General features: G+C 64.1%; 100 protein-coding genes and 4 pseudogenes (2 of these 104 running past the window's edge). 54 read left to right on the top strand and 50 right to left on the bottom strand.

The genetic code is table 11. From position 1 onward, the window contains the following. The 4 genes from phaC to IVB18_RS24240 all read left to right on the top strand — a co-directional run. A protein-coding gene (gene phaC, locus IVB18_RS24255) for a class I poly(R)-hydroxyalkanoic acid synthase (protein ID WP_247991424.1) crosses the window boundary here: on the top strand, positions 1-667 show its final stretch. 1,142 nt of this gene lie to the left of the window's left edge; the window shows 667 of its 1,809 coding nt (coding positions 1,143-1,809); its start codon lies off the left edge, out of view; its stop codon occupies positions 665-667. Between the two features lie 65 nt (positions 668-732). Further along, entirely contained in the window at positions 733-1,131 is a 399-nt protein-coding gene (locus IVB18_RS24250) for an MAPEG family protein (RefSeq protein WP_247991423.1), read from the top strand. A 26-nt stretch (positions 1,132-1,157) separates the two neighbouring features. Continuing rightward, positions 1,158-2,024: an ornithine carbamoyltransferase gene (locus tag IVB18_RS24245; protein ID WP_247991422.1), complete on the top strand. Its 867-nt coding sequence runs from the start codon at positions 1,158-1,160 to the stop codon at positions 2,022-2,024. Between the two features lie 176 nt (positions 2,025-2,200). Then, positions 2,201-2,968, top strand: coding sequence for an outer membrane beta-barrel protein (locus IVB18_RS24240; RefSeq protein WP_247991421.1), 768 nt, complete (start codon positions 2,201-2,203; stop codon positions 2,966-2,968). Positions 2,969-3,127: 159 nt separating this feature from the next. Here IVB18_RS24240 and IVB18_RS24235 read toward each other — a convergent pair. The 4 genes and pseudogenes from IVB18_RS24235 to IVB18_RS24220 form a co-directional block, all read right to left on the bottom strand. Further along, positions 3,128-3,376, bottom strand: a pseudogene (locus IVB18_RS24235) (N-acetyl-gamma-glutamyl-phosphate reductase); the annotation flags it as partial. A 281-nt stretch (positions 3,377-3,657) separates the two neighbouring features. After that, the gene (argC, locus tag IVB18_RS24230) at positions 3,658-4,707 is read right to left on the bottom strand and encodes an N-acetyl-gamma-glutamyl-phosphate reductase (RefSeq protein ID WP_247991420.1); all 1,050 of its coding nucleotides are present in this window, start codon (positions 4,705-4,707) and stop codon (positions 3,658-3,660) included. Continuing rightward, positions 4,707-5,390: an FMN-binding negative transcriptional regulator gene (locus IVB18_RS24225; RefSeq protein ID WP_247991419.1), complete on the bottom strand. Its 684-nt coding sequence runs from the start codon at positions 5,388-5,390 to the stop codon at positions 4,707-4,709. Before IVB18_RS24225 ends, argC begins: the two co-directional genes overlap by 1 nt. A 225-nt stretch (positions 5,391-5,615) precedes the next feature. Further along, positions 5,616-6,146: a DedA family protein gene (locus IVB18_RS24220; RefSeq protein ID WP_247991418.1), complete on the bottom strand. Its 531-nt coding sequence runs from the start codon at positions 6,144-6,146 to the stop codon at positions 5,616-5,618. Between the two features lie 269 nt (positions 6,147-6,415). Between IVB18_RS24220 and parE the strand changes: the two genes are divergently transcribed. Then, the gene (gene parE, locus IVB18_RS24215; RefSeq protein ID WP_247991417.1) at positions 6,416-8,461 is read left to right on the top strand and encodes a DNA topoisomerase IV subunit B; all 2,046 of its coding nucleotides are present in this window, start codon (positions 6,416-6,418) and stop codon (positions 8,459-8,461) included. 440 nt (positions 8,462-8,901) lie between these two features. Further along, positions 8,902-9,684, top strand: a complete 783-nt coding sequence (locus IVB18_RS24210) for a porin family protein (RefSeq protein WP_247991416.1) — start codon at positions 8,902-8,904, stop codon at positions 9,682-9,684. 109 nt (positions 9,685-9,793) lie between these two features. Here the strand turns inward: IVB18_RS24210 and IVB18_RS24205 are convergent, their stop codons facing one another. Continuing rightward, on the bottom strand, positions 9,794-10,288 hold the full coding sequence (locus IVB18_RS24205; protein ID WP_247991415.1) for a hypothetical protein: 495 nt from the start codon (positions 10,286-10,288) through the stop codon (positions 9,794-9,796). Positions 10,289-10,428: 140 nt separating this feature from the next. Here IVB18_RS24205 and IVB18_RS24200 point away from each other — a divergent pair, with 140 nt between their 5' ends. Beyond that, positions 10,429-10,614: a hypothetical protein gene (locus IVB18_RS24200; RefSeq protein ID WP_247991414.1), complete on the top strand. Its 186-nt coding sequence runs from the start codon at positions 10,429-10,431 to the stop codon at positions 10,612-10,614. Positions 10,615-10,646: 32 nt separating this feature from the next. Continuing rightward, positions 10,647-11,417 (top strand): glucose 1-dehydrogenase, encoded by a 771-nt coding sequence (locus IVB18_RS24195; RefSeq protein WP_247991413.1) that lies wholly within the window; start codon positions 10,647-10,649, stop codon positions 11,415-11,417. A gap of 100 nt (positions 11,418-11,517) precedes the next feature. Here the strand turns inward: IVB18_RS24195 and IVB18_RS24190 are convergent, their stop codons facing one another. Continuing rightward, on the bottom strand, positions 11,518-12,285 hold the full coding sequence (locus IVB18_RS24190) for an outer membrane beta-barrel protein (protein WP_247991412.1): 768 nt from the start codon (positions 12,283-12,285) through the stop codon (positions 11,518-11,520). Positions 12,286-12,456: 171 nt separating this feature from the next. Continuing rightward, entirely contained in the window at positions 12,457-13,716 is a 1,260-nt protein-coding gene (locus tag IVB18_RS24185; protein WP_247991411.1) for an FAD-dependent oxidoreductase, read from the bottom strand. A 115-nt stretch (positions 13,717-13,831) separates the two neighbouring features. On the opposite strand from IVB18_RS24185, the gene IVB18_RS24180 reads away from it, so the two are divergent. Continuing rightward, positions 13,832-14,116 (top strand): hypothetical protein, encoded by a 285-nt coding sequence (locus IVB18_RS24180; RefSeq protein ID WP_247991410.1) that lies wholly within the window; start codon positions 13,832-13,834, stop codon positions 14,114-14,116. Between the two features lie 56 nt (positions 14,117-14,172). Here the strand turns inward: IVB18_RS24180 and IVB18_RS24175 are convergent, their stop codons facing one another. Then, on the bottom strand, positions 14,173-15,693 hold the full coding sequence (locus IVB18_RS24175; protein ID WP_247991409.1) for a caspase family protein: 1,521 nt from the start codon (positions 15,691-15,693) through the stop codon (positions 14,173-14,175). A gap of 206 nt (positions 15,694-15,899) precedes the next feature. On the opposite strand from IVB18_RS24175, the gene IVB18_RS24170 reads away from it, so the two are divergent. The 3 genes from IVB18_RS24170 (at position 15,900) to IVB18_RS24160 (ending at position 19,859) form a co-directional block, all read left to right on the top strand. Further along, a complete protein-coding gene (locus tag IVB18_RS24170; protein WP_247991408.1) occupies positions 15,900-16,862 on the top strand; it encodes a helix-turn-helix transcriptional regulator in 963 nt (320 codons plus the stop codon). A 270-nt stretch (positions 16,863-17,132) separates the two neighbouring features. Beyond that, on the top strand, positions 17,133-18,680 hold the full coding sequence (locus IVB18_RS24165; protein WP_247991407.1) for a DEAD/DEAH box helicase: 1,548 nt from the start codon (positions 17,133-17,135) through the stop codon (positions 18,678-18,680). 111 nt (positions 18,681-18,791) lie between these two features. Then, on the top strand, positions 18,792-19,859 hold the full coding sequence (locus tag IVB18_RS24160) for a GGDEF domain-containing protein (protein WP_247991406.1): 1,068 nt from the start codon (positions 18,792-18,794) through the stop codon (positions 19,857-19,859). A gap of 138 nt (positions 19,860-19,997) precedes the next feature. On the opposite strand, the gene IVB18_RS24155 is transcribed toward IVB18_RS24160, so the two are convergent. Beyond that, positions 19,998-20,399, bottom strand: coding sequence for a hypothetical protein (locus IVB18_RS24155; protein ID WP_247991405.1), 402 nt, complete (start codon positions 20,397-20,399; stop codon positions 19,998-20,000). Positions 20,400-20,476: 77 nt separating this feature from the next. Here IVB18_RS24155 and IVB18_RS24150 point away from each other — a divergent pair, with 77 nt between their 5' ends. The 3 genes from IVB18_RS24150 (at position 20,477) to fabA (ending at position 23,328) form a co-directional block, all read left to right on the top strand. Beyond that, positions 20,477-20,920 (top strand): helix-turn-helix domain-containing protein, encoded by a 444-nt coding sequence (locus IVB18_RS24150; RefSeq protein ID WP_247991404.1) that lies wholly within the window; start codon positions 20,477-20,479, stop codon positions 20,918-20,920. 302 nt (positions 20,921-21,222) lie between these two features. Then, the gene (locus tag IVB18_RS24145; RefSeq protein ID WP_247987517.1) at positions 21,223-22,554 is read left to right on the top strand and encodes an IS110 family transposase; all 1,332 of its coding nucleotides are present in this window, start codon (positions 21,223-21,225) and stop codon (positions 22,552-22,554) included. 237 nt (positions 22,555-22,791) lie between these two features. Beyond that, a complete protein-coding gene (gene fabA, locus IVB18_RS24140; protein ID WP_247991403.1) occupies positions 22,792-23,328 on the top strand; it encodes a bifunctional 3-hydroxydecanoyl-ACP dehydratase/trans-2-decenoyl-ACP isomerase in 537 nt (178 codons plus the stop codon). On the opposite strand, the gene IVB18_RS24135 is transcribed toward fabA, so the two are convergent. The 9 genes from IVB18_RS24135 to IVB18_RS24095 form a co-directional block, all read right to left on the bottom strand. Then, the gene (locus IVB18_RS24135; RefSeq protein ID WP_247991402.1) at positions 23,325-23,777 is read right to left on the bottom strand and encodes a TfoX/Sxy family protein; all 453 of its coding nucleotides are present in this window, start codon (positions 23,775-23,777) and stop codon (positions 23,325-23,327) included. The two genes, fabA and IVB18_RS24135, sit on opposite strands and share 4 nt — an antisense overlap. Positions 23,778-23,837: 60 nt before the next feature. Beyond that, positions 23,838-24,248: an iron-sulfur cluster assembly accessory protein gene (locus tag IVB18_RS24130; RefSeq protein WP_247991401.1), complete on the bottom strand. Its 411-nt coding sequence runs from the start codon at positions 24,246-24,248 to the stop codon at positions 23,838-23,840. Positions 24,249-24,312: 64 nt separating this feature from the next. After that, complete coding sequence (locus IVB18_RS24125; RefSeq protein WP_247991400.1) at positions 24,313-24,684, bottom strand: SUF system Fe-S cluster assembly protein; 372 nt, start codon at positions 24,682-24,684, stop codon at positions 24,313-24,315. Beyond that, on the bottom strand, positions 24,681-25,928 hold the full coding sequence (locus IVB18_RS24120) for a cysteine desulfurase (RefSeq protein ID WP_247991399.1): 1,248 nt from the start codon (positions 25,926-25,928) through the stop codon (positions 24,681-24,683). Before IVB18_RS24120 ends, IVB18_RS24125 begins: the two co-directional genes overlap by 4 nt. Further along, positions 25,925-27,229, bottom strand: a complete 1,305-nt coding sequence (gene sufD, locus IVB18_RS24115) for a Fe-S cluster assembly protein SufD (protein ID WP_247991398.1) — start codon at positions 27,227-27,229, stop codon at positions 25,925-25,927. The genes IVB18_RS24120 and sufD overlap by 4 nt, the downstream gene beginning before the upstream one ends. A gap of 12 nt (positions 27,230-27,241) precedes the next feature. Further along, positions 27,242-27,994 carry a Fe-S cluster assembly ATPase SufC gene (gene sufC / locus IVB18_RS24110; protein WP_247991397.1) on the bottom strand — a complete coding sequence of 251 codons (753 nt, stop codon included), beginning with the start codon at positions 27,992-27,994 and terminating at the stop codon, positions 27,242-27,244. 132 nt (positions 27,995-28,126) lie between these two features. After that, positions 28,127-29,623: a Fe-S cluster assembly protein SufB gene (gene sufB / locus IVB18_RS24105; RefSeq protein WP_247991396.1), complete on the bottom strand. Its 1,497-nt coding sequence runs from the start codon at positions 29,621-29,623 to the stop codon at positions 28,127-28,129. Between the two features lie 113 nt (positions 29,624-29,736). After that, positions 29,737-30,876 carry a cysteine desulfurase family protein gene (locus IVB18_RS24100; RefSeq protein WP_247991395.1) on the bottom strand — a complete coding sequence of 380 codons (1,140 nt, stop codon included), beginning with the start codon at positions 30,874-30,876 and terminating at the stop codon, positions 29,737-29,739. Positions 30,877-30,926: 50 nt separating this feature from the next. Beyond that, on the bottom strand, positions 30,927-32,117 hold the full coding sequence (locus IVB18_RS24095) for an acyltransferase family protein (RefSeq protein WP_247991394.1): 1,191 nt from the start codon (positions 32,115-32,117) through the stop codon (positions 30,927-30,929). A 44-nt stretch (positions 32,118-32,161) separates the two neighbouring features. Between IVB18_RS24095 and IVB18_RS24090 the strand changes: the two genes are divergently transcribed. Both IVB18_RS24090 and IVB18_RS24085 read left to right on the top strand, forming a co-directional pair. Then, complete coding sequence (locus IVB18_RS24090; RefSeq protein ID WP_247991393.1) at positions 32,162-33,115, top strand: LytTR family DNA-binding domain-containing protein; 954 nt, start codon at positions 32,162-32,164, stop codon at positions 33,113-33,115. A 339-nt stretch (positions 33,116-33,454) separates the two neighbouring features. Next, a complete protein-coding gene (locus IVB18_RS24085) occupies positions 33,455-34,102 on the top strand; it encodes an alpha/beta hydrolase (RefSeq protein ID WP_247991392.1) in 648 nt (215 codons plus the stop codon). Between the two features lie 77 nt (positions 34,103-34,179). Here the strand turns inward: IVB18_RS24085 and IVB18_RS24080 are convergent, their stop codons facing one another. Both IVB18_RS24080 and IVB18_RS24075 read right to left on the bottom strand, forming a co-directional pair. Further along, a complete protein-coding gene (locus tag IVB18_RS24080; RefSeq protein ID WP_247991391.1) occupies positions 34,180-34,857 on the bottom strand; it encodes a glutathione S-transferase family protein in 678 nt (225 codons plus the stop codon). A gap of 97 nt (positions 34,858-34,954) precedes the next feature. Next, positions 34,955-36,058 (bottom strand): anhydro-N-acetylmuramic acid kinase, encoded by a 1,104-nt coding sequence (locus IVB18_RS24075; protein WP_247991390.1) that lies wholly within the window; start codon positions 36,056-36,058, stop codon positions 34,955-34,957. 159 nt (positions 36,059-36,217) lie between these two features. Here IVB18_RS24075 and tyrS point away from each other — a divergent pair, with 159 nt between their 5' ends. The 4 genes from tyrS (at position 36,218) to IVB18_RS24055 (ending at position 41,512) form a co-directional block, all read left to right on the top strand. Further along, a complete protein-coding gene (gene tyrS / locus IVB18_RS24070) occupies positions 36,218-37,471 on the top strand; it encodes a tyrosine--tRNA ligase (RefSeq protein ID WP_247991389.1) in 1,254 nt (417 codons plus the stop codon). Between the two features lie 57 nt (positions 37,472-37,528). Further along, complete coding sequence (locus IVB18_RS24065) at positions 37,529-38,800, top strand: MFS transporter (protein WP_247991388.1); 1,272 nt, start codon at positions 37,529-37,531, stop codon at positions 38,798-38,800. Positions 38,801-39,022: 222 nt separating this feature from the next. Further along, on the top strand, positions 39,023-39,460 hold the full coding sequence (locus IVB18_RS24060) for a DoxX family protein (protein ID WP_247991387.1): 438 nt from the start codon (positions 39,023-39,025) through the stop codon (positions 39,458-39,460). Positions 39,461-39,817: 357 nt separating this feature from the next. Next, positions 39,818-41,512: a methyl-accepting chemotaxis protein gene (locus IVB18_RS24055; protein ID WP_247991386.1), complete on the top strand. Its 1,695-nt coding sequence runs from the start codon at positions 39,818-39,820 to the stop codon at positions 41,510-41,512. A 200-nt stretch (positions 41,513-41,712) separates the two neighbouring features. On the opposite strand, the gene IVB18_RS24050 is transcribed toward IVB18_RS24055, so the two are convergent. Continuing rightward, complete coding sequence (locus IVB18_RS24050; RefSeq protein WP_247991722.1) at positions 41,713-45,513, bottom strand: DUF3971 domain-containing protein; 3,801 nt, start codon at positions 45,511-45,513, stop codon at positions 41,713-41,715. 204 nt (positions 45,514-45,717) lie between these two features. On the opposite strand from IVB18_RS24050, the gene IVB18_RS24045 reads away from it, so the two are divergent. Both IVB18_RS24045 and IVB18_RS24040 read left to right on the top strand, forming a co-directional pair. Continuing rightward, positions 45,718-46,410: a peroxiredoxin gene (locus IVB18_RS24045; protein ID WP_247991721.1), complete on the top strand. Its 693-nt coding sequence runs from the start codon at positions 45,718-45,720 to the stop codon at positions 46,408-46,410. Positions 46,411-46,520: 110 nt separating this feature from the next. Continuing rightward, the gene (locus IVB18_RS24040; RefSeq protein WP_247991385.1) at positions 46,521-47,885 is read left to right on the top strand and encodes a M23 family metallopeptidase; all 1,365 of its coding nucleotides are present in this window, start codon (positions 46,521-46,523) and stop codon (positions 47,883-47,885) included. Positions 47,886-48,050: 165 nt separating this feature from the next. On the opposite strand, the gene IVB18_RS24035 is transcribed toward IVB18_RS24040, so the two are convergent. Together IVB18_RS24035 and IVB18_RS24030 are read right to left on the bottom strand one after the other, a co-directional pair. Beyond that, positions 48,051-49,256 (bottom strand): DUF5666 domain-containing protein, encoded by a 1,206-nt coding sequence (locus IVB18_RS24035; RefSeq protein ID WP_247991384.1) that lies wholly within the window; start codon positions 49,254-49,256, stop codon positions 48,051-48,053. Then, positions 49,253-50,140: a DUF6502 family protein gene (locus IVB18_RS24030; protein ID WP_247991383.1), complete on the bottom strand. Its 888-nt coding sequence runs from the start codon at positions 50,138-50,140 to the stop codon at positions 49,253-49,255. Before IVB18_RS24030 ends, IVB18_RS24035 begins: the two co-directional genes overlap by 4 nt. 124 nt (positions 50,141-50,264) lie before the next feature. Here IVB18_RS24030 and IVB18_RS24025 point away from each other — a divergent pair, with 124 nt between their 5' ends. The 5 genes from IVB18_RS24025 to IVB18_RS24005 are packed head-to-tail and all read left to right on the top strand — an operon-like array spanning position 50,265 to position 55,771. After that, entirely contained in the window at positions 50,265-50,423 is a 159-nt protein-coding gene (locus IVB18_RS24025; protein WP_247991382.1) for a hypothetical protein, read from the top strand. Between the two features lie 8 nt (positions 50,424-50,431). Further along, on the top strand, positions 50,432-52,360 hold the full coding sequence (locus tag IVB18_RS24020; RefSeq protein WP_247991381.1) for a glycosyltransferase: 1,929 nt from the start codon (positions 50,432-50,434) through the stop codon (positions 52,358-52,360). Positions 52,361-52,362: 2 nt separating this feature from the next. Further along, a complete protein-coding gene (locus IVB18_RS24015) occupies positions 52,363-53,103 on the top strand; it encodes an ABC transporter ATP-binding protein (protein ID WP_247991380.1) in 741 nt (246 codons plus the stop codon). Beyond that, positions 53,100-54,479 carry a glycosyltransferase family 1 protein gene (locus tag IVB18_RS24010; protein ID WP_247991379.1) on the top strand — a complete coding sequence of 460 codons (1,380 nt, stop codon included), beginning with the start codon at positions 53,100-53,102 and terminating at the stop codon, positions 54,477-54,479. Before IVB18_RS24015 ends, IVB18_RS24010 begins: the two co-directional genes overlap by 4 nt. 11 nt (positions 54,480-54,490) lie before the next feature. Continuing rightward, positions 54,491-55,771, top strand: a complete 1,281-nt coding sequence (locus IVB18_RS24005) for an O-antigen ligase family protein (protein ID WP_247991378.1) — start codon at positions 54,491-54,493, stop codon at positions 55,769-55,771. Here the strand turns inward: IVB18_RS24005 and IVB18_RS24000 are convergent, their stop codons facing one another. The 7 genes from IVB18_RS24000 to IVB18_RS23970 form a co-directional block, all read right to left on the bottom strand. Then, complete coding sequence (locus tag IVB18_RS24000; RefSeq protein ID WP_247991377.1) at positions 55,772-57,007, bottom strand: ABC transporter substrate-binding protein; 1,236 nt, start codon at positions 57,005-57,007, stop codon at positions 55,772-55,774. A gap of 105 nt (positions 57,008-57,112) precedes the next feature. Then, positions 57,113-58,024, bottom strand: coding sequence for a DMT family transporter (locus IVB18_RS23995; protein WP_247991376.1), 912 nt, complete (start codon positions 58,022-58,024; stop codon positions 57,113-57,115). 82 nt (positions 58,025-58,106) lie between these two features. Next, entirely contained in the window at positions 58,107-58,982 is an 876-nt protein-coding gene (locus IVB18_RS23990; protein ID WP_247991375.1) for a DMT family transporter, read from the bottom strand. A gap of 15 nt (positions 58,983-58,997) precedes the next feature. Beyond that, positions 58,998-59,879 (bottom strand): NAD(P)-dependent oxidoreductase, encoded by an 882-nt coding sequence (locus IVB18_RS23985; RefSeq protein WP_247991374.1) that lies wholly within the window; start codon positions 59,877-59,879, stop codon positions 58,998-59,000. 2 nt (positions 59,880-59,881) lie between these two features. Beyond that, a protein-coding gene (gene prfB, locus IVB18_RS23980; protein WP_247991373.1) for a peptide chain release factor 2 occupies positions 59,882-61,013 on the bottom strand; the annotation gives its coding sequence in 2 pieces (ribosomal slippage) (positions 59,882-60,943 and positions 60,945-61,013; 1,131 coding nt in all). 109 nt (positions 61,014-61,122) lie between these two features. After that, positions 61,123-63,621 carry a penicillin-binding protein 1A gene (locus tag IVB18_RS23975; RefSeq protein ID WP_247991372.1) on the bottom strand — a complete coding sequence of 833 codons (2,499 nt, stop codon included), beginning with the start codon at positions 63,619-63,621 and terminating at the stop codon, positions 61,123-61,125. 236 nt (positions 63,622-63,857) lie between these two features. Next, entirely contained in the window at positions 63,858-65,153 is a 1,296-nt protein-coding gene (locus IVB18_RS23970) for an N-acetylmuramoyl-L-alanine amidase (RefSeq protein WP_247991371.1), read from the bottom strand. Between the two features lie 704 nt (positions 65,154-65,857). Here IVB18_RS23970 and IVB18_RS23965 point away from each other — a divergent pair. Further along, positions 65,858-68,926, top strand: coding sequence for a ribonuclease E/G (locus IVB18_RS23965; protein WP_247991370.1), 3,069 nt, complete (start codon positions 65,858-65,860; stop codon positions 68,924-68,926). 67 nt (positions 68,927-68,993) lie between these two features. On the opposite strand, the gene IVB18_RS23960 is transcribed toward IVB18_RS23965, so the two are convergent. Beyond that, on the bottom strand, positions 68,994-69,674 hold the full coding sequence (locus IVB18_RS23960; protein ID WP_247991369.1) for an XRE family transcriptional regulator: 681 nt from the start codon (positions 69,672-69,674) through the stop codon (positions 68,994-68,996). A 209-nt stretch (positions 69,675-69,883) separates the two neighbouring features. Between IVB18_RS23960 and IVB18_RS23955 the strand changes: the two are divergent. From IVB18_RS23955 to IVB18_RS23945, 3 genes and pseudogenes are all read left to right on the top strand, one after another. Next, a pseudogene (locus IVB18_RS23955) lies at positions 69,884-71,379 on the top strand (amidase family protein). A 49-nt stretch (positions 71,380-71,428) separates the two neighbouring features. After that, positions 71,429-72,658, top strand: a complete 1,230-nt coding sequence (locus IVB18_RS23950) for an MFS transporter (protein ID WP_247991368.1) — start codon at positions 71,429-71,431, stop codon at positions 72,656-72,658. A gap of 17 nt (positions 72,659-72,675) precedes the next feature. Further along, a complete protein-coding gene (locus tag IVB18_RS23945; RefSeq protein WP_247991367.1) occupies positions 72,676-73,908 on the top strand; it encodes an FAD-dependent oxidoreductase in 1,233 nt (410 codons plus the stop codon). Here IVB18_RS23945 and IVB18_RS23940 read toward each other — a convergent pair. Together IVB18_RS23940 and IVB18_RS23935 are read right to left on the bottom strand one after the other, a co-directional pair. Then, entirely contained in the window at positions 73,905-75,989 is a 2,085-nt protein-coding gene (locus IVB18_RS23940; protein ID WP_247991366.1) for a tetratricopeptide repeat protein, read from the bottom strand. The genes IVB18_RS23945 and IVB18_RS23940 overlap by 4 nt on opposite strands. Positions 75,990-76,049: 60 nt before the next feature. Beyond that, positions 76,050-76,886 (bottom strand): helix-turn-helix transcriptional regulator, encoded by an 837-nt coding sequence (locus IVB18_RS23935; protein ID WP_247991365.1) that lies wholly within the window; start codon positions 76,884-76,886, stop codon positions 76,050-76,052. A gap of 102 nt (positions 76,887-76,988) precedes the next feature. On the opposite strand from IVB18_RS23935, the pseudogene IVB18_RS23930 reads away from it, so the two are divergent. Then, positions 76,989-77,850 (top strand): annotated as a pseudogene (locus IVB18_RS23930) (SDR family oxidoreductase). A gap of 33 nt (positions 77,851-77,883) precedes the next feature. On the opposite strand, the gene IVB18_RS23925 reads toward IVB18_RS23930, so the two are convergent. The 3 genes from IVB18_RS23925 to IVB18_RS23915 all read right to left on the bottom strand — a co-directional run bounded on the left by IVB18_RS23925 (position 77,884) and on the right by IVB18_RS23915 (position 81,141). Continuing rightward, positions 77,884-79,224 carry a dicarboxylate/amino acid:cation symporter gene (locus IVB18_RS23925; protein WP_276581222.1) on the bottom strand — a complete coding sequence of 447 codons (1,341 nt, stop codon included), beginning with the start codon at positions 79,222-79,224 and terminating at the stop codon, positions 77,884-77,886. A gap of 84 nt (positions 79,225-79,308) precedes the next feature. After that, positions 79,309-79,863 (bottom strand): biotin transporter BioY, encoded by a 555-nt coding sequence (locus IVB18_RS23920; RefSeq protein ID WP_247991719.1) that lies wholly within the window; start codon positions 79,861-79,863, stop codon positions 79,309-79,311. A 90-nt stretch (positions 79,864-79,953) separates the two neighbouring features. Then, entirely contained in the window at positions 79,954-81,141 is a 1,188-nt protein-coding gene (locus tag IVB18_RS23915) for an aminotransferase class I/II-fold pyridoxal phosphate-dependent enzyme (protein ID WP_247991364.1), read from the bottom strand. 176 nt (positions 81,142-81,317) lie between these two features. Here IVB18_RS23915 and IVB18_RS23910 point away from each other — a divergent pair, with 176 nt between their 5' ends. From IVB18_RS23910 to aat, 10 genes are all read left to right on the top strand, one after another. Next, positions 81,318-82,724: a M48 family metalloprotease gene (locus tag IVB18_RS23910; RefSeq protein ID WP_247991363.1), complete on the top strand. Its 1,407-nt coding sequence runs from the start codon at positions 81,318-81,320 to the stop codon at positions 82,722-82,724. Positions 82,725-82,813: 89 nt separating this feature from the next. Next, entirely contained in the window at positions 82,814-83,581 is a 768-nt protein-coding gene (locus IVB18_RS23905; RefSeq protein ID WP_247991362.1) for a DsbA family protein, read from the top strand. Positions 83,582-83,796: 215 nt separating this feature from the next. After that, a complete protein-coding gene (locus tag IVB18_RS23900; protein WP_247991361.1) occupies positions 83,797-84,591 on the top strand; it encodes a DUF1236 domain-containing protein in 795 nt (264 codons plus the stop codon). A 226-nt stretch (positions 84,592-84,817) separates the two neighbouring features. Then, positions 84,818-85,285: a type II 3-dehydroquinate dehydratase gene (gene aroQ / locus IVB18_RS23895; RefSeq protein WP_247991360.1), complete on the top strand. Its 468-nt coding sequence runs from the start codon at positions 84,818-84,820 to the stop codon at positions 85,283-85,285. A 37-nt stretch (positions 85,286-85,322) separates the two neighbouring features. Beyond that, positions 85,323-85,814, top strand: a complete 492-nt coding sequence (gene accB, locus IVB18_RS23890; protein ID WP_247991359.1) for an acetyl-CoA carboxylase biotin carboxyl carrier protein — start codon at positions 85,323-85,325, stop codon at positions 85,812-85,814. Positions 85,815-85,896: 82 nt separating this feature from the next. After that, a complete protein-coding gene (accC, locus tag IVB18_RS23885; RefSeq protein ID WP_247991358.1) occupies positions 85,897-87,255 on the top strand; it encodes an acetyl-CoA carboxylase biotin carboxylase subunit in 1,359 nt (452 codons plus the stop codon). Between the two features lie 106 nt (positions 87,256-87,361). Then, entirely contained in the window at positions 87,362-88,888 is a 1,527-nt protein-coding gene (locus IVB18_RS23880; protein WP_247991357.1) for a CHASE3 domain-containing protein, read from the top strand. Beyond that, positions 88,885-89,325 (top strand): response regulator, encoded by a 441-nt coding sequence (locus IVB18_RS23875; protein WP_247991356.1) that lies wholly within the window; start codon positions 88,885-88,887, stop codon positions 89,323-89,325. Before IVB18_RS23880 ends, IVB18_RS23875 begins: the two co-directional genes overlap by 4 nt. Further along, positions 89,322-90,461 carry a histidine kinase dimerization/phosphoacceptor domain -containing protein gene (locus tag IVB18_RS23870; protein ID WP_247991355.1) on the top strand — a complete coding sequence of 380 codons (1,140 nt, stop codon included), beginning with the start codon at positions 89,322-89,324 and terminating at the stop codon, positions 90,459-90,461. The genes IVB18_RS23875 and IVB18_RS23870 overlap by 4 nt, the downstream gene beginning before the upstream one ends. Positions 90,462-90,522: 61 nt before the next feature. After that, positions 90,523-91,203 (top strand): leucyl/phenylalanyl-tRNA--protein transferase, encoded by a 681-nt coding sequence (gene aat, locus IVB18_RS23865; RefSeq protein WP_247991718.1) that lies wholly within the window; start codon positions 90,523-90,525, stop codon positions 91,201-91,203. Positions 91,204-91,312: 109 nt separating this feature from the next. Here the strand turns inward: aat and IVB18_RS23860 are convergent, their stop codons facing one another. Then, on the bottom strand, positions 91,313-92,353 hold the full coding sequence (locus IVB18_RS23860) for a DUF2155 domain-containing protein (RefSeq protein WP_247991354.1): 1,041 nt from the start codon (positions 92,351-92,353) through the stop codon (positions 91,313-91,315). A 365-nt stretch (positions 92,354-92,718) separates the two neighbouring features. Here IVB18_RS23860 and IVB18_RS23855 point away from each other — a divergent pair, with 365 nt between their 5' ends. The 3 genes from IVB18_RS23855 to IVB18_RS23845 all read left to right on the top strand — a co-directional run bounded on the left by IVB18_RS23855 (position 92,719) and on the right by IVB18_RS23845 (position 96,706). Further along, entirely contained in the window at positions 92,719-94,095 is a 1,377-nt protein-coding gene (locus IVB18_RS23855; protein ID WP_247991353.1) for a hypothetical protein, read from the top strand. 627 nt (positions 94,096-94,722) lie between these two features. Then, positions 94,723-95,670 carry an alpha/beta hydrolase gene (locus IVB18_RS23850; RefSeq protein ID WP_247991352.1) on the top strand — a complete coding sequence of 316 codons (948 nt, stop codon included), beginning with the start codon at positions 94,723-94,725 and terminating at the stop codon, positions 95,668-95,670. 28 nt (positions 95,671-95,698) lie between these two features. Continuing rightward, the gene (locus IVB18_RS23845; RefSeq protein WP_247991351.1) at positions 95,699-96,706 is read left to right on the top strand and encodes a Na+-dependent transporter; all 1,008 of its coding nucleotides are present in this window, start codon (positions 95,699-95,701) and stop codon (positions 96,704-96,706) included. A gap of 8 nt (positions 96,707-96,714) precedes the next feature. Here the strand turns inward: IVB18_RS23845 and IVB18_RS23840 are convergent, their stop codons facing one another. Together IVB18_RS23840 and IVB18_RS23835 are read right to left on the bottom strand one after the other, a co-directional pair. After that, positions 96,715-96,909: a hypothetical protein gene (locus tag IVB18_RS23840; RefSeq protein ID WP_247991350.1), complete on the bottom strand. Its 195-nt coding sequence runs from the start codon at positions 96,907-96,909 to the stop codon at positions 96,715-96,717. 34 nt (positions 96,910-96,943) lie between these two features. After that, entirely contained in the window at positions 96,944-97,264 is a 321-nt protein-coding gene (locus tag IVB18_RS23835) for a hypothetical protein (protein WP_247991349.1), read from the bottom strand. A 479-nt stretch (positions 97,265-97,743) separates the two neighbouring features. Here IVB18_RS23835 and IVB18_RS23830 point away from each other — a divergent pair, with 479 nt between their 5' ends. From IVB18_RS23830 to copD, 3 genes are all read left to right on the top strand, one after another. Then, positions 97,744-98,064, top strand: coding sequence for a hypothetical protein (locus IVB18_RS23830; RefSeq protein ID WP_247991348.1), 321 nt, complete (start codon positions 97,744-97,746; stop codon positions 98,062-98,064). Positions 98,065-98,161: 97 nt separating this feature from the next. Beyond that, on the top strand, positions 98,162-98,527 hold the full coding sequence (copC, locus tag IVB18_RS23825) for a copper homeostasis periplasmic binding protein CopC (RefSeq protein ID WP_247991347.1): 366 nt from the start codon (positions 98,162-98,164) through the stop codon (positions 98,525-98,527). Beyond that, positions 98,524-99,453 carry a copper homeostasis membrane protein CopD gene (copD, locus tag IVB18_RS23820; protein WP_247991346.1) on the top strand — a complete coding sequence of 310 codons (930 nt, stop codon included), beginning with the start codon at positions 98,524-98,526 and terminating at the stop codon, positions 99,451-99,453. The genes copC and copD overlap by 4 nt, the downstream gene beginning before the upstream one ends. 139 nt (positions 99,454-99,592) lie before the next feature. Here copD and IVB18_RS23815 read toward each other — a convergent pair whose 3' ends face one another. Continuing rightward, positions 99,593-99,826, bottom strand: coding sequence for a hypothetical protein (locus tag IVB18_RS23815; protein ID WP_247991345.1), 234 nt, complete (start codon positions 99,824-99,826; stop codon positions 99,593-99,595). Positions 99,827-100,385: 559 nt separating this feature from the next. On the opposite strand from IVB18_RS23815, the gene IVB18_RS23810 reads away from it, so the two are divergent. The 3 genes and pseudogenes from IVB18_RS23810 to IVB18_RS23800 all read left to right on the top strand — a co-directional run. Beyond that, entirely contained in the window at positions 100,386-100,709 is a 324-nt protein-coding gene (locus IVB18_RS23810) for a hypothetical protein (protein WP_247991344.1), read from the top strand. Positions 100,710-100,999: 290 nt separating this feature from the next. Beyond that, the gene (locus tag IVB18_RS23805; protein ID WP_247991343.1) at positions 101,000-101,419 is read left to right on the top strand and encodes a hypothetical protein; all 420 of its coding nucleotides are present in this window, start codon (positions 101,000-101,002) and stop codon (positions 101,417-101,419) included. A gap of 411 nt (positions 101,420-101,830) precedes the next feature. Next, positions 101,831-102,088: pseudogene (locus IVB18_RS23800) on the top strand (Na+-dependent transporter); the annotation flags it as partial. A gap of 163 nt (positions 102,089-102,251) precedes the next feature. Here IVB18_RS23800 and IVB18_RS23795 read toward each other — a convergent pair. The 8 genes from IVB18_RS23795 to IVB18_RS23765 form a co-directional block, all read right to left on the bottom strand. Beyond that, positions 102,252-102,452: a DUF6494 family protein gene (locus IVB18_RS23795; RefSeq protein WP_130220955.1), complete on the bottom strand. Its 201-nt coding sequence runs from the start codon at positions 102,450-102,452 to the stop codon at positions 102,252-102,254. Positions 102,453-102,791: 339 nt separating this feature from the next. After that, a complete protein-coding gene (oxlT, locus tag IVB18_RS23790; protein ID WP_256477051.1) occupies positions 102,792-104,066 on the bottom strand; it encodes an oxalate/formate MFS antiporter in 1,275 nt (424 codons plus the stop codon). A 48-nt stretch (positions 104,067-104,114) separates the two neighbouring features. Continuing rightward, positions 104,115-104,264: a hypothetical protein gene (locus tag IVB18_RS23785; protein ID WP_247991342.1), complete on the bottom strand. Its 150-nt coding sequence runs from the start codon at positions 104,262-104,264 to the stop codon at positions 104,115-104,117. An 832-nt stretch (positions 104,265-105,096) separates the two neighbouring features. Further along, a complete protein-coding gene (locus IVB18_RS23780; RefSeq protein WP_247990350.1) occupies positions 105,097-106,314 on the bottom strand; it encodes an IS91 family transposase in 1,218 nt (405 codons plus the stop codon). Positions 106,315-106,326: 12 nt separating this feature from the next. Continuing rightward, the gene (locus IVB18_RS51665; RefSeq protein ID WP_256476955.1) at positions 106,327-106,455 is read right to left on the bottom strand and encodes a hypothetical protein; all 129 of its coding nucleotides are present in this window, start codon (positions 106,453-106,455) and stop codon (positions 106,327-106,329) included. Between the two features lie 46 nt (positions 106,456-106,501). Next, positions 106,502-108,559, bottom strand: a complete 2,058-nt coding sequence (locus IVB18_RS23775; protein ID WP_247991185.1) for a recombinase family protein — start codon at positions 108,557-108,559, stop codon at positions 106,502-106,504. Continuing rightward, positions 108,540-108,722, bottom strand: a complete 183-nt coding sequence (locus tag IVB18_RS23770; RefSeq protein ID WP_247531465.1) for a hypothetical protein — start codon at positions 108,720-108,722, stop codon at positions 108,540-108,542. Before IVB18_RS23770 ends, IVB18_RS23775 begins: the two co-directional genes overlap by 20 nt. 272 nt (positions 108,723-108,994) lie before the next feature. Further along, positions 108,995-109,591, bottom strand: coding sequence for a tyrosine-type recombinase/integrase (locus IVB18_RS23765; protein ID WP_247990529.1), 597 nt, complete (start codon positions 109,589-109,591; stop codon positions 108,995-108,997). A gap of 427 nt (positions 109,592-110,018) precedes the next feature. Here IVB18_RS23765 and IVB18_RS23760 point away from each other — a divergent pair, with 427 nt between their 5' ends. Continuing rightward, on the top strand, positions 110,019-111,182 hold the full coding sequence (locus tag IVB18_RS23760; protein ID WP_247983249.1) for an IS110 family transposase: 1,164 nt from the start codon (positions 110,019-110,021) through the stop codon (positions 111,180-111,182). Positions 111,183-111,721: 539 nt separating this feature from the next. Here the strand turns inward: IVB18_RS23760 and IVB18_RS23755 are convergent. Beyond that, positions 111,722-112,663, bottom strand: a complete 942-nt coding sequence (locus IVB18_RS23755) for a GlxA family transcriptional regulator (RefSeq protein WP_247991341.1) — start codon at positions 112,661-112,663, stop codon at positions 111,722-111,724. Positions 112,664-112,756: 93 nt separating this feature from the next. Here IVB18_RS23755 and IVB18_RS23750 point away from each other — a divergent pair, with 93 nt between their 5' ends. After that, positions 112,757-113,443 carry a DJ-1/PfpI family protein gene (locus IVB18_RS23750; RefSeq protein ID WP_247991340.1) on the top strand — a complete coding sequence of 229 codons (687 nt, stop codon included), beginning with the start codon at positions 112,757-112,759 and terminating at the stop codon, positions 113,441-113,443. Between the two features lie 343 nt (positions 113,444-113,786). Here the strand turns inward: IVB18_RS23750 and IVB18_RS23745 are convergent, their stop codons facing one another. Further along, positions 113,787-113,861, bottom strand: the 3' portion of a protein-coding gene (locus tag IVB18_RS23745; protein WP_247991339.1) for an NADH:ubiquinone oxidoreductase subunit NDUFA12. The gene runs 333 nt beyond the window's last position; the window shows 75 of its 408 coding nt (coding positions 334-408); its start codon lies off the right edge, out of view; its stop codon occupies positions 113,787-113,789.

Below are 113,861 nucleotides of genomic sequence, written 5' to 3'. Positions count from 1 at the left end.
CGACGAGGACCAGATCGCCGCACTCGAGCAGGACATGAAGGCGGCGGGCGTGCTCGAAGGCTCCAAGATGGCGATGGCCTTCAACATGCTGCGCTCCAATGATTTGATCTGGTCCTACGTCGTCAGCAATTACCTCAAGGGCCAGCAGCCGAGCGCGTTCGACCTGCTGCACTGGAATTCCGACGCAACACGCATGACCGCGTCGAACCATTCCTATTATCTGCGCAACTGCTACCTTGAGAACCGGCTGTCGACGGGCACGATGGTACTCGACAACACCCTGCTCGACCTCTCCAAGGTCATGGTGCCGGTCTACAACCTCGCCACCCGGGAAGATCACATCGCGCCGGCGGAATCGGTGCTGTACGGCTCGCAATTCTTCGGCGGCCCGGTGAAATATGTGCTGTCCGGCTCGGGCCACATCGCCGGCGTCGTCAATCCGCCGGCCTCGAACAAGTACCAGTACTGGACCAACGACGACGTCAAGGACGTCAACGTCGCCCAGTGGATGAAGGATGCGGTGGAGCACAAGGGATCGTGGTGGCCGGACTGGCGCGAATGGCTTGGCGGGCTCGATCCGGAGGAGGTCCCGGCGCGCGCGGTCGGCAGCGAGGCGCTGCCGCCAATCGAAGATGCGCCCGGCAGCTATGTCAGAGTTCGCGCATAGCGGAATCGTCCGCAGCTTTGTATAAGCTCCACGCCTGTCGCGGCGATTGATGAGGGGACCGGGTTATGACGCGTGAATTGTTCTGGCTGACCTTGACGGTGTTCCTGACCGGAATCCTCTGGATTCCTTACATCGTCAACCGCTGCCAGATCCGCGGCCTCACCGGCGCGATGGCCAACCCTTCGCGCAATGACAAGCCGCAGGCGGACTGGGCGAACCGGCTGATGTTCGCGCATGACAACGCTGTCGAGAACCTCGTGATCTTCGCTCCGCTGGTGCTGATCCTCAACGCGATCGACTATTCCACGAAATGGACCGTGCTCGCCTGCGCCGTCTATTTCTGGTCGCGCGTGGCGCATCTGATCGTCTACACGCTCGGCCTGCCGGTGTTCCGCACGCTGGCCTTCACCGTCGGCTTCCTCGCGCAAGCCGTGCTGGCGCTGGCGATTTTCAAGGTGGTCTGAAGGCGCGTCCCGGACGCGCGGTAGCAATGCCTAACGAAGCCGAGCGGGACTTTCTCCAGTTCCACGACCTGGGCGCGGACGCGATCCTGTCCATCATCGCGCGCGCGCAGATCCTGGCGGAGGCGTGGAACGACCGCGACATGCCGCAGAGTCTCGCCGGCAAGCGCGTGGCTCTTATCGTCGACGACGGTGGATGGAGGAATACGACGGCCTTCGAGCTCGGCATCCAGGCGATGGGCGGCGTCTGCGCACGCCCGCCTGCAAGATTCGGCGCCGGCGAAGCGACGGCCGATCTGGCGAAATACCTCGACAACTGGTTCGACGTCCTTGTCGTGCGTACCAGAGAGTTGTCGGCCCTGCGAGAGCTCGCATCAAGCGCCGATGCGCCCGTCATCAATGCGAGAACGCGATCAAATCACCCCTGCGAAACGCTTGGCGACCTCGCTTATATCAGGAGCAAGAGGGCCAGGCTCGACGGCCTGAAAATCGTCGCCTTGTCTCCCGCCGCCAACATCGTCCGGTCATGGATTGAAGCCTCCATCGCGCTGCCGCTCCAGGTGACCCAGATCTATCCGGAAGACTGGCATGTCCGGGAGATCGCGAGTCCGAACTTCACCGCCAGCACCGGCCTGGACGCCCTGTTCGACGCGGACGTAATTGTCACGGACTGCTGGCCCGACGGCGCAAGCGGGGATCGACTTCTAGGATACCAGGTATCGGCATCGCTGCTCGAGCGGTGCCGCCCCGACGTCATTTTCCTGCCCTGCCCGCCCGTCACCCGAGGCCAGGAGGTCAGCGCCGACGCGATGTCGCATCCCGCCTGCCAGAGCCCGCGCGCGAAAGCCTATCTCCTGCACGCGCAGAACGCTTTGCTCGAATGGATCGTCGCGTAGCTCCTTCAGCGCCGGTGAATTGCAGCGAGGGGTTGAGACACCCGAAAGCTACCTCGCGGATGCTGGTGTTGCCGAAGGATGACAGTGCGGCAAAATCCACCAGCGCACGGCATAGCTGATATTCTTTGTCACGCATCCAGAGGTATAACATCGCAATTGATTGATTCGGGACAAACATGAACTGGAAGATTGCATCCGCGCTCGGCGCGATCTCGTTCACAGCCGTCGCTAGCCAGGCCAATGCAGCCGATCTGGCCGCCCGCCCCTACAGCAAGGCGCCGCCGATGATCGCCGCGGTCTACAATTGGAGCGGCTTCTACGTCGGTGCCAATGGCGGCTATGGTTCGTCGCGCAAGTGCTGGGACCAGACGGTTGGTTTCGCCCCCGGCGTCGCGGAGGGGTGTCATGATGCGACGGGCGCCGTCGCCGGCGGCCAGATCGGTTATCGCTGGCAGACCGGCGCCTTCGTGTTCGGCCTCGAAGCGCAGGGCGACTGGGCGGACCTTTCCGGCCGGAATGCCAGCACCGTGTTGGGCGTCGCGAACCGCACCCGCGTCGACGCCTTCGGCCTCTTCACCGGCCAGGTCGGCTACGCCTGGAACAACGCACTGCTTTACGTGAAGGGCGGCGCCGCCGTCACCCGCGATCGCTACCGCGGCATCGGTACGGGCGGTCTGGCCGGGGCCGAGTTCGATGGTGCCGACGAGACCCGCTGGGGCGGCACGATCGGCGTCGGCTTCGAATACGGCTTTGCGCCGAACTGGTCGGTCGGCCTCGAATACGACCATCTGTTCATGGGCCGGCGCGACGTTACCCTCACGGCCAACGGCGTGCTGGCACCCGTTGGCACGTTCTCACGTACCGACCGCATCGGTCAGGACGTCGATCTGATCACGGCCCGCATCAACTACAAATTCGGCGGCCCGGTCGTCGCGAAATACTGAGCGGCCACGGCTCTCCTGAACGTCATGCCCGGGCTCGTCCCGGGCATTCACGTTTTTCCTCGATGGCAGCGACGCGTGGATGCCGGGACATAGGCGAGCGCAACCGACGCCGTCCTTCGGACGGCTATGCCCGGCCATGACGCGCGGCGAGAGCTGCGGCTACGCCTCCGGCAATCCCAGCATCAACCGCATGTTCTGCACGGCCGCGCCCGAGGCGCCCTTGCCGAGATTGTCGAGCCGGGCGACCAGCACCGCCTGGTGATATTTGTCGCTGGCGAAGACGTAGAGCTCGAGCATGTTGGTCTCGTTCAGCGCCTCCGGCTCGAGCCGGCCGCCCTTGCTCGCCTCGTTCTGAAGCGGCATCACCGAGACGTATTTCGAGCCGGCATAGCGCTTGGCCAGAGCGGCCTTGCGAACAACGAGATGCATGTCGGCGGGAGTCGACCAAGCCGTCGAATCTCGGCCATATCAGGTGAGCCGTCGGTCGCGCGCACTGAAAAACATTCGGCGAGCATCATCGCCGAATGATGGCCAGCGCCACAGCTCAGTTCGAGGATCGAGCCACCGGGCGGCAGCAGGGTGAGAAAGCCCGGCAGCCGCGTCGAGGGAGCCTTCGCCCAGCCGGGCACAGGCCTCGGCATGGCCGCGGTAGAATTGCAAGGTCGCTTCGTCCACCGCGGTACCCCGTGTCATGGAAACAGAGCGATCTGCTCCAGCCCCGCCGTCTCGGGCAGCCCGAACATCAGGTTCATGTTCTGGATCGCCTGCCCGGCCGACCCCTTCACCAGATTGTCGAGCGTGGAAATCACGATCGCGCGGTTCTTGATGCGGTCGGCGACGACGCCGATCTGCACATAGTTGGAGCCGCGCACATTCTGGGTCTGCGGCAGCACGCCCTTCCTGGCGACATGCACGAAGGGCTCGTCGGCATAAGCCTGCTCCAGCGCGGTTCGCAGATCGTCGGGCGTCGCGCCGTTGAGCTTGACGTAGGACGTGCAGAGTTCGCCGCGCGCCATCGGAATAAGATGCGGCGTGAAGTTGATCGTCACCGCGGAACCGGCGGCGACGCCGATCTCCTGCTCGATCTCGGGCGCGTGCCGGTGGGTGCCGACCGAATAGGGCGACAACCCCTCGCCCGCCTCGCTGAACAACGTGTTCTGTTTCAGCCCGCGGCCGGCGCCGGTGACGCCCGATTTCGCGTCGATGACGATGTCGTCGACGTCGATCAATTTGGCTTTCGCAAGCGGCACCAACGCGAGCAGCGCCGCCGTGGGATAGCAGCCGGGACAGGCGACCAGCCGGGCCGACGTGATCTTCTCGCGATAGAATTCGGTCAGGCCATAGATCGCTTCGCCCTGCAGTTCGAGCGCCCGGTGCTCATGGCCGTACCATTGCGCATAGGTGTTCTTGTCCCGCAGCCTGAAATCGGCGGACATGTCGAGGACCTTGATTTTGGGATTTGCCTTGAGGACCGCGGCGATGATTTCCTGCGTGGTGCCGTGCGGCAGTCCGCAGAACACCGCATCGAGCGTGCCCCAGTCGACCTTTTCCCATTCCACGAGTTTCGGTAGGCCCAGCATGAAGAAATGCGGAAACACATCGCCCATCGACTTGCCGGCGTGGGTGTTGGCCGTGAGCGCGATGATCTCGGCATTCGGATGCCGCGCCAACAGGCGCACCGCATCGGCGCCGGTGTAACCGGAGGCGCCCAAGATACCGATTTTCTTCTTCGTGCTCATCACACGTTCCTTTCCAAGGTAACCGCTGCGTTGTTCTCTGTCGTTTCCGTCGCGAATAATTGTGGGCGCGCGACTCTCATCAGTTGCGCGATCTGCTGCGAGCCCGCGGCGGTTTGCGAGGCAAGCGCGCCTGCGATCGCCGTATAGTCAGCGTCGGACTTGTGCTGGTTGAGCTTGAAGCTGCCTTCGACCTCCTCAACCGTCATGACCAGACCCACGATCCCCTTCTTCAACGTCTCGAGCCGGCCGGCCGTCATCTTGGTCGACGTCCACGGCTTCTTCGGCAGCAGCCAGTTCTCGAACTTGTCGCTGAGCGTGTCGATCTGCTTGGCCAGTTCGTCGTCCGACAAGAGCCGCACCGGTCCGGTCAAATGCACCGACTGATAGAGCCAGGTCGGCACCTGATCCGGCGAGACGTACCAGTCCGGCGATACATAGGCGTCCGGGCCGTTGACGGCGAGCAGCCAGGACGTCGTCCCGTCCGCAAGCTTTACCAGCGGATTGTGACGGGCGACATGAAAGGCGACCTGCGGCGTGCCGTCATCGGCATAGGTGAGATAGAACGGCAGCGCCGAGGCGACCGGCTTCTGGCCGTCGAAGACACACATGGTGCCGAAACCGCGCGCGTCGGCGAATTTCAGGCTCGCGGCGCGGTCCTGCTTGAAAAAGGGGGGCGTGTACATCGTGGTCTCCTGCTGGGCCTCCTTGGGGGGCCGCCGGATCAGATCGCGCTGACAGGAGAGAGAGTGCCGCGGATCGGATCCAGCGGCAAAGACGATGATCTCAAACGCGATCGACCGCCCAAACCGCTAAGCTGCGGCGGCGGCGACGGGCGAACAGAATGGTCGCGGCGTTGATCATGGCGCGGGGCTATAAGGCCAAGCGCGGTTCCCGTCAAGGTTCAGACGTCAGACGAAGCGCCAGATCCATTCCATGACCTTCGCGATCACGTCGCCGAACAGCAACAGCGCCGCCGACCAGACCAGCGCCGAGACGAAATTGGCGGCCTGAAAACTCCAATAGGGCATCTCGAAGATGCCGGCCGCGAGCGGCACCGAGGCGCGCAACGGGCCGAAGAAACGGCCGATGAAGATGCTGGGCACGCCCCAGCTTCGCACAAAGGCCTCGCCTCTGGGGAGGAGTTCCGGATAGCGCGAGAGCGGCCACATCTGCGCGACCTGCTCCTTGTAGCGATAGCCGAACCAGTAGGAGACCCAGTCGCCGAGGGCGGCCCCGATGCCGCCGGCAATCCAGACCGGATAGAAGCTGATGCCGCTCACCCCGATCAGGGCGCCGATCGCCACCAGCGCGCCCCAGGCCGGGATCAGCAAGGAGATGAAGGCAAGCGACTCGCCGAACGCCAGCACAAACACGATCGGACCTGCCCAAACCTGATGAGCGCGCACGAAGTCGGCCAGCGCGTGCGCATACTGCTCCATCCCAGATAGCCTTCCCGCCCCGACCAAGTCCTAACGATGAAAATGACTGGTAAGCCAGGGACTTGTGTGACATCAAGTCACAAAGCCCGGCTGAGCTGGATCTGGACGTCAAATTGCCGGGAACTGGAGGGCCTGCGGCATAAAATCGCCGGGATTGGCTTCCAACCAAACCGCCCGGCCCGCCCTGCGGTGACCTTTTCAAGCCAGCCGTGGCATAGTCACGCCAACCGATTCGCCGCCTCCGCGGCTCTCAAAGCGCATCAATATATATGTCCAAGCAATTGAAATCCAAAGCAAAAGACGACCTGTTCGACGGCAACGAGACGAAGCCCCGCGCGCCCGCCAAGGCGGCCACGCGCACGAGCGGCGCTGAAGCCGACTACACCGCGGCCGACATCGAGGTGCTGGAAGGTCTGGAACCGGTCCGGCGCCGGCCCGGCATGTATATCGGCGGCACCGACGAGAAGGCGCTGCATCACCTCTTCGCCGAAGTCATCGACAACGCGATGGACGAGGCACTGGCCGGGCATGCGACCTTCATCGAGGTCGACCTCGGCACGGACGGTTTTCTGACCGTCACAGACAACGGCCGCGGCATCCCGGTCGATCCGCATCCAAAATTTCCGAAGAAGTCGGCGCTCGAAGTCATCATGTGCACGCTGCACTCGGGCGGCAAGTTCGATTCCAAGGTCTACGAGACCTCGGGCGGCCTGCATGGCGTCGGCATCTCCGTGGTGAACGCCCTCTCCTCGCGCCTCGAGGTCGAGGTCGCGCGTGGCCAGCAACTCTACCGCATGAATTTCGAGCGCGGCCATCCGAAGGGCAAGCTCGAGGAACTCGGCAAGATCAACAACCGCCGCGGCACGCGCGTGCGCTTCAAGCCGGACACCGACATTTTCGGCGCCAAGGCCGCGTTCAAGCCGCAGCGCCTGTTCAAGATGACGCGCTCCAAGGCGTATCTGTTCGGCGGCGTCGAGATCCGCTGGAATTGCGCGGCCGAGCTCTTGAAGGGCATCGAGGACGTGCCGGCGGAAGCGACGTTCCACTTCCCGGGCGGCCTGAAGGATTATCTCGCCGCGGCGATCCACGCCGACACACTGGTGCACCCCGACATCTTCTCCGGCAAGTCCGGCCGCAATGGTGCGCATGGCGCCTGCGAATGGGCTGTCGCCTGGACCGCGGATGCCGACGGTTTTCTCTCGTCCTACACCAACACCGTGCCGACGCCCGATGGCGGCACGCACGAATCCGGCCTGCGCAGCGCTCTGCTGCGCGGCCTGAAGGATCACGCCGAGCGCGTCGGCCAGGGCAAGCGCGCGGCCTCCGTCACCTCGGAAGACGTCATGGTCGGCGCGGCCGTGATGCTGTCCGTGTTCGTGCGCGAGCCGGAATTCCAGGGCCAGACCAAGGATCGTCTCGCCACCGCGGAGGCACAGCGCATCGTCGAACAGGCGATGAAGGATCCGTTCGACCACTGGCTCTCGGGTAATCCGAACCAGGCCAACAGGCTGCTCGACTTCGTGATCGATCGCGCCGAGGAGCGGCTGCGGCGCCGCCAGGAAAAGGAGACGGCGCGCAAGACCGCCGGCAAAAAGCTGCGCCTGCCCGGCAAGCTTGCCGACTGCACCGATGCCGGCACCGAAGGCTCCGAGCTCTTCATCGTCGAGGGTGACTCGGCCGGCGGCAGCGCCAAGCAGGCGCGCGATCGCAAGACCCAGGCCGTGCTGCCGCTGCGCGGCAAGATCCTCAACGTCGCCTCCGCCGGCAAGGACAAGCTGACAGCGAACGCCCAGCTCTCCGATCTCGTGCAGGCGATCGGCTGCGGCACGCTCGCGCAATATCGCGAAGAGGATCTGCGCTATCAGCGCATCATCATCATGACCGACGCCGATGTCGACGGCGCCCACATCGCTTCCCTCCTCATCACCTTCTTCTATAGGCAGATGCCGCGCCTGATCGACGAGGGGCACCTCTTCCTTGCGGTGCCGCCGCTCTACAAGCTGACCCATGGCACCAAGTCGATCTACGCTCGCGACGACGCGCACAAGGAGGCGCTGATCAAGAGCGAGTTCAACGCCAACGCCAAGGTCGAGGTCAATCGCTTCAAAGGCCTCGGCGAGATGATGCCGGCGCAGCTCAAGGAAACCACCATGGATCCGGCCCGGCGGACCATGCTGAAGGTGGTTCTGCTCGCCGACGACCGCGACACCACGGCGGATTCGGTGGAGCGCCTGATGGGCACCAAGGCCGAGGCGCGCTTCGCGTTCATCTCGGACAAGGCCGAGTTTGCCAATGAGGAGCTGCTGGACGTCTAAAGCAGCAATCTCCCCTCAAAAGCCCCGGCTCCACAGTCCGGGGCTTTTTCATTTGTAGTTTCGATCCCGCCCTTTCCCCTGAATTCGCGAGGCGAGCGAGCAGCTAGCTCCCGAGCAGAATCGCGCGCAACGGGCGACTCGGCCAACGACTCACCCCGCCAAGGATGAGGCAGGATTGCCTCCATTTCAGACAAAGCCGAATTTGCTAACGAGAAGTTACCTCGGCCCAAGATCTAGAGATCTACGTAACACACTGAAAACATGCTATTTTTCTTGAATAAGACGTCCCCCCTTCAAATCGCAACTGGCCGGCGTTTTCCGGCGACTGTGCCTGTCCGGCAACAGCATTCCAGCGGAAAATGTCTATAGTCCAAGCATCAGATGAAACGAACTTCAGTGCGCTCGCGCCTGCCGGACAGACGAAAGTTGGGGATTTTGACATGAAGAAGATTTTGCTCGCTCTGACCGCGGTTGCGGCGATGACCGGTTCGGCCTCGGCGGCCGACCTTGGCCCCCGCCCCTACGTGAAGGCTCCGGCGCCCGCGCCGGTCGCCAACTGGACCGGCTTCTACATCTTCGGCGGTGGCGGCGGTGGCCTGTCGAACGCCGATCAGAGCGTTGTGGATACGGCCACCGGCACGCCGTTGACGATCACGCAGCGACAGGGTGGCTCGGGCTGGTTCGGCACCGTCGGCGCTGGTTACGATTGGCAGTTCAGCGGAACTTGGGTCGCAGGTGTGTTTGCTGACGGTCAGTTCGGCAGCATCCGTTCCACCATCCAGGATCCGATTTTCGACATCACCGGCAGCCAGAAGCTGGAAACCTCCTGGGCCGCTGGCGTTCGCCTCGGTTGGCTGGTTGCTCCGAACGTTCTCTCCTACGTCAACGGCGGTTACTCCGGCGCTCACTTCGGCCAGACGAACTTCACGGACCTCGCGGGCGCGCCCGTCGGCGTCCATCTCGCCAGCTACAACCGCAACGGCTGGTTTGTCGGCGGTGGCGTCGAGAACAGCCTGAACATCTTCGGTATCACCTCACCGGGCTGGTTCATGAAGACCGAGTACCGTTCGGCCTTCTACGATACCAAGACTCGGGACGAGCTGTTCGATGTCGGTAATGTCCCGACCGGAAACAGCATCCGCGCCAACAGCTGGAACCAGACGATCTCGACTTCGCTGGTCTACCGCTTCAACTGGACCGGTCCGGTCGTCGCGAAGTACTGATCTGGTCTCACGGCCAAACGTCAAAGCCCCGGCATCGTCCGGGGCTTTTTCGTTGTGGGACCTCTCAGCGCCTGACGCTCGCCTTCAGCGCCCTGTAAGCCCCGGCGAGCTACGCTTCGATCGCCACCCAATCAGCATCTGTGATGATCGCACCCCGCGCGTCGCGAACTGCCATAGCTTCTGCCCGGGCGATGCCGAACTGCCTGATTCCCGCGTCATCCGGACTTTTGCCGTAGGTCATCGCCGTCACGCGCGCGATGGTGAGGCCGTAGTCACGTGGCCCCACCGCTTCACGGCGTGCCTGCCACCAGTCGAGCTCGAGGTGGGCCGACCGCGTCGGCTGGAACGCCTTGGCAGCCTCGGCCGCGCTGAGGGCGATATGGAGGCTCCTTAGCGGCGAAAAGCCGAACTGCGTCCGCGTCGATTCGTAGAGATGGTAGAACAGCGCGGCATAGCGCTTGTCGTAATAGTCGCGCCACATGGCTGTCTCCAGCCGCGCCATCTCCGCCGGATCGAAGGCGCGCAGATCCGCATGGCGTGGAACTGCGGCATAGGCCGCAACCAGCATTGCCGCGATCGCAACACCCTGGATGATCCTGCGCACGGACATGCATCCTCGCTGCGGCCCTGCATCCGGAGCCATTGTATCCGAACCGAAGCTACGGCTAGTCTGGCCCCAAGTTTTCGTGCTTGTGGCGGTTCATGCCGCGGGCTGCGACAGAAGCGGACCAATGGGAGGAATGCATGCGCAGATTTCTGCTGATCGCAGGCCTGTTTGCCCTCGCCGTCGGACTGCTCTGGATCGGACAGGGCACGGGCACCGTCGCCTGGCCACGGTCGAGCTTCATGGTCAACCAGCTGCAATGGGCCGGCTATGGCGCAGCCATGGCCGGCTTCGGGCTGGTGCTGATCTGGCAGAGCAAGCAATAGAAGAAACCAGGGCAAGAAAAGGTAGTGAAAGCATGACATCCAGCCGGTTCGATCTCCGCGGCAAGGTCGCGGTCGTGACGGGAGGCAATGGCGGCATCGGGCTCGGCATGGCCCGCGGCCTTGCCGACGCCGGCGCCGACATCGCCGTGGTGGGACGCAACGAAACGAAGTCCGCCGTGGCCGTGGCAGATCTCAAGCAGCGCGGCGTGAAGGCGATTGCCGTCACCACCGACGTGACCGACAAGGCGGCGGTTGCCGCGATGGTCGAGCGCGTTGCAAAGGATCTCGGCCGCATCGATATCCTCATCAACAATGCCGGCATGAGCATCCGCAAGCCGCCGCACGAGCTCGAGCTCGACGAGTGGAACAAGGTCATCGCAACCAACCTCACCAGCGCTTTCCTGTGCTCGAAGGCGGCCTATCCCGCGCTGAAGGCATCCGGCAACGGCAAGGTGATCAATATCGGCTCGATGATGTCGATCTTCGGTGCAAGCTTCGCGACGGCCTATGCGGCGAGCAAGGGCGGCATCGTGCAGTACACGCGCGCCTGCGCTAATGCCTGGGCGCCTGACAACATCCAGGTCAATGCTATCCTGCCCGGCTGGATCGACACAGATCTCACCCGCGGTGCGCGGAAGCAGGTCGCAGGCTTGCACGAGCGCGTGCTGGCGCGCACGCCCGCGGGGCGTTGGGGCGACATCGACGATTTTGCCGGCATCGCGGTGTTCCTCGCCTCGCCCGCCTCGAACTTCGTCACGGGCACCGCGATCCCCGTCGACGGCGGGTTCTCCGTCATGGCGTGAGCCTGTCCCGCACGCAAAAAAGAAGCCCCGGACGCTGCCGGGGCTTTTTAATTGGTGGTGGTGATTTTCTTTTTTGGTGATCGGTCGTTTGTTGACGTGCTCAGTAGCGCGCGATGACCGGCGCGTCGAACTTGTAGCTGGCGCGCACGACGGCCCACTGGATGTCGCGCGGCTTGGCATCGAACGTGTAATTGCCCGAGGTACCGCCGAGCTGATAGGTCTGGCTGCCGAAGGCGGCGTAGTTGTATTCGAGGCCGACGATCCAGTTGCGGGTGATGCCGTATTCCCAGCCGGCGCCGACGGTCCAGCCGTTGGCCCAGTGGGTCTGACCGCCCGAGCCCGTTGCCACTCCGACCGTGTCGGTGACCGAGAGACGGTTGTTCACGCCGGCGTAGCCGCCCTTGATGTAGAAGAGGTTGTTCTGCACGGCAAAGCCGGCACGACCGACGACGGTCGCGAGAACGTTCGCACGCCAGGTGAAGACGTCGTCACCGGCACCGAACGCGGTGTTCACGACCGTGCCCTTGTTGTCGAGACCTGAGATCGTGCCTTCCATGCCGAACACGTAGTTGTTGGCCTGCCAGTTGTAGCCGATCTGAGCGCCGCCCATGATGCCCGACTTGCGCTGACGGTAGCCTTGGCCCGGAACCAGATCGCCGAACGGCGCGCCGGTCCCGTTGTTGATGAACTGCTCGTTGGTCCAGGCGCCACCGATGTGGCCGCCGACATAGAAGCCGGTCCAGTTGAACAGCGGCTCGGCATAGGCGGGCGCCTTCGTGTAGCGCGCACCGAGATCGGCGGCGGAGGCAACGCCGGTCGAAACCAGAGCGGTCGTGCAGGCGAAGGCGGCAATGAATTTGTTACGCATGGTACACCCCGTGTCCTTTGATGGGTGCACGCTCACAGACAGTTCTTACTAAAATTGGAATCAAGAAAGTTAAGGCGCCGGATTCGCGAATGGCGGTCTTTGAATCCGTTTGCGCTGTTGCACGCATGCAACGCGCAGCATGCGATTTAACCCCTACCAAGCTCTTCCGCGCTACGATGACGGCGCGGCCTTCGAATGCACGTGCTCGGGCCGCACGCCCAGCGCAATAAAGCGCGCCGGAATTCCCTGAAGCCACGGCAGCGCGGTGATGAGGCGCACGACCAGCGGCACCTTCAGCGGCCGGTTGCCGGGCTGCAAGGCGCCGCTGATGATGTTGTTCTGCACGACGGCCTGCATCGCCTGCGTCATCTTCACCGGGAACTCGCGGCGCCGGCGCACCGCATCGAGCTCATCCTCGGATGGACAACCGTGCTGCATCTTGTCCGCAAGCAGATTGGCGGTCGCGACCGCATCCTGCACGGCGAGATTGACGCCGACGCCGCCGACGGGCGACATCGCATGCGCGGCATCGCCGATACAGAGCAGGCCCGGCCGCGTCCAGCGCGTCAGGCGGTTGATGGCGACGGTGAGAAGCTTGATGTCGTCAAAGCTCTTCACGTCGCCAACTCCCGATCGGAGGATCGGCGCCATCCGCACGACGTCGTCGAGCAGCGCCTGAAATCCCCTCGCCTTCACCGCATCGTATTGTCCCTTGGCGATGACATAGGCGCACTGCCAGTAGTCGCCGCGGTCAAAGGTGATCATCATCTTGCCGGGCTCGACGCGCGCGAACACGTTTTCCGTCTCGTCGGGATTGCGGCCGGCGCGGAACCATAGCACGTCCATCGGCGCGCCGATCTCCTCGACCTCGAGGCCCGCGCGCTCGCGCATGGTCGAATGCCGGCCGTCGCAGGCAATGGTGAGATCGGCTTCGATGTCGACGATGCCCTCCGGCGTCTTCGCACGCACGCCGGCAATCGTCTCGCCGCGGCGGATCAGGTCGACGGCCTCCGTGTTCATCATCACCTTGAGCGAGGCGAAGCGCTGGCCCGCCTCGCGCAGGAAATTCAGAAAGTCCCATTGCGGCATGAAGGCGATGAAGGGGTACTTCGTACGGAGCCGGCTGAGATCGGCGATGCGCACCGGCGTGCCGCCGAACAAACCGTCCATCGTCTGCAAGCGCTGGTGCGGCAGCTTCAGGAAGCCGTCGATCAGGCCGAGCTCATCCATGACTTGGAGCGTCGAGGGATGCACGGTATCGCCGCGAAAATCGCGGAAGAAATCAGCGTGCTTCTCCAGCACCACGACATCGATACCGGCCCGCCCCAGGAGATAGCCGAGCATCATGCCGGCAGGCCCGCCGCCGACGATGCAACACCGGACTTTCACGGAGTGACGCGCGATGCGCTCTGGTGTATTTGCTTCCACCATCCGATCCTCGCTTACGACTTTAGCTCGCTGTGCAGTGCAGCAAGCCCGAATTGGTTTGCCGCAATGCCGAATGGCCAGTAGCGTTACTGGTGATTGATTTCAGGATGATCTTGCGGTGCGCACCACACTGATAGTGCTCGGCATCTGGCTGCTAATCAACGTGCTTTTCGTCGTGATCATGCTCCCGCCGCGCAAGCCGCGGAGGCCGGATCCGCATGACACGGGCACGCTTGCGCCAGTACGGATCGACCACAACGGCTATCCGTTCGAAGAGCAGGAGAAGTTCCTGCTTCGTCACGTCATCATCTCGATCGCCATAGGAACATTTTTCTCGCTAGCGCCACCCTTGATGGAAGCGATCGACTCCGTGAAGCGCGTCATCAGGAAGCGACGCGACTAGCGGAGTTCCGCGTGGAACGGCGCCGCGCCGTCTGCATCAGCCGCGACGCAGACCGCTTAGTTGTTGCTGCGGTTCGCGGTGCGGAAACTCTTGATCTCCGACAGGCTGCCGTCGCGATAGGTCAATTCCACCGAGATGAACTGCGTTGCCGGTGCGAGCTTCATGTAGAGCGGCATGCCCGCGCTGATCGCGCTAGGATCGCGCATGTCGCAATTGGGCATCTTCAGCACCTGGTTGGGGACGGCCGTGTCGATGCCGATGCGCACCTCGCGGATGGCGCAGCGGTACGAGACGAGGTGCGTGTAGTAGACCAGCAGCCCGTTGAACTCGCGGAATGACAGCCAGCTCGTGGCGGTCATGTCGAGGATCTTGCGCTGATCGCGGACCAGCGCTGCCTCGGGATCGAACCTGATCGGGAACGGGCCCTGCATGTCGCCGGATTGATCAACATAGCGAACTTCGATCGTGCCGGCCGCAGCGTCCGGCGGCAGCTCGATCGATGGGTTCGGCATCCGCTTGCGCGTGCGCGGATCGAGCGTATCGATGAAACCGGTCTCGCGGAAATCACCGCCGCCCGCCATCCGCCAGGAAATTCCGAGCGTCGGATCAGCGAAGGAGAACACCACGCTCCAGCCGCCATTGTGCCGCGAGAAGCTCGCGATCGGCGCATTGGTGGTCTCCTCCTTCGGCACGCGCGGCACCGAGACCGGCGGCAGCGCCGCGACCTTTTGCGGCGGCGGATCGGCCGGGCGGGCTGCGGCCAGCGCATCCTTGGCGATGCCGCTGAGGAAGACGTCGTCGACCATCTGATCGAAATAGACCGGCACCTGCCGGTGCTTGACGGTGTCGGCCATCTCGCTGACGAGACGGCGGGTGCGCTGTGCCACCTGCACCAGGTTCTCGCCGGGCTGGAGCAGCTCCTTGGCGAAGGTGCGCGTGAACACCGAATTGGGATTGGCGTCGTCGTTGGACAGGCGATCAAGCGCGGTCTGGCGCGGACCTGCCGAGAACACCGAGAACACGCCTTCGGGCAGTTGCACCATTGGCGCAAGCCCGCCGCCACCGGCCACCGCGCGGGTGCCAGAGCGTTCGAACGGGTTGTTGCGGCAGGCGTCGAACACCAGGATCGAGGTCCGCGCCTTCTTGTTCTGGAGCCGCTCGACGATACGGTCGGCCAGAATCGAAGCATCGCGCACCAGCTCTTCCTGGCCTTCCGTCGCAGCCGGCACATCGGTCGGCAGCAGATAGTTCTGGCCGGCGATCTCGAAGCCATGGCCCGCGTAGAAGAAGAACGCGGTATCGCCGGGCTCGATCGCCCTGTCGAAGGCGAGCAGCGTCTCGGAGAATTGCTGCCGGCTCTGGTTTTCGGCAACCATCACGGAGAAGCCGAGCTGCTTCAGCGTATCGCCCATGGTGCGGGCGTCGTTGACGGCCTTGAGCAGCTTCGGAACGTTCTTGTAGTCGTTGTTGCCGACGACGAGCGCGACTCGCTTTTCGGCGTGTGCGGGACCCGTGAAGCCGCTCAGGCCCGCCGCAAGGCCAAGGGCCGCCAGAATTCTGAAAAGCCGACGCGTCATCGAAAAATTCCCGTTGCAGTTTCGGCTTCCCGCCGGTGCCCTTCGAACAGCTCTTGGGCGACCTTCGGCCGTTGTTGTCATAGTCGGTCGAGCCGCAGCTGCGGTTCAACCGGCCCTGGCCGCCGGTTCCATCGTCTAGCCTATGGCAGGATCAGCCGGAATCTGCTTTTTCTTAGGCACCATTCCGTTCGGGACGAGGGGCTACCGTGTTTCACTGGTGCACCGACGAGGTCGAGCCGCACGACCGCTTCGACTTTTGGCGCGAGGTGCGTTCCAAGGGACTGTTCGGGGTCACCGCGGAGCTCGAGCGCGAACGGCGCGCGGATTTTTTCGGCGAGTTCTCGCTGCGCCAGCTCGGCGGCGCCGGTCTCGTCGAGCTGAAGGCTTCGCATTACACGGTCGAGCGCAGCACGGCTGATATTGCCCGCGCGCCGGGCGACGCCATTTGCGTCTACCAGCAGCTTGGGGATGGCGGCTGGTTCGGGGGCCTGCGCGGCGGCGACTTCGCGATTACCAATGGCAGCTTCGCCACCAGCCATACCGACCTGCCCTATCGCACCGCGCCGCTGGGCACGGCGGGATTCCACCTGCGGATCCTGAAGATCCCGGTGAGCGGCCTGTCCACGCAGGACAAGCGCATTCGCGAGCTCGCGCCCAAGACATTTAACGACCACGCCTTGGCGCCCCTGCTCGGCGCCTGCTTTGCCGGCCTCGGCGAGACCGCCGCGGACGACGGCGGGTCCGATGCCGCCTCCCTCGTGCAGGCATTGGCCCATCTGGCGCTGATCGAGCGCGGCATCGTGCGGCCCGGCAGCCGGCTCGGACAGGCCGCGCTGCGGACCGCGCGCCTGTCGCTGGCGCGGCGCCTGATCGCGCGCCACCTGCAAAACCAGGGTCTGGCGCCGGCGATGGTGGCGGACCTGATCGGCGTCTCCGTGCGCCATCTGCACATGCTGTTCGAAACGACCGAGAAGAGCTTCTCGCAGACCGTAACCGACGAACGCCTGAAACAGAGCCGCCGCCTGATGCGCGAGGCGCCTGAGCGGCTGATCGCGGATATCGCGACTTCCTGCGGCTTCGAAAGCCTGGCGACCTATTACCGGGTGTTCAACGCCGCCTATGGCATGGCGCCCGGCGATTTCCGGGCCCAGCCGTCGGAAACGGGCTAGGGCGCAGGGGGCCGAAAAGCCGAGCTACGCCCGCTATTTGGGCAAAAACCAAGGGTTTTTAGGGCCTTCCCGCGGCTGCTCCATTGACTTTGGCCGATTCCCGCCTATGTTCCGGGACGACGCGGCTCAGATCGAAGAGCGATTCCTGAGCCTGGCGCTTTGTTCGCGTGAGTCAGCACCCCCAGCTTCTTTGAGAGCGCGCCGTTTTGGGGTGGAACGCGACAGCCTTTTTACCCTCGATTCCGAACGGCGGTTTCGACCAGAGGCTCAATGTCCTTTAGCAATCTCGGACTATCCGAAAAAGTCCTCGCCGCAGTGGCGGCCACCGGTTACACCACCCCCACCCCGATTCAGGAACAGGCGATCCCCCACGTCCTTGCACGCAAGGATGTGCTCGGCATCGCCCAGACCGGCACCGGCAAGACCGCGGCCTTTGTGCTGCCGATGCTCACCATTCTCGAAAAGGGTCGCGCCCGGGCACGCATGCCGCGCACCCTGATCCTGGAGCCGACCCGCGAGCTCGCGGCACAGGTCAAGGAGAACTTCGACCGTTACGGCGCTGGCCAAAAGCTTAACGTCGCGCTCCTGATCGGCGGCGTTTCGTTCGGCGACCAGGACGCCAAGCTGACGCGCGGCGTCGACGTCCTGATCGCAACCCCGGGCCGGCTGCTCGACCATACCGAGCGCGGCGGCCTCCTGCTCACCGGCGTCGAATTGCTCGTCATCGACGAAGCGGACCGCATGCTGGACATGGGCTTCATTCCCGACATCGAGCGCGTCTGCAAGCTTGTCCCGTTCACGCGGCAGACCCTGTTCTTCACCGCGACCATGCCGCCGGAGATCCGGCGCATCACCGAGACCTTCCTGCATAATCCGCAGAAGGTCGAGGTTTCCAAGCCCGCCACCACCGCCGTCACGGTCACGCAGTGTCAGGTCCCGGCCGGGCGCGAGGCGCATGAGAAGCGCGAATTGCTGCGACGCCTGCTGCGCGAAGCCAAGGATCTCAAGAACGCGATCATCTTCTGCAATCGCAAGCGCGAGGTCGCCGTCGTTCACAAATCGCTGCAGAAGCACGGGTTCAGCGTTGGCGCCCTGCACGGCGACATGGACCAGTCGGCCCGCACGGCGGCGCTCGAACAGTTCCGCAAGGGCGAGCTGCCGCTGCTGGTCGCCTCCGACGTTGCCGCCCGCGGCCTCGACATCCCTGAGGTCAGCCACGTCTTCAATTTCGACGTCCCCCACCATCCCGACGATTACGTCCATCGCGTCGGCCGCACCGGCCGCGCAGGCCGGTCCGGCATGGCGATCTCGCTCGTGACGCCGCTCGACCAGAAGTCGATGGTGGCGATCGAAAAGCTGATCGGCCAGAGCATTCCCCGCGCCGAGGGCGACTACGAGGTGAACGCGAGCACGGCCGAACAGAGCGAGCGCCCGCGCGAGTCGCGTGGACGGGAACGCGAACGCTCCCGCGGCGGACGCGGTAAATCGCGTCGCGGCCACGAGCCGCGTGGCGACGCACCACAGCCCTCCGAGGCAAGGCCCTCGTCCGACGCCAGCCCTGCGGCCGAAGCGCGGCCCGCACGTGAGGCAAGGCCCGCACGCGAAGCAAGACCACCGCGCGAAGCAAGGCCTCCCCGCGAAGCGCGGCAATCCTCCGAGCCACGCGGTGGATCACGCCAACAGGCCGATCCATCCCATGTGCCCTCAATCGGCCGCCCCGAGCCGCGCCGCCAGCGCGAAGTCGACACCGAGCCCGGCGATCACTCGCATCTTCCCGCGTTCCTGCTGCGGCCCGTGCGCTCGCCTGCGGGCGCCTAAACGCTCCAGCGAACGGCCGTTTACCGGCCGTTCACGATCATCCGTTAGCCTACGAACATAATTTAAGCATTGCAGCGATCGGCGGCGCACCGTCGCCGTGGGGAATGTTCAGTGGTCAACGTGCTCGATGAACACGAACGCACGATCGCGTTCGCCGAGGTGGCACTCGGTCAGATCCGCTCGCTCAAGCAAACCGCAATTCCCCGCAATTACGAGATCTGGTACGTCTACGCCACCGGCTACAACGCCCCGCTCAACAAGATCATCAACGAGACGCTGGCGCGTAGCGGCCGGCTGACCGAAGCCGATCTCGAGCAGATCTACGAGACCTATCTCTCCCACATCAAGACCACCGACCGCATCGACAAGGTCGGCGCGCGCGTCATCGGCGAGATCGACGACGTGATGAAGGTTTTGAGCGACGCACTCGGCATGACCGGCTCCTACGACGCCAGCCTGTCGGGCGCGACCGCAAAGCTGTCCTCGGCCAAGAGCCGCGAGCAGATCAAGGCGATCGTCGAGACGCTGGTGCACTCCACCGGCGAGATGCGCGAGACCAACAAAACGCTCGAAGACCGGCTGACGCTGTCGAAGAGCGAGATCAGCAACCTCCAGCAGAGCCTCGAGGCGATCCGGGCCGAGAGCCTGACCGATCCGCTCACAGGCCTGGGAAATCGCAAATATTTCGACCGTATGATCGGCATGGCCGTGCAGAGCGCGCTCGCCAGCGGCGAGCCGCTGTCGCTCCTGCTGTTCGACATCGACCACTTCAAGTCGTTCAACGATTCCTACGGTCATCTCACCGGCGACCAGGTGCTGCGCTTGGTCGGCCTGTCCATGAAGCAGACCATCAAGGGCCAGGACATCACAGCGCGCTATGGCGGCGAGGAGTTCGCCGTCCTGTTGCCCAACACCGCGTTGCGCCAGGCGCTCACCGTTGGCGATCACATCCGCCGTGCCGTGATGGCGAAGGAATTGAAGAAGAAATCGACCGGCGAAATTCTCGGCCGCGTCACCATCTCCGTCGGCGTCTCCATGCTCAAGCAGGGCGATGACACCGATGCGCTGATCGAGCGCGCCGACGCCTGCCTCTACGCCGCCAAGCGCAACGGCCGTAACCGCGTGATCTGCGAAGTCGATCCGGAATACGCGATCGAGACGCACAACCGGGTGGCGTGAGAACTCTCCTCGCATGCAGTGCCTTGGTGGTGACGCGCGCTGGCGCCCGTAACTCGCCACCAATCAGTTTTTAATTGAAACCTCGAGTGTCCAGGATAGCCATGCCGGTATTCTCGGCCAGAGACTTTGCTGCGTGCCTCAGGTCTGGCTGAGGAATGCCGAGATCAGGTGATTGACGGTCTCCGGAGCATCCTCCAGGCAGTAATGCCCCACACCCGCAAGTCGATGGACAGGCGCTCCAGGGAAAAGCGCCCTGAAGAGCGGCAGGAAATGCGCAGCCTGAAGCGTACGGTCCGCATCACCCCAGATCGCCAGTGCAGGTTTGCGGCGGACGGCGCGGTCTGCTGCCGGATCGGGCGCTTCGAACCAGTGTGCACCGGTCGCAAAACCTTTCGCCCATCCGATCGCGCCGAGGCACGCGGCTGGAGTAGCAAAAGGCGCGCCGTAGGCAGCGAGCCAGCTGTCTGTGATGATCGCGTTGTTCTCAAAGCCGTTAAGCTTCAACGTGCTCAGAATGTTGAATCCGAGCTGCCCGAGCACCGCTTCGAGACCGCCGTCGAGCGAGGCGGATCGTTGGATGTGGACCGCGGGGACGTATGGAGCTGTGACCGGTCAAAATGGCCAAGAGAATTAGTCACCAGGATTCGCTCTGCGGCGTCGCGCGGCCCTTGGACGCGATAGGTGACTGGTGGTCGCTCCTGATCGTCCGCGATGCCTTCGACGGCTTGCGCCGGTTCGGGGAGTTTCAGAAGAGCCTTGGTCTTGCCAAGAACATTCTTTCGGCTCGGCTGCGAAATTTGGTGGCGCACGGCATCATGGACACCGTCCCTGCATCAGAAGGCAGGCCCTATCAGGAGTATGTGCTGACCGAGAAGGGCCGCGGACTTTTTCTGGTCCTGGTGGCACTCAGGCAATGGGGCGAAGACTTCTTCTTCGCGCCTGAAGAGGCACACGTGCTGTTGGTCGACAAGAAATCCAGCCTTCCGGTGCGCAGGCTGGAGCTGCGTGCGCAGGACGGACGCATTCTCGGCCCCACCGACATTGTCGTGCGGGGCTCCTGAGGAGACCGACGAGGAACGGCGCTTCGCGCCTCCTCACCATGAGCCCCCAGCTCCGAAACCGGCGCTGCACACGGACCATGAACACGGTATCGTGGCTGCGGGGTTCCGCCTGGAGCAGTGTGGCCGCATGATCCTCTGGTGCACTTGGTTGCCCGGCCATGAGGTTGGCTCCGATCGCTGGCGATTGCACATTTTGGCGAGCATTGCGCTTCCCGTTGGAGAGGTTTGCAATCTCAAAGCGCGGTTGGGCTCTTGGCGGGGCTTCGCACCAGAATGGACAGCAGAAGGACATGAGGGCTTGAATGAGTGAATTGGCGGTGCTGGATCCGCGTGCAGCCTTTGTTGATGTCGGCAGTGAGAAAATGCATGTGTCGATCGCGGGTGGGCCACCCGCGCTGTTCGGCACGGTGACCTCGCAGCTGCATGCGCTGCGCGACTATTTGGCCGAACATCAGGTGCGCTCAGTCGCGATGGAAGCGACCGGGGTCTATTGGTTGCCGCTCTATGGGGTTCTGGAAGCTGCGGGCATGGAGGTGGTGATGGTCGATGGCCGCCAAACGCGCAATCTTCCGGGGCGCAAGACCGACATGAAAGACTGCCAGTGGGGCGCCACGCTGCATGCGCATGGCTTGCTGCGGGCGGGCTTTGTTCCCCCGGCCAATATCCGCCGTCTGCAGGACTATCTGCGCCTTCGCGGGGACCACATCGCGGCGGCCGCCGGACATGTCCAGCACATGCAAAAAGCGCTGGAGCGGATGAATATCAAACTGCACGAAGTCATCAGCTCTCTGACCGGGGCGAGCGGTCTGACCGTGATCCGCGCCATCCTCGCCGGTGAACGCGATCCGCAGGTCCTGTTGGGTCTATGCGATATTCGAATCCGCAACGTCAAAGCTGAGCGCGTCGTCGAATCGCTGCGCGGCGACTGGGCCGAAGAACATTTGTTCGCCCTCGCGCAGGCCGTTCAAAGCTGGGACCATTATCAAGGCCTCATCGCCGCCTGCGATCGCCAGATTGCGGTCGTCCTTCGCCAGATGCCGGACGCGAAGGTGCCGCCACCGGCCGCTTCGACAAAGACAGGAAAACCGCGCACGCGGCCGGGCGTCAATGCGCCGGATATCGCGGATCTGCGGGAGATCCTCGCACAGATCTGTGGCGCCAAGGATTTGACGACGCTGCCCGCCCATAGCGAGTACAGCGTTTTGCAGCTCATCGGTGAAGTTGGCACGGATCTGACCAAGTGGCGGACTGAAAAGCACTTCACCTCGTGGTTGGGGCTTGCTCCCGGAAGCGCTCAAAGCGGCAAACGCAAGGCTTCGGTCAAACGGCGCCGCAACCGAGCCGGCCAGATCTTTTGTGTGATGGCCCGTGCCTTGGCCCGCAGCAAATACGTCGCGCTCGGCGGCTTTTACCGGCGCATGGCGGCACGGCGCGGCGGCTTGGTGGCGAACAAGGCCCTCGCGCGAAAACTAGCCACACTCTTCTGGCGCGTGATGGTCAAAGGCCTCGACTTCGTCGAGACAGGTGTGGCTCAATACGAGGCGAGGGTATTGGAAACCAAGCACCGCATTCTGCACCGACTGGCTCGCCAGCTCGGCCAGCAAATCGTCCCCAATCCAGCCGCCGTCGTCTGACAGCGTGTTCATGGAGAGGGTATTGGAAACCAAGCACCGCATTCTGCACCGACTGGCTCGCCAGCTCGGCCAGCAAATCGTCCCCAATCCAGCCGCCGTCGTCTGACAGCGTGTTCATGGAGAGGCTCGTGCATTGCACGTCACGCAGCGGCGCTTGACATTCTCAGGGACGACCGACATCTGGATCTGCGTCGCCACCGTACTGCGCCTGACCACTAGCATATAGGTCCTGTCGCCTTGCCCAACCCACATGATTTTCACGACCCACAATCGTCCTACTCGAAGGACGACCTGCTGAGATCGAGCGAAGGCGGCTATTTCGGCCCGGGCAACGCGCAATTGCCGGCACCGCCGATGCTCATGATGGACCGCATCACTGAGATCAGCCTGGACGGGGGCGAGTTTGGCAAGGGCCACATCGTCGGCGAGCTGGACATCGCGCCGGGGCACTGGTTCTTCGATTGCCACTTTTGCGGCGATGCCATGATGCCGGCATCTCTCGGGCTGGACGCCATGTGGCAGATGATCGGCTATTGGCTCGGCTGGTCGGGCTCGCCGGGCAAGGGCCGCGCCATCGGCGTCGGCGAGGTGGAGTTCACGGGCTCCGTCACACCGGACACACGATGCGTGCGCTACGAGGTCGCCATGCGCCAAGTGAGGCGCGGCAGGCTGGTTCTGGGATTTGCTGACGGGCGCGTACTTGCTGACGGCATCTGCGTTTACATGGCCAAAGATATGAGGGTTGGCCTGACAAAGGCCGCGGACGGAGCCTAGTCCCCTCGCCTGGCGTGCTTCCGAATCGGGCTCTTCTTGCTCACCTTCTTCTTCGGCGCTTTCGCAGGTATGGTAGCCTTCTTCGTCGGCTTGCTCGCCACCTTCTTCGACGTCTTCTTCGGCCGTTTCTTCACCTTGGCACGCTGGGCCGCGGCGAGCGCCGTCCTCGCCCATTGCGCAAGCTCCTCGGATTCGTCGAACAGGCGCGCGGGCAATTGCCAGTAGGAGTTCACCGTGACCGTCTTGGCGCGGGTCTGGTACTGGAACGGCTTTGAGCCTTCGGCCTCGTAGTCTGGGATCGTGTGCTCGTCGGCGCGAAAGAACAGGCCAGCGCGCAAGGCCAACGCGAAATTAGTGCCGTTGGCGGAGATGCCGTAGCCGGAGAACATTTTTCGGATGGTGACGGGGCCGAAATCGGCGAACAGGTCGATCAGGAATTCGCGGTCCATAGCCCACATGCCTCCCCATGGTCGTCCTGGCGAAAGCCAGGACGACAGCAGTGAGTTGGCCTACCCGTCGATCTTGGCCGGCCGCAGCTCGACCGATTCGCCGCAGCCGCAGGCGGAGATCTGGTTGGGATTGTTGAAGACGAACTGGGCCTGCATCTTGTCGGCCTTGTAGTCCATCTCGGTGCCGAGCAGGAACAGCACGGCCTTGGGATCGATCAGGATCTTGACGCCCTTGTCCTCGACGACCTCGTCGGTCGGGCGGATATCATGGGCGTATTCGACCGTATAGGACTGGCCGGCGCAGCCGCCGTTCTTCACGCCGACACGCAGGCCCACGATCTCGGAATCGGCGCGCCGGGTCAGTTCGCTGATGCGCTGGGCAGCGGCATCCGTCAGTCGCATCACCTGCGGGCGCGGCCGCCGCGGCTTGGGTGTGGATGCTGGTGTCGAGCCTGACGATATTTGGGTCATGTCAGTAATGTGGTCCGTTGCGGAGCGAATTCAATGCCAATTCTGCAAAGCCAGTGCGTCAACGTTACCACATGTTAAGCACGAGGCGGGCCTCGTCGCTCATGCGTTCCGGCGACCAGGGCGGCTCCCAGATGACCTTGACGTCGACCACGCCGACGCCGGGGACGCTGGCGACCGCGTTCTCGACCATGGTCGGCAGCTCGCCGGCGGCCGGGCAATTCGGCGTCGTCAATGTCATCTGCACGTCGACGGAACGGTCGTCCTTGATCTCGACCTTGTAGATCAGGCCGAGCTCGTAGATGTCGGCCGGAATTTCCGGGTCGAACACGGTCTTGAGCCCGGCGATGATCTCGGTGGTGAGACGCTCGGTCTCCTCCGGCGGCAGCGCCGACTGGGTTTCCATCGGATTGGCTTTGACTTCGGCCGTGTCACTCATGCGAACAAATCCCGCGCCTTCAAAAGCGCCTGAACCAGATGATCGACTTCTTCCCGCGTATTATACATGCCGAACGACGCCCGGCATGTGGCGGTCACGTTGAACCGCTCTAAAAGCGGCATCACGCAATGGGTGCCGGCGCGCACCGCGATGCCCTGGCGGTCGATCACGGTGGCGACATCGTGGGCATGCGCGCCCTTGAGCTCGAAGGAGATCACCGGGCCCTTGCCGCGGGCGGTGCCGATCAGCCGCAGCGAGTTGATCTCGCGCAGGCGGTCCTGGGCGTATGTGACGAGATCGTGCTCGTGCGCGGCGATACGCTCCTTGCCGATCGAATTGACGTAGTCGATGGCGGCGCCGATGCCGACCGCCTCGACGATTGCCGGCGTGCCCGCCTCGAACTTGTGCGGGGGATCGCCATAGGTGACCACATCGCGCGAGACCTCGCGGATCATCTCGCCGCCGCCATTGTAGGGGCGCATCGCGACGAGGTGGTCGTACTTGGCCCAGAGCACGCCGATGCCGGTGGGACCATAGACCTTGTGGCCGGTGAAGACGTAGAAGTCGCAGCCGATGTCCTGGACGTCAATCGGCAGATGCACCGCGCCCTGGCTGCCGTCGACCAGCACAGGAATGCCGCGGGCGTGAGCGATCTTCACGACATCCTTGACCGGCACGATAGTGCCGAGCGCATTCGACATCTGCGTGATCGCGACCAGCTTGGTCTTCGCGGTCAAGAGCTTCTCGAACTCGTCGATGAGGAAGTTGCCCTCGTCGTCGACCGGCGCCCATTTGATCACGGCGCCATGGCGTTCCCGCAAGAAGTGCCATGGCACGATGTTGGAGTGATGCTCCATGATCGAGATGACGATCTCATCGCCGGCTTTGATGTTCGGTTCGCCCCAGGACGAGGCGACGAGGTTGATCGCCTCCGTCGCGTTGCGGGTGAAGATCACTTCCTCGGTGCGGGGGGCATTGATAAACTGCGCCACCTTGGTGCGGCCGCCCTCATAGGCTTCGGTCGCGGCGTTAGCGAGATAATGCAGGCCGCGATGCACGTTGGCGTATTCGGACGTGTAGGCCTGCGTCATGCGGTCGAGCACCGACTGCGGCTTCTGCGCCGAGGCCGCGTTGTCGAGATAGACCAGCGGCTTGCCGTAGACCTGCATGGCCAGCGCCGGAAAATCCTGGCGCACGCGCGCGACGTCGTAGGAGCCGTTAGAAACCGCCGGATGCGTGCTCATGACCGCCGCTCCAGCCAGCGCTCGGCAATGCCGATCACGTGTTCACGCAAGTCATCATCGGCGATCTGCTCGATTGCCTCGCCGACGAAGGCCTGGATCAGCAGTGCCTGGGCCTGCTTCTCCGGCAGGCCGCGCGCCTTCAGATAGAACAACAGGTTGTCGTCGAGCGCGCCGGCGGTGGCGCCGTGGCCGCAGGAGACGTCGTCGGCAAAGATCTCGAGCTCGGGCTTGTTGTCGGCTTCCGCTTCGTCGGAGAGCAGTAGCGCGCGAATCATCATCTTGCCATCGGTCTTCTGCGCGTCGGGACGAACGATGATGCGGCCCTGGAACACCGAATGGGCGCGATCGTCGATCACCGCGCGGAATATCTCGCGGCTGACGCAGTTCGGCACGGCATGGTCGACGACCAGCGTGGTGTCGCCATGCTCGGTCTTCTGCAAGAGGTTTACGCCATTGATCGAGAGCTCGCTGCCCTCGCCTGCAAACGTGATGAAGCCCTGGAGCCGGCTGACGGCGGCGCCGGTTGTCATATTGAAGAAGTTAACCTTGGTGTTGGCGCCGACGGTGACGAATTGCGAAGTGATGTTCACCGCGTCAGGCGCATCGTCCATCAGGCGGATGTGCGCGACATCGGCGTTATCGCCGACCGTCACAAGCACGGCGTCGTTGACCTGGTAGGACTTGGCACCGGCCGACACAAAACTCTCGATGATCGTGGCGCGAACACCCTTCCCGATCGCGACCTGCGAGCGGGTGAAGGCCGACGCCGAGGCCGCGGTCGCGACATGAATGATCTGGATCGGCGCCGACAGCTGCGAGCCGTCGGCAATCGACAGCACGACGCCGTCGGTCGCCATCGCCGCGTTCAGCGAGATCACGGCATCAGTGGCCGCCGTCTTCAGAAGCCCGGCATCCTTCTCCAGCGTCGCCCGCAACGTCTTGAAGCCCACCTCGGAGGCGAGCGCCTTCCCGTCGGAGAGATCAGCCGCGAACACGCCATCGACCAGCACCAGCTTGCGGGCGCCCTCGATCGCATTTGCCTTCACAGCTTCTGCCGCGCGCGACAGCGCGGCCGCATCTGGCGCAGCGACCAGCGGCAGCACCTCGCCGACCAGCGCGCGCAGGTCGGTGTATTTCCATTCCTCGATCCGGCGGTGCGGCAGGCCGAGACGCTCGTAGGTCTCGAACGCCTCGCGGCGTACCGCGATCACCCCCGGCGAACCCGGCAGCCGGCCTTCGGCGCTGGCGAACAGATCGCTCACCGCGCGGCCATTCCCGGTCTTTGCCACAGCAACGTTCATCACAAACAATCCTTACGCGGCGTCCTCGAACTGGGCGTAGCCGGATGCTTCCAGCTCCAGCGCCAGCTCCTTGCCGCCGCTCTTCACGACGCGGCCCTTCGACATCACGTGCACGACGTCGGGCACGATGTAGTTGAGCAGCCGCTGATAGTGGGTGATCACGACCATCGCCCGCTTGGGCGAGCGCAGCGCGTTGACGCCGTCGGCCGCGATGCGCAGCGCGTCGATGTCGAGGCCGGAATCCATCTCGTCGAGGATGCACAGGCTCGGCTCGAACAGCGCCATCTGGAGCACCTCGTTGCGCTTCTTCTCGCCGCCGGAGAAGCCGACATTGACGCCGCGCTTGAGCATGTCCTGCGGGATGTTCAGCGACTTCGTGACTTCGCGGACCTTCTTGAGAAAGTCCGGCGTCGAATATTCGCTCTCACCGCGCGCCTTGCGCTGCGCGTTGAGCGCAGTGCGCAGGAAGGTCATGGTGGCGACGCCGGGAATCTCGACCGGATACTGGAACGCCAGGAACACGCCCTTCGCGGCGCGCTCGTCCGGGTCCATCTCGAGGAGGTCCTCACCCTTGAACAGGATCTGGCCGCCGGTGACCTCGTAGCCAGGCTTGCCGGCGATGACGTGGGAGAGCGTCGACTTGCCGGAGCCGTTCGGCCCCATGATCGCATGCACCTGCCCCTCGTTCACGGTCAGCGTCAGCCCATGAAGGATCTCACGCTCCTCGACACGAACCTTCAGGTCTTTCACTTCAAGCAAAGCCATCATCTTGTTCCATCTATCCCCTCGTCCCAGGGAGCGCCATAGGCGCGTCTCGAAGGATAAGGCCAACAATCATTCCGGCGTCCATCCTTCGAGACGGCCGCTTTCCGCGGCCTCCTCAGGATGATGTCCGAATTATCCGACCGATCCTTCGAGCGAGATCGAGATTAGCTTCTGCGCTTCCACCGCGAACTCCATCGGGAGCTGCTGAAGCACGTCCTTGACGAAACCGTTGACGACGAGGCCGACGGCTTCTTCCTGCGAAAGGCCGCGCTGGACGCAGTAGAACAGCACGTCCTCGGAGATTTTTGAGGTCGTCGCCTCGTGCTCGAACGTCGCCGAGGAGTTCTTGGCCTCGATGTACGGCACGGTGTGCGCGCCGCATTTGTCGCCGATCAACAAGGAGTCACAGGCGGTGAAGTTACGCGCGCCGGTCGCCTTGCGATGCGCCGTCACGAGCCCACGATAGGTGTTCTGCGACTTGCCGGCCGCAATGCCCTTGGAGATGATCCGGCTCGACGTGTTCTTGCCGAGATGGATCATCTTGGTGCCGCTGTCGACCTGCTGATAGCCGTTCGAGATCGCGATCGAGTAGAACTCGCCGCGCGAATTGTCGCCGCGCAGAATGCAGCTCGGATACTTCCAGGTGATGGCCGAACCGGTCTCGACCTGGGTCCAGGAGATCTTGGAGTGGGCGCCGCGGCAGTCGCCACGCTTGGTGACGAAATTGTAGATGCCGCCCTTGCCTTCCGAATTGCCGGGATACCAGTTCTGCACCGTCGAATATTTGATCTCGGCGTCATCGTGCGCGACGAGCTCGACCACGGCGGCATGCAACTGGTTCTCGTCGCGCTGCGGCGCGGTGCAGCCTTCGAGATAGCTGACGTACGAGCCCTTGTCGGCGATGATCAGCGTGCGCTCGAACTGGCCGGTGTTGCGCTCGTTGATGCGGAAATAGGTCGACAGCTCCATCGGGCAGCGCACGCCCGGCGGCACGTAGACGAACGAGCCGTCCGAGAACACCGCCGAGTTCAGCGTCGCGTAGAAATTGTCGGAGGTCGGCACCACGGAGCCGAGATACTTCTGCACCAGCTCCGGATGCTCGCGGATCGCCTCCGAGATCGGCATGAAGATCACGCCGGCCTTCTTCAGCTCTGCCTTGAACGTGGTCGCAACCGAGACCGAATCGAAGACTGCGTCGACGGCGATCTTGCGCTGGGCCGGGTCTTCCTCGCCGGGCTTGGGCTCGACGCCTTCCAGCATCGCGACTTCGCGCAGGGGAATGCCGAGCTTCTCGTAGGTCTTGAGGATCTCGGGATCGATCTCGTCGAGCGAGGTGATCGTCTTCTTCGGCTTCGGCGCCGCGTAATAGTAGAGATCCTGGAAGTCGATCTTGGGATAGTCGACGCGCGCCCAGGTCGGCTCGGTCATGGTCAGCCAGCGCCGATAGGCCTCAAGCCGCCACTGGAGCATCCAGGCGGGCTCGTTCTTCTTCTCAGAGATGAACTTGACGGTCTCTTCCGACAGCCCCTTGGGGGCCTTGTCGGACTCGATCAGGGTCTCAAACCCATAACGATATTGGTCGACGTCGATACGCTTCACGCGCTCGACCGTCTCTTGTACGGCTGGCATTCCATCCTCCGCTCGCGGTTTCAAGGACCGCGGTGGATCAAACTCGGTCGACTATTACGATGTTTCTTGGCGGAAAGCACGCGCTTAGAACCATTCAAGCTGTGTTTCGTCGCTTAGCCCTTAAGTAGGTTATTACCGAGCTTTCGCCAAGCCTCTAACGCCACATTGATGTCCTCTGGTCCCGTGGACCAGCCCAGACTGAGACGCACCGCTCCCTGGGCGACTGTGGGATCATACCCCATTGCCGACAGCACGTGGGACGGCTGGACTTTCCCCGAGGAACACGCCGAGCCGGAGGAAACCGCGACCCCTTCGAGGTCGAAGCCGATCACGGCGGTCTCGGCCTTCAGCCCCGGCGCGGTGAAGAGAACGGTATTAGGCAACCGCTTTGTGCCATCCGAGAAGATCGTCGCGCCGGCGATTGCGCGGATACCATTTTCCAAGCGATCTCTGAGGGTTGCCATCCGCTCCGCATCCTCCGGCAGAGCCTGAAGCGCCGCTTTCGCCGCCGCGCCAAAACCGGCGATGCCCGCGACACTCTCGGTTCCCGCCCGCCGGCCGAGCTCCTGTCCGCCGCCCCGCAGCACCGGTTGCAGACCGGCAAGCCCCTCCGCCACGACCAGCGCACCGATTCCCTTGGGGCCACCGATCTTGTGCGCAGAAAAGGTCGCAAGGTCCGCTCCCGCGGTCTTGATATCGAATGGGATTTTTCCCAATGCCTGGATCGCGTCGACATGCAGCAGGCCGCCAGCCTCGTGAACGATCCGGGCCGCCTCTGCGACCGGCTGGACTGCGCCGGTCTCGTTGTTGGCCGCCATGATGGAGACCAGCGCCGGCGGGCCGTCGTCGAGCAGCGCCCTGAGATGGTCGTGATCGACGACGCCTGAGCCTGTGACCCGGATCTGACCAATCGCATCGGCCTGGAACCGGCCGCCGGCGAGCACTGAGGCGTGCTCGATCGCGGAGACCAAAAGCCGTTCTACCGGTCCGCCGGAGGAACCTCGCAGGCCGGGCGACAGCGCCAGCGCATTGGCCTCGGTTCCGGCGGAAGTGAAGACGACGTTCCGTGGCAGCGCGCCCACTGCTGCCGCAAGCGCAGCACGCGCTTCCTCGACCAGCCGCCGCGCCTCCCGCCCTTCGGCATGGACCGAAGACGGATTGCCGACCAGGTCCCAGGCGGCGAGCATCGCCGTCCGGGCTTCGGTCCGGAGCGGCGTGGTCGCATTCCAGTCGAGATAGACGCGGCTCGGCATGCCGCCCTCTTACCACCTTTTGCCACCGGGCAACTTGGAACCGCGGCGCATCAGGCCGGTTGCGGGATCGGCTTGGCGGGCGTTGATGCCTCCCTGCGCAATCCGAACAAGGGCCGCAGCCAGTCGATCCGCCGCACGATCTCGTAGGTGACCACACATGTGAGCACCGTGCCCGCGATCACAATGCAGGCCTCTACTCCGGCCGAGAGGCCGCTGCCGCGCAAGCCGTGCGCAATCATGATGATCGCGGTCTGATGCACGATGTAATAGGGAAAGATCGCATCTGTGAAATAGCGGCGCACCGGTCCGTCCGCCGTAAAGTGGCGCCGCGCGAAACCAAGCACCGCGACCATCCCAAGCCACTGATAGCTGCCATAGACCGTTCCGGCGAACCATCTCAGAACCGGCGACGGCGCGAACAGACCGGCGCGAACCAGCATAAAGGCGATGAAGCAAGCGGTCGCGGCCATCAGCGCCGTCCAACGCCTGCGCTCGACGTCGCACCAGATGTCTCCCCGTCTCGCGAGCAGGAAGCCGATCAGGAAGGCCGTCGCATAGTCCGCATGGTTGTACCAGTCGCCGAACAGCGCATGCGTGGACGGAAAGACCGGAAACAGGAACACGCGCCCGGCCGCAAACAGCAGGCACGGCAGGATCAGGAGCCCAGGTCCGGCAAGCACAGAAGCAAGATTCCGATCCAGCCAATCGGCGAGGAACGGCCAAAGCGCCAGTACGACGACCAACGCCAATGTGTAGGCCCATAGATAGACAACGAACCAGAGGTGGTTCCAGGTCGGCAGCACGATACAGGGGCTCGGACAAAACTGCGACCCGAAAGCAAGGTAATGGCGCAGGTAAAAGTCCGTGAAGCCCGCGGGATAGCCAAGACTCTCGACGATCTGTTCATAGGACTGCAGCGGCACGATCACAAACATGCCGAAGATAAGGGGGACAAGCAGCCTTGCCGATCGCGCGCGTACGAACGAGTCGAGCCGGTACTTGCCGAGCATGAAACGGGTGGCGACACCGGAAACCAGAAACAAGAGTGAGAGCCGCCACGGATTGAGGAACAGCATCAGTGGCTCAAGCCAGGTCAGGCTGTACACACTCTTGATGTGAAACCCCCAGGACACGTAGAGCATGCCGACGTGGTAGAAGATCAGCAGCCCGAAGGCTCCAATCCGCACCCAGTCGAGATCGATGCGCCGTTCCGAGGTCGAGTATTTGTCTGACGTCGACATGGTTTCCTGCTCCTTGACGGGACGCCAAGCACGGTTCTTTGGCCATGGCTGACACCCAAAATGCCCGCGAAACGGAGCGCGTCGAGCCGGTTTGGGATCAGGACCGGACAGCAGGGGACGAGACGCTGCCGGCTGGGACGAATGGCGGACTTCGCGGGATCAGCGGCAGCGATTGGGCGATTTTTGGCGCGATTGCAGCCGTCTCGCTCGCGACCGGAATCGTGAACGGACTATCCGCCGCGCAAGACGCCACTTGGCGCGGCGAGAGCTACGATCTCGGCCGGCGTCTGTTTTGGGAGATGTCGAGCGTCACTGTCATCCTGCTGACGGTTCCACTCCTGCTGTTGGCCGTCCGGTGGGTGCGCCAGACACCGGGTCTCGCCATAAGAGCCGGTATCGGAGCGAGCGCGCTGGTGGGGTTCTCGACCTTCCACATCATCGGGATGGTCTGGATCCGGAAACTCGCAGTCTGGCTCGCCGGAGGCTATTACGACTTCCACCTCTCTTTCGCGACGGTGCTGTACGAGTTTCGCAAGGATGCCGTGACCTGCTTACTGATCGGCGCCACTGTCTGGTTGTTCGACAGCCGGCGTGACCTGAAGCGGGCTTCAGCGACCGGCCAGAACCGATCTGCGGCTCCGCAGCAGTCGGCCGCCCCCGACGTGATCTGGCTGCGTGATGGCGCAAGCCGCATTCGGGTGGCGCCGCGCGAAATTCTATGGGTCGCGTCGGCCGGCAACTACATTGAATACTGCCTCGCCGACGGCACCCAACACCTGATCCGGGGGACGCTGGCGGCGGCCGAGGCCGAGTTATCGCGATTCCACATTGTCCGCGTTCACCGCACCAGGCTAGCCAATCTCGATCGGGTGAGCGGCGTCGACCTCAAGCCGTCGGGCGATTTCGAGCTCACCTTTGACAGCGGCCAAGCGCTTCAGGGGAGCCGGCGCTACCGGTCTTCGGTCGTCGCGCTGGGCGATCGCACGACATCGGAGTGACTCGGGCCGAGATCGTCCGGCTGACAAATCATCGTGATTCCAATTGGTTGCACGACGCGCCGACCGGGCGGTACCCGTCCGGGTGGCGCGGCGCCGTTCATGACCCGCGATGTCTGGCTAACACCTTGAGCCGATTACGGGATGTTCAAGATGCTTGCTTTTTGACCCTCGCCTCATGTTAGAACGCGCGCGTCAGTTCGCCGCGCGCCGCTCGCGCATCATCCGAGGGCGCCGCTCCAACCTTCCATTCGCGGCTTGGTCGGCACAACAGCCGATGAAGTCCGCACAATCGGTTGATTGCTGAGGAACGTCTTCAAGGAATCAATCAAGAGATCATCCATGCCTGAAGTTATTTTCACCGGCCCTGCTGGCCGCCTCGAAGGCCGCTACCATCCGGCCAAGCAGAAGAATGCGCCGATCGCGATGATCCTGCATCCGCATCCGCAGTTTCACGGCACGATGAACCATCAAATCGTGTACCAGTGCTACTACGCCTTCGCGCATCGCGGCTTCTCCGTGCTGCGTTTCAATTTCCGCGGCGTCGGCCGCAGCCAGGGCTCGTTCGATCACGGCACCGGTGAATTGTCTGACGCGGCCTCCGCGCTTGACTGGGCGCAGACCATCAATCCCGAGGCGCGCGCCTGCTGGGTCGCCGGCTTCTCCTTCGGCGCCTGGATTGGCATGCAGCTTTTGATGCGCCGCCCGGAGGTCGAAGGCTTCATCTCGATCGCGCCGCCCGCCAACCTCTACGACTTCTCCTTCCTCGCGCCCTGCCCGTCTTCAGGCCTGATCGTGCATGGCGAGAAGGATGCGGTGGTGCCGCCGAAGGACGTCAACACGCTGGTCGAGAAGCTGAAGACGCAGAAGGGCATCGTGATCGACCAGCAGGTCATCCCTGGCGCCAACCACTTCTTCGACGCCAAGCTCGAGCCGCTGATGGAAACCATCACCGGCTATCTCGACATGCGCCTGGCCAACGTGCGCTAAGGCGCTGCTCAGACGAGCTTGAGGGCGCCTGCGATCACAAGCATCAGCTAGGCCAAGGAAGGCGCCATCTGCTTGGCTCAGGCGGCGAGCTTGAGCAGATGCGCGTCGTGACGCACGAGGAAGGCGCGCAGCAATTGCGGATAGTCCGCGCCGACCGCCGACCGCACGCTTGGACGCTTTGCAAGCACCAATCGCCACGCCCGCACCTTCGGCAAATCCCTCAAGATGCCGAGCTCGGTCAGTTCGTCGAACACGTCGAAATAGCGAAAGATTGGCGCGAACACGGCGTCAACCAGGCTGAACGCATCGCCGTCGAAGAATGGGCCTGCGCTTAGCGCGGCCTCGACCCGCGCGAACTTCGCGACGAGCGCCTTGCGCTTGCTTTCGAACGTCGACGGGTCAGTCGTGGTCTCCAGTCCCCAGAGATCGCCGAGGATCGCCGAGCCGAACTCCATCCAGGCGCGGTGCTCGGCGCGCGTCAGCGCATCGGCAGGATGCAGCTTCGCGCCCGCCTGAGTCTCCTCAATGTACTCGCAGATCACGTTGCTCTCGAACAGCGCGACCTCGCCCTTGTCAGTCGTCACCACCAGCACCGGCACCTTGCCGAGCGGCGAGAGCTTGAGGAACCAGTCGGGCTTATTGGCCAGATCGATGTCGATCCGTTCGAACGGCACGCCCTTCTCGTTGAGCGCGATCACCGCGCGCTGAACGTAAGGGCAAAGCTTGTGGCTGATCAGTTTGAGCGAAGCGGTCATGGCGACGATCCCGGCTGCTGGATACAACTGCACCGAAGATAGATGCAATTGCATGAACACGTCAAGATCGATGCATCTGCATCAACCGCATGTGAGATCAGGGCCGCGCGATCACCCCGCCCGTCATCGGCATCGGCACGCCGGTGGTGGCCGGATAGGACAGCGGCAGACCCTTCAGGCCACGCGCGGCGAGGAAGCCGAAGGCCTGCGCCTCGATGGCGTCGGAGGCCCAACCGAGCACCTCGGCGGCTTCCACGGTCGCCGATCCCACCCGCTCCCGGAGCATGCGCAGCATGGTGAGATTGCGCGCCCCGCCGCCGCAGACGATCCAGCTCCGCGGCCGCCGCGGCAACAGCGAAATGATGCGGGCGATCGCCGCCGCGGTGAAGGCGGTCAGCGTCGCAGCACCATCGGCCGGCGGCACCTCGCCGAGCTTCAGCGCGGCAAAATCGTTACGGTCGAGCGATTTCGGCGGCGGAGCTGCGAAGAACGGCAACTCCAGCGCCCGCGCAATCCAGGCCTCGTCGACCTTTCCGAGCGCGGCGAATTTGCCTTCCGCGTCGAACGCCTGGTTCATGGTGCGGTACATGAAATCGTCGAGCAGGGCGTTGCCGGGGCCGGTGTCGCAGGCGATCAGCGTGTCGTTGCCGTCGATATAGGTGATGTTGGAGACGCCGCCGATATTGACCACGACGATCGGCCCTTCGCGCTCCAGCGAATGGGCGAGCGCCCGGTGGTAGACCGGCACGAAGGGCGCGCCCTGCCCGCCGGCCGCGACGTCGGCGGCGCGGAAATCATGCATCACGGGGATATGGATCGCTTTCGCAAGCGCCGGCGCATCGCCGATCTGCACCGTCAGCCGCCTCTCGGGGCGGTGCAGCACGGTCTGGCCATGGAAGCCGACGATGTCGATGTCCTCCGGCCTCATGCGGTTCTGGGCGATGAACGCGGCCACCGCCTCGGCATGCGCCAGCGTCACCGCGCGCTCGGCCTCGGCCAAAATCCCCGGCCGGGCATCGCGCTGTGGCAGGTGCACGGCCTCGCTGAGCGCCAGGCGCAGCAAATTGCGCTCGGCCGGGCTGTAGGGCCGGTAGCCGGATGGGCCGAACGCCTTCACCTGCTTTCCGTCGGTTTCGATCAGCGCGACGTCCACGCCGTCAAGCGAGGTGCCGCTCATCAAACCGAGTGCCGTCAACATCATCTTGGGTCAGCCTCGACGTCCCTGCCCCGACGCCCGACTTGTATCAAACAAGTACATCTTATAATGCCACAGCGCGCATTTTTGCGGCAGTCCGGGTGGCGCGGGTTCCGAAACTTGCCGCAATGACCGTAAAATAAGAATGATCAGGCATGCCGACAGATGACTGCATTTAAATCGGATTTCCTCAATACCCTAAAGGAACGTGGATTCATCCACCAATGCTCCGATTTCGAGGGGCTGGATGCGCTCGCCGCCAAGGGCGAGGCGATCGCCTATGTCGGCTACGATTGCACCGCCCCCTCGCTGCATATCGGCAACTATCTGACCATGATGCTGCTGCACTGGTTTCAGCAGTCCGGCAACAAGCCGATCACGCTGATGGGCGGCGGCACCACCATGGTCGGCGATCCCTCCGGCAAGGACGAGACGCGCGCGATCCGCACCGTCGCCGAGATCGAAGCGAACAAGGCTTCGATCCGCGGCGTGTTCGCAAAAGTGCTGCGCTATGGCGATGGCAAGAGCGACGCCATCATGCTCGACAATGCCGAGTGGCTGACCAAGCTCAACTGGATCGAGATGCTGCGCGACGTCGGCCGGCACTTCTCGGTCAACCGCATGCTCACCATGGACTCCGTACGGCTGCGGCTCGAGCGCGAACATGAGATGAGCTTCATCGAGTTCAACTACATGGTCTGCCAGGCCTACGACTTCGTCGAGCTCGCCAGGCGCACCGGCTGCCACTTGCAGATGGGCGGCTCGGACCAGTGGGGCAACATCATCATGGGCGTCGATCTCGGCCGCCGCATGGGCACGCATCAGCTGTTCGCGCTGACGACGCCACTGCTGACGACGGCGTCAGGCGCCAAGATGGGCAAGACCGCGCAAGGCGCGGTCTGGCTCAACGCCGACCAGTTCTCGCCGTATGATTTCTGGCAGTACTGGCGCAACACCGAGGACGCCGACGTCGGCAAATTCCTGAAGCTGTTCACGACACTGCCGATGAGCGAGATCCGGAAGCTTGAGGCGCTCGCGGGCTCGGAGATCAACGAGGCCAAGAAGGTGCTCGCCACCGAGGCGACCGCGCTGCTGCACGGCCGCGATGCCGCCAACGATGCGGCCGAAACCGCACGGCGCACCTTCGAGGAAGGCGCGCTGGCCGAGAGCCTGCCCACGGTGGAAATTCCGCGCGGCGAGCTGGACGCCGGCATCGGTGTGCTCAACGCCTTCGTCAAGGCCGGCCTTGTCGCCTCCAATGGCGAGGCACGGCGCCAGATCAAGGGCGGCGGCCTGCGCGTCAACGACGAACCCGTCACCGACGAGAAGATGGCGCTGTCAGCGACCAATCTGACGCCGGAAGGTGTGATCAAACTGTCGTTCGGCAAGAAGAAGCATATCCTTATCAAGCCTGCATAGGCGTATGAGCTTTTCGCTGCTTGTCAGGGCGCGCCGAAGCGCGCTCCCTGACCGGCGATGGACCAGAACACGCCCAAGGAACAGTCCAAGGAAGCGACCAAGGAACGCGTAACGGCGACGCCGCTGGGCGTCGTGCGCACCGCGCTCGTGGTGCTCGCGCTGTGCTTCACGCTCGCCGTGCTTGGCCGTGGCCTCAGCGAGAGCTTCACCGTCTTTCTCAAACCGATCTCGGAAAACTTCGGCTGGGATCGCGCGCAGGTCGTCTCGATCTATTCGCTGACCTGGCTCGTCAGCGGACTGACCGCGCCGCTGGTCGGGCGCCTGTTCGATCATTCCGGACCGCGCATCGTCTATGCGCTCGGCCTCTTGCTGCTCGGCTCGGCCTTCCTGATTGCAGGCCGCGCGCAGTCGCTCTGGCAATTCCAGCTCTCGATCGGATTGTGCGTCGGCATCGGCGTCGCCTTCATCGGCAACGTGCCGAATTCGATCCTGCTCGGCCGCTGGTTCGGGCCGCGGCTGCCGGCCGCGATGGCGGTGGTCTATTCCGCCATGGGCGGCGGCGTGCTGGCGCTGCTGCCGGCCTCGCAGCTTTTGATCGATCATCTCGGCTGGCGCGAAACCTACCAGCTGTTCGGCTTCGCCGCGCTCGTCCTGCTGGTGCCCCTCATGCTCCTGCCATGGCGGCTGTTCGCCTCGGGCTCGCCGCATGTCGCGAAGAAGACCGATCCGGATTTCGTCGATCACGGCTGGACGCTGCCGAGCGCGATGCGCCACCACGCCTTCTGGGCGCTGTTCTCGACCTTCTTCTTCACCGCCGTCGGAATGTATGCGATCGCCGCGCAGATCGTGGCCTATCTGATCGACGCGGGCTTCCCGCCGCTCCAGGCCGCGACCGCCTGGGGCTTTTCCGGCGTCGTGCTGGTGTTCGGCATGCTCGGCGTCTCCGCGCTCGACGGGATGATCGGGCGCCGGCCGTCGGTGCTGCTGAGCTACGCGATCTCGATCCTCGGCATCGCCCTGCTCTGGCTGTTGCAGTATTCTCCAAACCTCATCCTGCTCACCGGCTTCGTCGTCTGCTTCGGCAGCATGATGGGCTCGCGCGGGCCGCTGATCACGGCGACCGCGATGAAGATCTTTGGGGGCAAGCGAGTCGGGACCATCTACGGCACCATCTCGATTGGCAGCGGGCTGGGCTCGGCGTTCGGCTCTTGGAGCGGTGGCCTGATCCACGACGCGACCCGCGGCTACAACGCGCTGCTCGTCTTCGCGCTTGCGAGCGTGGTACTCGGGATGATTCCATTCCTGGTTGTCCCCGCCTTGCGGCGGTAGGTGTGTCCGAGGTAACCTACAACCCTTCGCGCCACCGTGAAATTACGGACGAGCGCAACGCAAACACACGCAAAAAATGCGAGTCGGCGGGGCTGAAATCCCTGCCTGCGGTGTTTTGTCGGACATGACAAAAATGTCAGCGCGAATTGACCCGGCGCGGCTTGCGGGGTGGAACCGAATGCGATCCAAGTCGCTTGGGAATTGGATGGAAGGGCGCAAACCATGAACTTCAACTATCTCTCTCGCTATCAACCGGCTCTGCTGAGTCTATTTCGCTTCATCACCGGACTCCTGCTGTTCCAGTACGGCGTCGCCAAGCTGTTCAAGTTTCCGGTGCTGCCCTACTTCGCCGACATTCCGCCGCTGATCTACGCGGCCGGCACGCTCGAGCTGGTGCTCGGCGCCACCCTGATGCTTGGCCTGTTCACCCGGCTCACGGCCTTCATCCTGGCGGGTGAAATGGCCTTCGCTTACTTCATGGGCCACGTGCTCAAGACCGGCACGCCGGTGCTCCTGCCGCTGCTCAACGGCGGCACCGCGGCGATCCTGTTCTGCTTCGCCTGCCTTTACCTCTCGGCAGCCGGTGGCGGCTCGGTCAGTGTCGATGCGCTGATTGGCAAGGAGAGCGACGCGGCGGGTGGCGCTTTCGCGCGGCGCTGACGCGCTCGCACTCAACGCACAAGTAAGATGGCACCGGCAGCTTTGCCGGTGCCGGCTCAGCGTGCTCCCAGCACATTCCAGATGATGGCGAGCACCGCTACGAGCAGCACGGACATGATGATGCGATGAACGAATCGGTTCATTGCCGCTCCGGCCAGGCTGGGTCCCCACGAAGATCCAAGATCATTCTTCTCCGATGCGTGAACGGGCGCGGGCCGGCACGCGGCCATTTGCCTGCACGCTTGCGCACAGGCTGCGGATGCTGCGCGCGGCAGCACGTCGCACGCGTCTATTCATGATTGGTAAGAACTTCATGCTACCGAGGCGAGCAATAATAACCATTCCGCCGAGGCCGTGATGAAGCTGCTGAGTCATCTGAAGATCCGCAACAAGCTCGCCAGCATGGTCTGTCTCGCGGCACTCACGGTTACGGCCATCATCGGGGTGTCGTCCGTCCTCAGCAAGAGCCGCATGCTGGAAGACCGCGTCCAGCAGATGCGGACCGCGGTCGATATGCTCTACAACCTCGCCCAATCACTTGAAGAGGACGTCGGCGCAGGCAAGCTGACCCAGGCTGAAGCGAAGGTCCAGTTCCATCTGCGCGGCCGCCGCATGAGCTTCAACGGCGGCCAAGGCTATCCCGTGGTCTATAACGCCGACACCTCGATCCTGGTCAACGGCGCGAACCAGCAGCTCGAAGGCAAGATCACGGGCGCGAAGGACTCCAACGGCATCCTCATCGCCGATGCGATCATAAGTGCCGGCAACCAGACCGCTCAGGGCGGCGTAACCTCCTATTTGTATCCCCGCCCCGGCCAGACCGAGCCCGTCCGCAAGACCGTTTTCACGCGCAAGTTCGCGCCCTGGAACGCGACGATCAGCTACGGCCTCTATGTCGACGACATCGATGCCGACGTGCGCGCGTTGACGCTGGAGCTCGGCGCCATCGGCATCGGCCTGATGCTGCTGATGGCCGCACTGTCCTGGCTGATCGCCCGCGACGTGCTCGGTGCGCTCGACCGCCAGAAGAACCGCATGCAGGAGATTTCCGAAGGCGCCATCGACAAGCCGGTCGAGGAGACCGGCCGCGGCGACGAGATCGGCCGCATGGCCGAGACGCTCGAAGTGCTGCGGCGGACCGCCTTGACGGCGCGCATGCTGGAGGCCGAGCAGGTCGCCACCAAGACACGCAGCGAGCAGGAAAAGCGCGACGCCCTGATCGCGCTGGCCGACCGCTTCGACGCCTCCGTCGGCCAGCTCGTCGGCCTGATGGCCTCGGGCTCGGGTGAGCTGGAGACCACCGCCAAGTCGATGTCGTCCACCGCCGAGGGCACCAACCAGCGCGCCGCTGTGGTCGGCTCGGCCGCCACTGAGGCCAGCCAGCGGGTCCAGACCGTCGCGGCCGCCGCCGAAGAGCTCTCCTCCTCCATCACCGAGATCAGCCGTCAGGTGGCGCAGTCCGCCGAGGTCACGGGACGTGCGGTCGACAGCGCACGCCGCACCGACACTATCGTCCGTGCGCTCTCCGACGGCGCCCAGCAGATCGAACACGTCGCCGAGCTGATCTCGAGCATCGCGGCGCAGACCAATTTGCTCGCGCTCAACGCCACCATCGAGGCCGCGCGCGCGGGTGAAGCCGGCCGCGGCTTCGCCGTCGTCGCCTCCGAAGTGAAGTCGCTCGCCAGCCAGACCGCGGAAGCGACCCGCGAGATCGGCGACAAGATCGCCCAGATCCAGGGCGCGACCAAGGAGGCGGTGGACGCCATCGGCGGCATCACCGCCACGATCGAAGAAGTGAGCCGGATCGCGACCTCGATCGGTGCCGCGATCGAGGAGCAAGGCGCCGCCACCGCCGAGATCGCCCGCAGTGTCTCGCAGACCGCGGAAGCGACCAAGGAAGTCACCACCAATATCGGCGTCGTCAGCACCGCGGCCAACGAGACCGGCAACGCCGCCGGCATGGTGCTCGCGGCTGCGTCAGACCTCTCCAAGCAGGCAGAGCAGCTCTCCGGCGAAGTCGGCACATTCCTCGCCGGCGTGCGCGCGGCGTAAGCCGCGCGACGGTTGCCCATCTGAGTATTCGCGAGAGGTCGTCATGCCCGGGGCTTGTCCCGGGCATCCACGTTCTAGGTGTTGCGAGAGAAGGCGTGGATGGCCGGGACAAACCCGGCCATGACGCTATGCAGACTTCGGCGCCCCAAGCTCGTACGCTCTATGTAGACAGCCCCAGGAGAATAGAAACGGGACTTGCGCTATCGCCGCGCGAGAGTGCAACCGCTGGACAGCGGCCTTGCTGATCCCGTCTGGCTGTCGCCGGACTGCGCCGACGGCAGCTCGTCGAACGGCGAGTTCTGCTTGCCGGTATTGAACTCGAAGATCTTGCGGAACAGGCCCGGCGCCATCGCCGAGATCGGGTTGACGCGCATCACCGGGGCGACCGGCGTGCCGACGACCTCATAGGTGACGCCGATCAATCCCTCATTGTTGCCATTGCCGAGGAAGATGCCGAACAACGGGATCTGGCCAAAGATGTTGTTCACGCCGTACATCGGGACGAAGGTGCCGCTCATGCAGACCTGGTTGCCGGGATAGTCGATCGAGCCCTCGATCGTGGCGCCGATCATCGGCCCTTTGACCACGCCGTCGCGAACGGTGAGCGCGCCGTTCTGCCGGGTGAATTCCGCGCGCAACGCCGTGAAGGCGACGCCGCTCTGCGCGCCGTTGGGGCCGCCGGCCGCGACACGATCGAGCTGATCCATTCCCTTCACCGCGAAGTCGCGCACATTGATCAGGCCTTCCCTTGTCGTAGGCTCTGACGTCGGCGGCTCCATCGCCACCACCATCTGGCCACCGAAGACCTTGTTGGTGGTGTCGGTGAAGCGCAGCAGGGCGCCGGCGTCGTTGGTCTGGAGATAGATCACCTCGCGGGCGCCCTGCGCGCGCCCGCCGCGCAGGTCCGCCGCGACCGGCGTCGGCGTGTTGCCGCCGATCTTGCCGCTGAGCGTGAAGGCCTTGATGGCGCCGCTGCGCTTCGACATCTTGGCATCGACGCTGCGCATCGCTTCACCGTTGAAGCCGGCGACAGCGCCGAGCTTCACGTCGATGTCGAAATCGACGTTCTTCAGCTTGCTCTTGGAATCGTCCTTGGAACTGCCTGAGATCGCCGACTTCAGGAAGCCGCGGCCGTCGAACACGTCGCCGCGCATGGTGCCCCGCACCACGCCGTCCTGACCGCGCTCCACCTTCAACGACGTCTTGTCGCCGTCAGACGGCGAGTAGGTCGGGAAGTTCGCATTCATGAGGTCGCCGTTCGGGTCGACCTCGAGCGAGCCCTTGATCGAGGCGCCGCCGCCTTCGATGACGATGTCCTCGAAACGCGTCGATTGCGCCGTCGGCACCACCTTGAAGCTGGCCTTGCCCGATTTGCCGGGCAGCTTGACCCAGCCGGGAAGGATGTTGTCGAGCTTGACCGAGGTCAGGTCGGCCTCGACGCCGAGCTTCGTCGTCTGGTCGGCACCGCCGGCGATCTTGCCCGAGACCTTGATCGGCAGGGAGCCGCTGACCGCGGGGCTCAGGTCGAATCCGAGACGCGCGCGGCTCGCATCGTCCAGCGTGGTCTGCAATTTGACGTCCGCATCGCCCTCGGTCGGCTTGCGATAGTCGAGCGAGGCCGCCTGCCCGTTGATCTTGACGTCGCCCTTGACCTGATAGCCTTGGTTATTAGCGACGATCTTGAGGTTGTTGGCCTCGAGCTTCTGGTTCATCACCAGCTTGTCGGCGGCAAAGCCGTTGAGGTCGGCTGTGACGGCGTAACTGGTGTCGGCCCTGGTCAGCGCACCCTTGACCGGCAGGCCGAGCACGATGTTGGCCGAGAACGTCCCCTTGCTGGTGTTGGGATCGACAAAGGTTGCCGACAGATCGCTCAGACGATCGTTGGACAGGATTTCGGCCGCCGCCGACACCGGTCCGTCAGCGCGGAATTTGCTCCGCGAGGGCGAGGGCTTCGGCGCCATGTCCGGCACCTCGAAGGTGAAATCGGAGATCGTGATCTTGCGGCCCGCCGGCGTGTCAGCGATGCCCTGCCCGATTGTCACGGTGGCCGTGCGTCCGGTCACCCGGGCCTTCAGATCGGCGTCGTGCACCACCGGCATGCCGTCCACGGGGCGGACTGCGACGCCGCTTGCCACGATATTGACCGAGAGGCCGTCGTCGGGGATTGGAGGTCCTTTGCGCGGAAGGTTCTTCACCGGCGAGTTGACGCCGATCTCGATGCGCTGGAGCGTGCCGCGCTCGATCCGCTCGATCACCCATTCGCGTAACTCGGGAACAACAAGCGTCGGCCACATCCGCTTCAGCGCGGAGGCCGACATCGGCGTTCCCGCAAAACCCAGCGTCAGCCGCGGCTCGCCCGAATAGTCGATGGCGCCGGTGCCGGCGACCCCGATCTCGCCATTGGAGATATCGGCCTGTGTCAGCAATAGCCGCTTGTGGTCGGTGTCGAAGCGGAATCCGATCGCGATGCGGTTGAAGACCAGCGGCGGCTCGTTGTCGATGCCGCCCAGCAGGATCGAACCGCCGCTGAAGCCGAGCTGCCAGTCGTTGCTGTTGCCGTTCGGCGGCTCCAGATGCGCGAGCAGCGTGACGCGGTTGGCACCCGAGAGAATCTTGAATGGCGCGACCAGCACGCGCCGGCTCGAATCCCATTCGACATTGATCTCGGCCGAGTCGATCGCCATCGGGTAGTCGGGCGTGTCGGTGTCGATGATGTTGCCGGAGCCGATCGCGATCTTGCCGCGGAAGAAGGTCGGCACGCCGTCACGGCCGAGCTCGCCCTTGAGCTCGCCGGTCAGAGGCAGGTCGGCGGAATAGGTAAGGTCCTTCACCCGCAGCGCCAGCAGGATGTTGGAGGTCGAGAGCTTGTCGGCGCGGATGTCGACCGAGCGCACGCCGTTCTCGGCCGGCCCGATCGTGGTGCGCAGCGACCACGGGTGCGCGCCCTCTTCGCCGAGGCTGAGCGCGACGCCGCCGCGGCTCGGCCGCCGCAGGCTGAGACTGATGTTCTCGAACGTCCATTTGCTGCCGCGCTGCTGATCGTCGACGATCAGATTGCCGTTCTTCAGACCGATCTCGTTGAGGTTCTGGCCGTCGAGGCCGGTCATGCTCAAACTGTCGAGCCAGTCGAGGCCCTGAAGAATTCCGCTCTGCGCGGTGCTCTGGGGTTCGGCTTGGTCCGGGCTCGCAGGCGCGGTCGCGAAAGGCGGCGGCGGGACCCCGGTCCGCGGGAATGTCGGCGGCAAGCCCGCGTCCCTCTTGGATGCGACGCCGGTCGCGAGCGGTTTTGCGGTGTCGCCGGCGGACACCGTGACGGTGCCGTCGGGCGCGATGCGGATCGCAAGTTCAGCATCGACGAGATTGAGACTTTCGGCGCGCAGATGTCCCATGAGGAGACCAGCGCCAGACAGCTTCACCTCAGCCTTCGGGGCGCTGGCGACGATGGCGTGATCGCGGTCGCGGACGATGATGTCGCGGATGCGCACCGCGATGCGGATTCGGCCGACCCGCTCGATCTGGGTGCCTCCGACCTCGACAGTGTTGCCGTGGCCGATATTGTCCTCGATCGCTGCCGCCAGCCATGGCGTTGCGATGTCGAGATTGATGGGACCGGCGCCGAGCCGCCACCACAGCGCGCCGAAACAGCCGACGAAGATGACGACGAGGGCACCGACGACGATGGCCAGGCGCTTCAACCAGCGATCAGCCGCCAGCCACCGCCGGACCGACCCAAACCCGTCACCGAAGCGACGAAAGCGCGAATTGGAACGGGACAACAGCCGGCGCGCCCGATGGCCCGCCGCCTCTTCCTGATCCGGATCCCAGTCGGCCTCGTCCCATTCCGGCGACTCTTGTTGGCCGCCGCGCCGATCGAAATCGCGATTGTGATCCTGGGGCGACGTATTCCTTGCCATTGCCTCTCGATACAGGCGCCCGTCGTAGGATTGAGCGCCGCCGGGACCGCAGCCGTCGACGGGGATCGAAGCTCCCCGCCCCGGCATTGCCGCCATACCTCGAATGTTCCTGCTGTTCGTCATTTCGCCCCGGGAGCGGGTTCAACGAGCAGTGGGGTGGTGCGTGGAATTCCTTGTAACCTTACTCCGGCGTCGTCAAATTTGCCCAGCCGAGGGCGCGAATCCGGCACACCAGACGAGACCTGCAATACCGCTTTGGTTGACCCGCCGAAAGCGACGAAAGGAAGGCGTATGTCCCAGAAATCCCGAAAGAAATCGTCCAAAACGCCCTCCGGCAGTCCGACGGCTAAAAAGAAAGTCCAAAAACCAGGGGCATCGACTCAAACACGCCCAGCGAAAACACAGCGGGCATCAGCAGACAAATCAAGCAAGACCAAACCAAAAGCAGCATCGCATAAGGCCGCATCGAAACGGTTAAAATCTTCTGAAAAGGCCTCCAAGCCCGAAAGCGCTTCTGTACCCGCCTTGACCGAGGGCCAGAAGGCCCCGGCTTTCCGCCTGCCCCGCGACGGCGGCGGCGAGGTGACGCTGTCGGACCATGCCGGCCAAAAGCTCGTCCTGTTCTTCTATCCCCGCGCCGACACGCCCGGCTGCACGAGGGAGGCCATCGACTTCACGCGGCTTGCGGATGCCTTCGCCGCGGCCGGCACCACCGTGCTCGGCATCTCCGCCGATCCTTTAAAGGCCCAGGAGAAGTTCCGCGACAAGCACAAGCTCGGCGTTCCCCTCATCTCGGATGAGAAACATGAGATGCTGGAGGCCTATGGCGCTTGGGGCAAAAAATCCATGTACGGCAAGACCTTCCTCGGGATTCTTCGCACCACGGTGCTGGTTGGCGCCGACGGCAAGCTGGCGAAGGTCTGGCGCAACGTTCGCGTCGACGGCCATGCCGACGAGGTGCTGGCGGCGGCAAGAAGTCTTTAACCAGTCCTTTAAATTCGAGTGTTCCCATTTCCGGAAAATTAACCATGACCGGCCCAGATTGCTGCGGCAATTAGGCCGTACGGACTCATCCGACCGGCGCGGGAGTGCCGATGTCGAAAAGTTCTGCCCAATATTCGCAGTACCCCAAACATCATCCTCACGACCACGGGCGTGCCTTCCATCGCCGTCCTGCCGCCGCAGCGGCGGCCGCGATTGCCCTTCCCGCCGCCGACGACGCCTACACCATCGTCCATGCCGGCAAGCAGGTCCGCTTCGGGCCCGTGGTGTTCTGGATCGTGGTCGGCACCGTCGTGCTGCTTGGGCTGTGGTCGGCGGCGACAGCCACCTATTTCGCCTTCCGCGACGACGTCCTGACCCGGCTGATCGCCCGCCAGGCCGACATGCAATACGCCTATGAGGACCGCATTGCCGAGCTGCGCGCCAAGGTCGATCGCACCACCAGCCGGCAGCTGCTCGACCAGGAACAGTTCGACCAGAAGCTCGACCAGATCATGAAGCGCCAGACGGCGCTGGAGTCCCGGGCCACGGCGCTTGGCGCCATGCCCGACGTGACCGGATCTCTTCCCCGTTCGGCTCCGCAGCGCGGCGACGCGAGCCAGAGCACGACGCAGGGCACACCAAAGCCGTCGCCGATCAGCGACACCGTGATCTTCGTGGCGCCCCCCGATCGCGAAGCGCGCCTTGAATCGCGCGCTCCGACCGTCGCAGCCCCGCCGGTCAATCAATTCGCCAAGAACCAGGGGTTCGACAACGTCCTGGTCCGGCTCCAGACCTCGCTTGACCAGGTCGAGCGTCGCCAGGTTGCCGCGCTCAGCGCCGTCGAGGAAGGCATGGATTCACGCATGCGGCGGATGCGCGGCGTGGTCAGCGATCTCGGCCTGAATCTCGCCAGCCTCGAGGCCGCCGTGCCGCGCACCGCCATGGGCGGGCCCTTTGTACCCGTCAAGCTAACCGCCAATGCCGGGCCGTTCGAGAAGCAGCTCTATCGCATCAACCTCACCCGCGCCGAGATGGACCGGCTCAACCGCACACTCGCGCTGGTGCCCTATCGCAAGCCCGTCATCGGCGAGGTCGAGTTCACCTCCGGCTTCGGCGTGCGTAGCGATCCTTTCCTCGGCCGGCCCGCGATGCATACCGGCCTCGACTTCCGCGCCGCGACCGGCGATCCCGTTCGCGTCACCGCCAACGGCAAGGTGGTCTCGGCCGGCTGGTCCGGCGGTTACGGCCGCATGATCGAGGTCGACCACGGCAATGGACTTGCGACGCGCTACGGCCATCTCTCCGAGATCAACGTCAAGGTCGGCGAGATCGTGAAGATCGGCCAGGTGGTCGGGCTCGTCGGTTCGACCGGCCGTTCGACCGGTCCGCATTTGCACTACGAAACCCGCATCGACGGCGAGGCTGTCGATCCGCAAAAATTCTTGCGCGCCGGCGTGCGCCTCAGCGCGGGCTAAGCCCGCACCCCGCTCTTTTGGCGTGCTTGGCCGTTAAAGCGCGATGAGATGAGGATGAATCATCATCGCGCTTTAGGTTGTTGTTTGAGCATGATCTCCGCGCAAACGCGTTCCGCGTTTGTCGCGAGGGAAAACCGCTGCACACTTTTCCGGATCATGCTCTATCTAGCGCCGGCCGCCGCCCATCCCGCCACCGGGACCACCGAAGCCACCACCACCCATTCCGCCGCCGGGCCCCATGGGTCCGCCACCGGGCGAGCCAAGACCGCCGGGGCCTGACGGGCCGTTGGGGCCAGTCGGTGCGGAGCCAGGAGTCGCGCCCGGGTTCGATCCCGGCATAGGCGCACCTGGCGTGCCGGGTTGACCACTGCCCGGATTGGCCGTGCCGCGGTTGGGATGCAGGATCGAGCCGCCGCCGGGCGACCGATTGGGATTGCCGGCACCACCGGGCCCCTGCATCGGCGATCCCGGCCCTTGGCCGATCGCCTGAGCCGAATCCACCTGGAGGCCGCGCGAGCGATCGAACACGCCGTTGACCACCATGCGCGCTTCGCCCGCCGCAGGGCCGAACCGTGAGCCGTCATGAGCGATGAGCCCGGAGCCAAGCTGGAGATTCGAGCCGGCACGCTGCACATAAGCCTCGATCGAGAGGCGGCTTGCGCCGACGAGATCCGAAAAATCGTCGATCCGCGCGCGCGAGGCCTGCATCGCCCCCTGGCTCGCGCTGCCCTCGATCTGGACCCGCTGGCCGACCAGCAGCGGATCGACGCCGTTCAGTTTCAGCCCGCCGATGTGCAAACCATCCGGTCCGCGCTCGACCAGCCCCGTAACGCGGGAAGTCGCATCGCGCCGCGGCTCGACCAGGCTTGCGACGATGACGCCGTCGCTGCGGCGCAAGCCGTAGACCGCCACCTGTGTGCCCGCACGGAGCCGGCTTTCATTGCCGCTCGAGACGATCTTCTGTCCGAGAACCGTCAGCTCGTTGCCCTTCACGGATCCGATCGGGCCGGAGACCTCGCTTGCGATCGCGATGTTGCGTGTGACGAGCGTGCCGTCGGCTTGGCGGGTCGCGACCACGCGCGCAAGCTGGCCGATGCGCAAGACCTTGGTGGTGGCCGCCTCGCCATCGATCCGGACCGGAACATCGCTCGCGTAAGTGATGCGCTCGCCGTTGACGTAGATGCTGCCGAAACGCTGGATCACGCCGACGATGCCGGTGCCGCCGATGCCGTGATCATCGCCGCGCGTGATTCCGGTGCCGCCGATGCCCTGGTCGGTGCCGCGCTTGACCTGCGCGCGGGCGACGGCCGTGCCGGCGAGCCAAAACCCCGCCAGCAGCAGACGGCGGGAGATGAGCGGCGGCCGGCTCATGACGAACTGCCCTCCTTGCCGCCTTCCTTGCCACCTTCCTTGCCGTCGCCCTCCTCATTGGCATCCTCGGAATAGATGTAGATGCCGAAATTCCAGCGGGCATCGCCGCCCTTGTCCTTGGCGAGTGCGCGGTTCGCTTCGCGGTTGGCGGTCTTCAGCGCATCCATGGCGAGCTCACGCGAGCGCGCCTCGAGGCGCCTGGCAAGCTTCGGCGAGATGTTGTTGTAGTGCACCGCGCGTTCGAGGAAGCGCGGCGACCCCGAGACGTTCTCGGCGGCGGCAGCGATATGGTCGTGCAGATTGCGACCGAGATAGTGCCACTTGCTGTCGTCCTCGCCGCTGGGAACGAAGGCGGCCTCGACCAGCTCGATCTCTTCGGCGGCGTTGATGGTGACGAGCTTGCGGTCGATCCATTCGTCGAGCACCGCGCGCGGGCGCACGTCTTTGGTGACCGAGGCGACGAGCTGCTCGAATGACGGCGCATCGCCCTCGGCGGTCCGCGGAAGCGCGAGCGGCTCGCCCTTCGAATCGGTGAATTCGGACGCAGCGAGCCAGCGCGCGATCACCGCGCTCGTGAGCGACAACGCCGCCGGCGCTTCGTGCACCGGCGCGCCGGCACCGCGCAACCGCGCAACCTCCTTGCGGTGGATACCAGTGAGCAGGCTGACGCGGCTGTCGGTCTGCTCCTTTTCTTCCAGCGCAAAATCGTGCTCGGCGACGTTGACGAAGAGCTCGCGAAGCAATTGCGCCAGGGCCGGGAAGGTCATGCCGCTGCGGATGCAGAGCCGCACCAACGGGCGCAGCAGCCGCGCTAGCGGCGCGTGCAGCTTCGCGGCGGCATTCGGCTGCGGTGCCGCTGCTTTGGACCCGGACTTGGCATTCATGTCTGAAGTGTAACGGCGCCTCGCGTGGGACACAATCCCACTTTTTTCGGTTTGCCGATTGACGTGGTAAATTTTCCCACATATACGGGACGCCACTGAGGGCGCGATTGAAGGGACGTTGAGCATGGCCGACCGCTTGGCCCGCATTTCCAGTTCACCGCTGCCGATTCTCGACCGGGGCCGCAGCGGCCCGGTCGAGCCGATGCTGCCGGCGCTCGTACGCGGCGTGATCTTCATCTCGGTGCTGGCTGCGCCGTTCGTCGCAGCACTTCTCGCAGGTTGACCGCCATCATGCATCACACCAGCGAAACCCCGCGCCGCCCGTCGGTGCTGCACATCTTCAAAATCTACTATCCCGACCTGTTCGGCGGAACGCTCACAGTGATCCGCGACATCTGCGCGAACCTGAAGGACGCCTTTACCTCCTCCGTGCTGGTCTGCTCGCAATCAGCTGAGCCGCGCGACATCGTCGTCAACGACGTTCATGTCGAGCGCGTCCGCTCGTTCGGCAATGTGCTGTCGCTTCCCGCCGCTCCCTTCTATCCCTGGCGGCTGTGGCGCAAGATCGCCGAGCACGATCTGCTGGCGCTCCACGCCCCCTTCCCGCTTGCCGACCTCGTCTTCGCCTTCGGATTCGGTCGCAACCAGCCGCTGGTGGTGCACTGGCATGCCGACATCGTCACCCATGCCGGCCTGCGCTGGTTCGTCGAACCCTTGATGCGGCGGACATTGCGGCGCGCCAAGGCGATCATCGTCTCCGACCATGTGCTGGTCGAGAACACGCCGCTACTGCGGGAATTCGCGGACAAATGCCATGTCGTGCCGTTCGGCATCGACACCACGACCTATGACTGGCCGAAGATCGAGCCGCACCACGTCAACGATCGCGGCCGGCTCGTGCTCGCCTGCGGCCGGCTCGTTCCCTACAAGGGATTCGACGTGCTGATCCGCGCCGCCGTTAATCGCCAGTTCGAGGTCTGGATCGTCGGTGAAGGCGCCGAACGGCCGCGGCTGGAGCAGTTGATCCGCGAGGTCGGTCTCGGCGACCGCATCCGCCTGCTCGGCTCGGTGAACGATTGCGAACGCATCAAGCTGATGTGCCTGTCCGACGTCTTCGTGATGCCGTCGGTGACCAATGCCGAAACCTTTGGCCTCGTCCAGCTTGAGGCCATGGCCGCCGGCCGCCCGGTCGTGAACACGGCGCTCGACACGGCGGTGCCCCGTGTCGCCCGACACGGCATGGAGGCGATCACCGTGCCGCCCGGCGACGCCGAGAAGCTCGGTGAGGCCATCGACACGCTGATCCGCGATCCCGAGCGCCGCCGCCGCATGGGGCTTTCGGCGCGAACGCGCGCCCACACCCGCTATTCAGCCACGGCCTTCAGGGAAGGCATGGAAACCGTGTACCGGGAGGCCGTCGCCGCTCCTTGCGAAGAGCGGTCGGCCATCGTCGAACCGTCGCAGGCCACCGGCTGGCTGGACACCGTCCGGATCGCGGCGGCGCTGGCCTGGTCCGACATGCGCCACCGCTACGTGCGCTCGCTGCTCGGGCCGTTCTGGATGTCGCTCCAGATGGCGATCGTGGTCGCGGTGCTGGGCTCGGTGATCGGCCAGATGTCGAACGCCGACATGCTGTCGCGCCTGCCCATGCTCGCGCTGTCGATGACAGCCTGGACCTTCCTCAACAGCGTGGTGCTCGATGCGACCACGGCGCTCCAGAACTCCGCGAGCCTGATCCGCGACCGGGCGCTGCCGCCGGTCATCTTCCTGCTGCAATGCACCTTCCGCCAGGGGCTGTTTGCGCTTCATAACGCCTGCGTGCCGCTGATCCTCTGGCTCATCCTCTCGCCGCACGATCTTTCCGGTGCGGTCGCGGCGCTGCCCGGCCTCCTGCTATTCGTGGCGTGCACCTTCGCCCTGAGCCTCGTCCTCGGCGCGATGGCGACGCGCTATCGCGATCTCAAGCCGATCGTCGAATCCACCCTGATGCTCGCTTTCCTTGCCTCGCCCGTGATCTGGTCGTCGGAGATGATCAACCACCGCTCGACCGTGATGCGGCTCAATCCGCTGACGCATCTGTTCGCGGTGTGGCGCGAGCCGCTCGCGGGCGGCCATGTCGACCCCGTAAGCATCGTCTACGTCCTCATCGCGCTGGCGCTGCTGATCTTTGCGAGCGCGCTGACGCTGGTCCACCTGCGCAAAGCCGCGTTCTGGATCTGACCATGGTCTCGATCAGCCTGCGTAACGTCTGTCTCGATTATCCGCTCTACGGGGCGTACGACTTCTCGCTGAAGCGGCGGCTGCTCGGCCACCTCATCCGCGAGCAAGGCGAGATGCGGATCATCCGCGCCGTCGACAACGTCAGCATCGAGGCGGAGGCCGGTGCCCGCATCGGGCTTGCCGGCCCCAACGGCTCCGGCAAGTCGACGCTGCTGCGGCTGATCGCCGGCGTCTATCCGCCGAGCAGCGGCAGTGTGGCGATCAGAGGCAACGTCGTGCCCCTGCTCGGCCTGAATGCCGGGGTCAACCTGGATTTCGTCGCAGAGGACAACATCGCACTGCTGCTCCGGATCAGCGGACGCAAGCCGACTCGCGCCATCATCGACGATATCTGGACCTTCACCGAGCTCGAGCCGCGCATGCAGCGGCTACCCTTGCGGATGTTCTCCTCGGGCATGCTGATGCGCGTGCTGTTCGCGACCGCCACGGCCTTCCCGGCCGATATTCTCTTGCTCGACGAATGGCTCAGCGTCGTCGACGAACACTTTGCGGAGAAAGCCGAGAAGCGGCTCCAAAACCTGGTCTCGCAGGCGGCGATCGTCATCATCGCATCGCACGACCAGCCGCTCCTGCGCCGCACCTGCACCAACATCATCAATCTCGATCACGGCCGCATCGCCTCGACCGTCACGGTCGAGCCGCCGGCAACACACTCATTCGAGCTCCGCGAGAAACGCGCATGAAGCAGAACATCCTTGTTGTCTCCGAAGCGCTCGGGGAGCCCAACCACAAGCGCGGCATCTTTCACTTCACGCGCGAATTGGTGCGCTCGCTCGCGGCCGAAGGCCACGAGCTCACGTTGCTGGTGGAGACCACGCGGCGCTACCGCAAGCTGCGCCGGCGCGAGCGGCGCACAAAACTGTTTCCGGCGAAGTCGCGCAACATCGAGCTGCTCGCCCTGTACCGCTTCCTCGACGAGATCAACATGAGCGAGCCGGTGGTACGCGGCGGCCTGCGCAGCAAGCTCGACTGGGTCCGGCACAAGGCCACCATGTCCGTGTCGTGGGACTACATCGTCTGCTTCCTGCGCGCGGTCGGCCTGCGGGCCTTGCACGCCCGGCTGATCGAGAACAGGACCGCGGCGCTCGAATACGTCCCGCCGGACCTGCGCCATCTCGAACTGTTCCGCGACTTCCAGCTCGAGCCCGGCTTCTACAGCTATCAGGATTCCTCGGCCTTCTTCCTGCTGCCGCCGCCGCGGATCGACGCGCGGGACTACGATGTCATCGTCGTCGACACGCCGACGCGGGTCGCAATCAAGCGCAGGCCGGACGCCAAGGTGATCTGCGTCGTCCACGATTTGTTGCCGCTCACCGACCTCAAGCTCAGCGACGTCGCGACGCGGCTGTTCCTGTCGCGGCTCCTCACCAGCCTGCGTCAGGCCGACGAGCTCGCCTTCGTTTCAAACTACAGCATGATGCGGTTCAGGGAACTGTTGCCGCAATTTGCGCACCTGCCGGCGCGGGTCGTGTATCCCCGCACCCGGTTCGACGCCCCGGATGTCCTGCACCTCCCAGCCCCGTCGGGGCGTCCGGGGCGGCCGAGCTTCGTCGTCATCGTCTCGAACGAGCCACGCAAAAACGTCACGACCGTCATTCGTGCCTTCCTCAACGTGCCCCAGGCCGATCTCGTCGTGATCGGCTATGCCGGCAACATCAGCCGGATGCGCAATCTGCCGCCGAACGTCCGCTTTGCCGGCTATGTCGACGAACATGAGAAGGCCGCCCTGATCGCGGAGGCGCACGGCCTGATCATGCCGAGCTTCGCCGAAGGCTTTGGCGTGCCAATCATCGAGGCGCTGGCCGCCAACACGCCCGTGCTGTGCTCCGATATCGCCGTGTTCCGTGAGGTCGCCGGCGAGCTCGCCGACTATTTCGATCCGTTCTCGACCGACTCGATCGCGGCCTCCGTCACCCGCGTGTTGACGCGGCAGGAGGAGTGCCGCGGCAGAATCCGAGCCCGGCGGCGCGAGCTCGCCGAGCGCTTCGGCTACCAGACCCAGGCTCGCGATTTCCTCGGACATGATGTGCCCGCGGAAAGCCTGGTCGCCGCGCAATAGGCGTCGTTCGCATGACCGCCGAACCCGCGGCCTGGTCCGGTCCCGCCGCTTCGCTGGGATGGCGCAGCCGATGGCAGGCCGGGCGCCGCCCCGCCGCGATGATCCGGGCCGCCGATGTGCTCGCCGCCCTGATCGCGGCTTCGTTGCCATGGTCGACCACGGCACCTTCGATCTTTGTCGGGCTGTGGCTGCTCGCGGTGACGCCGACCATCGACTGGCGCGACTATGTCCGCAACCTGGCACGGCCTGCTCTTGCCCTGCCCTTTGCGTTCCTGCTGCTCGCACTGGTCGGCACGCTGTGGTCGGACGGCGACTGGCCGGACCGGCTGCATGCGATCAAGCCGGTCGCAAAGCTCGTGCTGATTCCGCCGCTGCTCTATCATTTCAGCCGATCGGAGCGCGGCTTTTGGGTTTGCTTCGCGTTTCTCGCCTCCTGCGCGCTGCTTGCGGTGTTCTCCTGGATCGTGCTGCTCAATCCCGGCTGGAAGATTACCGCGACGGCGTCGGCCGGCGTTCCCGTCAAGAACTACATCGACCAGAGCCAGGAATTCACGCTATGCGTCTTCGCGCTCGCGCTGCCTGCGCTGACCTTCTGGCGCGGCGGGAACGCGGTCGCGACGGCCGCCTGCCTCGCGCTGATCCTGCTGTTCGTCACCAACATGGTGTTCGTCGCTTCCGCCCGCACGGCGCTGCTCTGCATCGCGGTGCTGCTGGCACTGTTCGCCTGGCGGCATCTGAGCCGGCGGGCGGCGCTGCTCTTGCTCGCAGGCGCCATGGCCGCGAGCGCGCTGGCCTGGACGGCGTCGCCCTATCTGCGCCAGCGCATCACCGATATCGCCGTCGAATACCGGCACGGCCATGAGGACATCGGCCACGCCTCGACTGCCCAGCGGCTGACCTACTGGCGCAAGTCGGTTTCAGCCTTTGCCGAGACGCCTCTGCTCGGCCACGGCACCGGCTCGATCAAGCGGCAGTTCGAGCGCGCCGCCACGGGCGAGAGCGGCCTCGACGCCGAGATCGTCAGCAACCCGCACAACCAGACCCTCAACGTCGCCGTCCAATGGGGCCTGTTGGGCGTCGTCCTGCTCTACGCCCTTTGGTTCGCTCATCTTCGCCTGTTCTTGGGCGAAGGTATTGCGGCCTGGATCGGCCTCGCGGTCGTCGTGCAGAACATGGCAAGTTCACTACTGAACTCGCATCTGTTCGATTTCCACGAAGGCTGGATGTATGTGCTCGGCGTCGGCGTCGCCGGCGGCATGGCGCTGAAGGCGAAAGCCAGCAGCCAACCCTGACTACTGGCTGCGCTCGTGGCCGACCTCGCCGGTGATGACGTCGCCGAACAGCTCCCAGGCCTGCCCGTTGAAGCGCATCAGCTGCATCTGCTCGATCGGGAAATAATCATCGGCTGAGGTGTTCACCATGATGCCGGGCAGCATCAGCTCGGTGTGAAAGTTCTTGAGGCTCGTGGCCTGCTTCATGACGTTCTCGCGGGTGAGATTGTCCCCGCACTGCTTCAGGACCTGCGCCATGGCTTCACCCTGAACATAACCATAGACGTTATTGGCATTGGCCTTGTCGCCGTCGGGATAATACTTGTCCATGAACTCACGCCATTTCAGCACGGCCGGATCCTTGTCCCAGGTCGGATCGGTGGGGTCCTTCAGATACACGGTCGAGATGATGTCCTTGGAATAGTCGAGGCCCGCGGGCTTCAGCACCGAGGCGACTGACGTCGCGGTGTTGGCCAGAAAGAACTTTGGCTTCCAGCCGAGCTCGCCGACCTTCCGGATCGCCTGCGCCGAACCTTTCGGCGCGGCCCATGAGAAGAAGATGTCGGCGCCGGAATCATGCAAGGCGACGATCTGCGAGTCGATCGAGGGATCGCTGACCTCATAGGACTTGTCGGCGATGATCATGTTGGCCTTGTCGTCGAGCCCGTCCTTCAGCCCCTTGAACTGGTCCTTGCCGGCATCGTCGTTCTGCCAGAACACCGCGATCTTGCTGTTGGGGAAATGGTCACGGATGTATTTGGCATAGATCCGCCCCTCGCTCTGATAGTTCGGCTGGAATCCCATCGTCCACGGGAAATTCTTCGGGTCCCCGAACTTGGTGCCGCCCGAGGCGACGAAGAGCTGCGGCACCTTCTTGGCGTTCATGTATTTCATGATCGCGGAATTGGAGGGCGTGCCGAGCGGCTGGAAGATCAGCAGCACCTCGTCGCTCTCGACCAGCTTGCGCGCCTGCTCGATCGCCTTCGGCGGAGAATAGGCATCGTCATAGCTGATGAAGTTGATCTTGCGGCCGTTGATCCCGCCATGGTCATTGATCATCCTGAAGAACGCGGCTTCGGTCTTGCCGATCACGCCATAGGATGACGCCGGCCCGCTATAGGGCATGATGTTGCCGATCTTGATGTCGGTGTCGGTGGCCCCGGGATCGTATTTCTTCTGCGCCAAGGCCGGTGTTGTGGCCAACACTCCAGCAGCAAGCATGGCGAGGGCAGCAAGGTTTTCGCGACGACCCGGCATCGTTCTCTCCCCTGTTTTGTAGTCTTGTTTTGCCGGCAGTGTCGCAAGCAGGCGTGTGGCTGGCAAGCGCCTCGATTTTCCGCGAGGTGAAACGCCGCCAGGAACTTACACCACGCGCCGCGACAGCCGCAGCACACGCCCGTCAATCACGAGCAATGCGCTGCCGATGACGATTGCGCCCGCGATCTCGCGCATCGAGATCGGCTCGCTGAGCGCCAGCCATCCCAGAAAAATGGCCGTGACGGGAATGAGCAGCGTCACCAGCATGACGTTGGTCGCCCCCGAGCGCCGCAAAATCTGAAAGAAGACGATGTAGGCGAGCGCCGTCGACAGGCCGGCGAGACCAAGCACCGCGAGCCAGGTTGTCGGGCCCGGTATCGGCAGACGCCATGGCTGTTCCATCGTACCGGCCACGATCGCCATCATCACCGTCGACGCCATCAGTTGAAAGGTTGCCGTCCCGAGCGGGACTGCGTCCCTCAGCAATCGCCGCGCCGCCAGTGCCGCGAGGCCATAACTGGAGGCACCGCCTAAGCAGAGCAGAATGCCGAGCTCCTGCCCCGGCCTCGTCTCAATGCCCCATCCGCGCAAAATAACCACGCCGACGAACCCCAGCACCACGCGAGCCACGCGCCGCATCTGCAAGGCTTCCTCGCGCGCCATAGCCATCACGATCACCGTGAACAGCGGCGTGATCGCATTCAGGATCGACGCCAGCCCACTCGGAATGAAGGTCTGGCCAATCACGATCAGCGAGAACGGAATGACGTTGTTGAGCAACCCGATCGCGAAGAATGTTTTCCAGCCAGCCGCACCCTTGGGAAAGCTGATCCCCTGCATGCGCAGAAGCGGCATGAGAATGGCCGCGCCGAGCGCGACGCGCAGAAACACCAGGGTGAACGGCGGCAACTCCCGCAGCGCGGCGCCATTGAAGAAGAACGAACCACCCCAGAGGATCGAGAGCACGCCGAGCAGCGACCAGTCTCGCGCATCGATGCTGTTGTCGTTCGGGGGCATGGCATCTCACCTCAGCGGCCAGACCTGCCGCTTATGATGGCGCCGTGGATATTGCCACCCGATTTCCGGTAAGGCACGGGCTTCAGGACCGGTCGCGCGTTCGCGTGTCAACCGCGATATCGGCAACGACCGCCCCGATCACCAGCGCGCCGCCTATGAGCGCATGAACGGCAGGGACCTCCTGAAAGGCAACCCACACCCAGAACGGCATCAACGGCGTTTCCAGGGTCGCGATCAGGGAGGCTTGGCCGGACGGCAGGAAGCGCGAGCCGAGCATATAGAACGTCAGGCCGAGCGCGACCTGAAGGCAGCCGAACATCGCGAGGATCCCAAGATGACCTCCGTCTACATGCACGAGGTCGCGGGCGAAGGGCAAGCTGACAAGGCTGCCGAGAAAGTTCGACAGCGCGGCCGCCGCCACCATGGATGTCTGCCGATAGCGTCGACTGGCAACCGTCATAGCCGAGATCGCAAGTACCATGAGGCAGCTCAGGGCCACCCCGCCGACATCCGCGCCGGCTTCGATGCCGCCGACGGTGATGACCACACCGGCAAGGGCGACAAGGCTCGCGATCAGCGTGCGCCGCGTCGCGGCTTCGCCGAGCCACAGCCACGCCAACGCGGCGGCGACGAAGGGCTGGGCGGCGATCAGCACGGCCACGTTCATCACCTTTGTCATCTGCAAAGCGGGGATGAACGAGACCATGCCGAGCGTGGACAATGACGCGACGAGGAGGCCTCCGCGTCCTGGCGCCAGCAATTGCCGCAGGGCGGCGCGGCCCTGCATCAGGACGAGAAACACCACGATCAAGCTGCCGGCGAACAGGCCGCGCCAGAACAGGATGGTCCAGGGATCGAATGGAAGCATGCGCGTGAAGAACGGCGCCGTGCTCCAGGCGATGGCGGCTGCGACGACGAGGGCAATGCCGAGACCGCGTTCCGAACGAGGCTGCCCCATGTCCACACGAACCGGCTAAGAAGTCTTCTTCGGCTGCGAGACGAGCTCGATCATCTTGCCTTCGTCGTCGTCGGGCATCGTGGCCTTCGCTTGCGCATAGGCCTCGACGGCGGCACGTGCGACGGGCGGCTTGTCGGCAAGCAGGCTCTCGGCGAGCTTCACGGCATAAGCAGCATCCTTGTGCCGCAGCGCCGACGTAAAGGTCGCGCCGCTAAAGTCGCGGGCCACCATGCGCTTGGAGTGGCGCTGCACTTGAGGACTGGCGGCGACGCCAGCCTGGATCGACTCCAGCACGAGGTTCATGTCGAGTCCGGCCTGCTCGGCGATCGCGAGCCCTTCGGCGAGGCCGGCGATCTGGATCGCGCCCATGAGATTGTTGATGAGCTTGTAGACCGTGCCGGACCCGACGGCGCCGAAATGGCGGATGGTCGAGCCGATCGGCTCGAGATAGGGCCGCGCGCGCTCGAGGTCGGCAGCATCGGCGCCGACCAACAGCGTCAGCTTCCCGCTAGCGGCCGCGTCCGGCAATCCAGTCACGGGGCAGTCGATGTAGATGAGCCCGCGCGCGTTCAGCTCTCGGCCCATCTCGCGCGCATGATCGTAGGAGACGGTGGAGCATTCGATCGCGATGGTGCCGGCCTTCGCCGTCTTGGCCGCCCCCTTGGGTCCGAGCCAGACTGCGCGCGAAGCCTCGTCATCGGCAACCATGGTCACGACGGCGTCGGCATCGATCGCGGCATCCTCCGGCGAGGTCGCCCATTGCGCGCCACGCGCGATCAGGTCTTCGGCCTTGGCCTTGCTGCGATTCCAGAGCGTCACCGTGAAGCCGGCATCGAGATAGCGGGCGGCCATGCCGTGGCCCATCCGTCCAAGCCCGATGAAGGCGACGCGTGCCATGGCTAATCCACGTCCTCGATCTCACCGGTCGCGGTGCCGAAGGCGCGCTGCGCCAGCGTCGCGGCCATGAAGTCGTCGAGCTCGCCGTTGAGCACGCCCGAGGTGTCGGAGGTCTGAACGCCGGTGCGCAGATCTTTCACCATCTGGTAGGGCTGGAGCACGTAGGAGCGAATCTGGTGGCCCCAGCCGATATCGGTCTTGGCGGCCTGGTCGGCGGCAGCCTTCTCCTCGCGCCTCTTCAGCTCCATCTGGTAGAGCCGCGCGCGCAGCATGTCCCAGGCCTGTGCCCGATTCTTGTGCTGAGAGCGGCCGGCCTGGCAGACCACGGCAACGCCGGTCGGGATATGCGTCAACCGCACCGCGGATTCGGTCTTGTTGACGTGCTGGCCGCCGGCGCCGCCGGAGCGCATGGTGTCGACGCGGACGTCGGATTCCTTGATGTCGATCTTGATGCTGTCGTCGATCACCGGAAACACCGCGACTGACGAAAACGAGGTGTGCCGCCGCGCGTTGGAATCGAATGGCGAGATGCGCACCAGGCGATGCACGCCGGCTTCCGTCTTCAGCCAGCCATAGGCGTTGTGGCCGGAGACCTGGATGGTGGCGGATTTGATCCCGGCTTCTTCGCCATCGGACTCCTCCAGCACCTCGACCTTGAAGCCGTGGGTCTCTGCCCAGCGCGAGTACATGCGCAACAGCATCTGCGCCCAGTCCTGGCTTTCGGTGCCGCCGGCGCCGGCATGCACTTCGAGATAGGAATCGAAACCATCGGCCTCGCCCGACAGCAGCGCTTCGAGCTCGCGCCGAGCGACTTCCTTTTTCAAGGCTTTCAGTCCGGCTTCGGCTTCCGCGACCACGCCCTCATCGCCCTCGGCCTCGCCGAGCTCGATCATGCCGATGTCGTCCTCGAGCTCCTGCTCGACCTTGCCAATGCCTGAGAGCGAATCCTCCAGCGAGGTGCGCTCCTGCATCAGCTTCTGGGCTTTCTGGGGATCGTTCCAGAGGTTGGGATCTTCTGCGAGCTTGTTCAGCTCAGCGAGGCGCGCCGTCGATTTCTCGACGTCAAAGATGCCTCCTCAGCAGCCCGACTGACTGCTTGATCTCTTCTACCAACCGTTCGATTTCGGCGCGCATGTCGTTCTCTGGTCTCGCGGAATGTCCGCGTCTGATTGCAACGCCGATGTAGCGGCGGCGGCTGCAAAGCGCAACCGCCCGAGCGCAGAACGTGCGTCTTGTCCTAAGCCTAGTACAACCCGCCGGTGCCCGGACGCATGAAGAAGCCGGAATCCGGCGGCTGCTGTTGCTGCGACGCGCGGCCGTCGGCGTCGGCCACGCCAATGACCGAATAATTGTCCGGCGGCGCCGTGCCCGGCTTGAAGGCTTCGAGGATGGTTCCGCCGGTCTCGCCCGGGCCGGCGCGCATGCCGGTCTTGGCCACAACGCGGACCAGCTTGATGCCGGCCGGCACCTTGAACGGAACCGCCTGCTTGTCGGCAAGCGCGAGCTTCAGGAAGTCGCGCGCGATCGGAGCTGCCAGATGGCCACCGGTCGCGGCGTTGCCTTTGCCGAGCGGACGCGGCTTGTCGTAGCCCATGTAGATGGCGACGGCGACGTCGGGCGAGAAGCCGACGAACCAGGCGTCCTTGGCCTCGTTGGTGGTGCCGGTCTTGCCGGCGATCGGCTTGCCGACCTCCTTCACCACGGTCGCGGTACCGGCCTGCACGACGCCTTCCATCAGCTCGGTGATCTGATAGGCGGTCATGGAATCCAGCACCTGCTCGCGGCGGTCGATCAGCTGCGGCTCATTCTGAGCCTTCCAGCCGCCCGGCGCGTCGCAGCCGCGACATTCGCGCTGGTCGTGCTTGAAGATGGTGCGGCCGTAGCGATCCTGGATACGGTCGATCAAGGTCGGCTTCACCCGGCGACCGCCATTGGCGACCATCGAATAGGCCGTGACCATGCGCATCGCCGTCGTCTCGCCGGCGCCGAGCGCGTAGGAGAGATAGTTCGGCAGCTCGTCATAGACGCCGAAGCGGCGCGCATATTCGCCGATCAGGGGCATGCCGATGTCCTGCGCGAGGCGCACCGTCACGGTGTTGAGCGATTGCCGCAGCGCGTTGCGCAGCGTCACGGGTCCCTGGAACTTACCCGAGGAGAAGTTTTCGGGACGCCACACGCCGGCGCCCTGGCCCTGGTCGATTTCGATCGGCGCGTCGAGCACCACGGTCGACGGCGTGTAGCCGTTGTCGAGCGCGGCCGAATAGACGATCGGCTTGAACGACGAGCCCGGCTGCCGGTAGGCCTGCGTGGCGCGGTTGAACTGGCTCTGGTCGAACGAGAAGCCGCCGACCATCGCGAGCACGCGGCCGGTCCAGGGATCCATCACCACCATCGCGCCCGACACTTCCGGGATCTGGCGCAGCCGGTACTGGCCCTCGATGGCGTTGCCGTCCTTATAGAGCGGATCGGCATAGATCACGTCGCCCGCCTGGAGCACCTGCGACACTGCTGTCGCCGCCCTGCCCTTCGCAGGTCCCGCGGCCGCCCTTGCCCATTTGACACCATCGAGCGTGATGAGGCCGGTCTCGCGCTGCTTGCTGACGGCGCCGCCAAGCTCGCGGCTCGGCTGGAAGCCGATGCGCGCCGACTGGTCGCTGGTCTCCAGCACCACCGCCATACGCCATGGCGAGATGTCGGAGAGCGATTTGATCTCGGCGAGCTTCACACCCCAATCGCCCGACGTATCGAGCTTGCTCATGGCGCCGCGATAACCCTGCTGCTCGTCATAGTTCACGAGGCCGGTGACCATGGTCTTGCGCGCCATGACCTGGATCTTCGGATCCAGCGTCGTGCGCACGGAGAGCCCGCCCTCATAGAGCTTCTTCTCGCCGTAGCGCTCGAAGATGTCGCGGCGAACTTCCTCGGCGAAATATTCGCCTGCGAAGGTGTGAGCGCCGTTGGAACGGTTGGTGACGGCCAGCGGCTCCTTGCGCGCCTTCTCGGCGTCGGCCTGCTTGATCCAGCCGTTCTCCTGGAGACGGTCGATCACGTAGTTGCGGCGCTCGATGGCGCGGTCGCGGTTACGCACCGGATGCAGCGTCGCCGGCATCTTCGGCAGGGCCGCGAGATAGGCGGCCTCCGCCACGGTGAGCTCGTTCACCGACTTGTCGAAATAGACCAGCGAGGCGGCGGCGATGCCGTAGGCACCGAGGCCCAAATAGATTTCGTTGAGATACAGCTCGAGGATCTTGTCCTTCGAATAGGTCTTCTCGATCCGCATCGCCAGCAAGGCTTCCTTGATCTTGCGGGCGAACGAGACTTCGTTGGTCAACAGGAAGTTCTTGGCAACCTGCTGCGTGATCGTGGAGGCGCCCTGCGGACGCCGGTTCGAGCCGTAGTTCTGGATGTAGACCACGCCGGCGCGCGCCATGCCGGTGTAGTCGATGCCGCCATGCTCGTAGAAATTCTTGTCCTCGGCCGCGAGGAACGCGTTGATCACGAGCTTCGGCACCGCCTGGATCGGCAGGTACAGCCGCCGCTCCTTGGCGTATTCGCCGAGCAGCGAACCGTCAGTCGCGTGGACGCGGGTCATCACCGGCGGCTCGTAATCCTGAAGCTGAGAATAGTCCGGCAAGTCCTTGGAGAAATGCCAGATCAGGCCAGCTATGGCACCGACACCGACAAGGAACAACACCGTTCCCGCGGCGAACAGGAAGCCCATGAACCGCACCAGCAAGCGCATTATCTGTTTATCCGTTCAAACCCTGGATCAGCCCAAGACCAGCCCACGGCGCCCAAAACAAAAACAGGCGCCAACCTCACGTCGCAAACTCACCAGCCTACTCAATCACATCGGTGCCGGACCTAAAGACGCTTGCCGAGCGGGATTCTCGTCGATTCCAGAACCCTCTGCGGCGTTTTTATAAAGCGCCCGCTGTGGCCAAACTAGGGCTTTCACGGCGGGACAGGAAAACCCTTTCAATTCGAAGACCCTGCTGTGGCCATCCGCTTGGTCAGAAACCCGTCGATCGCCTCCGCCATCGAGGTCACGGCGCGGGACCGCCAGCCCTCGGAGACCAGGTGCTCGAGGTCTCCCTTGTTGGAGACATAACCGATCTCGACCAGCACCGACGGCACGTCGGGCGCCTTCAGCACCCGGAAGCCGGCCGACTTCAGGGGATGCTTGTGCATCCGCACCGTCGACTTCATTTCACCCATCAGCAGACGGGCGAAACGGTTTGAAAAGGTGCGGGTTTCCCGCTGCGTGAGGTCGATCAGGATGTCGGCGACATCGGTCGGCTCCTCGGCGAGGTTGAAGCCGGCGATCGCATCCGCCCGGTTTTCCGCGTCCGCCAGCCGTTCCGCCTCGGCGTCGGAGGCCTTGTCCGACAGCGTGTAGATCGTGGCGCCCTGCGCATCGCCCTCGGCGCGTGGCAATGCGTCGGCGTGGATCGAGACGAACAGTGCTGCCTTCAGGGTGCGAGCGACTTTGACCCGGTCGTTGAGGGGAATGAAGGTGTCGTCATCCCGCGTCATCACCACGCGGAATTTGCCGGTCTTTTCCAGCCGGTCGCGCAGCGCGCGGCCAAAGGCTAGCACTAGGTTCTTCTCGCTCTCGCCGCTCGATTGGGTACCGTTGTCGATGCCGCCATGGCCGGGATCGATCACGACCACCGGGCGGCCATCGGCCTTCTGCTGCCCTACGTCCGGGGTTGCCACGGCGGGAACCGTTGCAGGCGGCGCATCGGCGATCGCCGGCCGCAGCTCGGGGCGGTTTTCCGGGGCGATCGATTGCACGAAGGCGGCGCGGTCGACCTCCTCCAGTTCGAGCACGAGCCGGGCCGGCTGAGCGTTGGCCGCCTCCAGCACGTAGGAGTTGGCGATCTTGGCCGGCCCTGTCAGGTCGAACACGATTCGCGAGCCGCCGGGCATCACCAGCCCGTAGCGGAAGGCCTTGACCAGCCCCCGCCCCCCGGCCCCGGTTCCCGAGGGCAGCTGAAAATTGAGCTGCGGCACGTCGACCACCACGCGATACGGATCGGCCAGCGTGACCGCGCGGAAGCTGACGGTCTGATCGAGGTCGAGGATGAAGCGGGTCTGCTTGCCGTCGCCGGCCAGCCGTGCGGCCGAAGCGATTGGAAAATTCGCAGCTACAACAGAGGGTTGCGGTTGGTTCTCGGCCGCGCTCAGGCGCGAGGAATCGGCACATGGCAAGGCTGCGGCGCACAGAAGCACGCATCCCAGCAGAACCCTTTGATTTGCGCGGCTCGCCACCGATTCCGTGCCTCCGAGCAGCCTCTTTAACGCAATAGAACCACAGGGTTAATCGATCCTTAATGACGGAAATGCGAAACTCGCCGACTGTGACCGGCATGCGACGGTCCCTTGCACGGTTGGTCCATTCCTCGTATGTACGGAGTGCTGACGGCCAATATTTCCGGTTGTGTCGCATTCAGCCTCCCGGTGCATCGCCGGAACTCTCAAGGTTTGGGAATTCCAGCGTTTTCCGTTCCTCTCGAAGGCCAGCGCGGTGCGCGGCAGCGTGGTGGATCGGGTCAAGCCCCGGCGGCAGACGGTCTCCGGTTACCACTCGCGTTTCCGGGGCCGGTTCTGACAGCGACGTAGCCCGTTACCCGATCCCTTAATCCCAAGGGAGCGGTTTGATCTTCAGGACGGGCGCTTCCGCGCCAGGCCTGGCCAGCAGCAACTGATTGAGGGGCGGCCTCGCCGCCCAATGTTTCATACGGGCCGACGCTTGATGCGCCAGACTGTGCCGACGAATTCTGAAGGACCATTCGCGACGCTGCGGAGTGAAAATCCCGCGCGCCGCCTTGGCCCTCCGGCTTCCGGTTCGGCAGGGCGCGAGAGACGGCGTTTCGGCCTTCCCCTCACCCCCGAATCAGGTGGACCGTCGCGTCACCCGGCAGCGCTAATCGCGCCCACGGTGAATCGCGCCCGCCGCCGCCAAGAGTTAAGACATGCCCAACAAGATGTTGATCGATGCCACCCACCCGGAGGAGACCCGGGTCGTCGTGGTCCGCGGCAATCGCGTCGAAGAGTTTGATTTCGAGACCGCGCAACGCAAGCAACTGCGCGGGAATATCTACCTCGCCAAGGTCACCCGGGTGGAGCCTTCGCTCCAGGCCGCCTTCGTCGAATATGGCGGCAACCGCCACGGCTTCCTCGCCTTCAGCGAAATCCATCCCGACTACTATCAGATTCCGGTCGCCGACCGGCAGGCGCTGATCGAGGCCGAGGAGCAGGCTCATCGCGAGGCCGAGGAAGAGAGCGAGAATCGCTCCCACGGCCGCCGCCGCTCGCGCCATCGCAACGCCCGCCGCCGCGGTCATGGCGAACGCGTCCGAAGCAACATCGTCGAAGGCCTCGCTGGCGCCGATCCCGCGGCCCAGCCGGTCGAGGGCGACGTCCTTCCGGAGCACACCGAGGGCGCTCTGCACGAGGGCGAGCATCTGCACGCCGACGCTGAGCATCACGGCGAGCACGAAGCCCATGATCACGATGAACATGGACACGACGATCATCATCACGCCCATGATGAGGATCACCATCACACTCACGATCATGATGACCATGGTCATGAAAGCGGGCACGATCATCACGACCATGATCACGCCGGCGAAACCGCCGCGCCTGTCGCAGCCGTTGGCGCCGAACCCGTGGTCGCCGCCGAGACGCAGGAGGCCGCCGCCTCCGAAGCGCATGCAGAGGCTCTGGCCGAAGCCGTGACCGCCGCCGCTGAACCGACCGATGCCGTGTACGCGGCCGGCGAAATCGCCGAAGCCCCGCATCACGAGTCCACCGAAGTCGAGGAAGACGACGACGATGACGACGAGGATGAAGACGGCGAGGAAGCCGAAGAGGAAGTCGTCGAATCCGTCGGCGGCGACGACGTGCTCGAGGAAGTGCCGGAGCGTACCTTCCGCCCGCGTCGCCAGTACAAGATCCAGGAAGTCATCAAGCGCCGCCAGGTGATGCTGGTGCAGGTCGTCAAGGAAGAACGCGGCAACAAGGGCGCGGCGCTGACGACCTACCTGTCGCTCGCCGGCCGCTACGCCGTGCTGATGCCGAACACCGCGCGCGGCGGCGGCATCAGCCGCAAGATCACGAGCGCCCAGGACCGTTCGCGCCTGAAGGAAGTGGTGCAGGATCTCGACGTGCCCGAGGGCATGGGCATCATCCTGCGCACCGCCGGCGCCGCCCGCACCAAGCCCGAGATCAAGCGCGACTTCGAATACCTGATCCGGATGTGGGAGACGGTGCGGGACCTGACGTTGAAGTCGCAGGCCCCGACGCTGGTCTACGAGGAAGGCTCGCTGATCAAGCGCTCACTGCGCGACCTCTACAACAAGGAGATCGACGAGATCCAGGTTGCCGGTGAATCCGGCTACCGCGAAGCGCGCGACTTCATGAAGATGCTGATGCCCGCCAACGTGAGCGCGGTGAAGCAGTATCGCGACGGCCAACCGCTGTTCTCGCGCATGGGCGTCGAGAGCCAGCTGGATGCGATGTTCTCGCCGACAGTGCAGCTGCGCTCCGGCGGCTATATCGTGATCAACCAGACCGAAGCGCTGGTCTCGATCGACGTCAACTCCGGCCGCTCGACCCGCGAGCACCACATCGAGGACACCGCGCTCAAGACCAATCTGGAAGCGTCCGAAGAGGTCGCCCGCCAGCTCCGTCTGCGCGATCTCGCCGGCCTGATCGTCATCGACTTCATCGACATGGACGAGAAGCGCAACAACCGCGCGGTCGAGCGCAAGTTGTCCGACTGCCTCCGGCAGGATCGCGCGCGCATCCAGGTCGGACGCATCTCGCATTTCGGCCTGCTGGAGATGTCGCGCCAGCGCATCCGCGCCAGCGTGCTCGAATCCTCGACCGATCCCTGCCCGCATTGCGGCGGCACCGGCCACGTGCGCTCGGTGTCCTCGGTTGCGCTCCAGTTGCTGCGCGGCCTCGAAGAGATCCTGATGAAGGGCGCAACCCACAATCTCGTGGTCCGCACCCGCACCGACGTCGCGCTCTATGTGCTGAACCACAAGCGCGGCCATCTGCGCGACCTCGAGAACGGCTTCAAGGTCACGTTGGCGGTCATCGCCGATCCGAGCGTCAGCGGACCGCAGGCCTATCTCATCGACCGCAGCGAGCAGGTGCATACGCTTGAGGCCGCCAAGGCGTTGCTCGTGGCTCAGGCCGCGGCAAGCCCGCCGCCAGTAGCCGAAGAAGCCTATGACGACGAGGAGTTCGATTCGGAGATTGAATCCGAGGTCGAGTCTGAGGAGACCGAAGGCCTTGCCGAGGAGCAGGCTGCCGGCGAAGCGGCACCCGATCAGGACGGCCAGCGCCGCAAGCGTCGCCGGCGTCGGCGCGGCCGCGGCGCCCAGCGCGACGGCGAGCCTCGCGAGGATGGCGCGCCCACGCTTCCCGAAGCCGCCGTGGCAGCAGGCGAAGGCGAAGAGGACGCCGAGACCGAGCAGGACGGAGACGAAGGCGAGGACCAGGCGACTCAGGCCCGTGGCGAGCAGCAGGGCGCTGGCGATCGCCGGCGCCGGCGTGGTCGCCGTGGCGGACGCCGCCGGCGCGGCGGTGCCGAAGAAGGTCTCGCCGGATCCATCAGCGACGAGCTTGGCGGCAATCCGCCGTCGGAGGCGACCGAGGCCGTTGCCGATTTCGACGGCGAGACTGCGCCCTCGATCGCGCAGGCCGACCACACCTACACGCCCGTGGAGCCGACCCAGCCCGAGCCGCGCGCCAAGGTGCAGGTTGAACCGGTGGCCCAGCCCGAGCCGGCTTCTACCGCCGCAGAGGACGAGCCCGCCGACGACAAGGCCGCGCGCCGCCGCTCCACCGTCCGGGAAAAGGTGAGCTTCCTGTCGAGCAGCCAGCCCGAGCCCGCAGCACCCGTTGCGCAGACATCTGAACCGGCTGCCGCGCCGACTCCAGAGCCCGCGCCGCAGGCGACAAGCGAAACATCGGCCGCACCGCGTCGCGCCGGTTGGTGGTCGCGCCGCTTCGGCGGCGGTGAATAGGCCGAACGCCCAATAAAAAAACGCCCGGCCTAGCCGGGCGTTTTTCGTTTCAAAGCTCGCGACAACACTACGGCGGCAGCTCATCGTCACCGAGCGGCGCCACGTCGCGAGATGCAATCTGGCGGAGCTGGTCGTAAAGATCCGGCGCTTCGCTGGTGCAGAGGCAGACGCCCTTGGCGGAAGGCGCGTCGCCAGCGTTGAGGTAGGCGTGGCCCATGGTGCTATCGAGATAGATGCCGTCGCCTTCGCCGAGGATCTCCGGTGCGTAGAACTCGGTGTGGACGGCGACGCGTCCGCTCGTCACCAGAAAATACTCCTCACCGGCATGGCGCAGCAGCGGGCCGAACTCGTCCAGCGAGCGCGCCCGGACGTCGGCCATGATCGGCACCATGCGTTTGCCGATCAGGTCGGTGCATTGATAGTGGTAGGTGTAGAATTTGGTGGTGATCACCTGGCCCTGCCCGGCCCGGCTGATGCTGCGCCGCGCGGTGACCGGCCGCCCCTGCGCGGGAGCCGCGATCGCCGGATTGAACAGCTCAGCGATTTCCATCTTCAGGCCTGAGGTGAGCTGCAACAGCTTGTCGTAGGTGAGCGACATCAGGCCGTTCTCGACCTTGGACAAGGTCGAGAGCGCCATGCCGGTCCGCTCCGCCACCTGCTTGAGCGTCAGGCCGCGCGCCTGGCGGGCAGCCTTGAGGCATTGGCCGAGCTGGGAATTGGCCCCTTCGGGCGTTGTGATCTCGCTCATGCAGCAATGGTAGCACGGCAGCGGAAAAATTGTTGGCCGATCGGTCTAGTCTTTTCGGTGAAAGAGGCCCTAAAACCATCACGGCTGGCCGCCTCTTGGGCAAAATTCCCAGAATTTGTGCATGAAATGCCCCGGTTTGACGAATATTCGTGCGCCTGCAGTACTTTCCGATATGCTAAATTGTTTTCACAATCTGAAAGGGATTGGTATTGTCCGGACTTTGCGATTCCAGCGCCGTTGAGCTGCGCCGCCTGCTCGCTACGCGGGCAATTTCGCCGTCGAGCTGCTGGACACCTGCCTGTCCCGCATCTCCGCCGTCAATCCCGCCGTCAACGCGGTCGTGACGCTGGACGAGTCCGGCGCGCGTGCAGCGGCAAAGGCAGCCGAGGCCGGCTTCCTGCGCGGCGAGGATCGTGGCGCGCTGCACGGTCTTCCCGTTCTGATCAAGGACACGCAGGACACCGCCGGGCTGCGCACCACTTATGGCAGTCCCCTGTTGCGAGACCACGTACCGGCCACCGACCAGGGCTCGGTCGCCCGGCTGCGCGCCTCCGGCGCGGTTATCCTCGGCAAGACCAACACGCCGGAATGGGCGGCGGGCGGCAACACCCGCAACCCCGTTTTCGGCGCGACCGGCAATCCCTTCGATCCCGTGCGTTCGGCGGCCGGCTCCTCCGGCGGCTCGGCGGTCGCACTCGCCTGCGGCATGGCCCCGCTCGCCTCGGGCTCGGACACCGGCGGCAGCCTGCGCAATCCGGCCGGCTATGCCGGCATCGTCGGCATGCGTCCCTCCTACGGCCTCGTGGCAAGCGAAAAGCGCGCCTTCGGCTGGTCCAATTTGTCGACCGACGGACCGATGGCGCGCAACGTCGCCGACACCGCGCTGATGTTGTCGGTGATGGCGAGCGACGATGCCCGCGATCCGCTCGCCTACACCTTACCCGGCGAGCCCCTGCGCGCTCGCGCCGAGCGCTGGGCCGCGCCGCGCCCGGCGGAGCTCGGCAAGCTGCGTCTCGCCTTCACGGAAGATTTTGGCTTCGCACCGACCGAGCAAGCCATCCGCCGCGTGTTCCGCGATCGCGTGAATAAGCTTGCGCCGCTCTTCGCCGAATGCCGCGAGGCGACGCCGGACTGCACCGGAGCGGACGATGCCTTTGCCGTGCTGCGCGCAGGGTTGTTCCTGGCGATGCATGGCAAGAACTACAAAGAGCGTCCCGAGATGCTCGGCCCCAACGTCCGCGCCAATGTCGAGGAAGGCCTCTGCTATACGCTCGAAGACCACGCGCGCGCCGCGACGACGCAGACACGGATTTATCGCGCCTATCAGACCTTCTTCGAAAGCTGCGACGTGCTGATCACCCCGACGATCACGCTGAGTCCACGCCCGTGGTCGGAGCTCTATCCGTCCGAGATCGACGGCGCGCCCACGAAATCCTATTTTCACTGGCTCGCACTCGCTTATGCCGTGACGCTCGCAGGTCATCCCGCAATCAGCCTTCCCGTCGGCATCGACGAGGCCGGCCTGCCCTTCGGCCTCCAGATCGTCGGCCCGCGCGGCGGCGATGCCATCGTGCTTTCGGTCGCTGCGAGCCTCGAAGCTGCGTTCGCGGACGACACGCAATTACGCCGGCCAGTCCCTGATCTGGCGCGACTTGCCGTGGCGCCGCCGCTATCGGCCGCGCCGGGCTTCCTCACCTGGGAATAGATCACCACAAGCTGGCTGCCCCCGGATCGCCGGTAAATCGGAGACGAGCATGACCGAGTTGTCGAAGCGGAAGACCAGCATCGTCACGTTCGTCCTGCTCTATGTCGCCTACTGCATCTCCTACATCGACCGCGCGGCGATTTCGCTGGCGCTGGCGCAGATCGGCAAGGATTTCAATCTCCAGGCCGCCGATCTCGGCATCGTCATCAGTGCGTTCTTCCTCGGCTATGCCGCGATGCAGGTGCCGGGCGGATGGCTCTCCGACCGCCTCGGCTCGAAATATGTGGTGATCGTCACGATCGTGATGTGGTCGCTGTTCACGGCGTTCACGAGCCTCGCCTGGTCGCTCGCCTCGCTGATCGCGATCCGCTTCATCTTCGGCATCGCCGAGGGCGGCTTTCCGCCGGCCAGCATCCGCGCGGTTGCGGAAGTGTTCAAGAAGGACAGCCGGCCGAAGATGTCGGCGCTGCTGCTGTCGTCGAACTATGCCGGCAGCATGATCGCGCCGCTGATCATGGCGCCGCTCATCCTCTGGCTCGGCTGGCGCCATGCCTTCAACACGATCGGCATTGCGGGCATCGTCTTCGCGGTGATCTATTTCGTTTTCGTCCCGCATCTGGGACGCGCAGTCGAGACCGATTCAGGCGCATCGGCGGTGAAGGTCGAAAACCGCGCGCCGATGCGCGAGCTCATGAGGAATCCGCTGCTGTGGCAGCTGATGGTGGTGTGGTTCGGCCTGAGTTGCGTCAACAAGGGCCTGGATTCCTGGATGCCACTTTATCTGCTCCAGCAGCGCGGGCTCGACCTCAAAACTGTCGGCGTGGTGGCGCCGATCCCGTTCGTAATGGCGACGATTGCGACCGCGATCGGCGGCTGGGTGATGACGACGTTTTTCGACGAACGCGAAAAGTACCTCTTGATCGGCAGCTCCGCATTGACCGGCATCTTCCTCTACGCCATGTACAAGGCGGAGACGATCACGATGCTGATCGCCTATCAGTCGCTGGTCTACTTCTTCAAATCGTTCGTGCTGGCCTCGGTGATTGCACTTCCGACCAAACTGCTCCGCGACGACCAGATCGGATCTGGCGTCGGCATGGTCAATCTCGGCGGCCAGAGCGCCGGCTTCGTGGCGCCCGCGGTGATAGGTTTCATCGTAACCGGCACCGGATCGTTCGATGCCGCCTTCGGCTTCCTGGTCGCGATGACCGCGATGTCGGTCGTCGTCGCCGCAACGATCAATACCGCGCAGGCTAAGCTCGCGCCGAGCCCGGCCTGACAGGAGATATTTTGCCGATGCAAAGCGCGATCGTTCTCGGCGGCGGCATGGTGGGCGTGGGGGCTGCACTGCATCTCCAGCGCCGCGGCTGGTCGGTCACCCTCGTCGACCGCAGGGAGCCGGGCCGCGAGACCAGCTATGGCAATGCCGGCATGATCCAGGCAGAAGCAGTGCGGCCCTATCCGATGCCACGCGACCTGGCCACGCTGCTGAAGATCGCGACCGGCCGCACCAACGACGTGCGCTATAGCCTCTCGTCGCTCCACCGCCACGTCGAGCCGCTGCTCCGCTACTGGTGGCATTCGGCGCCGAAGCGGCATCGCGAAGCGATCGAAGCCTGGGCGCGGCTGATCGCCTATGCGACGCCCGAGCACGACATCCTCATCCGCGAAGCCCATGCCGACAATCTGATCCGCCGCGCCGGCTATCGCGTGCTGCACCGCGACCCCGCTTCATTCGACCTCGCAATCCAAACAGCGGAGGAAGACCGTCGCGAATTCGGTGTGAATTTTCGCGTGCTCTCGGGCAGTGAGCTCACAAAGGCCGAGCCGATCCTGCGCGACGATCTTCCCGGCGCGATCCACTGGCTCGACACCTGGACAGTCTCCGATCCCGGTGCCCTGGTCACGGCCTATGCTGGCCTGTTCGCGCGCCTCGGCGGCACGATTGTACTCGGCGATGCGCAGACCTTGCAGCAGACCGCGACTGGCTGGTCGGTCGACACGGACCAGGGGCGCATCGATGCCGCTGCGGCCGTCGTCACGCTCGGGCCGTGGTCGCCCGATCTCCTGCACAAGTTCGGCTATCGCATTCCGCTGGTGCGCAAGCGCGGCTACCACATGCACTATAGCGGCGGCTCGTCGCTCGATCTGCCCCTGGTCGACAGGGGGGGCGGCTATGCCATGGGTCCGATGGCCAAGGGCGTCCGCATCACCACCGGCGCGGAGCTGACCGGCCCCGATGCGCTGGCAACGCCGGTGCAGCTCGCAAGCGCCGAAGCATCGGCGCGAGAGCTGATCGACCTCGGCAAGCGCGTCGAACCGGAGCCGTGGTTCGGCACCCGCCCCTGCACGCCCGACATGCTGCCGGTGCTCGGCCCCGCACCGCGCCACCCCGGTCTCTGGATGAATTTCGGTCACGGCCACCAGGGTTTTACGCTGGGTCCCGCGACGGGACGCCTGCTCGCCGAGATGATGAGCGGCGAAACGCCGTCGATCGATCCGACGCCCTACCGGCCGGAGCGGTTCTAGCCCGCGGCTTTCGCGGCGAGGACCGCCAGCGCGGCCGAGAGGCGCAGTAGCGGATCGTCCCATTCATGCGGCCGGCGCTGGCGGAACAGCCGCATGGTCGGATACCAGGGACTGTCCTCGCGATCGCGCAGCCAGCGCCAGTCCAGCGCGTAAGGCGTGAGCATCCACACGGGCCGGCCGAGCGCGCCGGCGAGATGGGCGACCGACGTATCGACGGCGAGGACGAGATCGAGCGCCGCGACGGCTGCCGCCGTATCAGAAAAGTCGCCGAGCGCAGGCCCAAGATCGATGATTTCGTCGCCGAGCGCCGCCAGCACCGGGGCATCCTCGGGCCGCGGCTCCTTTTGCAGGCTGTAGAGCTGCACGCCCGGCATGAGGAGGTGCGGCAGCATCGCCGCGGCCGATAGCGAGCGCTGCCGGTCGCCCTTGTGTCTGGCATTGCCCGCCCAGACCACACCGACCTTCAGTGCCGTTACATCGGCGAGCACGGCCCGCCACCGCGACAGTTTCGCGGGATCGGGATGCAGATAGGGAACGTCGGCGGGAATGCTGTCGAGCGTGGTGTCGAATATTCGCGGCAGGCTCATCAGCGGCAGTTGCAGGTCGAACGGCGGCAGCGGTTCACCGCGCGCAATCACGGTGACATCGGGTAGCCGCCGCAGCAGCGAGGCCAGCGCGGGCTGCACCTGCAAGATGATCGTGCCGCCTCTCGCGGCCACCATCGGCAGATAGCGCACGAAGTGCAGGGCATCGCCAAGGCCATATTCGGCGAACAGCAGCAATGTGCGGCCTTCGAGCACCTCGCCCCGCCATTCCGGCTCGCTGAAGGTCGGATCGCCGTCCGACAGCGTCTTGCATCTGCGCCGCCACCGATAGGCTTCGAAGCCGTTGGCGAAGTCGCCGTTCATCAGCAGGAAGTGCGCGTGGTTGTATTGCGCAAGCGGCTGCTCCGGATCGAGCGCGACCGCCCGATGCGAGACCACGAGCGCCTCGTCGATCTCGCCGGCGTTGCGCAACGCGACCGCGAGATTGGCGTGGCCCTTGGCATAGGCGGGGTCGGCCGCAACCGCGCAGCGATGCGCGGCGACCGCGTGCTCCACCCGTTCCTGCTTCTCGAAGACGATGCCGAGATTGGTCCAGGCCGGTGCGTGATCGGGTCTGAGCAGCAGCGCGTGCTCGCAGGCCGCGATGGCGTCGTCGAGCGCGCCGAGCTCGGAGAGGCAGGCGCCGAGGTTGGTCGCGATCACATGATCGGCCGGATCGAGCGCAAATGTCCGCCTGTAGATCTCGGCGGCCTCGTCCAGGCGGCCGGCCTCGTGCAGGATGAGGCCGAGCAGGCGCAGCGCCGCAAGGTTATCCGGCACGAGCGCGATCGCACGGCGGTACTGGACGATGGCGTCCTCGAGCAGGCCCTTGCGATAGAGCGCAGCACCGAGATTGCACAGCAGCCCCGGATCATCAGGATCGGCGTCGAGAGCGCAGCGATAGGCGACAACAGCCTCACTGAGCCTGTTCTGGTCCGCAAGGACATTTCCGAGATTGAGCCAGGCGCCGCGATAGGTCAGCTCCCGCGCGATCACCGCGCGATAGGCGTCCTCCGCCTCGGCCAGCCGTCCCTGCTCCGCCAGCACGACGGCGAGGTTGAAGCAGGCCCGCGTCAGTTGCGCATCGAGCCCGAGCGCGCGGCGATAGGCGGCCTCGGCCTCGTCGAAACGCGCGAGCTCGCCGAGTGCCACGCCGAGCTTGTTGTGCAGGCCGGCATCGTTCGGGCGCCGGCAGAGTGCGCGCTGGAACGCCGCCACCGCGCCCTCGTGCTGGCCCTTCACCGCAAGCGCGTCGCCGAGTGTGACCAGCGCCGGCGCATGGTCGGGATCGATGTTGAAGACGCGGTTGAGAAGCACAGCCCCGTCGGCCGCGCGGTCGGTGACGAAGGCGGCGACGGCGGCAAGGTGCAGCGCCGGCACGTGATCCGGCTCCGTCTTCAGCACCTCAGCGCAGAGCGCATCGGCCTCATCAGGCCGCCCCGCCGCAAAATGCTCCGCCGCCTGCAACACAATCCGGTCTACAGCCGCATGGCTCACGATACTGCCCGCCCTTCGCAGTGAGAGATGCGAGTTGAACGGGCGACGCCGCCAATTCCGTCAGTCGACGCGCTCGGCCAGCACGGTCCTGATGCGCTTGGCATCCTCCGGCGTCACCGGATTGTAGACGACCATGCCGAGATCGGGCCTGCCGTCGACGGCAAAGGCCGAATATTCGAACGCAATCGGGCCGAGCACGGGGTGGCGCAAATGCTTGACGCCCTCGCCATAGGTGCGGACGTCGTTGTCGCGCCACAGCGCTGCAAATTCGGGGCTGAGGCGGCAGAGTTCGTCGACGAACTCGGCGACATGCGAGACCGCGCCGGCGCGCGCCGCATCCGCCCGGAAGGCCGCGACCACGAAGCGGGCCACGCTGTCCCAGTCATATTGCGCCGCGCGCACGTGCGGCTCGCAGAAGATCAGGCGGAGGATGTTGCGGCGCTCCGGCGGGAGCTTTGCATAGTCAGTCAGCACGATCGTTGCCGCGCGATTCCAGGCGACGACATCCCATGTCGCAGTCCTGATGATGGCCGGGCTGGTTTCCAGCGCATCCAGCACGCGTTGCAGCCGTGGCGAAACGCCCTCGCCCGCCTGGTAGCGCACCTCGGGCGGGCGGCCGAGGCCGATCAGGAACAGGTGCTCGCGCTCGACATCGGTCAGCATCAGGGCGCGTGCGATGCGGTCGAGCACGTCGGCCGACGGCGCGCCGCCGCGCCCCTGTTCCAGCCACGTGTACCAGGTCGGGCTGATATTGGCGCGCTGTGCCACCTCCTCCCGCCGCAGCCCGGGCGTACGCCTGCGGCTGCCGCCGAAGCCGAACGCCGCAGCATCGAGCCGGGTGCGGCGGTCCTTCAGGTACCTCCCGAGCAGGTTCTCGTGGGCTGCGGTCTCGCTCATCCTGTTAGCTATTATACCCTGATAATCTCACTACTTTACCTGGATAATCTTAGCGCAGATGGTCGTCTCCGCCAACCCTCGACCGATCCTTGGAGATTTCTCATGCGTGTTTTCGTCACTGGCGCCACGGGCTTCGTCGGTTCGGCCGTCGTTCAGGACCTGATCGCCGCCGGCCATCGCGTGCTCGGCCTCGCCCGCTCCGATGCGGGTGCCGCAACGCTCACCGCGATCGGGGCCGAGGTCCAACGTGGGTCACTGGAGGACCATGAGTCTTTGCGCAGCGGCACGGCCACAGCGGACGGCGTCCTGCACCTCGGCTTCAACCACGACTTCTCGAAATTCCTGGACAATTGCGAGCTGGACCGCCGCGCCATCCTCGCGATCGGCGAGGAGCTCGCAGGCTCCAACCGTCCCCTCATCGTCACCTCCGGCGTTGCATTGCTCGCGCCCGGGCGCCTTGCGACCGAAGACGATGAGTCGGCGCACCGGTTTCCACGCGTGTCGAAAGCAACGGCGCTGTCGTTGACAGGGGTCCGCGCCGCGGTGGTTCGGCTTCCGCCGTCCACGCATGGCGAAGGCGACCACGGCTTTGTCCCGATCCTGATCAACCTCGCGCGCCAGAAGGGCGTATCGGCCTATGTCGGTGACGGCAACAACCCGCGTCGATGCCGCTCGCGTCTACCGGCTGGCGCTGGAGCAAGGCGCAACCACAAAACGCTATCACGCGATCGCTGAGGAAGGTGTGCCGTTCAAGGCGATCGCCGAAGTGATCGGCCGCCGGCTCGGCGTGCCCGTCCTCTCGAAATCACCGGAGGAAGCGCCATCACATTTCGGCTGGTTCGCGCAATTCGCAGGCGCCGACGTTCCGACGTCGAGTGCGAAGACGCGCGCCCTGCTCGGCTGGGAGACGAAAGAAAAAGGGCTGATCGAGGATATCGACCAGCCCTATTACTTCGCGCTGTGACGGCGTTGCGCGCCGTCGAGCCTGGCTTGCAGATCAGTCCGTCGTGAGCGCGGTCTCGAGATCGGTCGGATCGATCTGCCGGCTCAGACGCGCGTTGAGCTTGTCGCGATCGAGCTCGCCCTCCCACCAGGCGACGATCACGCAGGCAACGCCGTTGCCGCACAGATTGGTCAGCGCGCGGCATTCGCTCATGAACTTGTCGATGCCGAGCACGATCGCCATGCCCGGCACGAGGCGCGGATCGACCACGGCGAGCGTTGCCGCCAGCGTGATGAAGCCCGCACCGGTGATGCCGGAAGCCCCCTTCGAGGTCAGCATGGCCACGATCAGGATGGTCAGCTGCTGACCGAAGGTGAGATCGACGCCGAGCGCCTGCGCGATGAACAGCGTCGCCAGCGTCATGTAGATGTTGGTGCCGTCGAGATTGAACGAATAGCCCGTGGGCACCACGAGGCCGACCACCGATTTGGAGCAGCCGAGCCGTTCCAGCTTCTCCATCAATGACGGCAGCGCGCTTTCCGACGACGAGGTGCCGAGCACGATCAGGAGCTCGTCCTTGATGTAGGCCAGGAATTTGAAGATCGAGAAACCGGCCAGGCGCGCGATAATGCCGAGCACGACGAACACGAACAGCGCCGCGGTGGCGTAGAAGGTTGCGATCAGCCCGATCAGGTTGAGAATCGCGCCGGTGCCGAACTTGCCGATGGTATAGGCCATCGCGCCGAACGCGCCGATCGGCGCCGCACGCATCACGATGGAGATGACGCCGAACACCGCATGCGCGGCATCGTCGATGAAGCTGCGGATGGTATGGCCACGCTCGCCGAGGCCCATGATGGCGAAGCCGAACAGCACCGAGAACAGCAGCACCTGCAAAATCTCGCCTGTCGCGAAGGCGCCGACCACGGTGTCGGGGATAATGTGCAGGATGAAATCGACGCTCTTCTGGCCCTCAGCCTGCTTGGCGTAGTTGGCGACCGCCTGCGCGTTGGCCGCTGCGCTGCCGAAGCCCGCGCCCGGCTTCACCACATTGCCGACAAAGAGACCGATCACCAGCGCGAAGGTGGAGACGATCTCGAAATAGACCAGCGCCTTGACGCCGATGCGGCCGACCTTCTTGGCATCCTGGATATGAGCGATGCCCGAGACCACGGTGCAGAAGATGATCGGGGCAATCACCATCTTGATCAGCTTGATAAAGCCGTCGCCGAGCGCCTTGATCCATTCGTTGGTGGCGACCGACGGCCACAGCCAGCCGACGATGGCGCCGAGCACGATCGCGATCAGCACCTGGACGTAGAGAATTTTGTACCACGGCTTGGCGGCGGCGGCCGGTGCGTCCGGCGCTGCCGCCATCGTTGTTGTTGTTGTCATTGTTTCACTCCCCCTAAAACTCCGGGTCCAGCCAAGATCAACTTGGCCGGCCCTGTCAATTGGAACTGCTGGGTATTGTGCGCTTTACCGGCGGTCGAGGAGCCGGCGCGCCGCCGGCATCAGCGTGGCGCCGAGCGCATTCTTGACCAGCGAGGCGGCGATGAACGGCACGATGCCGACCTGCCAGGCCTTAGGCACGCCAAGACCAAGGCCGAAGGCCAGCCAGCCGAGCCCGGCGGCCAGAATGACGACGTGGCCGACCGCCATCGCCGCAAACAGCAACACCACGCTGCGATCCCAGCCGCGCTCGGCGAGCCAGCCGGTGACGAAGGCGGCTGCAATGAAGCCAAAGAGATAGCCGGCGGTCGGGCCGACCAGCGGCGCGATTCCACCCACCGGGCCGGCGAACACCGGCAGGCCGATCGCGCCTTCAGCGAGGTAGGCCATCATGGTTGCGCTGCCAAGCCGCCAGCCATAAGCCGCACCGATCATCAGCACGACCAGCGTCTGCAACGTCATGGGCACATAAGGCAGCGGCAGACTGACCTTGGCCGACAGCGCCATCAGGGCGGTGCCGAGCGCAACCAGCACGACCGCACGTAGCGCGCCGGCGGTCTCGCCCGTTTGGGCCGGCCACAACATTGCGGCGAGAGGAAGTTGCGGCGCGGCGGCGGACTGGACGGATCTGTCAGACAAGATGAACTCCGGAAGGCTGTTCGAAACTGGCGGCTATTTAAGCCAGTGAGCGATCCGGTCAACTGCCTCGCGCATCTCCTGAGGCGAACGCGCATAAGAGAATCGTATGAACGAGCGGCCATGGATGGGATCGAAATCGAGGCCCGGCGTGGCCGCGACATGGGCCTGTTCGAGCATCTGCTGGGCGAACTCGAAACTGTCCGACGTGAAGTCCGAGACGTCGGCATAGAGGTAGAAGGCGCCGTCGGCAGGCAGGAATCTCGTCAGTCCGGCCTTGGGCAGCCCCTCGATCAGGATGCGGCGGTTTTCCTGATAGCCGTGCTTGATTTCCTCCATCTCGGCCGCGCCGTCGAAGGCCGCTTCGGCCGCGATCTGCGACAGCGACGGCACCGAGATCGACAGGTTCTGCTGGAGCCGCTCGATCGGCCGCACCAGCACGTCCGGCACGACCATCCAGCCGACGCGCCAGCCCGTCATGCAAAAATACTTCGAGAACGAGTTGATCACGAGTGCGTGCTGCGACAGCGCCGCCGCCGTCACCACCGGAAAGGCATAGTCGAGCCCGTGATAGATCTCGTCCGAGATGAAGCGGATGCCGGCGTCTTCCGCCGCCGCGATCAGGCTAGAGAGCGCCTCCCTGGACATCATCGTTCCCGTCGGATTGGCGGGGCTGCCGACCAGCACGCCCTTCACGGGCGCCTTGCGATGGGCGGCGAGCAGCGCCTCGCCGGTTAAGGCGTGACGCGTCTCATTGGTGGTCTCGATCAGCACCGGCTCGCAGCCGAGCGCGGTGAGGATATGGCGGTACGGCGGATAGCCCGGCACCGTCACGGCGACGCGATCGCCGGGCTCGAACATCGACAGGAAGGCCAGGATGAAGCCGCCGGAGGAGCCGGTGGTCACCACCACCCGCTCGGCACTAACGTCGCAACCATAGGCATCGCGATAATGCCGCGCGATGCGCTCACGCAGCGAGGAGATGCCAAGCGCGGACGTATAGTCGATCCGCCCCGCCTCGAGCGCCGCATGCGCGGCCGCGATCGCGGTCTTGGGCGCGCCAGCCGCAGGCTGGCCGACCTCCATGTGAATGACATGGCCTCCGGCCGCCTCGATTCGGGCCGCCGCGGCCATCACATCCATCACCATGAACGGGGGAACATCGCTGCGGCGGGACGGCACGAGCCACTGCCCCACCCGGTTCCTCAATGTCGCATCGTGCATCGATTTCTGCTATTTCGCTGGCGGACCGGCCCGTTCGGTCCGGAAAACCGGGCGCTTGCGCCCCAGACTGGCCGCATTGTACGGCTCATAAGGGCATATCGCTTATCCGGTCCGCCGCCAATCGCCAAAACCAATCACGAAACTGCTTTCGAAAACCGTTTGACCAAGACCGCTTGATGTTGCTCCAGATCGCATTGCGAAAGAAGGCCTCCGCGCTGACTGCGCTCGTCACGGCGGCCGCGCTCGTGCTGTCGCCGTTTTCGGCGGCAAAGGCGCAGGAGGGCAAAGGCCCCCCTGTCCTGCGCGACACCGAGACCGAGCAGTTGCTCCGTGAATACACGCGCCCGATCCTGCGCGCCGCGGGTCTGGAGAAGCAGAACATCCAGATGGTGATCCTCAACGAGGCCTCGTTCAACGCCTTCGTCGCCGACGGTCGCCGCATCTTCGTCAATTACGGCGCGATCCTCCAATCGGATACGCCGAACCAGATTATCGGCGTGCTCGCGCACGAGACCGGGCACCTGGCCGGCGGCCATCTTTCCAAGCTGCGCGAGCAGCTCGCCAACGCCCAGACCCAGATGATCATCGCCATGCTGCTCGGCGCCGGTGCGATCGTCGCAGGCAGCACACGCGGCAGCAGCAGCGCCGGCAACAACGGGCTTGCCAATGCCGGTGCGGCGGCGATCGCCGGACCGCAGGAGATGATCCGCCGCTCGCTGTTGTCCTACCAGCGCCAGCAGGAGGAGAACGCCGACCGCGCCGGCGTGAAATTCCTGACCGCAACCCAGCAGTCGCCGAAGGGCATGTACGAGACCTTCAAGCGCTTCACCAGCGAGAGCCTGTTCGCCGCGCGCGGCGCCGATCCCTATCTCCAGTCGCACCCGATGCCCGCCGAGCGCGTCGCCGCGCTCCAGGAGTTCGCCAGCAGCAGCCCCTATTGGGACAAGAAGGACGATCCCGCGCTCCAGCTCCGCCACGACATGGTGCGCGCCAAGATCTCGGCCTTCATGGAGCGGCCGGAGACGGTGTACCGCCGCTATCCGCAGTCGAACGACAGCATGCCGGCGCGCTATGCCCGCGCCATCAGCACCTATCTGCACGGCGACCTGCGCAGCGCGCTCGCCCAGATCGACGCGCTGATCCAGGTCCAGCCGAACAATGCGTACTTCTACGAGGTGCGCGGCCAGGCCCTCCTGGAAAGCGGCAAGCCCGCCGAGGCCATCCCTGCCCTGCGCAAGGCGGTGCAGCTTTCAAACAATTCGCCCCTCATCGAGATGTTACTTGGGCAGGCTCTGGTTGGAACCGATAATAAGGCCTACACGGACGACGCCATTCGGATTCTCCGTGCCGCGGTGGCGCGGGAGCCCGAAGCGTCGCTCGGCTATACCCAGCTCGCGATGGCCTACGGCCGGAGGGGAGACTATGCCGAGGCCGATCTGGCGTCGGCGCAGGCCGCGTTTTTGCGCGGCGACAACAAGACCGCCCGCGAGCTTGCTACGCGCGCGAAAACCCGTTTCGCAGTCGGCACGCCCGGCTGGGTCAAGGCCGACGACATCGTGGCGGCCAAGCCGCCGCGCAACTAGAACGAAGCCCGACACCACGACGTCACGGCACCGAGCTCAAGTCCGCCGTGACGTTTTTCGAAACCTGCTTTGGATAAGAGGATTTGCCTATGCCTTCGCTGCGCCTGCTTGCTCCCGCGCTGTTTGCGCTCGCCATGTTTGGCGCAACCGTGCCCGCGTCGGCCGACAGCTTCTCCGATGCCCAGCGCACCGACATCGAGGCGATCGTCAAGAACTACCTCGTCAGCCATCCCGAGGTGCTCGAGGAGGCCATGGCCGAGCTCAGCAAGCGCCAGGCCGCGGCCGAAACGCAGAAGCACGAGGCCAGCATCAGCCAGAACGCGGACGCGATCTTCAACTCGCCCCGTCAGGTCGTTCTCGGCAACAAGGACGGCGACGTCACCTTCGTCGAGTTCTTCGATTACAATTGCGGCTACTGCAAGCGCGCGATGACAGACATGCTCGACCTCATGAAGGCCGATCCCAAGCTGAAGGTCGTGCTGAAGGAGTTTCCGGTGCTGAGCCAGGGCTCGGTCGAAGCGGCGCAAGTCGCGGTCGCCGTACGCATGCAGGATCCGACCGGCAAGAAATATCTCGACTTCCACCAGAAGCTGCTCGGCGGCCGCGGCGCAGCCGACAAGGCGCGCGCGCTTCAAGCGGCCAAGGAGGCCGGCCTCGACACCGCGAAGATCGAGAAGGACCTCGCAAGCCCCGAGGTGCGCGCCACCATCGAGGAGAACTTCAAGCTCGCGGAAGCGATGGGCATGAACGGCACGCCGAGCTACGTGATCGGCAAGCAGGTCGTGATCGGCGCCATCGGCCTTGAAGGCCTGAAGGAGAAGATCGGCGTCGCCCGCTGCGGCAAGGCGACCTGCTGAGCGATACGACATTGCGTTGAAAGAGGCCGGCTCACTGCCGGCCTCTTTTTTGCGCGGTTCGACCGTCGCAGTTTGTCGCGGTCCGGGCACGACCGTTCATCCGGCGTTCAACAAACAAAGCCTGTCGGAACCTCCTGGAATTCGGAACGACTGCGCTCTCCTTTCGTTGTCGGCGCGGGCAATGACGCAAAGAAATCACGAGAGGAGAGGTTCAAATGACTAATCGCTTTTTGGTCTCGGTTGCAGCCCTGGCGCTGATCGCCGGCACCGGTTTCGCCAACGCGCAAGGAACCGGAACCAAAGACTACGGGAGTGGCCAGCAGAGCCAGCACAGTACGCAGCCTTCCGGCGAGCGCAGCGGTTCAATGGGCAAGCAAGAGTCCATGGACAAGCAAGACAAGCATGACAAGGGAACGGTCGGTCAGGCCGGCGGCATGAAGGATCAGCCGGGCGCTCAAGACAAGTCAACTCAGTCCGACAAGATGAACAAGGACCAGCCGGGTGCGACGCGTGAGAAGTCGACGCAGTCGGAGAAGTCGTCGACGGTCGGCCAGAGCCCGCGGAGCGACGAGAAGTCCAAGGGTAGCATGAGCAAGGAAACCGAGACCAAGGGCAGCAAGGACATGAAGGCCCAAGGTCAGGAAGACCGCAGCGGCATGAACGCGCCGGGCCACCAGGGTTCGCAAAGCCAGACCCAGACCCAGACCGGGATCGAGCGGTCGCAGACGACGACCGGCCAGGCTGGCGCGGCCGCCAAGCTCTCGACCGAGCAGCGCACGCAGATCACCTCGGTGATCCGCGAGGAGAAGGTGGCGCCCGCGGCCAATGTGAACTTCAACATTTCGGTCGGCACCCGCGTGCCGCGCGAGGGCATCACGCTTCACGCCCTGCCGTCCCGGGTCGTGACGATCTATCCGGAGTGGCGGACCTACAAGTACATCCTGGTCAAGGAAGAAATCGTGATCATCAATCCGGACACCTACGAGATCGTGGCGGTCCTGAACGTCTAAGGCCGGATGACGGCAACCTCAGGGGGCGGGCAGCGATGCCCGCCCTTTGCCGTTCGACCGCAAGCCACCCTTTGGACTGGTTAACAAGCAATTTCCGTAGCTTCCGCACAGGTTTTTGCACCCCGGATGAACTGCCTGAAGCCTCCTGGGAGGTCCTTCAAGGCTTCCCCTCACGCGCTTTGTTACCTATAACCCCCGCCACGCCGAAGCACCTGCCGGGATAGGAATGGCTGAACCAGCGACCGACACGATCCTCGTTCTCAACGGGCCAAACCTCAACATGTTGGGGACGCGCGAGCCGGAGAAGTACGGCCATGACACGCTGGCCGACGTCGAAACGCTGTGCCGGCAGACCGCGGCGCAGTTCGGCCTCAAGGCCGACTGCCGGCAGTCCAACCGCGAAGGCGAGCTGATCGACTTCATCCACGAGGCGCATGCCCGCAAGATGAAGGGCATCATCATCAACGCCGGTGGCTATTCGCACACCTCGATCGCGCTGCACGACGCGCTGCTCGCGGTGCAGATTCCGACGGTCGAGGTGCATGTGACCAACATCCACGCCCGCGAGAGTTTTCGCCACCACTCCTACACCGCGCGCGCGGCCTTCGCCTCGCTCTGCGGTTTCGGCATCGAGGGCTACCGCCTCGCCATCCAAGGCCTTGCCGCCAAGCTCGGCATCAAGTCCAAAGCCTGACGCCCCCTCATCACACAGAACATTCGGATCAAGCAACATGGCGCGCCAGCCAGACGACAAAGCAGCCGCAAAGTTTTCAAGCGAGGATTCCGCGCTCATCCGCGAGCTCGCCTTGCTGCTCGATGAGACGAGCCTCACCGAGATCGAGATCGAACGCGCGGGCTTGCGCCTGCGCGTCGCTCGCAACATCAGCGTCGCCGCGACCATGCCTATTCCGATGGCGCATGCCGCCCACGTGCCGGTCGCCGCAAGCGCCGCCGCAGCTTCGGCCGCGGCTGCGGACCTGTCGAAGCATCCGGGCGCCCTGACATCACCGATGGTTGGCACCGCCTATTGGGCGCCGGAGCCCGGGGCCAAACCGTTCATCGAGGTCGGCAGCAAGGTGTCTGTCGGTCAGACGCTGCTCATCATCGAAGCGATGAAGACCATGAACCAGATCCCCTCGCCGCGTGCCGGCACCGTGACGCAGATCCTGGTCGAGGACGGCCAGCCGGTCGAGTTCGGTGAGCCGCTGGTAATTATTGAGTGACGCGAATGGGGAGTAGCGAATAGCGAAAGGCATCGCCCTTTACTATTCGCTATTTGCCACTCGCCATTCGCGACAGGACAACATGTTCGACAAGATCCTCATAGCCAATCGCGGCGAGATCGCCCTTCGCATTCTGCGGGCCTGCAAGGAGCTCGGGATCGCGACCGTCGCCGTGCACTCCACCGCCGACGCCGACGCGATGCATGTGCGCCTGTCGGACGAGAGCGTGTGCATCGGGCCGCCGCCGTCCAAGGACAGCTATCTCAACGTGCCCGCGCTGCTCGCGGCCTGCGAGATCACCGGTGCGGACGCGGTGCATCCCGGCTACGGCTTCCTGTCGGAGAACGCGCGCTTCGCGGAAATCCTCTCCGAGCACAATCTGCATTTCATCGGCCCGAAGGCCGAGCACATTCGCCTGATGGGCGACAAGATCGAGGCGAAGAAGACCGCCAAGCGGCTCGGCATTCCCGTGGTGCCCGGCTCCGACGGCGCGGTTGGCCCCGGTGACGACGCGATGGCGATCGCCAAGAAGATCGGTTTCCCCGTGCTGGTGAAGGCCGCTGCCGGCGGCGGCGGCCGCGGCATGAAGGTCGCGCAGAGCGAGGCAGACCTTCAGGTGGCGCTGTCGACGGCGGCCAACGAGGCCAAGTCCGCTTTTGGCGACGCGTCCGTTTACCTGGAAAAATATCTCCAGAAGCCGCGCCACATCGAAATCCAGATTCTCGGCGACGGCCGCGGCGGCGCCATCCATCTCGGCGAACGCGACTGCTCGCTGCAGCGCCGTCACCAGAAGGTCTGGGAGGAAGGCCCCTCGCCCGTGCTGGCCGCCGCCGCGCGTGCCAAGATCGGCGAGACCTGCGCCAAGGCGATGCGCGAGATGAAATATCTCGGCGTCGGCACCATCGAGTTCCTCTTCGAGGACGGCGAGTTCTACTTCATCGAGATGAACACGCGCATCCAGGTCGAGCATCCCGTCACCGAGAGCATCACCGACATCGACCTCGTGCTGGAGCAGATCCGTATTGCCGCCGGCGGCGACCTGCCTGCGAAGCAGGACGAAGTCCAGATCATCGGCCACGCCATCGAGTGCCGCATCAACGCGGAGAACCCGCAGACCTTCCGCCCCTCGCCCGGCCGGATCTCGCAATATCACCCGCCCGGCGGGCTCGGCGTCCGCATCGATTCCGCGGTCTATCAGGGCTACGTTATCCCGCCCTATTACGACTCGCTGGTCGGCAAGCTGATCGTGCACGGCAAGACCCGGGGCGAATGCCTGATGCGGCTGCGCCGTGCGCTCGACGAGATGGTGGTCGAAGGCATCGAGACCACGCTGCCGCTGTTCCGTGCGCTGGTGCGCGAGCCCGCCATCATCGACGGCGACTATCACATCCACTGGCTGGAACAGTATCTGGCCGGCGAGACGGAAACGGCCGCGAAATAATCTCGCCCCCCTCGGGAACCCTTTGGCCCCAATCGTGTTCTGGACGTTGGGACCAGTTCCAAGGGGGCGTTTTGAACTCCGCTGAACTTAACAAGGCGAGACCGTCGTGACGGCTGACGCGCTGCGATGGCGCGCATTTTGGCAGATCCTGTTGTTCTCGGCGGGCCTTCTGGTGCTGACCGTAATCAGCGCCGGCTCCGTCTATCTCGTCAACAAGGCCAGAGACGACAACAAATGGGTGATTCACACCATCGAGGTGGAGAACCAGCTCAACGCGCTGCTGCTCGAAATCCGCCGCGCCGAAAGCGGAGCTCGCGGCTTTCTGCTGACGCAGGCGGCGGATTTCAAGGCGGACCATGAGAAGGCCGTCGCGGCCATCATACCTGTCCTCGACAGGGTTACGCGCCTGACCGGTGATAATCCGGCGCAGCGCACCAACGTCGAGAAACTGAGCGCGGCGATCGAGACCCGGCTCAACCAGTTCGCGCAGGAAATGGACTTCGTCCGGCAGGGACACCCCGACAAGGCCACGGAGCTTGTGCGCGAAGCCGCTGCTGCGGATACCACCACCGCAATCAGCAGCGTCGCGGGCGCAATGATCCAGGAAGAGGAGCGACTGTTCCGGCTCCGCACGACGAACGCCGACCGCAGCCAGACGATCGCCGCATCGGTGACCGGCATCGGCTCCGGTTTGGTCGTGCTGCTGGCCCTGATTTCCACCTGGCTGGTGCGGCGCTCCGCGCTCGCCCGTGACGAGGCCGAGGCACGCCTGCGCGACGCCAACGTCAATCTCGAAGCCATCGTCGAGGAGCGCACCGCGGACCTGCGCGAAGCCAACAACGAGATCCAGCGCTTTGCCTATATCGTCAGCCACGATTTGCGCTCGCCGCTCGTCAACATCATGGGCTTCACCAGCGAACTCGAAGAACTCCGCGGCGACATCTTCCGTCGCATCGGCGACCTCGCCCATGTCCCAGCCGACGGGCCGCCGCTGGCTCCCGGCACGCCCGGTGAGATCGCACTCGAAGGCCCTGACAAGCAGCTTTCGCAGGATTTTTCCGAAGCGCTCGGCTTCATCAAATCGTCGATCGCCAAGATGGACCGGCTGATCTCGGCGATCCTCAACCTCACCCGCGAAGGCCGGCGCGAATTCCAGCCTGTCAAGATCGACACGCGCGAGTTGATCGAAGCCATCGTGTCAACGCTGGCGCATCAGGCGGCCGAAGCGCAGGCCGAGATCCGCATCGAACCGCTGCCCAATCTCGTCAGCGACCGGTTTGCGCTCGAGCAGATCTTCTCCAATCTGATCGACAACGCGATCAAGTATCTCAAGAACGGAGTTCCCGGCGAGATCCGAATCCGCGGGCGCACCAAGCTCGGCTACGCCATCTTCGAGATCAGCGATAACGGACGCGGGATTGATCCGAAGGATCACCAGCGGATATTTGACTTGTTCCGGCGTGCGGGAACCCAGGACAAAACCGGTCAGGGCATAGGTCTTGCTCACGTGCGCGCACTTGTGCGCCGCCTTGGGGGCACCATGTCGGTATCGTCGGAACTAAACGCAGGCAGTACATTCACGATCACGCTGCCTATCGCCTGGAACACCAGCAACCGGAATGCGGATCAATGACCCAGCCTGTCAGCATCATCATGATCGAGGACGACGAGGGCCATGCCCGGCTGATCGAGCGCAACATCCGCCGTTCCGGCGTCAACAACGAGATCGTCTCGTTCGCCAACGGCACCGACGCGGTGAAGCACCTGTTCGGCGCCGACGGCACCGGGCTTGTGCAGAAGGGCAATGCGCTCCTGATCCTGCTCGACCTCAACCTGCCCGACATGAGCGGTATCGACATCCTGAAGCAGATCAAGGAGAACAATTATCTCAAGGCCTCGCCTGTTGTGGTGCTGACCACCACCGACGACTCCCAGGAGATCAAGCGCTGCTACGAGCTCGGCTGCAACGTCTACATCACCAAGCCCGTCAATTACGAGAATTTCGCCAACGCCATCCGGCAGCTCGGCTTGTTCTTCTCGGTCATCCAGGTCCCGCCTGCCGCCTCATGAACCAGCGAACACCAACACTGCTCTATATCGACGACGACGCCGCGCTGGCGCGCCTGGTCGAGCGCGGCCTGACGCGCCGCGGCTACAAGGTCGTTCATGCCGCCAGCGGCGAGGAAGGCCTGGCGCGCATCCGCCGCGCGGATGCCCAAGGCTGTATCGAAGGCTGTATCGATGGCTGTACCGAAGACTGCATCGACGTCGTGGCGCTCGACCAGTACATGCCCGGTCTCGACGGCCTCGAGACGCTCGAACAGATCATGGCGATCCCGGGCGCGCCTCCCGTGGTGTTCGTCACCGCATCGCAGGATTCCAACATCGCGGTGACCGCGCTGAAGGCGGGCGCGGCGGATTATCTGGTCAAGGACGTCAAGGGCGACTTCATCCCGCTCCTGCAGGTCGCCGCCGACGGCGCGCTGCGCCAGGCCGAATTGCAGAAGGCGCGTGAGGCAGCCGAAGCAGAAATCCATGCCTCGCGCGACCGCTACGCCGCCCTTGCCGCCGAGCGCGAACTCCTGCTGCGCGAGGTCAACCATCGCGTCGGCAATTCGCTCCAGATCATTGCATCGCTCCTGCACTTGCAGGCAAGCTCCGCGACGCAGGAAGAGGTCAAGGCCGCGTTGACCAATGCGATGGGCCGCGTCGCCGCGGTCGCCCAGGTGCACCGCCGCCTCTATACCTCGCAGGATCTCAAGAGCGTGGTCTTGAACCAGTATCTGGACTCCCTGCTCGAGGATCTGCGCCGCTCGGCCGAAGGCAACCGGATGTCGCGCCTGACGCTGAAGGCAGAGCCCATCGAGATCAACCCGGATCGCGCAGTCGCCGTCGGCATTATCGTCAACGAGCTGGTGATGAACGCGGTGAAATACGCTTATCCGGACGGCGCCGGCCCGATCCATGTCGAGCTGACCTCGCGGGGCGAGGAACTGATGCTGTCGATCGCCGACGACGGCGTCGGCGACAACGCCAAGGTCGATCCGCGCTCCACCGGCATGGGCCAACGCATCGTCGCGGCCATGGCCGCCAAGCTCGATGCCAGCGTCGAGCGCGATCCCGCCCATACCGGAACCAAGATCCTGTTGAAGTTCCGCCGCGTGCCCGCGTCCCCCGGCGGAACGAGCCACGCGGCGGCGAGTTGATCGGCGCGATCTCGCCTCGCCCCATCGCAAGCGCACTGCGATCCTGCTATTGTCGCAAGCTATGACTTCGCGCGATTCCGCCTCGTCTGAAATCACTCCGGCCGTGCTGTTGCGCGCCTATGCCTGCGGCATATTTCCGATGGCCGAGAGCGCGGACGATCCGACTCTGTTCTGGGTCGAGCCCGAGATGCGCGGCGTCATCCCGCTCAACGGTTTCCGCGTGGCCTCGCGGCTTGCGCGCACCGTACGCTCGGATTGTTTTCGTATCACCGTCAACACCGCGTTCAAGGCGACGATTGCCGGCTGCGCCGCACCGCAGGCGGGCCGAGAGGAGACCTGGATCAACAAGCGCATTCGCGATCTCTATGGCGGCCTGTACGAGCTCGGCCATTGCCATAGCGTCGAGGCCTGGCAGGGTGATGATCTCGTCGGCGGCCTCTATGGCGTGAGCCTCGGGCGGGCCTTCTTCGGCGAGAGCATGTTTCACACCGCCCGCGATGCCTCCAAGGTCGCGCTGGTGCATCTGGTCGCGCGGCTCATCCACGGCCGCTTCGAGCTGCTCGACACGCAATACGTCACCGAGCATCTGAGGAGTTTTGGCGCGGCCGAGATCTCGCGGCGGCGCTACACCGCCCTGCTCGACAAGGCGCTCGCCGGCGAGCCCGGCGATTTCCTGAAGCTGCCCGCGGACCAGCCAATCCCGGGCGCACGCGCCCTCGAGATCATCGCCTCACGGCGATAGTCAATGATTGGGCCCAAAGCATGATCGGAAAAGTGCGAAGCGGTTTTCCGAAAAGATCATGCTCAAACAACAACCTAAAGCGCGATGATGATCCTCATCTCATCCCGCTTTAGCGGCCAAACCCGGGGAAATTGAAAAGGCCCGGCTGCTGCTGTGGCGGCGGAGGCGGCGCCGGTTGCTGTTGCGGCGGCGGCAACGGCTGTGGCGGACGCTGCTGCACGGCCTGCTTGGGCGCGGCCTTCTTCTGCGCCGGAGGCGGCGGCGCGGCCGGCTTGGTCCCGGGATCCGGTGCCGCGGTCGCAATGGTCTGCTGCGGCTCTTTGCAGTCGGTGAGCCAGATGTCGTAGATCGGATGCTCGACGCCGTGCAGGCCCGGGCTCGCCGCATACATCCAGCCCGAGAATATCCGCTTCACCTCGCCCTGCAAGGTGATCTCGTCGACCTCGACAAAGGCGTCGGTATTGGTGGCCTCAGTCGCGGGCCGCGTATAGCAGGCATTGGTTTTGACCCGCAGCGCGCCGAACTGCACGGTCTCGCCGATATCCTCATCGAAATTGATGATGCGGCCGGTGATCTTGTCGAGCCCGGAGAAGGTCGCCTTCTTGTTCACGATCTTCTGCGCGGGCGGCTCGGTGACGACCTCGTCGCCCGGCTGAAGGCTCGCCGGCGTTTGCGGCACGGCGCCACCCGGCCCACCCTTCTGCTGCGGCTGACGCTGACCGGGCGCACCGGGCTGCGGAGCGCCTTGCGGATTGGGCGGCGCGACTGCCACCGAGGGCGGCTGGTTCGGCGGAGCGACGCTAGAGCCCGGCGGCGGCGCCAGGGGCTGGGTCTCGACCGGCCCCGGCATCACATTACCTTGCCGTCCCGGCGGCGGCGCCATCGGGCGCGACGGCAGCACGCGGCCCTGCGGCGGCAGCTCCGGCACCTCTTCGTCATCGTCGGGGATCTGCTGCGGCTGCGGCTGGCCGCGCGGAATGTTGCCGGGCGGCCGCAGCGGCGGCGGATCGGAGAAGATCGTGCCGATCTGCGCCTGCACCGGCGTCGCAACCGTCATCGCGGTGGCGGCGAGCAGCGCCGCAAGACCTGTCAGGGTAATGGTTCGAAACATCTCGCGCGGCTTCAACAGCGAATCGGGCTTGTCGGACATTCTACAAGGGTACCGCCGCTCGCAGGCCATCCGGTTAACACGGCGAATACGGCGGGCGTGTGTTGTCGGGCAAAAGTGCTGCGATTTCAAGCGACATTGAGCCACCTTTGACCATCCATAACCGGTCTTGACCATGGGTTTCCGGGACCAATCCGGGACCGCGCGGTCACTGTTCGTTCTCGTCTCGCGAACAGGAGAGCGGGATTATCCTGATTTCTGTGGAGCCGAACAACCTTACTATTCACAGCTTGCGGTTGAAGAGACATAGATTGACGTTGGCGGGTTCAGCACCTGGGGCTTCGCATTGGTCGCTCATGTCAATCACCCACACGGCGACCTGAGGAGGCGGAGCGCGACTACCCTCGATGAGCCAAGAACAACTACCGCAAAAGGAACGCTCGGACAGGGGATTGGGCCGCCTGATGCACGCAATTGGCGGAATGCTGTTCCAGCTACTGCTTTTCGCAATGCGCCGGCGATCCCGTTACTTCATCCGTCTGTCCGTAAACTGCCATATGGCATGCCTACTCGAGGTTTGGTCCAAAATTTCGGAAGGACCCTTGGATAGTGCGTCACGATCTTACAAGGATGCCGACGCCGCGATAGCGTACTATTTGATGCGATCATCCACGTCGCGGGCTAGCTTCACATCTTTCGAGCAGAAAATATTAGGCTGGCACCTCGTTGCTTGGTACCGCGCGCAGACGGACGTCCCTGATGCGAGAAAGCATTTCAATTTCGTACGCAAGCACCGCTTGGCTAAAATCATTCGCTATTACGAGAATTTGCAGAATTACATTGCGTATGTGGCGACCTCTGAGATCGCGGCACTTCAACAACTCGTCAAAGAGCCGGTAAGTCGCGACGAATGGAAGTCGAAGGTCAGCTTCGACCGTCTCCCGCCCGAATTGAAGGACAAGCCACATCGTGCGCGACGCCTCGCGTCGCTCCTCGCGAAGAAGCTGCAGTCCTTGAGACGCGAAATCGCGATCAAGAATTACTTCAAAATCGACTTTGCGCTTTCGGATATCACCTCCTTCATTGCGATCTCCGGCGCACTTCTCTTGTTGCTGGGGTTCGGGCGCGTCGCTTTCTTTGGATGGTATTTCGACATCCCATTCGCCAGATATTTCAGCACAACCGACTATATCGCTAGCGGTCTGGGCGAAATCTATGGATATCTGATCGCTGCGGTCCTTGCGGCGATGTTGGCATTTTATAGGGTAGCTACGGCCACAGCAGTTTCACTACAGGCCCCTGACTTTTATCAGCGATCATGGAGCGGCCGCGCCGAGAGATGGACTTTGCACTTTACAGGCGTTAGCGCAATTGCCGCGCTCGTTGTGGTCGCTGTGCAATCTCACTGGGTTGATACGATCTCACTTGCGGTTGCGCTGTCATACGTGATCTCGATGTTACTTTGGAGTGTAAGCCTCCGTTTTTTCAAGGACCCCCTCAAGGCAGGCGTATTGTTGACCGTTGTCCTTGTCTCGGCCGCGACTACGTTTGTGGGAACGATCAACGAGATACAGCGGATCACGCACTCATCTTCCAGCGCGCGTCACCGCACAATTCAATTTAGCGAGGTGGTTTTTGATGAACCCACGTGGAAAATTCTTGCGATTACGAACAACTTCGTAATCCTGCGGCGGCAGAGCGACGGAGTTGTAGTAGTGAAAGCTAGGACCGACCTCAAATTCATTGAAGATCAATCGCCGCTTCCCGATGCAACGCGCAGCTAGGTTGCCTTTTTGGAAACACAACAACCCAATCGAATATCTGATAGCGCTCAACACCGCACCCATGGCGTCTTCTTTTTCTCAGAAATGCGGGGCCATTCCGGGACCGAGGGGCACCGTTCGTCCTCGTCCGCAAGCGATCCTGTAGGTTGAGCCGAATTAATACTAACACTTCAGATCGCGGCCTCGCTCTCGTCCGTTACCGGCGTCCGCATGAGTTCGACGGCCGCGCCCTGGTTTGCACGCGACTTCACCGCGTATTCGGCGGGTTAGGTTGCTTCGAAAGTGAACGACCTTAAATTGTAAAGTTAGACATAATAGACCATTACGGTTATATGACATCACCTCCTCATAAGCAATTGATTTTGTTATTAAATTTCAATATATCGTTTCCGGGACCGTTTCCGGGACCGCATAGCACAAAACGTCCATAAACCTTTGAAAATAAAGGAATTTACCGCTAACCCGCCCTTTCCGGCGGGGGAAGGGCGGCATCCCTGCCCTGCCGGTCGCCGGCTGGCCAGACCGGCGGCCGGATGGGATAGTCTGGAGGCCCCTCCCGGGTCCCAGGCGGGCATCGCCCCCGAACGTGACGTCCAACGATAACCAGAAACCGCAGGACCCCTTCCCATGCCCGTCGTGCTCGATCCCGATGCCGCCGCCGTCTACAAGGCCTTCCAGGAGGCCGGCCGTCCCGCCTACGAAACCCTGACCGCAGCGGAAGCGCGCGACTATTATTCGCAGGCGCGCTTTGCCACCAACCCCGAGCCGCCCGAGCTGGCACGCATCGCGCCCTTGTCGATCCCGGCACCGCACGGCGCGATTCCGGCGCGCCTCTATGTCCCCAAGGAGCTGCGCGGGCATGACGGCTTGTCGCCGGCGCTGGTGTTCTTCCATGGCGGCGGCTGGGTGATTGGCGATCTCGACTCCCATGACATCGCTTGCCGCAAGCTCGCCGTCGAGGGCGCGCTGATCGTGATCTCGGTCGATTACCGGCTCGCGCCCGAGCACAAGTTTCCCGCCGCCGCCGATGACGCGATCGCCGCGACCCGATGGATTGCCGCGAACGCGCGCGAGCTCGGCATCGACGCCTCACGCCTCTCAATCGGTGGCGACAGCGCCGGCGGCAATCTCGCGGCGGTCGTCGCACTCGCCGCACGCGACGGCGGTGGACCAGCGCTCGCGGGCCAGGTGCTGATCTATCCAGCCGTCGATTTTGCGATGACGCACGGCTCCCACAGCGAGCCCGAGACCAGCGTGCTGCTGACGCATTCGGTGATCCGCTGGTTCCGCGACCATTATCTCAACGGCGCCGCCGACATCCACGACTGGCGCGCCTCCCCGGCGCGCGCCGCGAGCTTGGCCGGCCTGCCGCCGGCCTATGTGCTGACCGCCGGCGCCGATCCGCTGCGCGATGAAGGCGATGAGTATGCAGAGCGCCTCAAGCAGGCCGGCGTGCCCGTCACCACCAAGCATTATCCCGGCCAATTCCACGGCTTCTTCACCATGGGAAAATTGTTGCGACAGGCCGATGTCGCGGTGAGCGAGATCGGCACGTGGTTGAAGGGGCTTGGTTAAAGGGGGCCGGCTGACGACGCCGTTTCACATGCTGTCTATTTTTCAAAACACTCTTGCCGTCCCCGTGCGGGGGCTCGCATGGCTCGGCGGCCAGGGCACCCGCGCGGTAGCGGCGGTCGTGTTCATCGCGGTCGCGGTGCCGCCGCTTGGCGCGCTGCTGCGCCCTTACGTCACCGAAGCGATCTTCGTTCTGCTCTGCATCTCCTTCATGCGCGTCGATCTGGCGGCGCTCTACGGCCATCTGCGCCGGCCGGTGCTGGTTGCAGCTGCCACCATCTGGACCACGATCGGGGTGCCGCTGATCGTCGGTCTGATCGCCCATGCGACCGGGCTCGACACAAGCTCGCCCGGCCTGTTCCTCGCGCTGATGCTCCAGGGCATGGCCTCGCCGATGATGGCCGCGCCGGCGCTCGCGGCGCTGATGGGCCTCGACGCCACCCTCGTGCTGGTCACGCTGGTAACCTCGACCGCACTCGTGCCCTTCACCGCCTCGCTGTTCGCAAGCCTCTTTCTCGGCGGCATGCTCAGCATCTCGCCGCTCGCGCTCGGCCTGAAGCTGCTCGGCCTCCTCGCCGCATCGCTGTTCGCGGCGACAATCATCCGCTGGATATTCGGCGCTGCGGTGATCCAGCGCCACAAGCGGCCGATCGACGGCTTCAACATCGTCGTCCTCCTGATCTTCGCCTCCGCGATCATGGGCGATGTGGCGCACGAATTCATAGCCGCGCCCGTGTTCACGATCGGCATCGCGCTGCTGGCCTTCACGGTCTATTTCACGCTGCTCGCCGTCACCACGCTGCTGTTCCGCCGCGTCGGCTACGAGCGCGCCTTCGCGCTCGGGCTGATGGTGTCACAGCGCAATCTCGGGCTGATGCTGGCTGCGACCGCGGGCGCGCTGCCTGCCACGACCTGGCTCTATTTCGCGCTCACGCAGTTTCCGATTCACCTTGCGCCGTACATGCTGACACCGATCGCGCGGCGGCTGACGGCGCGCGCGGACACCTCCGGCGCGGCGGCCGCCGGCCGCACCACCTAGGCGTCCATTCATAAATCCGGGATGTCGGCCTTCTCGAGCACCGATGTTACGGACTTCTTCGGCGGCAGCGTCACGTCGAGTCGTCGTTCCCAGCGGTCGCTGGTATGGGCGAAGACATTTCGCATTCCTTCCTTGATTTGAAAGCGTCCGGCGACGCCGGGGGTGCAATATCGCGCGCGTCCCGAGGTCAGCGCCGCGCGCATTGCTCGGGACATCTCGATAGTCGTGTAACCGGTGTTACCACCCCCAGAATACGCTAAAGCGGGGCCTTCCATAATAGTAGCTGCGGTCGGGGACGTAGTAGCTGCGGTAGGAGGTGCCGTACTCGTTGTCATGGTACCCACCGTGCAAATCCCGGAGTGCGCGGTGATAGGCGCGATGCTCGGCGCGGCTCTCGAAGCCGTCCTCATGTGCGCGCTCATGCGCGGCGGACAATTGGTCGTGGAATTCCTCATGCCTGGCGTAACCGGTGTCGTCATCATCATGTGCGAGCGCGGGCACGATGGGTGTGGCCAATAACAGCACTGTCGCCATTATGAGGATCTTAGTGGCGGTCATGACACGTCTCCGTTAGCAGGAGCCCCGTACTGCTGATCATGGGACCCTTGTGATCGGACTCTTAGCCGGACCACGCTGAACGCTGCTGGAATGAGCGCTTCAGACGCCATTCATCCCCGGACGCCTTGCCGCTTTGTTGCCACGGGTCTACCGCGAATGAACGTGCCTGGTCGGGTTGCATGCTCTCGTCGGTCCGGGAGCTTCTCATGCAATCCAACGGGTGCGCGCCCGCTTTTCGTCTCGTGGGCCACGACGGGAAAGCTGGGCTTCTGGATGTCTGGATGGGGTCCACAATGCGATCTTCCCGAACGCGTCAGCCCCACCCAGTTCATGCGGTGTGGGATATCGGCACGAGCAGTCGATGAACCGAAGCTGAATCAGCAATTCCGCTCCTATTCAGGCCATGGCTTCCATGATGTCGGTTCAATGGGAGCCCGTCGATGGTTCCGGTTGAGTTCGACAGCTCATGGAGGATGATGATGGACACGAACAAGCCTCGAAAGAGTGGAATGACGCGGGCGATGCAACTCCTGGCCGCAGCGGCACTGCTCGTCACGTTCACGCAAGCCGCGAGCGCCCATGACGAGGATCGCTGGTATCAGCCCCGCGAGCACGATTGGCACGAGGGCGCGCATCGCGATTGGCACTCTGGTCGGCACTATGGTTTGCACAACAATCGGCACTGGGATCGTTACAACGGCTGGCACTATGGCCAGCATTACGGCCCTCATGCCGGACGTCACTACGACTGGCACCGCGGTGCGCACCATGATTGGTATGGTGGCGGTCACGATGATTAGGGGACGGTCCGGAAGCGCGAGCGCCGCTTTCCACCGGACGATCGCGCTCATAAAAAGTGAAGCCTGCCCAAACCGTACGAACCGAGAAGGACAAACGATGCGCAAGTTTGCGAAGACGGCCCTGACGATCCTGGTGAGCAGTCTCTTCAGCGGATGGGCCTTTGCCCATCCCGCCCTCCAAACAAGTAATCCCGGGCAGGGCGCCACGGTCCCGGCACCACAGGAGATTCGATTGACCTTTTCCGAGAATGTCATCCCGAAATTCTCGGGGTTGACCATCAAGGACAACGGTGGAGCTCACATCGAGACGGCAGTTCCGTCCACTGACCCAAAGGACAAGCGACAACTTGTCGTTCCGATCGTCAAGCCGCTGCCACCTGGAGCCTACGACGTCGAGTGGCATGCGGTCTCCGTCGATACGCATAAGGTAAACGGCCACTTTTCGTTCAAGGTCGCGCAATGATGCTGGAGGCGGGGCTCGCGGGCGCCCGCTTCTTCCATCTGGCGTGCGCCATCATTCTGTTCGGTGGTACGTCCTTCGTACTGTACTCGCGTCTTGACGTCGGTCGATCGAAGCGCCTGGCGCCGTTGCCCGCCATTCTCGCGACGGCCGCGCTTGGCGCACTTCTGAGCGGCCTTGCCTGGTTCGTTCTGACCGCAGCAAACATGTCCGGGGCGCTTGTCGATGCCCTGGACCGCGAGACCCTGTCATCTGTGTTATGGGACACCAGCTTCGGGCTCGTGTGGGCGCTGCGGGTTCCGCTTATGATTCTCATTCTTGCGCTGATCTGGTGGCGCGGAATGGCCGCGTTGAGCCGTCGTGCGATCGCGCTCTTGAGCTTTCTCGCAGCGATCCTGTTGGCGTCATTGGCCGGAGTCGGGCACACGCAAGTCCACGAAGGCGTTTCGGCGGGCATTCATGTCACGGCCGACGCCGTGCATCTGCTTGCGGCTGGCGCCTGGCTGGGCGGTCTATTGCCCTTGTGCCTCTTCCTGGCTCCCGACCAGGCCGCGCAGGTGTCGAATGATGAAGCCGTCCGCATCCTGTCCCGTTTCTCGGGCATGGGGTACGTCGCGGTGGCGGTTCTCATAGCATCGGGCTCGATCAACAGCTGGTTTTTGATCGGGTCTCTGCCGCACCTGATTGATACAAGTTACGGCCAGCTACTCTTGTCGAAATTGGGGTTGTTTGGCCTGATGCTGCTTCTCGCATTGTCCAACCGGTTCCGGATTGTTCCGGCCATCGCGCAATCGAAAACGGCAACCGGGTCGCAACGTTTGCTGGCAAGGCTCCGTCGCCAGGCTGGCGGGGAACTGGTGCTGGGTCTTTTCGTCGTGGGCATCGTCAGCGTGTTGGGAACGCTATCCCCTGCTGTTCACGGTTCCTGAATGGGCGACGCGACCTCGCTTAGGCAGACAGAAAGCCCGCCAAGATTGGCGGGCTCCCAAATGTCAGTGTAGATGGCCCATCAGGTGCATACCGCCACCAACAGTGGGGACCGGCATGTTTTCCTCCAGGGTGATTTTTCTACCGCGAGGAACAGACCTTGACGGTCTTCATCCCAGCTTCCGCTTCGGCTCTAGTCTTGTAGACAGCGCCGGCCGGGCTCACAACGGTCATCGACGACTCGGTCGGTTTCTTGTCGACGACGGTGCATTTTTTGGTCTTGGCGTCCTGCACGACAAGGAACTCATCGGCTGCGAAAGCGGGAGCAGCGAACGACGCTACCAAAGCCGCTGCAGCAACTAGCTTAATTTTCATTGTCATCTCCTCCAGTTCTCGTGCCCACGAGGAATTTTCCTTGTGAGACAAAGCGTCGAAACCTTACGGGCCGTGACTTGAATGACACCAGAACGGGAAATTTAGTTTGCGTTCATCGCCGTGCGGCCAGATCGTAGGCTCGTGGCTATCCGGAATCTGAAGCCACCAACCTGCCCCTCATTCTGAGAGCCCGACCCAAAATAGGTGTTTGGCATATCAGGGTCTTGCGAGGCGCCGAGAAAGCACCACACGGTGGCGATCAGGGCCCAAGCTTCCGCGCTAGGGATGGATGCTGCCTCGAAGTCTTTGGCGTGGCGCCTTTCAGAATACGATCAACGTAATGGGCAAGCAGCCGCCGATACCGGGCATAGCAATTTTGCGGCACTTCGCATTTGCCATTACTGGATGTCGTCCTGATATGATTTTAGTCCTGTTTCTGAACTTCGGGCTCCTGGAACCTCGGGTTCCTCAATAATGTTATTGTTCGTGGGATTCGCTTTGAGGGGGACAACCCTTGGCCGTCGCAATGCTGTCGCGGATCATCGAGTAGGAGGTTATCATGAAGACAATTCTTGCCGTTATTGGAGCCACAGCGCTCTTGGCCTCTGCCGCTTCTGCGGCCGCTTTAAACCCCGCAGCAGTAGGAACTCCGGAGGCCTCCAAGATCGACCAGGTTCGTCTCGTATGTAATGAATACGGACGCTGCTGGCGCACCCGCGGTCCCCGTTACGTCTATCGAAGCTACGGCGACGATGACGGCTACTATGTGCGTCGCAGCTATGGCTATTATGGAGGACCGGGCTATTACAGCGGTCCGGCATACGGCGGCTACTATGGCGGCGGCCCGAGCATTGGGTTCAGTTTTGGAAGCCGTGGTTGGTAACAGTTAGACGAATTGGCCGCTCTTAGGAGCGGCCTTTTCGCCGTCAGACCGGCCTTGCGGACTGAAACGCCAGGCCCAAACGAGAGCATTGCCTGTACCCCTAGACCGAATCGCCGGGCGGGAGCGGGATATGTCGGTAATTGGGGATCTTCGGAGCTTATCTGTGGCCGGCCCGTTCGCCACGGGTTCAGTCCAAATGACCAAGGCTGAATTGGTCACAACGGCTGCAGGAATTCCTGACGACATTGTAGGCGCAGAATCATTGCTGATTTCCAAAGGGAGCAAGTTTGATGATCAATCGGCGTCTCGCACTTGGACTGATCGCGACAGCCACCACGATCGACGCGTCTCGTATCGCCTTCGCGAAGGAGAAACATCATCTCAACGGAAAAGACCTTCTTGGCGAAAAAATCAAAAAGAATGGCAAGCACAAGATCCATACGACTGGGAAGAAAGCCGATGTCTTAGCCGAAGTGAGCAACGGCAAGGTCACCTCCGTTACCGCCGCTGGAATGCAGGTTAAGAAAGTGAGGTCGCGTCAGAAGCTGGCCGATACGACCCCTGGCATAACGCTTGCCAGCATGCAACTCGCACAAGCCGACATCTACTACTACGGCTATTGGGTCTATGACGATCTGACTGATTACTACTATTGGTTCCCAGCTGAATACGTGATCGTCGATTCGTCCTGGATCGACTATGTGGGTTAGGATGCGGGAGCGATCGGCCGAGTAACCTTCGGCCTGACCTGCGCCGTGAGGCTCCCACTTGTGGGCACATGGACGTGATTGACCACAACGCTCGCTTCCCAGCGAGCGTTGTGATGGCGGCTTCGGGTCATTCGCGTCGGTCTGGCCAGGTGCCGGCCACTTCCGGTCTTCCCCGAACTACGGACATCGTCAGGCGGCCTGGCATGTCCGAAAAGTGCCAATTGCACAAGTGCGGTCGAAGATTTAGGGCGCAATAGCCGTTCGGCTTGCGCCGCGCCGACTGTGTCCCAATTGCAGGGATCGTGCTTGCTACAGGCGCAATACGGCAAGTGCCTATTGCGCCCTGCGGACTGTCTTACCCAAGGTGATTTCAGGCCTGCGGAGACCCATCGCAATCCCGGCGGCGATCAACTGCTCGCCGTCACCACGCTGCTGTTCCGCCGCGTCGGCTACGAGCGCGCCTTTGCGCTCGGGCTGATGGTGTCACAGCGCAATCTCGGGCTGATGCTGGCCGCGACCGCGGGCGCGCTGCCGGCCACGACCTGGCTTTATTTCGCGCTCACGCAGTTTCCGATTCACCTCGCGCCGTACATGCTGACACCGATCGCGCGGCGGCTGACGGCGCGCGCGGACACCTGCAGCGCGGCGGCCGCCGGCCGCACCACCTAGGCGTCCATTCATAAATCCGGGATGTCTGCTTCCGAGAGTAAAGCGGACACGCGGTCCCGCCCCTCGGAATGTCACCCTTTGACCCAAAGCAGTCGTTGCTGGAAATCAACAGGATTGAATGCTCCACCAAGAGGGCGGCAATGCCGGGGCAGCCGGGACATCGTCAGAGTGCGATTGTTTCCTCGACTACATGTTTCAGCGGCGTCCCCTCAGCGGACAGGGTCATTCGCAGTTTGAGCTTGCCACCTTTCACCGCCCCGCTACGCACCAGGTTCTCAATTTCACGCTGCGATGTAACTCCGACATGCTTCAGAAATTTACGGATAGCCATATTGAAGCGGTCTTCATCGAACTCGGCGGTCATGGCTGTTCTCCCTGGTCGGGCAGGCGAAGTCTAACACGAGGCGAGCAAAGACCAAACATCGAGGCCCAACTCGCGTCGCCGCTGACTTCCTCCTCAACCTGATTGCCTACAACGTCGGCCCGGAGCGAAGACTACACCTGAGGCTGCAAGGTCGGCCGTTTGAGGTGGACCGGACACGGCTGGCGCTGTCCCCGACCGCCGCTTGTGACCCGACTCGGACATTGCGGCATCGCATCGGTTGGCGTTTCATCAGCACCGAAGGTGCCGCACCCTCGCCGCTCGCCCCATAACATCTGGCCGTCTTCGCCGCAGACGATGCCGACGAGAGGCGTCACAGCGTCAAGCATTCGCGACGTGACGCCGCAGCACCGGCTTGAGCAGCACCACGGCACACAACGCCGCCAGAATGTCCATCCCGGATACCGTGTAAAGAACGGTGGACCAGGTGCCGGTCGCCTCCGTGATGAGATTGCCGATCGGGACGAGCAGAGAGGCGACGCCTTTCGAGCAATAGAGCACGCCGTAGATGCTGCCGATATTCTTCGTGCCGAAGGCATCCCCCGAGGTAGCGCTGAACAGGCTGTAGACCTCACCCCAGGCAAGGAAGACAACACCGCTCAGGAAGACGAAAGCCCACGGATTACCGCCGAACGTGGCGAGCGCGGTGATACCGAGCCCTTCCAGCATGAAGGCCACGAACATCGCATTCTCGCGCCCGATATAATCGGAGATAACGCCGAACAGCGGTCGCGAGATCCCGTTCATGATGCGATCAAGCAGCAGCGCGAAGGGCAGCGCGGCGAGGGCGAAGAAGTACAGATCGACCTTGAGATCCTTGACCCCGAGATCCTGCGACATCGGCCCAAGCTGCGCGACCGCCATGAGGCCGCCGGTCACTGTCATCGTGAACATCACGAACAATAGATAAAAGACCGGCGTCTTGGCGGCTTCGAGCAACGTGTAATCGCGTCGGCTTTGAGGAACGATCGTCGAGGGTCGCGTTTCGCCCGCTTGCGGCGCCCGCATCGTGAGCGAGGCGAGCATGATAATGATACCCTGGATCAAGCCGTACCAGAAGAAGGCGGCCTGGAAGGCGCCATTGGCGATCATGTTGGCGATCGGAATGATAGTGAGAGCGGATCCTGCACCGTAGGCCCCCGCCGTGAAGCCAACCGCAAGTCCGCGGCGATCCGGAAACCATTTGATCGCGTTGTTGACGCAGCTCGCATACACGCAGCCCACGCCAATGCCCCCGACCGCGGCGGCGACATAGTAGCCCGTGAGCGAGGCGGCGTAGGAATCGATGATCCATGCCAGTCCGGTGAAGAAGCCGCCGATGAGTACGATGATGCGCGGGCCGAAGCGGTCGATCAGATAGCCCTCGAATGGCGTAAGCCAGGTTTGCACGAGCACGAAGATCGTGAACGCGATCTGGATCCCGGCGCGCTGCCAGCCGAACGTCTTCTGGATTTCCGGCACGAACAGCGTCCAGGCATATTGGATGTTCGCGGCGGCGACCATACAGACGACGCCGAGAATGAGCTGCACCCAGCGGTAGCCGGCTTTGGCTTGCGCGCTAGGATACGGCGGAGAGGTCGTTGTTGTTGAGGTCATGATACTCCTCCCATGGTCGCACCGCGACGGCCCATCGGACTTCCGCCGTCAATGTCCCATCATTTCAAGGTGCGCAATTGCCCAGTTCGTGGCGTCCGCCGGCATCATGGATGTGACTGCCAGCGAAAGTACCAAGCCAAGAGCAGAGAAAAGAAAGACGACTGTCAGATCATCGTCTCCTCCATAAATTGTGTACATGAATGCCTCCCACGCTTGGATTGAACCGGCATCGGTAGCCCTTCGTCCAAGGTGAAACACTCGGGGCAGCGCTGGACCTGTTCCCTCACCACCGGGGGCGTCGGCGTACCATTCCGATGCGTATCCAGCCGCCTTTGCGCCGTTGCCGCCGACGAGGGTCGAACGACACGAGTGCGCTCGCCAGGGGCGTGTCACATCGCTACGTGGACAGCCGACCGACGGCGAGCGGCAAACCCGCAAGGCGACTATCAATCGGTCCGACGCGCCTCATGGAGGGCGTTCCACCAGCGCCTGCCCTTGCACCTGCATGGGCGGGCTGCCGAGTAGGTCGTCCATAATGTAGCCGCATCTGAGGCGCGCGTCCGTGCGCTCTCATGCCGCACACCCGTAACATGGCATCCTCGGTCACCATCGAGTTCGTGGCGCTCGACAGGACGCCAAGGCGAATTGAGGGCGGGTGGGATGTCCGCGTCTGTGCAGGTTTTCGGATGCCGGCATGCCGAGACCATCCCCACGCTCGGACAGCCGGCGCCCGAAAAGCGGCAAGGCACGAAATCGCGGGATGTGGGGCACCGACTGTGCAGCGGGTGCTATGGGGATTTGGCTTCGGCGTGAGTGTTGCGGAAGTTGAGCTGATGGTGGCGATCGGATCGCTTTAGCTCGAATCTTGGGCGTGCGTGCTGGCGCGAGCGAGCGGATCGCAGGTTGCTCGACAGGATTTGCGGCGCGATCACGGGCCAGTCTTGCTGATCGGCGCAAGTGGATGTGCTGCCGGGCGAGAGCCGGCCAAAATGGTGCGCTTCGGTGCGGTGCTGGATCAGCGATGACAGCATCATGAGGTGTCGATCCTGATCGCGGCCGGCGTGGGCGTGGGTCGGTGCTTTGGCTCGCTGCCGCGCGCGAAGGTCTCGATGACGAACATGCGTCCGCCGCAGCAGGGGCACGGTCGTGGCAGCATGCGGGGTTCGTCGGCCGCTGGGGCCTCTGAGGCATTTTGCTGTTCGGAGCGGATCGGCACGGCGAGCAGTTCGCGCGCCCGCGCGATGTTGGCGGCGCGGCTGCCACTGGCCAGCAGTCCGTAGTGCCGGATGCGGTGGAAGCCCCCGGGCAGCACGTGCATCAGGAAGCGTCGGATGAACTCGCGGGTCGACAGCGTCATGGTCTGATAGCGGCCAGGCCCCTCGATCCGGTAATTCTTCCACCGGAAGGTGACGCCGGTGTGGTCGGCCGCGATCAGGCGGCGATTGGAGATGGCGACCCGGTGGGTGTAGCGCGACAGATAGGCGAGCACGGCCCTGGGGCCGCCGAATGGCCGCTTGGCATAGACCACCCCATCGATCTTGCGCAGCGGCGCCAGATACGCCTTGAAGGCTCTGATGTTATCGAGGCGGGCGTGGACGCCGAAAAACTTGAGACGTCCGGCCCGGTGGGCGGCGACGAGCTTGGCCAGGAACAATCCCCGGAACAGGCACGAGAGAACCTTCACGGGCAGGATAAAGTCTGTCCTGCACGGTACCCACCGCGTGCCATCAATGGAGATGCCGCCGCCCGGCACGATCATGTGGACATGGGGATGATGCGTCAGCGCCGAGCCCCAGGTGTGAAGCACCGAGGTGATGCCGATGCGGGCGCCGAGGTGCTTGGGATCGGCCGCGATGGTAGTCATGGTCTCGGCCGAGGTCGTGAACAGGATGTCGTAGATCACGGCCTTGTTCTGATAGGCGATGTCCGCGATGGCGGCCGGCAGCGTGAACACCACATGAAAGTACGGCACCGGCAACAGATCGGCCTCGCGCGCGGCGAGCCATTCCTTGGCAGCGGTGCCCTGACACTTCGGACAATGGCGATTACGACAGCTGTTGTAAGCGATGACCGTGTGCGGGCAATCTTCGCAGCGCGCCACATGGCCGCCGAGCGCCGCCGTGCGGCAGCGCTCGATGGCCGACATCACCTTCATCTGGTCGAGGCTGACGTGACCGACATTGGCACGACGCCACGCCGCTCCGTGGTCGCGGAAGATATCCGCGACCTCCAGCACCGGGCGAGACATGACCGCTGGCCGCTACGTCGGCGGCTGGTCTTTCCTGTTCTTCTTCGGCTTCTTGCAAGGCTGCGACAGCAGGTCGAGCGGGCTCTTGATGCCAGCGATCATGCCGGTGGCGACGCGGGCGTAGCGCGCCGTCGTGTCCAATTTGTCGTGCCCCAGTAGTCACGATTCATAATGCACCTCGGCTAACTCATTGAAAGTCAAGGACCCGCTGCGTGGCATTTTGTGTTAGCGGAGGCTTCCGACGCTTTCCCTTGGCGAAACCTGCCAAGTCCTCGGCCCTGATCACCCAAGGCGCGCCCACGCAAGCTTGTCGGCCTTTGATGTCGCCGCGGCGGAGCATACGCAAGGCCGTCATGTTGCAGACGCCGATGAGTTTTGCTGCCGCTTCGAGCGTAATTTCGCCGCGCTCCGCCCACTCGCCGTCGCGGAAGACGGCGATGTCGTGGTGATTGCGGAAGCCGCACACGCGCTCTTGCGTCCAGGCATTGCCGTGCCCGGTCTCCACGCCAGCGCGATTGAGCAGGCGCGCGATCTGCCGATCGGGCATCAGCCGCGCCAGCTCACGCACGAGTGCGATCGTGTCGTCGGGGATGCGTGGATTGTGCCGGCCGGCCGCATTCAGTCGCTGTTTGACTTGCAGTTGGGTATGATCGCCGCCTTGCCAGTGCAGGACCGCATGGATGATTGCGCCGTCCCTGCGCACGACGATCTCCGTGAGTGCCGCGCGAAGGATACGCTTGCGCGTTGCGGCGGTTGCAGCGGGATGCAACCAGGCGCGCTCCAGATCAGCACCGAGCGCCACCAATTGCTGGCGCTCCGGCTCACCGAACGGCGGCGGACGGCGCGCAATCAGGGCGGCGATCTCTCCTTCAAGCTTTGCGACAGCCTGCAATGCCTCGTTCCAGCGGCGCTCCAGCTCGCCGGCGACCAGCCGGTTTGCCGGGTCGACGGCGTCGTACTGTCGGCGCGCGTGCGCGGCTTCGTAGCGCGCCTGCTGCAGCGACAGCTCCAGCTGGCGCTCGGCCGCGGTCGTCGTGCTCGATTGCGCCTTGATCGCTTTGAGTGCTGCCTCGGCGCCGAGCGGCTTCAGCACGCGCAGGACCTCGTTACTGATCGCTGCGTCGATGCTCAAGCCGCTGATCGAAATGCAGCGCGCGGCACCGTGGTTCGTACGCGCACCGTAGCAATTGTAGCGGCCGATCTTGCCGCTGTAGTGCACATGGAGCTTGCGGCCGCAGTGGCCGCATCGCAGCAGTCCGGGCAGCAGCAACTCGCCTTTACGAGCTGCTCCGCGAGCGAGTGCGCTGCTCATGCCGGTCGCATTGTTGGCGATCACCTCGAGGTTGTGCTCGAACTCGTCCCAGGTGATGTAGGCCGCGTGGTGATCCTTGATCAAGACATCCCATTCCGCCATGGGCTTTTGCACACCACGCCGGACATGCTTGCGTCCACCTTTGACACTCACACGGCTCGTCGTGCGCCCGAACGCGTAGGCACCTGCATAGATCGGATTGGTCAGGATGTTGTGCACGATGTTGTAGGCCGGCAGTCGCCACACGACGCCGTGCGCCTCTCCTTGGCGCGACTTGACCGGCAGCTCGATGCCCTCCTCTCTCAGCCAGATGTGCACCTGTCTAGCACTTTGCAGCTCGGCGAACTTGGTGAAGACCAGCTGCAGGGCGTCCTGCACGCGTTTGTCCGGATTCTTCTCTATGCGATCGCGACCGATCTTCACATAGCCGGCGGCGACACCGAGGACCAGCGCGCCGCGGCGCGCCTTCTGCTTCAGCGCTTCCTGCGAGCGGTGGCGGAACATCGAGAGTTCAAGCTCGCTCATCGTGCCCTTCATGCCAAGCAGCAGCCGATCGTTGGGATGGCGAGGATCGTAGATTCCGTCCTCGTCGACGATGAGCGTGCCGACCAATCCACAGAACTCGATCAGCGTATGCCAGTCGCGGCCATTACGGGCAAGACGCGACGCCTCGATCGCGAGCACAGCGCCGACACGGCCGTCGCAGATCGTTGCAAGCAGCCGCTCGAAGCCGGGACGCGCGATGCCGCCGCCGGACCGGCCGAGGTCGTCGTCGATGACTTCGACGTTGCTCCAGCCAAGCTGCTTGGCGCGATCGACGAGGCCGTATTGGCGCCGTCGGCTCTCATGATTATGCGCGAGCTGGTCTGCTGTCGATTGCCGGATGTAGACGCAGGCGTTGCGGGCGAGATGCTCAGTCGTGATTTTGGTCATCGCCGCTCCCCCCGCTTGCCGCCTTTGCCAGCGCCGCCGCGATCTCGCGCAGCAGCACCTCGATGACCATCGCGAGCTCGCTCTTTTGAGCTGCACGCAGTTCGACGCACGGTCGCTCGGCCTCGAACAGGCTTGGCTGGAAATTCTCGGATCGCTGCGTCATTCTCTAGTCGCTCCGTTTTTGATTCGGACGCCAGAAAGCCTAGAAGCGCATCGACCTCGTTGCGTAGGGAGCGAAGAACATTCAGGGGAAAATGCGGCTCAACGCTGATCTCGAATCGGGACGCAGCCTCGTCAGTCATCCACGCCGGAAGGCAGGCAAAGGTGCCGTCAAGTTGGTGAACAACGAGAAACGCGGCGCCACCTCGCTCAAGCCGCCGCCTGACACCTACCGTCTCCCCGAAGCGAGGATGAAATCGGTAAGTGATGCGTGCTTCAGCCTGTTGTTCGCGGGCAGTATGTCGCCCTTCCGAGCAGCGCCTGGATGACGCGAATATCGGTGCCACGTTCAAGGAGATGGGTGGCAAAGGAGTGTCGAAGCGCATGGAGCGTTACGCCCTTGCGGATTCCGGCCGCATCGGCCGCCTCATGGAACAGGCGGTTGAGTTGGCGGGTTGTCACCGGCTTACCGGGCTTGCGGCCGGGAAACAGCCAGCGTTCCGCCACGGGCGTTGTGGAATCGTAACTCGGCGGGCGCGTCTTCCACCATTGGCGCAGCAGGTCGAGCGTGTCGGGCGACAGCATGACATTGCGGTCCTTGCGGCTCTTGGACTGCTCGACCCGAATGATCCTCTGCGCGCTATCGATGTGCTTGACCTTCAGCCTGACCACCTCGCCGGCGCGCAGGCCGCAGCCATAGCCGAGACTGAGCAGCACGCGCACCTTGAGGCTACTCGCGACCGCGAGCAGGCGCCGGGTCTCGTCCTGGCTCATCACCAGCGGAATCTTCTGCGGCTCACGGAGGTGATAAATCTCGGCCGCAAGATCCAGTCGCCGCAACGTCACGCGAAACAAGAACCGCAACCCGGTCATGATGCGGTTGCGATTGCAGATGCTCGCGCCCGTCTCGGCAAAGATGCAGTTGAAACCGGCGGATATCCTCCGCCGTGGCCGTGTCCGGGGACTGCTTGAGAAACCTAGCAAACCGCTTGCAGCTGTGAATATGACCCCTCTGCGTCCCCGCGCAGAGCTTGCGTGCATTCATGTCCTCGATCATGCGCTGGCGCAACGGGCTGACCGTAACCGTACTCATGGGCAACTCCTGTCTTGGATGAGGTTGACGACACCCTCGATCTTCAAGACAGGCCGACCGGCCGGCTACCGATGATCTCTCATAGGTTCCCGCACCCTCGGCTAAGCCCCCCGCTTCAGCGGGCTATCGCGCAGCGATTTAGAAGCTATGGGCTGCGCGGCGAGGCAGTGGCACCATCGTCGCGGCAACAAAGCGATGGAGGCCCCTATGGCGAAGCAGAACGACCTGAGCAGATGCCTTGTCACATTTGAACAAGACGCGACAGTGATCGCCGTAATCGAGATCGGCCAGTCGAGTTGGCTGGTCGCCGGTATTGTGCCCGGTCTCGAACGCAATCCTTTGAAGAAGCTCAGCCCAGACCAGGATGCGCTTCTGCAGCTTCTGCATCGTTGGCAGAAGGAAGCGGTGCAGGCTGGACGCACGATCAAACGGATCGTCGTCGCCTATGAGGCCGGCCGCGACGGCTTCTGGTTAGCACGCTGGCTGCGAGCGCGAGAGATCGAGGCCTACGTAATCCACCCGTCGAGCGTCCCGGTGTCGCGCGAGCACCGGCGGGCGAAGACAGATCGGCTTGACACTGAGCTGCTCAAACGCGCCTTTCTTGGCTGGCTGCGCGGCGAACCCAAGCATTGCAGCATGGCGGCGATCCCAACCCTCGTGGACGAGGATGCAAAACGGCCGGGCCGCGAGCGCCAGAGCTTGGTCGGGGAACGCACACGCATTATCAATCGCCTGAAGGCCAACCTCGCCCGCCTCGGCATTCGCAGCTTCCGGCCAAACCTGGCTCAGGCATCGAATCGGCTGGAGGCCTTGCGCACGCCGGAGGGCTCGGCCGTTCCAGCGAACACACAGGCCGAAATGCAGCGCGACATGAACCACCTGCGCTTCATCAAGCAGCAGATCAAGGAGATCGAGACGAGCCGTGCCAAACGCCTGGCGGCAGCGCCCAACGAGCAACGCCATGCCATGGTACGCCTGCTCGCGCGGGTCGTCGGCGTCGGCATTGATACCGCGGACATGCTCGTGCAGGAGGTGTTCTCGCGCAACATGCGGGACCGTAAAGCCCTCGCGCGCTATGCCGGCCTGACCGGCGCCCCCGACGAGAGCGGCAAAAAACGACGCGAGCGAGGGCTTGCCAAAGCGGGCAATGCCCGCGTGCGCCGCGGGATGATCGAGCTCGCCTGGGGTCATCTGGTACACCAGAAGGACAGCGCACTGACCGCGTGGTATCGGAAGCGAACTTCCGACGCCCGCGGCGGCACGCGCAAGACGATGATCGTGGCGCTCGCGCGCAAGCTTCTCATTGCGCTGTGGCGGCTCGTGACAACCGGCGAAACGCCGGCAGGTCTGCTGCTGCGACCGGCCGCATAAGTACGACTGAGTTGCTGCAGCCCAGCGCCTTATCGATGCCGTGCTGCAGCTGATGAACCGAGGTGGCGGCAACCCGATGTTGGACTATGGTCCTTGCACCGCGGTTTAGAATGGGCCCGCCTTCTCGGAGCTTCGCCGCCGATGCGCATGACTGCATCGTGGTTGCGATCCTCACGGGTCGGCCGAATACAAGTTCGTGGCGCGCAATCTGCGCGCACGATGGCGAGCTCCCCCTCGGTATCGTCTCAGTAGCTAACGGGGCCGGAATACGCCCCGATCGCGCAAGTCTGCCGCTGTGCTCGCGGCCGTCAAGGGCAAGTCGCTCCGCGATGGCCTTCGGCCACCCTTGACCGCCGCTGCGCGCAGCAGCCTAGCGAAAAGCAGGTCGGGACGAGGAGATGTCGCAGCCCGGCCGAACAAGGAGATGGCCCATAACGAATAGACTTGACACAAATCGCCCCATACAAGTGCCTTGTGGCAACGCGGACCTCGCCATCCCGCCCGCGCACCGGATTTACGAGTACATGCCCTAGCCGGCCCTAGCCGGTCCGCGCGGCGCGCCGCAGCGCCTGCGGCGGCTGGCCGAAGGCACGGATGAAGGCGCGACGCATTCGCTCGGGATCGCGGAAACCGGTCGCCTCGGCGACGAGCTCGATCGCCTCGCGCGAGGACTGCACGCGCTCGCGCGCGACCTCGATGCGCAGCCGCTCGATCGCCTTGGACGGCGTCGTGCCGGTCTCCGCGGCAAAGGCGCGGGCAAAATGCCGCGCGCTCATCCCGGCGCGGTCGGCGAGGTCCTCGACGGTCAGCGGCGCGTCGAGATTTTCGCGCGCCCATGACAGCAGTGCGCCGAACCGGCCGTTCGGCGTCTTCAATTCCAGCAGCGAGGAGAACTGCGACTGGCCGCCGCTGCGGCGATGATAGAGCACGAGCTGGCGGGCGGTCTGCTGCGCGATCTCCTCGCCGTGATCCTCGGTGACCATCGCGAGGGCGAGGTCGATTCCGGCTGTGATCCCCGCGGAGGTCCACACATTGCCGTCGCGGGTGAAAATCTGGTCAGGCTCGAACTTCACCTTCGGATAGCGCGCAACGAAATCCTGCGTGCGGCCCCAATGCGTCGTGGCTCGGCGGCCGTCGAGCAGGCCGGCCTCGGCCAGCACATAGGCGCCCGAACAGACGCTGGCGACCCGTACGCCGCGCCGCGCCAGCCGCTGCACGAAGGCGCGCGTGACCTCGCAGCGCGCCGCGTCCGTCACGCCCGCGCCGCCCGCCACGACCAGCGTCGTGATCGCATGCGCCGATTTGAGATCGCGCGCCATCATCTCGACGCCGGAGGAACTGCGCACCGGCCCCGCGTTCACCGCCAGCACCCGGATCCCGGGCGTCGTCTTGCCGGTGCAACGTGCCGCGATCTCGAACACCGAAATCGGGCCGGCCGAATCGAGCAACTGGAAATCCGGGAAGATCAGGATGCCGATCATGGTCATGTCCGAAAATAAGGGAAATACGCCATTTTGGACGCAAGGGCATCATGCCATCCTGCCGGCGTCAAGCTCAGAATTAAGGGATCTCCGATGTCGCCACCGCTCCAGATCGGTCTTTTGGTATTTCCGCGCGTCACCCAGCTCGACTTCACCGGGCCCTTGCAGGTGTTCTCTTCCCTTCCGGGCGCAAAGCTGCACCTGATCTGGAAGCGCATCGAGCCGGTGCCGAGCGATTCCGTGCTGACGCTGACGCCGACCACGACATTTGCCGACTGCCCGCAGCTGGACGTGATCTGCGTCCCCGGCGGCGGCGGCACCAACGATCTGCTCAATGACGACGAAGTGCTGGATTTCCTGCGCAGCCAGGCCGAAGGCGCAAAGTACGTCACCTCGGTCTGCACGGGATCGCTGGCACTCGGCGCCGCCGGCCTGCTGAAGGGCTACCGCGCTGCCACCCATTGGAGCGCGATGGAGATGCTTGGCCAGTTCGGCGCGACGCCGACCAAGACGCGGGTCTGCGTCGACCGCAACCGCATCACCGGCGGCGGCGTCACCGCAGGGATCGATTTCGCGCTGACGCTGGTGTCGATCCTAGCCGACCGCACCACGGCGGAGGCGATCCAGCTTCAGCTCGAATACAACCCGGCACCGCCGTTCAATGCTGGCTCGCCGGACACGGCGCCCGCCGAAGTGCTGGCCCTGCTCAGGGAGCGTGGCGCAGCAAACCAGGCGCGCCGGCTGGAAGCGGTCAAGCGCGCGGCCGAACGGGTGATGTAGGGCGCGAAAACAGAAAAAGGCCGCCCGGTTTCCCGAGCGGCCTTTCCTGTCTTACGGCGGCTGCACATTTCATCGGGCGATTTCGGAACTTCCAGACCGGGGGCCTATCTCCCGATCGAGTCCTGGTCGGCGGCCGCTGCATCTCGGGATAGTCGCGAACTGTTGCCCGAACCGAACGCGATGGTCTCCCATCTCCGTAAGATGGGACCATTGAGCCGCATCGCTCGCGTGGCCGCAATGGCCGCCCAAGCAGCATCCCCGCTGTTCCCGTTGTTCACAGCGGCATCAGTCGGATGCGAATGCATCCAACGCCAATGATCTGAAGGTCGGGACGTGCTCAGACTTAGCTTGGCGTCCAGGGCTGATAGTCGCCGGTCGCCTTCGGCCGCTTGCCGCTGGCAAGCGTCGAGCCGGAAGG

It is taken from the genome of Bradyrhizobium sp. 186 (assembly GCF_023101685.1).
Classification (GTDB): domain Bacteria; phylum Pseudomonadota; class Alphaproteobacteria; order Rhizobiales; family Xanthobacteraceae; genus Bradyrhizobium.
Note: the sequence above shows the minus strand (reverse complement) of the source record. Positions and strands in the feature narration are given on the sequence as shown.

Bases quoted from the DNA above. Each gene is read 5' to 3' on its own strand.
- IVB18_RS24250 (WP_247991423.1), top strand. From the start codon at position 733: ATGACGCGTGAATTGTTCTGGCTGACCTTGACGGTGTTCCTGACCGGA.
- IVB18_RS24245 (WP_247991422.1), top strand. From the start codon at position 1,158: ATGCCTAACGAAGCCGAGCGGGACTTTCTCCAGTTCCACGACCTGGGC.
- IVB18_RS24240 (WP_247991421.1), top strand. From the start codon at position 2,201: ATGAACTGGAAGATTGCATCCGCGCTCGGCGCGATCTCGTTCACAGCC.
- argC (WP_247991420.1), bottom strand. From the start codon at position 4,707: ATGAGCACGAAGAAGAAAATCGGTATCTTGGGCGCCTCCGGTTACACC.
- IVB18_RS24225 (WP_247991419.1), bottom strand. From the start codon at position 5,390: ATGTACACGCCCCCCTTTTTCAAGCAGGACCGCGCCGCGAGCCTGAAA.
- IVB18_RS24220 (WP_247991418.1), bottom strand. From the start codon at position 6,146: ATGGAGCAGTATGCGCACGCGCTGGCCGACTTCGTGCGCGCTCATCAG.
- parE (WP_247991417.1), top strand. From the start codon at position 6,416: ATGTCCAAGCAATTGAAATCCAAAGCAAAAGACGACCTGTTCGACGGC.
- IVB18_RS24210 (WP_247991416.1), top strand. From the start codon at position 8,902: ATGAAGAAGATTTTGCTCGCTCTGACCGCGGTTGCGGCGATGACCGGT.
- IVB18_RS24200 (WP_247991414.1), top strand. From the start codon at position 10,429: ATGCGCAGATTTCTGCTGATCGCAGGCCTGTTTGCCCTCGCCGTCGGA.
- IVB18_RS24195 (WP_247991413.1), top strand. From the start codon at position 10,647: ATGACATCCAGCCGGTTCGATCTCCGCGGCAAGGTCGCGGTCGTGACG.
- IVB18_RS24190 (WP_247991412.1), bottom strand. From the start codon at position 12,285: ATGCGTAACAAATTCATTGCCGCCTTCGCCTGCACGACCGCTCTGGTT.
- IVB18_RS24185 (WP_247991411.1), bottom strand. From the start codon at position 13,716: ATGGTGGAAGCAAATACACCAGAGCGCATCGCGCGTCACTCCGTGAAA.
- IVB18_RS24175 (WP_247991409.1), bottom strand. From the start codon at position 15,693: ATGACGCGTCGGCTTTTCAGAATTCTGGCGGCCCTTGGCCTTGCGGCG.
- IVB18_RS24165 (WP_247991407.1), top strand. From the start codon at position 17,133: ATGTCCTTTAGCAATCTCGGACTATCCGAAAAAGTCCTCGCCGCAGTG.
- IVB18_RS24150 (WP_247991404.1), top strand. From the start codon at position 20,477: ATGGCCAAGAGAATTAGTCACCAGGATTCGCTCTGCGGCGTCGCGCGG.
- IVB18_RS24145 (WP_247987517.1), top strand. From the start codon at position 21,223: ATGAGTGAATTGGCGGTGCTGGATCCGCGTGCAGCCTTTGTTGATGTC.
- IVB18_RS24135 (WP_247991402.1), bottom strand. From the start codon at position 23,777: ATGGACCGCGAATTCCTGATCGACCTGTTCGCCGATTTCGGCCCCGTC.
- IVB18_RS24130 (WP_247991401.1), bottom strand. From the start codon at position 24,248: ATGACCCAAATATCGTCAGGCTCGACACCAGCATCCACACCCAAGCCG.
- IVB18_RS24125 (WP_247991400.1), bottom strand. From the start codon at position 24,684: ATGAGTGACACGGCCGAAGTCAAAGCCAATCCGATGGAAACCCAGTCG.
- IVB18_RS24120 (WP_247991399.1), bottom strand. From the start codon at position 25,928: ATGAGCACGCATCCGGCGGTTTCTAACGGCTCCTACGACGTCGCGCGC.
- sufD (WP_247991398.1), bottom strand. From the start codon at position 27,229: ATGAACGTTGCTGTGGCAAAGACCGGGAATGGCCGCGCGGTGAGCGAT.
- sufC (WP_247991397.1), bottom strand. From the start codon at position 27,994: ATGGCTTTGCTTGAAGTGAAAGACCTGAAGGTTCGTGTCGAGGAGCGT.
- sufB (WP_247991396.1), bottom strand. From the start codon at position 29,623: ATGCCAGCCGTACAAGAGACGGTCGAGCGCGTGAAGCGTATCGACGTC.
- IVB18_RS24100 (WP_247991395.1), bottom strand. From the start codon at position 30,876: ATGCCGAGCCGCGTCTATCTCGACTGGAATGCGACCACGCCGCTCCGG.
- IVB18_RS24095 (WP_247991394.1), bottom strand. From the start codon at position 32,117: ATGTCGACGTCAGACAAATACTCGACCTCGGAACGGCGCATCGATCTC.
- IVB18_RS24090 (WP_247991393.1), top strand. From the start codon at position 32,162: ATGGCTGACACCCAAAATGCCCGCGAAACGGAGCGCGTCGAGCCGGTT.
- IVB18_RS24085 (WP_247991392.1), top strand. From the start codon at position 33,455: ATGCCTGAAGTTATTTTCACCGGCCCTGCTGGCCGCCTCGAAGGCCGC.
- IVB18_RS24080 (WP_247991391.1), bottom strand. From the start codon at position 34,857: ATGACCGCTTCGCTCAAACTGATCAGCCACAAGCTTTGCCCTTACGTT.
- IVB18_RS24075 (WP_247991390.1), bottom strand. From the start codon at position 36,058: ATGATGTTGACGGCACTCGGTTTGATGAGCGGCACCTCGCTTGACGGC.
- tyrS (WP_247991389.1), top strand. From the start codon at position 36,218: ATGACTGCATTTAAATCGGATTTCCTCAATACCCTAAAGGAACGTGGA.
- IVB18_RS24065 (WP_247991388.1), top strand. From the start codon at position 37,529: ATGGACCAGAACACGCCCAAGGAACAGTCCAAGGAAGCGACCAAGGAA.
- IVB18_RS24060 (WP_247991387.1), top strand. From the start codon at position 39,023: ATGAACTTCAACTATCTCTCTCGCTATCAACCGGCTCTGCTGAGTCTA.
- IVB18_RS24055 (WP_247991386.1), top strand. From the start codon at position 39,818: ATGAAGCTGCTGAGTCATCTGAAGATCCGCAACAAGCTCGCCAGCATG.
- IVB18_RS24050 (WP_247991722.1), bottom strand. From the start codon at position 45,513: ATGCCGGGGCGGGGAGCTTCGATCCCCGTCGACGGCTGCGGTCCCGGC.
- IVB18_RS24045 (WP_247991721.1), top strand. From the start codon at position 45,718: ATGTCCCAGAAATCCCGAAAGAAATCGTCCAAAACGCCCTCCGGCAGT.
- IVB18_RS24040 (WP_247991385.1), top strand. From the start codon at position 46,521: ATGTCGAAAAGTTCTGCCCAATATTCGCAGTACCCCAAACATCATCCT.
- IVB18_RS24035 (WP_247991384.1), bottom strand. From the start codon at position 49,256: ATGAGCCGGCCGCCGCTCATCTCCCGCCGTCTGCTGCTGGCGGGGTTT.
- IVB18_RS24030 (WP_247991383.1), bottom strand. From the start codon at position 50,140: ATGAATGCCAAGTCCGGGTCCAAAGCAGCGGCACCGCAGCCGAATGCC.
- IVB18_RS24025 (WP_247991382.1), top strand. From the start codon at position 50,265: ATGGCCGACCGCTTGGCCCGCATTTCCAGTTCACCGCTGCCGATTCTC.
- IVB18_RS24020 (WP_247991381.1), top strand. From the start codon at position 50,432: ATGCATCACACCAGCGAAACCCCGCGCCGCCCGTCGGTGCTGCACATC.
- IVB18_RS24015 (WP_247991380.1), top strand. From the start codon at position 52,363: ATGGTCTCGATCAGCCTGCGTAACGTCTGTCTCGATTATCCGCTCTAC.
- IVB18_RS24010 (WP_247991379.1), top strand. From the start codon at position 53,100: ATGAAGCAGAACATCCTTGTTGTCTCCGAAGCGCTCGGGGAGCCCAAC.
- IVB18_RS24005 (WP_247991378.1), top strand. From the start codon at position 54,491: ATGACCGCCGAACCCGCGGCCTGGTCCGGTCCCGCCGCTTCGCTGGGA.
- IVB18_RS24000 (WP_247991377.1), bottom strand. From the start codon at position 57,007: ATGCCGGGTCGTCGCGAAAACCTTGCTGCCCTCGCCATGCTTGCTGCT.
- IVB18_RS23995 (WP_247991376.1), bottom strand. From the start codon at position 58,024: ATGCCCCCGAACGACAACAGCATCGATGCGCGAGACTGGTCGCTGCTC.
- IVB18_RS23990 (WP_247991375.1), bottom strand. From the start codon at position 58,982: ATGGGGCAGCCTCGTTCGGAACGCGGTCTCGGCATTGCCCTCGTCGTC.
- IVB18_RS23985 (WP_247991374.1), bottom strand. From the start codon at position 59,879: ATGGCACGCGTCGCCTTCATCGGGCTTGGACGGATGGGCCACGGCATG.
- IVB18_RS23975 (WP_247991372.1), bottom strand. From the start codon at position 63,621: ATGCGCTTGCTGGTGCGGTTCATGGGCTTCCTGTTCGCCGCGGGAACG.
- IVB18_RS23965 (WP_247991370.1), top strand. From the start codon at position 65,858: ATGCCCAACAAGATGTTGATCGATGCCACCCACCCGGAGGAGACCCGG.
- IVB18_RS23960 (WP_247991369.1), bottom strand. From the start codon at position 69,674: ATGAGCGAGATCACAACGCCCGAAGGGGCCAATTCCCAGCTCGGCCAA.
- IVB18_RS23950 (WP_247991368.1), top strand. From the start codon at position 71,429: ATGACCGAGTTGTCGAAGCGGAAGACCAGCATCGTCACGTTCGTCCTG.
- IVB18_RS23945 (WP_247991367.1), top strand. From the start codon at position 72,676: ATGCAAAGCGCGATCGTTCTCGGCGGCGGCATGGTGGGCGTGGGGGCT.
- IVB18_RS23935 (WP_247991365.1), bottom strand. From the start codon at position 76,886: ATGAGCGAGACCGCAGCCCACGAGAACCTGCTCGGGAGGTACCTGAAG.
- IVB18_RS23925 (WP_276581222.1), bottom strand. From the start codon at position 79,224: ATGACAACAACAACAACGATGGCGGCAGCGCCGGACGCACCGGCCGCC.
- IVB18_RS23915 (WP_247991364.1), bottom strand. From the start codon at position 81,141: ATGCACGATGCGACATTGAGGAACCGGGTGGGGCAGTGGCTCGTGCCG.
- IVB18_RS23910 (WP_247991363.1), top strand. From the start codon at position 81,318: ATGTTGCTCCAGATCGCATTGCGAAAGAAGGCCTCCGCGCTGACTGCG.
- IVB18_RS23905 (WP_247991362.1), top strand. From the start codon at position 82,814: ATGCCTTCGCTGCGCCTGCTTGCTCCCGCGCTGTTTGCGCTCGCCATG.
- IVB18_RS23900 (WP_247991361.1), top strand. From the start codon at position 83,797: ATGACTAATCGCTTTTTGGTCTCGGTTGCAGCCCTGGCGCTGATCGCC.
- aroQ (WP_247991360.1), top strand. From the start codon at position 84,818: ATGGCTGAACCAGCGACCGACACGATCCTCGTTCTCAACGGGCCAAAC.
- accB (WP_247991359.1), top strand. From the start codon at position 85,323: ATGGCGCGCCAGCCAGACGACAAAGCAGCCGCAAAGTTTTCAAGCGAG.
- accC (WP_247991358.1), top strand. From the start codon at position 85,897: ATGTTCGACAAGATCCTCATAGCCAATCGCGGCGAGATCGCCCTTCGC.
- IVB18_RS23875 (WP_247991356.1), top strand. From the start codon at position 88,885: ATGACCCAGCCTGTCAGCATCATCATGATCGAGGACGACGAGGGCCAT.
- IVB18_RS23870 (WP_247991355.1), top strand. From the start codon at position 89,322: ATGAACCAGCGAACACCAACACTGCTCTATATCGACGACGACGCCGCG.
- aat (WP_247991718.1), top strand. From the start codon at position 90,523: ATGACTTCGCGCGATTCCGCCTCGTCTGAAATCACTCCGGCCGTGCTG.
- IVB18_RS23860 (WP_247991354.1), bottom strand. From the start codon at position 92,353: ATGTCCGACAAGCCCGATTCGCTGTTGAAGCCGCGCGAGATGTTTCGA.
- IVB18_RS23855 (WP_247991353.1), top strand. From the start codon at position 92,719: ATGAGCCAAGAACAACTACCGCAAAAGGAACGCTCGGACAGGGGATTG.
- IVB18_RS23850 (WP_247991352.1), top strand. From the start codon at position 94,723: ATGCCCGTCGTGCTCGATCCCGATGCCGCCGCCGTCTACAAGGCCTTC.
- IVB18_RS23845 (WP_247991351.1), top strand. From the start codon at position 95,699: ATGCTGTCTATTTTTCAAAACACTCTTGCCGTCCCCGTGCGGGGGCTC.
- IVB18_RS23840 (WP_247991350.1), bottom strand. From the start codon at position 96,909: ATGCGCGCGGCGCTGACCTCGGGACGCGCGCGATATTGCACCCCCGGC.
- IVB18_RS23835 (WP_247991349.1), bottom strand. From the start codon at position 97,264: ATGACCGCCACTAAGATCCTCATAATGGCGACAGTGCTGTTATTGGCC.
- IVB18_RS23830 (WP_247991348.1), top strand. From the start codon at position 97,744: ATGGACACGAACAAGCCTCGAAAGAGTGGAATGACGCGGGCGATGCAA.
- copC (WP_247991347.1), top strand. From the start codon at position 98,162: ATGCGCAAGTTTGCGAAGACGGCCCTGACGATCCTGGTGAGCAGTCTC.
- copD (WP_247991346.1), top strand. From the start codon at position 98,524: ATGATGCTGGAGGCGGGGCTCGCGGGCGCCCGCTTCTTCCATCTGGCG.
- IVB18_RS23815 (WP_247991345.1), bottom strand. From the start codon at position 99,826: ATGAAAATTAAGCTAGTTGCTGCAGCGGCTTTGGTAGCGTCGTTCGCT.
- IVB18_RS23810 (WP_247991344.1), top strand. From the start codon at position 100,386: ATGAAGACAATTCTTGCCGTTATTGGAGCCACAGCGCTCTTGGCCTCT.
- IVB18_RS23805 (WP_247991343.1), top strand. From the start codon at position 101,000: ATGATCAATCGGCGTCTCGCACTTGGACTGATCGCGACAGCCACCACG.
- IVB18_RS23795 (WP_130220955.1), bottom strand. From the start codon at position 102,452: ATGACCGCCGAGTTCGATGAAGACCGCTTCAATATGGCTATCCGTAAA.
- oxlT (WP_256477051.1), bottom strand. From the start codon at position 104,066: ATGACCTCAACAACAACGACCTCTCCGCCGTATCCTAGCGCGCAAGCC.
- IVB18_RS23785 (WP_247991342.1), bottom strand. From the start codon at position 104,264: ATGTACACAATTTATGGAGGAGACGATGATCTGACAGTCGTCTTTCTT.
- IVB18_RS23780 (WP_247990350.1), bottom strand. From the start codon at position 106,314: ATGTCTCGCCCGGTGCTGGAGGTCGCGGATATCTTCCGCGACCACGGA.
- IVB18_RS23775 (WP_247991185.1), bottom strand. From the start codon at position 108,559: ATGACCAAAATCACGACTGAGCATCTCGCCCGCAACGCCTGCGTCTAC.
- IVB18_RS23770 (WP_247531465.1), bottom strand. From the start codon at position 108,722: ATGACGCAGCGATCCGAGAATTTCCAGCCAAGCCTGTTCGAGGCCGAG.
- IVB18_RS23765 (WP_247990529.1), bottom strand. From the start codon at position 109,591: ATGACCGGGTTGCGGTTCTTGTTTCGCGTGACGTTGCGGCGACTGGAT.
- IVB18_RS23760 (WP_247983249.1), top strand. From the start codon at position 110,019: ATGGCGAAGCAGAACGACCTGAGCAGATGCCTTGTCACATTTGAACAA.
- IVB18_RS23755 (WP_247991341.1), bottom strand. From the start codon at position 112,663: ATGATCGGCATCCTGATCTTCCCGGATTTCCAGTTGCTCGATTCGGCC.
- IVB18_RS23750 (WP_247991340.1), top strand. From the start codon at position 112,757: ATGTCGCCACCGCTCCAGATCGGTCTTTTGGTATTTCCGCGCGTCACC.